This is a genomic window from Azospirillum sp. UENF 211521, assembly GCF_058780535.1.
Genome location: NZ_JBSNCF010000003.1, coordinates 399312 through 511771, shown reverse-complemented (window position 1 = coordinate 511771; position 112460 = coordinate 399312). Strand labels below are relative to the sequence as shown.

The following is a 112460-nucleotide window of genomic DNA, read 5'->3' as shown; positions in this document are numbered from 1 at the left end:
CGTCATCATCTCGGAAGGGCAGGACAGCGGCGTCTTTCGGGGAAGATCGGCCTGGACGACGCTTCCCGTCTCCTGTCCCTGGGCGCGGATGGCGTTCCAGTCGGCCTCCGCATCGTTCCAGAACCAGACCCGCTCCCCCGGATCGGCCAGACGGTAGCGGTTGCCGTAGAGCCGGTTGCCGGCGGCGACCACCGCGGTGTCGGCGTCCACGTCGGTGACGGCGCCGACGCGCGCGTTGGCGTTGCGGATGACGAGGCTGTTGTCGAAGATCTCGTTGCCGACGGCGGGGGTGTAGGGCGCGCGGTCCTGGGACACCACCGTCACCGCGTTGCCGTAGCCGGCCGGCACGTCGATGTCGTTGCCGTAGACCTTCACGCCCCGCGCGCTGGAGATCAGGATCTGGGCGCCCCAGAACCAGCCCTGGCCGCGCTGCCCGTTGTCGGCGAGCCGGTTGTTGCGGATCACCCCGTCGTAGCTGATCTCGTAGGTGATGCCGTTGTCGGCGTTGCCGAAGACCAGATTGTCCTCGATCACCAGACGGTGCACGTCGATGTCGGCCCAGATGCCGGCGCCCACATTGTCGTGGACGCAATTGCCGCGGATGACTCCGCCGCCGGCGGACTCGGTGATCTTGCCGCCGCCGCCCTCCCAATGGAAATCGACGCCGGCGTAGCCGTTGCGGGCGATCTCGTTGCCGGCAATCAGGAAGTCCGTCCCCGACCCGGAAAAGCCGGCGTGGCCGTTGTCGTGGATGCGGTTGCCGAGGATGCGGCTGCCGTTGCCGGCGTTGATGCCGACGCCGTGGTTCAGGCGCAGGACGCTGTCGCGGACGGTCCAGCCGGGGCCGAACTCGGCGTCCACGGCGGCCGCCTGGATGGGGGCTGCGTATTTCTCGATGGTCAGCGCCTCGATGACGACACCCGACGCCGTGCCGCCGAAGGCGCGGGGGGTGACGCTGGTCTCGACGGTGCGCCCGGTGGGGTCGTCGCCGATCACGATCTCGTCGGCGGCGTAATCGAAGAACCAGCGCCCGGGTCCGACGTCGGACCGGCTGCCGGCATGCAGCAGCGGCGCGTCGTCAATGAACAGGTCCTCCGGTCGGGCGCAGCGGGGGAAGCCGGAGCGGCAGAACTCCGCCGCGTTGACCCGACCCTCCTGCGTCTGCCCGCGGGCGATCCACACGGAGCCGCGGCGGACGAAGGCGGTGAGCCGTCGCGCTCCGCTCAGCACCGCGCCGGGGGCGCCCATGAACCGGTTGCCGTCCTTTGGAACGATGGATTGCAGGCGATGAACGCCGGCCTCCAAGCGGAAGCGCGTGCCGGGGGGGTGGCGGTTCACCGCCGCCTGGAGGTCAGCGCCCGGTCGCAGGGAGACGGTGGGCGGCTCCGCTCCTGCCGCCGCCGCTGGAAGGCCGGCAAGCAGGAAGAGCGTCGCGAGGCGGGCAGGGCGGCGGGCGTGCCGCCGGGCTGTGGCGCGTCCGGTGTCCATGGTGGCCTCGCGGCGTCGTCCGCCACTCGGCGGATCTGTGTGGGCGGATCTGCGTGGGCGGATCGGCGTGGCGGATCGGAAGGGCGGGCGAATACGCTAGCATGCGAAGGCAGCGGCCAGAATCGTCAAACCGGACGATCGACCTTGGTCGGGGCCGGGCCTCGGCCCAAGGGAACCGGAGCGACCGCGGGCCGTTGCCCAAGGGCACACCCCCAATCGTTCGAGAGCGTGCCATGGCCTCCCGCATCGAGGATTACGCCCTTCTGGGAGACTGCGAGACCGCAGCCCTGTTGTCCGCCGAAGGTTCCATCGACTGGCTGTGCTGGCCGCGCTTCGATTCCGACGCCTGCTTCGCAGCGCTCCTGGGCACGCCGGAGAACGGGCGCTGGCTGCTCCGCCCCAGCGACCCCGACGCCCGGACGAGCCGCCGTTACCGCGGCGACAGCCTGATCCTGGAGACCGAGTTCGAGACGGACGAGGGCGCCGTCACCGTGATCGATTTCATGCCCCCGCGCGGCGAGGCGTCGGACGTCGTGCGCATCGTGCGCGGTCGGCGCGGGCGGGTCGCCATGCGGATGGACCTGACGCTGCGCTTCGGCTATGGGCACGTCGTGCCCTGGGTGACGCGGATCGGCCCGCACACCCTGCGCGCCATCGCCGGGCCGGACATGGTGGCCCTCCACACCAGCGCCCCGATCCACGGCGAGGATCTGAGCACCGTCGCCGACTTCACCGTGGCGGAGGGCGAGAGCCTCAGCTTCGTGATGATCTACTCCCCCTCGCACCTGCCGCTGCCGCCGCCGGTCGATGCCGAACAGGCGCTGGCGGAGACCGAGCGCTTCTGGGCGGAGTGGAGCGGGCGCTGCACTTACAGCGGTTTGTGGCGGGACGCGGTTGTGCGCTCGCTGGTCACGCTGAAGGCGCTGACCTACCGTCCGACCGGCGGCATCGTCGCGGCGCCGACCACCTCCCTTCCCGAACAACTCGGCGGGGTGCGCAATTGGGACTATCGTTACTGCTGGCTGCGCGACGCCACCCTGACCCTGCTGGCGCTGATGAACGCCGGCTACCTGCAGGAGGCGCGGGACTGGCGCGACTGGGGCCTGCGCACCATTGCCGGCAGTCCCCAGCAGATCCAGATCATGTACGGCATCGCCGGGGAGCGCCGTCTGCTCGAATGGGAGGTGCCCTGGCTTCCCGGCTACGAAGGCGCCAGCCCGGTCCGGGTCGGCAACGCTGCGGCCCCCCAGCTCCAGCTTGACGTCTACGGGGAGATGATGGACGCGGCGCATCAGGCGCGGATGCGCGGCATCGAGATCCGGCCGGAAGGCTGGCACGTCCAGTGCGCCTTGCTCGACCATATGGAGTCGGTGTGGGACCAGCCCGACGAAGGCATCTGGGAAGTGCGCGGCGGCGCCCGGCATTTCACCCATTCCAAGGTGATGGCCTGGGTCGCCGTGGACCGCATGGTGAAGAGCGCGGAGAAGTTCGGCCTGGACGCGCCTTTGGACCGCTGGAAGGCGCTGCGGCAGGCCATTTTCGAGGACGTCTGCGCCAAAGGCTATTCGAAGGAGCGGAACAGCTTCGTCCAGTATTACGGCGCCAGCCACGTCGACGCGGCGCTGCTGATGCTGCCGATGCTCGGATTCCTGCCGGTGGACGATCCCCGCATCCAGGGCACGGTCGCCGCCATCGAGCGGGAACTGCTGCAAGACGGCCTTGTCATGCGCTACCGGACGGAGCGGACCGACGACGGGCTTCCCGACGGGGAGGGCGTGTTCCTCGCCTGCTCCTTCTGGCTGGCCGACGTCTATGTGCTGCAAGGGCGTCAGGCGGAGGCCGAGGCGCTGTTCACCCGGCTGCTCGCCCTGCGCAACGATCTTGGGTTGTTGTCGGAGGAATACGACACGACGGCGAAGCGGCTGGTCGGCAACTTCCCGCAGGCCTTCTCGCACATCGCGCTGATCAACACCGCCTTCAACCTGACCCGCGCGGAGAAACCGGCGGAGCAGCGCCAGGACGGCGACTGACGGCGGACCGGAAAAACCCCTCCCGCCGGTGAGGGCGGGAGGGGCGCGTCGGGCAGGGTCAGCGGATGTTGCTGCCGGTCGTGCTGCTGCCCGTGGTGGTGCTGGAGGTGCCGGTGCGGCTGGTGCTGTCCGAACTGCCGGAGGTCCCGCTCGTCCCGGTGCCGGACATGCCGGTCCCGGAGGTGCCGGAGGCTCCGGACGTGCCCGTCGTGGACCCGCTCATGCCGGTGCTGCCCATCCCCGAGCCGCTCATGCCGGTTCCGGAAGACCCGGCGGTGCCGAGCCCGGCCATCGCCGATGCCCCGGCGGTGGTGCCGGTGCCGCCGAAGGTCTGCTCACGGACGCGCAGGTTGTTCTGCACGTGGCGGACGCCCGAGATGGTCTCGGCCATATCCTCGGCGCGGCGCTTGGTCCGGCGGTCGCCCACCGTGCCGCTCAGCGTGACCTCGGAATTGCTGACGGTCACGTCGATCTCCGACGCGTCGATGTAGGGATCGTCGGTCAGGCGGTCGTTCACATCCTCGCGGATGCGGTCGTCGGAGCGGGTGTAGCCGCGCGGCCCGCGGCCCCGATGGTGCTGGGCGCCGGGATCGTCGTTGCGGGCGTCCATGCGGCGGCGGCGCTCCGCGTCCTCGTCGCCGAACCAGGAGGCCATCTCGTCGCCCGCCCGTTCGAAGAAGCCGCGCTCCTCGTTGCGGCCGGAACCGCCTCCACCATAGCCCATCCGGCCATAGTCACGGTTGCCATAGTCGCGATTGCCGGAATCGCGGCTGCTGTAGTCCCGGCTCCCATAGCCGCGGGAGCCGGAGCCGTAGTCCATGCCGCCGTAGTCGCGGCTGCCGTAATCACGGCCGCCATAGGCCCCGCTGCCGTAGTCGGAGCGGCCGAAGCCGCCGCGATAACCGAAGTCCTGGCCGTAGTCGCCGCGGTCATCGTAATTCTGGCGGTCGTCGCGGGAGCGCCAGTCGCGCTGGCCCTGGCCGAAGGAACCACGGGACCCGGAGTCGCGGCCGTAATCGGAGCGGCCGTAATCACGGCCATAATCACGGTTGCCGGAGCCCTGGCCATAAGACCCCTGGCCGTAGGAACCCTGACCGTAGGAACCCTGACCGTAATCGCCCCGGCCTTCCTGCTGGCGCCAGTAGTCGCGGCCATAGTCGAAGCCTTCGCGGCCCTGGCCCTCGTAGCCGTAGCCCGGCTGGCGGCCACCGCCGCCCATCATGCCGGAACGGCCAGACTGGCCCGATCCGGATTGGCCCCAATTCGATTGACCGAACTCGTCACGGCCACGGTTCTGGTAAGAGCCTGCGCTCCACTCGCGGCCTTCGCCGCGTTGGCGGTCGCGCTCCCACCGGTCGTCGTCGCGGCGGGTGCTCTGGTCGTTCCTCCACCTGGATTCATAGTCGGACATGGGATGCTCCCCATTTGGACAGTGCCCGTTCGCCGGGCGTCCGCAAACAACAGGGAAGGCGCCGAAGGATCGCGGGCCGGCGTTGGCTTTGCCATCTCTTTGCCATGCGCCCCGCACAGGCCAGCCAACCGCAAGGCCCTTGGGGAGCGCGCAATCCCGGAATCCGCGGGGCCCGTGCCGTTTCGCGCCGCTGCGGCGGTTCGTGCGTGAAGACGGCCCTTCGAGCGCCCCCTTGAACGGCGCGGCGAAGGAAACATATGTGCAACATCGCCGGCGGATGGCCGTAACCTTCGGGTGACCGACCGGCGAACCCTTTCCGGGTCGTGATTCAACGGTTGACCGGCGTCGTCATCTGGATTACTGGCTCGAACACCGCTCTCCCTGGCCGGTTCGGCCGGCTGCCTCGACCCATCCCCACGGTCCTGGCGCCGCCGATGGCCGGGGAGACCCCCGAGATCCGCATCGACACGCGATGCACGCCCGTCCGGCAGCGTTGAATGCCGGCTGAGATGTTGTGAAGCAAGAAGGACGTATGACGTTTGATAACAAGCGCCGCCGCGCGGCGCCCAAGGGCGGCAACCGCCCGAACTCGAATTTTGGCGGCAACCGCCCGAACACGATTGTTGGCGATGTGCGCAGCGGCAAGTCCGGCGGCCCGCGTTTCCAGAAGAACCAGAACCCCAAGCCCTACGAGCGCCCCAAGGCGACCCGTCCGCCCGGCGCGCCGGTTCCCGGCCCGGTGCCGGGCCACGACGAGATCCTGTTCATCCCGCTCGGCGGCTGCTCGCGCATCGGCATGAACATGGCGCTCTACGGCCATGCCGGGAAGTGGCTGATCGTCGACGCCGGCGTCGCCTTCATGGGCGACGAGGCGCCGGGCATCGACAGCCTGATGGCCGATCCCTCCTTCATCGAGGAGCGGATGGACGAGGTGGTCGGGCTGGTCGTCACCCACGCCCACGAAGACCACATCGGCGCCATCCACCATCTGTGGCCGGGGCTGGAATGCCCGATCTACGCGACCCCCTTCGCCGCCCACGTCATCCGTGACCGGCTGAAGGAGTCCGGCGGCCTCCGCCACGCCCGCATCCGGGTGTTCGAGCCGGGCGCCTCCTTCGAGATCGGTCCCTTCGGCATCGAGACCATCACCGTCACCCACTCGATCCCCGAGCCGGTGTCGGTGGCGATCCACACCAAGGCCGGCACGGTCCTGCACACCGGCGACTGGAAGTTCGACCCGCACCCGCTGGTCGGCCCGACCATGGACCTGGACGCGCTGAAGCGTCTGGGCGACCGCGGCGTGCTGGCGATGATGTGCGACAGCACCAACGCCAACGTCGACGGCACCACGGGGTCGGAAGCCGACGCCCGCGCCGGCCTGATGGAGGCCTTCGCCGGGCGCAAGGGCGCCATCGCGGTGACCGGCTTCGCGTCCAACGTCGCCCGCATGCAGGCGGTGGCGGAAGCCGCGGCGGCCAACGACCGTAAGGTGGTTCTGGTCGGCCGCTCGATGCTGCGCATGGAGAAGGCGGCCCGCGCCAGCGGCTATCTGGAGACGGCTCCGGAGTTCATCTCCATTATGGAAGCTTCCTGGACGCCGCGCCGGAACCTCGTGTTCCTGTGCACCGGCAGCCAGGGCGAGGAGCGGGCGGCGCTCAGCCGTCTGGCCCGCGACGGCCACCGCGACCTGTGGCTGGAAAGCGGCGACACGGTGATCTTCTCCGCCCGCGCCATTCCCGGCAACGAGGTGGTGCTGGCCGACGTGCAGGATCATCTGAAGGCCAAAGGCGTGACGGTGGTGACCCCCGCCGACGCGCCGGTGCATGTGTCGGGCCACCCGAAGCGGGACGACCTGATCCGCATGTACGACCTGATCCGCCCGCGCTTCTCCGTGCCGGTGCACGGCACGATCGAGCATCTGGAGGCCCACGCCCGCCTCGCCCGCGCCTGCGGCGTGGAACGGGCGCTGGTTCCGGAGGACGGCGACATCCTGCGGATCGCCCGGGAAGGCACCGCGGTCATCGGCCACATGGAGGCCAAGCGCCTCGCCAACACCGGGCGCGAGCTGATCCCCTGGACGGGTCTGCCCGTCGTGGAGGACGCGGACGCCGCGGCCGAAGCCCTGGAGACGATGGCCGCCTGACGCTGCCATCATCCCCGACCGCCACCTTTCATCGGGCCACGAATCACCAGAAGGGGGACAACCGCCCTCCGTTCGCGCGCACCAGGGGCCGGTTCACGGCCCTGTTTTTTTCTTGGAGAGTTGCCCATGGCTGGCTATCCCGCCGACCGGCTTTCCTTCCCCGACATCCTCGATCCGGTGCTGGAAGCGCCGGACGGGGACGACACCGCCCTCGACCGCGCCATCAACGAGGTGGCCGAGGCGCTGGCCGACAGCGGGACCCTGATCGTCGACGCCCTGGGCCAGGCGGCCTACGGCGTGACCGACGAGGAGGCCGTCCTCGGCCTGATCGACACCTACATCCGCGTCCTTCTGCATCTCGGCGAGGTGGAGGAGGCGGCGGACATGGGCGAGGTGATCGAGCGCATCCAGCGCTTCCAGCGCCGCCGCAAGCGCCGCGGTTCGCGCGCCTCCTGACCCGGCCCCATAATCCGGCCTATCCTCAGACCGGCGGGACCGTTCCGCCGGTCAGCCAGCGGGTCGCCAGGGCGCGCAGCCTTGCGGTCTGCTGCCGCTGCCGGTAGACCGACACGGCGTAGCCGATCCCGATGAAGCCGACGATCACCACCCAGAAGCCGAACAGATAGCGCCAGTCCGCCCCGGCTGTCAGCAGCACCAGGAGGACCAGCGTCACCACCCCCGCCACCACCCCGCCGATGATGCGCATCCGCAGGAAGGCGGCCTCGTCGCTCTGTTCGAAATCCTCGGCCAGCGCCTGGATTTCCAGTCCGGCCTGACGGCGGGCCTCCGCCGCCGGGTTCAGCGCATCCATGCCATCTCCAATCCGTTTCCGGGCTTCGCATCCCAGGCGCGATGATCCGTCACATTCGCCTGCTATGAAAGGAAGAACAGGCAAAACGCGCTTCCGGTCCTCCGCGTCCCCGGTGCGGGCCGGCCGCTTCGGTGGAGTCCTCGAACCATGCAGACCGGCCCAGCCATGCAGACCGGCTATGTGCGCACCTACGAACGCATCGCCCCGCTCTACGACGCGTTGGACCTCGGCTACGAGGTGATGTGGAAGCGGCGGCTGCGGCAGGGGACCTTCCGCGGCCTGTCCGGGCGCATCCTCGACGCCGGGGCGGGCACCGGCCGCAACATCCCCTTCTACCCCGCCGCCGCCTGCGTGACCGCGGTGGACGCCAGCCCGGCCATGCTGGCCCGCGCCGCCAAACGGGCGGACCGGCTGGGGCGGGCGGTGACGTTCCGGGTGCTGGATCTGGCCGCCACCGGCTTTCCCGACGGCCATTTCGACCATGTGGTGGCGACCTTCGTCTTCTGCGTCCTGCCGGAGGAACTGCAGGTGCCGGTGCTGCGCGAGATGCGGCGCATCCTGAAACCGGAGGGGACGCTGCGCATCCTCGACTACACCCAGTCGGAGCGCCCGGCGGCCCGGCTGTGGATGCGCGTGGTGTCGCCCTGGCTGAGCTTCGCCTTCGGCGCCCGCTACACCGCCGGCTACGAGGCCCATCTGCCGCAGGCCGGCATGGGGGCGCTGGACAGCCGCTTCGTGATGGGCGACTGCGTGAAACTGGTGGAGGCCCGCGCGGCCTGAGCCGCCGGGCCGTCCGTCACCCGGTCACCCGGTCACCCGATCAGGCGGTCAGCCGGCGCGCCGCCGTTCGTGCGCCGGGCCGCCGAAATGGTCGAGCGCCTGGGCCAGCGCGTCGTCGAACACCTCGGCCTTCTCGGTGAAATAGTCAAAATAGCCGTAATGGCGGCGCAGCGGCAGTTCGGTCAGCGAGCGGATGCGGTAGGCCGGGTCGTTCAGCGTGCCGCGCTCCATCAGCTCGATCACCCGGCGCAGCCGCGCGACCTCCGCCTTGTAGGAGTTGGCGAACCACTGGCGGATCTTCCAATTCTCCACCTCAAGCTGATTGCGCGGCACCGGCCCGATCCAGGAGACCGGGAAGGGGGCGGCCACCGTCACCTCGTCGAAGCCGTGCAACTCCGACAGAATGATGCTGCGGTGGTAGGCGCCGTCGATCAGCCCGCCGGGCGCCTCCTCGAAACCGTAGAGATAGAGCCAGAGGGCGCTTTCCACCGCCTCGGCGGTGATGTCCTCCAGCCCGACCTCGCCGGCCATCAGGCGGCGTGCGGCGGCGTTGCCGTGCAGCAGCCCGTTGCCGGAGCGGAAATCGTAGGTGTTGAAGACGACGCCGACCTCGGCCTCGTTCAGGGTGCGGGCGATCTCGGCCACGGTGTCGCGGTCGCGCACCGGGGCGTACTGGCGGGCCGGCATCAGCCGCTCCAGCACCGCCGAGGGCGACAGCGGGACGTCCAGCCAGCGCCGGGCATGCTCGCCCAGCACCGGGCGGAACACGCCCTTGTGCCCGAACAGGGCGGTTTGCCAAGCCTGGAGCAGCCCGCCGGACGCCCCCGTGTGTTCGAGAAGCAGGCGGCGCACGTCCTCGCCGCGCAACCAGGCGGCCAGCACGACGATCTGCCCGGAGGTGACCGTGAACAGGTCGGGCATCCGCTCCAGGCGGTCGAGCGCCGTCAGCACGCCCGCGCCGTGCAGGTTGAACCCACCGAAGCCGCCCAGGGCGACCGCTCGTTTCTGCATGTCAAAAACTCCAACCGAAGAACAACCGGCCCGCGCGGCGCCGCTGTCGCGGACCGCCGCCGGGCCAGCGCTACGCCATGCGCCCGCAAACGGATGTGCCGGGCATGGCGGGGCGTCACTGCCGCTGTGTCAGGGAAAAGATGGGCCGTCCGTCGTCAACCGGCGGCCCGGCCGCCACCCAGTCGGTGGGGATCGAGGTCCGCCGTCCGTCCTTTCAGGAACGCGGCCAGCCGGCCCAGCAGGGACCGGAGATGCTCGGCGCGCAATTGTGCGGCCTTGCGGCGGATGAGCCGCAGATCGCGTTCGGAGGGAAGGGCGGAAGCGAAAGGCGAAGGCGTGTTCATAAGGGACCTCCTCAAAGGATTGAGAAGGCGTCTCCCCCTGGAGAAAGGACTTATCATTATGTTGCAGTGCACAATGTAGGGCAGCGTCACTGCCCCGTCAAGGCTGGTCCGCTTTTTGTCCGCCGCCCACCGCTCGCGCTCCCCGGCCAAAACCACCGGCTGGGGTGCGGTTCAATCCCCGGTCTGGCTCAACGGGTTGTGGTTCAGAAGATCCTGGATGGCGCCTTGAAGCTGCCGCGGCGTGATCGGCTTGCGCACCACGGCGAGCCCGAGCGCCGCCGCGTCGCGGTCGCAGTCGGTGCCGATCTCTCCGGTCAGGATGATGGCGGGAACCGGCGAGCCGACCAGCCCGCGGATCTGCACGATGGCCTCCGTGCCGATCCGGCCGTTGCGCAGCCGGTAATCGGCGATGATCAGGTCGGGCCGGCGGGCCAGCCCGCGCAGCCGCTCCAGCGCCTGCTCGGCGGAGCCGGCCACCACGACCTCGTACCCCCATTCCTGGAAGATGGTCCGCAAGCCCATCAGGACGATCACGTCGTCCTCGACCAGGACGGCCAGCCGCCCCTCTCCGGACGGCGCGACCTCGGCCTCGGGGGCGGGAAGGGAGACGGCCGGTGCGGCGGCGCGCGGCGCCTCGATGGAGAAAACCGAGCCATGCGCCGGTTCGGAGCGGACCGACACCGGATGGTTCAGCAGCCGCGACAGCCGCTGCACGATGGCCAGCCCGAGCCCGAGCCCCTGGCTGCGGTCGCGCTCCGGGTTGGCGACCTGATGGAACTCCTCGAACACCTTGGTTTGCTGCTCCGCCGAGATGCCGATGCCGCTGTCCTGCACGGTGATGCGGACGGTCCCGTTCGTCGCCTGGCAGGACACGCGGACGTAGCCCGTCTCGGTGTAGCGGATGGCGTTCTCCACCAGATTGCGGAGCATCCGGCCGAGCAGCAGCCGGTCGCTGCGCACCGCCAGATCCTGGGCGGGTTGGGCGACGGCGAACTCCAACCCCTTGCTCGCGGCGATCGGGGCGTAGGCCGCCTCGATCTCCTCCAGCAGCGGGCGCAGGGCCAGCGTGCCGATCTGCGGGGTGATGACGCCGGCGTCCAGGCGCGACACGTCCAGAAGGCTGTCAAGAAGATTCTTCAGCGTCTCCAGCGCCCGCTCCAGCGAAGCCAGCGGGCCTCGCCCCTTGTCGGGATCGACGTGGCGTTGCAGGACGCCGGCGAACAGAAGGGCGGATTGCAGCGGTTGGCGCAGGTCGTGGCTGGCCGCGGCCAGGAACTTCGATTTGGAGACGTTGGCTTCGTCGGCCTTGGCCTTGGCCTCGCGCAGGGCCTCCTCCATCGCCTTGCGCCCGGTGATGTCGAGGTTCAGCCCGCTGAGCCGGACCAGACGCCCGCTGTCGTAGACGGGGCGGCCGATCGCCATGATCCAGCGCACCCCGTCGCGCGGATGGAGGATGCGGAACTCGCCGCGGTAATCGGAGCGCCGGGCCTCCAGAACGTCCTTCGTGAAGCGGCGCACCGTGTCCCGGTCGGCCGGGTGGACCAGTTCGAAGAAGCTGTCCTCGCCGGGCGTGAAATTGTCCGGGGTGACGCCGTACAGCCGGTACATGCCGTCCGACCAGGCCAGCGTCCGGTCGCGCAGGTCGAAATCCCAGATGCCGGCTTCCGATGCGGCCAGGGCGATGGTCAGCCGCTCCTCGCTGCGCCGCAGGGCCTCTTCCAGCGCCTTGCGCTCGGTGATGTCGAGGTTCAGGCCGCTGAATTGCAGCGGCGTGCCGTCCAGGCCATAGCTGACACGCCCGATCGACGAGACCCAGCGGACGTCACCGCTGGGCTGGACGATGCGGTATTCCAGGCGGATGTAGGCGCGCCGTTCGGCGAGCATCTCCGTCTGGGCCTTCAGCGTGGCGATGTCGAAGTCGTCGGGATGGACCACCGACCGCCACATGGCGCTGGTCGCCTCGTGCACGGCCGGGTCGAGCCCGAAGATGCGGAAGGTCTCCTCCGACCAGTGGCCCTGGCCGGTTGCCAGATCCCAGTCGAAGGACCCCGCCATGGCCGATTCCAGGGCGAGGCTCAGCCGGTCCTTGCTCTTGCGCAGATCGTCCTCGGCCTGGCGGCGCCGGGTGATGTCGAGAAGATAGACGGACATGCCGTTGGCGTTGGGGAAGGCCCGCATCCAGAACCAGCGCTCGGTGCGCACGCCCTGGAACTCGGCGTCGGTGGGCGTCTGGTCGATCATCGCCTGATGGGCTTTGCGCCACAGCGGCGTATCGACCAGTTCGGGGAAGGCGTCCCACAGCGAGCGGCCGCGCAGGTCGCGGCCCTGGGCGATCAGGGAGATCGCCTTGTCGTTCAGGGAGGTGAAACGCCAGTCGCGATCCAGCTCGATCACGCCGTCCACCGTGCTGCCGAGCACCGCCGCCATGCGCAGCGCGTTGCTGCGCGCCAATTCGTGGGCGCGCAGGAAACGCCACAGGCTCCAGCCGACGATCAGCCCGGCGAACAGGAAAAGCCCGGCGAAGATCAGAAGCGTGCGCTGTGCCGCCTCGTTGACCGGCTGCATGGAGCGGTCCTTGTCGAGGCTGACATGGACGTAGAGGTTGGGAACGCCGGCGGCCAGCGGAGACACCGCGGTGACCCGCATCCGGCCGTCCGGTCCGGGCGCCTCGACCACGCGCCGCTCCCCACGGTCCAGCATCGCCTGATAGGGATTGGTCAATGGCTTGCCGACGGTGTCCGGTGTGTCCGGCTGGTGCGCCAGGACGATGCCCGAGCGGTCGGCGATCACCACCTCCGCCTCGGCCGGCAGGGTCTTTTCGCGCAGGAACAGGTTCAGCCAGGTGGTATCGAGCAGCACCGTGACCACTCCCGACGGAGCGCCGCTCTCGTCCTTGTAGGCCAGGGCGAAGGGGATGGAGGGGCGGCCCGTGGTGCGGGAGGTCAGGGTGGCCCCCTGGCTCTGCTCTCCAGTGGTCAGCGCCTCCTGCCAATAGCTGCGGTCGGCGACCGACAGGCCGCGCGCCTGCGGTTCGGTGGAACACCAGATGGTCCCGGACCGGTTGCTGACGCTCACGGCCAGATAAGGGGGATATTTGGCTTTGATCCGGAGAAGTGTGTCCTGGCATGCGGCTGGCGACAGCCGCCCGACCCCCATTTCGGTAAGAGCAACCAAAACGTGTTCAATGTCGTCGGCGATGCGCTGTTGTTCGGATTCGACCTGATCCAGAAGCTGCATCGAATCCACACGGATTTCCGCTTCCCGGGACTTGCGCAATTCCAGGATGCTGTGCACTTCGAAGGCGATCAGCGGTAACGCAACCACAAGGAAAAGAATCGACAACCGACGCGCCGACCATCCAGGCCGCTGGTCCGGCTCGCTGGTCTTCACCCGTATCTCCTTGCTCCACCCTTCTGCGGGCAAAGATTGCCAGAATACGATGGTAATTAAAACAGGCTGTCTGTTCTATCCCGATTGCTGGCCCTCCATTTCTTGGAAAAGCTGTTACGGAAAGGGCAGCGCATAACCGGAGGTGGCCTCCACCGCGGCGGCCAGCCGCAGCACCGCCGCATCGGACAGGCGCGGACCGGCGATCTGGAGCCCCACCGGAAGCCCACCGCCCTCCGTCACCCCGCAGGGGACCGAGCAGGCCGGCGCGTAGCAGTGATTGAACAGCGGCGTGAAAACCGCGTGGCCGCGGGGCGTCACCGGGCGCCCGTCGATGGTGGCGGGGCCGAGCCGGTCGAACGGCCAAGCGGTGACCGGGGTCGTCGGGCAGACCAGCAGATCGTACCGCGTGAAGAGGGCCGCCAGCGCGCGGTACGCCTCCTCCCGCAGGTGCAGGGCGCGGGCGACCTCCGCGCCGCTGGTGCGCAAACCGGCGTCGATCTGCTGGCCGATGTCGGGGTCGAACAGGTCCGGCGTCGCCCGGTAGCGCTCGCCGTAGAGCGCGGCGAGGCCGGCGAACTGGAGGGGCATCAGGCCGCTCTCCCCGGCCCCCGCGGGCCACACCGGGTCAGCCTCCTCGACGATGGCCCCGGCGTCGGCGAGGCGGTGGACGGCGCGCTCCACGCAGGCGGCGACCTCCGGATCGACGGGGGCGTCGAGACCCAGCCGCCGGCTGTAGGCGATGCGCAGGCCCGCCGGGTGGGGGTTGGCCGTGGCGTCGAGGAACCGGCCGGGCAGCGCCACCGATTGCGGGTCGCGCGGGTCCGGCCCGGCCAGCGAGTTCGAGCATCAGCGCCGCGTCGGCGACCGAGCGGGCCATCTGGCCGATCACCGAGTTGCCGAACACCGGCTCGGCGAAGCCGATGGGGTGGGGGACGACTCCGGCCGACGGCTTCATGCCGACCACCCCGACATGGGCGGCGGGCCGGCGGGTGGAGCCGCCGCCGTCGGTGCAGAGCGCCAGCGGCGCCAAGCCCGCCGCCACCGCGCTGGCCGCCCCGCCGGAGGAGCCGCCGGGGGTCAGCGCCACATCCCAGGGATTCCGCGTCGGGCCGTGCAGGAGGTTGGTCGTCACCCCCTTGCAGGCGAACTCCGAACAGTTGGTGATCCCGGCGAAGACGGCGCCGGCGGCGCGCAGCCGGGCCACCGCCACCGCGTCCTCCGGCGCCACGAAGCCCTCGAACAGCCGCGATCCCTGGCGGACCGGCTGGCCGCGCACCCAGATGTTGTCCTTCACCGTGAAGGGCACGCCGAGCAGGGGCAGCGCCTCGCCCCGCGCGGCCCGCGCGTCGGCGGCCCGCGCCTCCGCCCGTCCGGCCTCCGGGTCGAGATGGACGATGGCGTTCAGCCGCGGGTTCTCCGCCGCGATCCGTTCCAGCAACTCGTCGTAGAGGGCGACGGCGCTGACCTTGTGGGCGGCGACCTGTTCGGCGATCCGGCGGGCGCTCATCAGGCGCATGGGGTGTCCTCGGCGGCGGTGGAAAGGTCGGGGGTGGGGGCTGGCGGCAGGGGGACGACCAGCGCCGCCGCGCCGGCCAGCGCGACGGCGGCGGCGGCCAGATAGCCGGCGGAATAGCCGAAGCCTCCGGCGACCAGCAGGCTGAACAGCGCCGGCCCGATGACCAGCCCGGCGTAGGCGATGGCGAGCATGCCGCCCGTCGCCTCGCCCGCCCGGCCCGTCGGGGCGAGACGGGCGACCTCCGAGACGAAGAGGCCGTTCCAGCCGCTCGCGGACAGGCCGAAGGCGGCGCAGACCGCCAGGACGGCGGGCACCGGCCAGCCGGGGGAAGCGATGGCGACGAGGGCGGCGGCGACGCTCATGGCGACGCCCAGCCCGGCGAGGATGACGCGGGGCGGCGCCCAGCGCGTCGCCACGAGGCCCCAGCCGATGCGCCCGACCAGCCCGGCGCCCTGCGCCACCGCCAGCGCCGTGCCCGCCAGCGGCAGGCTCCAGCCCAGGCCGGTCACCGCGAAGCTGACCAGGAAGCCGTTCAGGCAGAGCTGCATGGCCGAGAAGGCGCAGACCGCCATGGCCAGCCGGCGCAGCGCCGGCTCCCCGGCGACCAGATCGAGCGCGCGCTTCAGCGTGCCGCGCCCGGCGGGGCGGGGGGCGGCGCGGTCGTCGCCGTCGTGGCGGCGCGCCAGCGGCTCCAGGACCAGCGCCAGGACGGCGGTGGCGCCCGCCACGACCAGCAGGCTGGCCTGCCAGCCGAAGGACAGGACCAGCAGCGGCACGGCGAATCCCGCGGCCATGCCGCCGAACTGGTTGCCGGTCTGGCGCAGCGAGAAGACCAGCGGCCGCTTCTCCGGCGGGGTCAGCCGGGACAGCAGTTGCGTGCTGGCCGGCGTCTCCGGCCCGAAGGCGAAGCCCAGCGCCAGCGCTCCCAAAAGGAAGGCGATGGGAAGGGCGCTGGCCGACAGCAGCGCCGCCCCGGCGGCGGCGAGCAGGCAGGCCTGGCAGGTGCGGATCGCCCCCCAGCGCGCGATCAGCCCGCCCGCCCCCAGCGACGCGGGGATGGCGGCGGTGAAGACGACCGCGGTATAAAGCCCGAGAAGTCCCGGATCGACCCCCAGGTCGGGCGCCGCCTGCGGCGCGATCACCGGAATCGCGAAGAGACACAGCCCGACGAACGCCTGAACCGCCGCCATGGCGATCAGAGGCAGCAACCAGACGTTCATGGGGACTCCACAAGGAAAGGGACGGGCCGATGGCCGGTGGGATTTCGTTGCATGCGGTGGATGTGGCGCGCGGGGTGCCCGCCGAGGGGATGCGGGTGGAACTCTATGCTTTGCGGGACGGACAGCGGGACAGGCTAGCGGAAAGCCGTTTGTGTGCCAATGGCGCGCTTGATCATCCGGTGGTTGGCGGCGCGGGCGTGACGGCGGGCGTCTACGAGGCGGTGTTCCACATCGGCCCCTGGCTGCGCGCGCAAGGTGTGGGGGCGGCGGAGCCGGCCTTCCTGGAGGAGGCGCCGTTCCGCTTCACCGTCACCGACGTGGACCAGCACCACCATCTGCCGCTGAAATTCACCCCTTGGGGCTATTCCCTGTTCCGGGGAGCATGAGTCAGCGGAGCTGGCGCGACAGGCCGGCGACGCGCTCCATCACCACCATCGCCAGGACGGTGACGGCGATCAACACGCCGGACACCGCCGCGGCGCGGACGTCCAGGCTGTTCTCCAGGATCTGCCACATGCGGATCGGCAGCACCTCGTTGCGGGCGTCGGCCATGAACAGCGACACCGGGATGTTGTCGAAGCTCGACATGAAGGCGATGAAGGCCCCGGCGCCGATGCCGTTGCGGATGGTCGGCAGCGTCACCCGGCGGAAGGTGTAGAGGCGCCCGGCCCCCAGGCTCTCCGAGCTTTCCAGGAGCGCCGGGTCAAGCTGGGCGAGGCTCGCCAGCGTGGTGCGCAGGACGTAGGGAACGCTGACCACGATGTGGCCGATGGCCAGCGTCAGGAAGGACAGCTCCACCCCCGCCGTGCTGAAGAACACCAGCGAGGCGAGGCCGAAGGCCAAAGCCGGCAGGACCAGCGGCGACATGAACAGCGCGTCCAGCCCACGCGCCCACGCCCGCCGGCTGCGCCCGATGGCGAGCGCCGCGGCGGTGCCCAGCACCACCGACACGGCGGTCACCACGGCGCCCAGTTTCAGGCTGACCAGCGCGGCGTCCTGGAGCTGCCACGCGTCGATCAGCGAGGCGTACCAGCGCAGGCTGTAGGACGGCGGCGGGAACTTCAGTGAATAGCCGTCGGTGAAGGAGGTGACGAGCACCACCAGCGTCGGCGCCGCCAGCAGCAGCAAGGCCGCACCGGCGAGCGTGCCCATGACGAGGCCGAAGGAGGCGCTTCCCAGGGTCGGGCGCTGCATGTCAGGCATGGACGTACCCCTTGCTGGCGCGGCCCAGCAGGTTGAACAGCATCACCACACCCAGCACCGACATCATGAAAACGATGGAGATGGCGGCGGCGAAGGGCCAATTGTGAAGCGTGATGGTCTGTTGATAGATGTATTGCGGCATGAACAGCATCTGCCCGCCGCCGACCAGCGACTGGGTGATGAAGGCGGTGACGGCGGCGGCGTAGGTCAGCAGGCAGCCGGCGACGATCCCCGGCAGGCTCAGCGGCAGCGTCACCTTGAGAAAGCCCCGCCACGGCCCGGCGCCCAGCGCCGCCGAGGCGTCGAGCAGGTTTGGGTCGAGCCGCGACAGGGTGGTGATGAGCGGCAGCACCATCAGCGGCATCTGCACCTGCACCAGGGCGGCGACCAGACCGCCCTCGGTGTAGAGCAGGCGCAGCGGCGTCTCCGCCAGACCCAGCGACAGCAGCAGGTTGTTGACGATGCCGTCGCGCCCCAGGATGACGATCCAGGCGAAGGTGCGGACCACCACGGAGGTCAGCAGCGGCAGGATGATGACGAGGATCAGTGCGGACTGCATCCGCGGCCCGCTGCGGGTGTAGAGCCAGGCCAGCGGATAGCCGAACAGCAGCGTCAGCGCCGTGACCTTCACCCCCAGCAGCAGCGTGCTGCCGAGCACGGCCAGATTGAAGGTGTCGCCGAAGAAGCGGATGTACTGGTCCAGTCCGAACCGCGTCATCTCCGCGTCGGCGTAGAGGCTGACGGCGACCAGCAGGAGCAGCGGCGTCACGAAGAACACCGCGAAAAAGGCGGCCAGCGGCAGCGCCAGCGTCCATTCCCGCCCGATGCGGGGCCGTGCGGCGGTCGCGGGTCCGGCCAGGCCGGGGGCGGTGATGGCGGTCATGGGGTGGGGTCCTGTGGCAATCGCATTCTTGGTCCCCTCTCCCCTCTGGGGAGAGGGTTAGGGTGAGGGGGATGCGCTTGTGCCGAATGCACCAAAATGCGCAACCCCCTCACCGGCCCTGCGGGCCACCCTCTCCCCGGAGGGGAGAGGGCTAAGAAGGCCAGCAAGGGAAGTGCCGGGAGGGTGGCCCGTCTCCCGCACTTACACCTTGATTTCCTTGTTGAACCGCTCGATCCAGCCGGCGCGGTTCTGGTTGATCACCGACCAGTCGTGGAACACGAAGGACGCCTTCAGCTCCTCCTGGTCCTTGGCGATCATGCGGGCGATGTCGCCGTCCATCTGCACCTTGGAATTTGTCGGGATGACGTAGAAGGGCGCCTGCATCAGCTTGGTCTGCACCTCCGGCGCCATGGCCAATTCGATCAGCGCCGCCGCCAGCTTGGCGTTGGGCGAGTTCTTGGTGATGTGGGCGGTGGTCAGGAAGGCGATGGTGCCGGTCTTCGGCTTGGCGAACTCCACCGGCACGCCGCGGGCGCGCAGGATCTGGATGGCGTTGAAGTTGCCCGGCGAGATGTCGATCTGGCCCTGCTGGAACAGGGTGGCGAGCGCACCGGGATTGGGCGCTACGGCGCCGAGGTTCGGCTGAAGCTCCTTGAGCGCGGCGAAGGCCGGCTCGATGTCGTTCTCGCCGCCGCCGCGGGTCTTCGCCAGTTCGACCATGAAGGCGGTGCCGAGCGTCGAGTTCATGTTGGTGATGCCGACGCGGCCCTTGTATTCCGGCTTCCACAGGTCGTCCCAGCTCGTCGGCGGGGTCTTGACCTTCTCCGGGTTGTAGGTGATGCCGACCGCCTGGAAGAAGATGCCCGGCCCTTCGGGCAGTTGGGCCACCGGCAGCAGGTCCTTGTAATTCTTGCTGTCATCGACGGGGAAGGGGGCAGCCAGATCCTGGCCGATCACCGACAGGCGCGGGCCGGGGTCCATCAGCATCACGTCGATCGGCGGGTTCGCCTTGGCGGCGGAGACCTTGGCGATCATGTCCACCGACAGCATCGGGTCCAGCGCGATGTCGGCGTTGCCCGTGGCCTTGCGGAAATGCGGGACGATGACGTCGCGGTGGGCTTCCTCCCAGCTTCCGGTGAAGGTGGCGAACACCAGCTTGCGCGCCTGCGCCCAGCTCATGCCGGGGAACAGGGACATGGCGCCGAGCGTGAGGCCGGCGGCGAGGATCTGGCGGCGGTCGAGGGTCATCGGCAGGCACTCCAGGGGGAGGAGGAGAGAAGGGGGAGGGAGTGGATCAGGCGCCCGCCGGAACGGCGAAGGCGCGGCAGGTCTGGGGGGAGACGGGCTGCAGCCGGACCGGCGTGCCGGGCGCGCGCAGCGCGGCGCCGGCCACGCGCGGCTCGGTCACCTTCACCTTTCCGCCGTCGGCGGTGCGCACCTCGTAGACGACCACCGGGCCGAGCGGCAGGGCGAGGTCCACGGTGCCGGCGATCTGCTGGGGCGCCGCCTCGGTGGCGAGCCGCAGATTCTCCGGGCGCACGCAGAGGATCGCGGGGTCGCCGGCGGCCAGCGCGGCGTCGGGGGTTACGGCGGTCAGAACGGTGCCGGCCTCCAGCGCCACCTCGGCGACGCTGCCGGAGGCGCGGACGACGCGGCCCCGCAACTGGTTGGCGCTGCCGACGAAGCCGTTGACGAACAGCGTGCCGGGACGGTCGTAGACGTCTTCCGGCGTGCCGAACTGCTCCAGCTTGCCCCGGCTCAGCACGGCGATGCGGTCGGCCATGCTCAGCGCCTCCTCCTGGTCGTGGGTGACCATGATGGTGGTGATGCCGAAACGGCGCTGGAGTTGCTTGATCTCGATCTGCATGTCCAGCCGCAAATTCTTGTCGAGCGCGGCGAAGGGCTCGTCGAGCAGCAGGATGCTCGGCTGGATCGCCAGGGCGCGGGCCAGCGCCACGCGCTGCTGCTGCCCGCCGGACAGCTGCTTGGGGAAGCGGTCGCGCATGGCGTCCAGCTTCACCAGACCCAGCATCGCCTCCACCCGCGCCCGCACCGCGTCGCGGGCGGCCCCCCGCGCCTCCAGCCCGTAGGCGACGTTCTGCGCCACCGTCATGTGCGGGAACAGGGCGTAATTCTGGAACACGATGCCGACACCGCGCCCGGCCGGCGGCAGGCTGTCGACCACCCGGTCGCCGATGACGACGCGGCCCAACGTCTGCGCCTGAAAGCCGGCGAGGATGCGCAGCAGCGTGGTCTTGCCGCAGCCGGACGGCCCCAGCAGGGCCACCAGCTCACCCGCCTTGATCTCCAGCGTCACGTTGTCCACCGCGGTGGAGGCGCCGAAGCGGTGGGTGATGCCGTCCAGCGTCACCGCGACGCCCGCGGGTTTCGCGGTGGCCTCCGTGGCGGTCCCAGCGGCGGTCTCAGCGGCTGTCTGCGGTTCCGGGCTGCGATGCGGGCGGGTGGATTGGAGTGCGGCCATGGGGCGTATCCTGGTAGGGCGCACCGGCGGAGACCCCCGGTGGCACGGCGCAGGACACAGGGAGAGCAACCCGCGTGCCACTCCGGCGGGTTCTCCGGTGAACCCGGCCGGAGCCCTCACATACTCTGGTGTTCAACCAGACTTGGCCGTTCGGGCACGGCGCGAAGCTGGGCAGACTGCCCGCTGAATGTGCCTAAAATTTCAGCGAAGCCTTGGTCTTCACCATGCTGCCCGACGTGTGGGCAAGGAGGGACGGCGCTGGGGTCAGGCGGGCTTGGCGGCCTCGCGCCAGGACTGGCCGGGCCCGGTGACCGGCGGCAGCGTCGGCAGCGGGCAGGGGCGTCCCTCCGGCAGGCCCAGCAGGTTCACGGACACCACGCCGGGAAAGGCGTTGAACGCATTGCCCGCATAGTTGGCCGGGTTGAAGATCGGCACGATGTGCCACCACAGCCGGTAGCCCAGGCCCTGGAGCAGGGTGATGAGTTCGGCGGAATGCTCCTCCCGGTCGTTCTCCAGATAGAGCGCCGGTCGGAAACGGGCAATGCTCCGGACGGCGCCCTCGATCACCAGCGCCTCCATGCCCTCCACATCGGCCTTCAGCAGAGCCAGCCGATCCAGGCCGAGGCCATCGATCGTCTCGACCGGCACCGGCTCGCCGTCGATGGCGCCCATGCTGACGGCGCCGAAGTTTCCGTGCTGGCCATAGTCGGGGATCGGGACGGTCACCTGGCCGGGTGAGCCGCCGACCGCCGCCCGGTGCAGGACGACGTTGTGAAGGCCGTTGGCGGCGAGGTTGTGGGCCAGCAATTCATGCACCACGCGCTGCGGCTCGAAGGCGTGAAGCAGCCCGGTGGGGCCGACCGTCCGGGCCAGCGGGACGGTGTGCGCGCCGATGTTCGACCCGGCTTCGACCACCACGTCGCCGGCGTCCACCAGCATCGCGGCGAGGCGATGCTCATCGTCGGAGTATTCGCCGTAGAGCGCGAGCGAGCGCCCGACATAGGCGTCCTTCGGGAAGAAGCGCATGATGCCGTGGCGTCCCGGCCGTTCGGCGAGCACGGGACGCCCGGGCTGGGCCGGCAGGATGATGACCGAGGGCGGAAAGTCGGGCAGGTCGGCGGCAGCGGAGACGCGGCCGCTGAGCGGCAATTGCAGAATCTTCGCCCCGACATGCGACGACACGGGATCGTCCGGGGCCGGCGGGAAGGGCTGGCCGGCCTCGGGATGGACGCTGTCATGGACCAGCGCGCGCCCCTGGATGCGCGGCCACACCCAATCCGCCAGAAAGCGCTGGTCCTGCCAGCGGTCGGCCCTGCGGTCGGCGGCAGCGTCGATGGCCGGCCCCAACGGCGGCAGCCGGCCGGCCATGCCGCCCCACATCCCGGCCAGGATCAGGTCGGTGTGCAGCACATGGTCGCGCATGACGTGGAAGGGCAGGCCGGACGCGATCCAGGCGTCCACAGCGGCCTTCTCCCGCGCGGTCGGGCGGGAATCGCAGTCGCGGCAGAGAAACCGCGCCACCGTCGGGTCGTCGGCGACGAGGAAGCGCCAGAACAGCCCGTGCGAGGGGCCGCTGCCGGCCGGCATGCCGACCGTCTCGGCGCCGAGCCGCGCCAGCTCGTCCAGCACCGGGCGGGGAACCGAATCGTCGTGGTAGAAGCGGCAGGTCCAGCCGGGAAGAACCGCGGGCACCGCCCTGGCGTTGGCGAGCGCGCCCCGCGTGTAGATCTCCCGCGTCCCCCACAGGCTGAAGGCGACGATGTTGCGGGTCCGGGCGGCGTCGGAACCGGGCGGCGGGGCATCGGAGAGGGCTTCGGCGGTGGGGACCATGGCGGCGGCCCGCGCCAGCTTGAGGGCCAGTGCCTCGCTCGACCACAGGGCGGCCTCTGTCGGATCGCGCCGCTCCAGCACCTGGACGAGGGCGTCGCGCACCGTCACATGGCCGGGGTCCAGGCGGGCGGCGCGACGGAGAACGGTCAGCGCCTCGTCCGCGCGGCCGCCGCGGCTCAGGGTGATCCCCAGATTGTGCAGGGCGAATCCCTCCGCCGGGGCGAGGCTCATCGCCCGGCGGTACATCGCGGCCGCCGCGTCGAAGCGGTTGGAATCGAGAAGCGCGGTGGCGAGCAGGAAGGCCGGTTCGGACTCCGCCGGGCTCAAGGCGACCGCGCTCTGGAAGTCGGCCAGGGCGAGGCTTTGCCGGAACCGCCGCAGATGCTCCTGCCCGCGCTGCTGGTGGAGCAGGGCGAGCCGGCCGGTCATGTCCTCCCGGTCCGGGGCCAGGGCGCAGGCGTGCCGCAGGGCCGCGATGGCGGCGTCGGTGTCGCCGGCGTGATGCTCGGCCAGGGACTGGAAATACCAGGGATCGGGGGCCTCGGGCGTCAGGGCCAGGGCGGAGCGCAGGGCCGAGCTCGCCGCGCTCCATTCCTGCGCGGCGATGAGCGCCTTGGCATGGTCGATGCGGTAGGCCGCGGTGCCGGGAGCCTCCGCGACCGCGCGGCGCAACCGGTCGAGCGCGGTGTCGAGACGGTCCGTCTGGCCGGCGAGCACCCCGGCCAGATGCAGGGCCGGCGCGTGGTGCGGGTCGGCCTCCAGGATGCGGGTGTAGATGATCTCGGCTTCGGCGAGGCGACCGGACGTGTGGTGATCGACCGCGATGCCGAGCGCTTCTTCGATGGTCGCCATTCTGGGTCCTTCGCTTGACCGGCCGCGGACCGGTGCGGTGGGACGGAACCGGTTGCGCGCGGTGATAGCACAACACGCGGTGTTGCGCATGGGGCGTTCGCCGGTATGGCGCCCGGGTTCCACCAACGGCGGCCAGACCTCTGTGCCGATTGCCAAAAGCGGACCGCCCGTGCCACGGTGCCGCGCACGCGAAACAAGGGCGGGGTCGGGCGGTGGCGTCGGGCGGGATGCGCGATCTTCGGTTGGATTTTTTCCGCGGGCTGGCCCTGTGGTTCATCTTCGTGGACCACATTCCGGGCAACCAGATCGCCTGGGTAACGATGCGCAACTTCGGTCTCAGCGACGCGACCGAGGTGTTCGTGTTCATCTCCGGCTACACCTCGTCGCTGGTCTATTCGCGGATACTGGAGCGGCATGGCTGGCGGTTTGCCGCGGCCAAGGTGCTCGACCGCTGCTGGACGCTCTACATCGCCTATCTCTTCCTGTTCCTCGCCTTCACGGCCCAGGTCGCCTACACCGCGCGGGTCTTCGACAACCCGCTGTTCACCGAGGAAATGGGCATCGCCGGCTTCTTTGCCGATCCTGCGGTGTCGCTGGTCCAGGCGCTGGCGCTGAAGTTCCGCCCGGCCAACCTGGACATCTTGCCGCTCTACATCGTGCTGCTGCTGTCCCTCCCGCTGGTGCTGCCGGTGCTGCGGCGCTGGCCGCTGGCGCTGCTCGCCGGGTCGGTCGCGCTCTACGCGGCGGCCCGTCTCCTGGACTGGAACCTGCCGACCTACCCGGACGGCGGCGTCTGGTTCTTCAACCCCTTCGCCTGGCAGCTCCTGTTCGTGCTGGGGGCGACCATGCAGCGGCTGCCCAGGGTGGCGGCGACGCTGACCGAGCGGCGGACGGCGCTGCTGTGGCTGGCGGGAGCCTATCTGTTCGCCTCGCTGCTGCTGGTGATCTCCTGGCAGATCGCGCCGATGGCGGCGCTGATGCCGATGTGGCTGGCGGAGATCCTCTACCCGATCAGCAAGACCGACCTCGACCTGCTGCGGCTCGCGCATTTCTGTGCGCTGGCCTACGTCGTCCTGCAGATCGCGCGGTTCGACAGCGCGTGGCTGCGCTGGCCGGCGCTGGCGCCGGTGATTCTGTGCGGGCGGCAGTCGCTTCAGGTCTTCTGCCTGGGCATCTTTCTGTCCTTCGCCGGCCAGACCGTTCTGAACCACTGGTCCGCCTCGCTTTTGGCCCAATTTTCGGTCACACTCGCCGGAATCGCCGTGATGGTGGCGGCCGCGCGGGTGCTGACCTGGTATCAGTCCGTGGGACGGCCGCCCCGCCAACCGGCATCCGCCCCGCCCGCGGCCCCCGCCGCTCCACTGGCCTCCGCCGCCCCGATGGTCCCTGCCGCCACAGCCTCCGCCAAGGACCCGAGCGCATGAAACGCGCGATCGTCTGGACCCTGGCCGTCCTCGCGGGACTGACCGCATCCACCGGCATGGGCGTCGCGCGGGCGGCGTCCGCGACGCCCGGCGATCCCTGCGCCGTTCCGGAGTCCGTCTACTCCGTCGACGGCGCCCTGCCGCGCGCCTGGGAGCGGCTGAAGCGCGGCGGCGCGCTGCCGATCCTGGTGCTCAACTCGGCGAGCGCGCGACCCGACACCGCCTATCCGATGCTGCTGGAGAAGGAGCTGGCGGCCCGGCTGCCCGACCGCAAGGTCAGCGTGACCGTGCGCAACGCGCCGGGGGCGACCGCGCAGGAGATGCTGCCGATCCTGAACCGGGAACTGGCCGCCTCCTCCGCTTCCCTGTTGGTCTGGCAGGTGGGGACGGCGGACGCCATGCGGAACATCGGGCCCGACAGTTTCGGGGAGGCGCTGGGCCGTGGCATTGCAGCGGCCCAGGGGCGCGGCGCCGACGTGATCCTGATGGACATGCAGTACAGCCCGCAGACCAGCCAGCTCATCACCTTCCAGCCCTACCTTGATTATGTGGAGTGGATGTCGCAGAACAGCGACGTGGTCCATTTCCCCCGTTTCGAGATGATGCGGCATTGGTTCGAGGAGGGCCGCGTCGGCTTCGCCCCCGACTCCAAGGAGGAAAAGCTGCAGGCCTACCAGTTCGTCCACCGCTGCCTCGGCCGCATCCTGGCCGACACCGTGTCCACCATGATCGACCGCGCCGGGAGACCCGCTCCGTGACAGGCACGCCCGCCCCCCGGACCCGTGGCCGGAGGGCCCCTGTCCTTTCCGCCCTCCTCTCCGCCGCCCTGCTGTCCCTCGTCCCCTTCCTCGCCGGCCTGACCGCCACGCCCGGCCCGGTGAAGGCAGCGGCCTGCGCCGTGTCGGTGCAGACCGCCGACCTCGCCGTGCCGCTGCCGCGCAGCGCGCGGGCGCTGGCCGCCGGCGGGCCGCTGCGCATCGTCGCCATCGGCTCCTCCTCCACCGCCGGAGCGGGGGCGAGCAAAGCGGAGCACAGCTATCCCGCGCGGCTGGCCGAGCATCTGGGCGCGCGCTACCCCGGCCTCGCCTTGACCGTCCTCAACAAGGGCGCCAACGGTGAGACCGGGCCGGACATGCTGAAGCGGTTCCGGCGCGACGTGTTGGACGAGGCGCCCGATCTGGTGATCTGGCAGGTGGCGGCCAACACCGTCCTGCGCGGCGACGATCCCGACGCGGCGGAGCAGGTGATCCGCGACGGGGTGCGGACGCTGAAGGCGGCCGGGCTGGACGTCGTGCTGATGGACCTGCAATACGCCCCGGCCATGCTGGCGAAGCCCCGGCATGAGGAGATGGAGGAGCGCATCGCCCGCGTCGCGGCGGAGGAGGGGGTCGGCCTGTTCCACCGCTACGCGGTGATGCGCCAGTGGGTGGAGACGCGGCAGGCCGCCCTGGGCGATCTGGTCGGGCCGGACGGCATCCACCAGAACGACTTCGGCTACGACTGCGTCGCCCGCACGCTGGCGGCCTCGCTGCACGATGCGTTCAGTTTGCGGACCGCGGGGACGGTGACCGCGCGTCCGTGAGGGCCGGGGTGGGGGCCGCGGCCTTTACAGCCCCTCCGGCCAGCGATGGCGGAACCCCAGCTCCCGCTCCAGGAACCGCGCGCAGCGCAGCAGCCGGTCCTCCTCGTAGGGGCGGGCGATCAGTTGCAGGCCGATGGGCAGGCCGTCGGCCGTCCAGCCGCAGGGGATCGACAGGCAGGGGAAGCCGATCAGCGACACCGTGTAGGTGATTGCCAGATAGTCGATGATGGTCGACAGGCGGAAGCCGTTGATCTCCGTCACGTCGCCCTGGGTGTTAGGGAAGGGCGGCACGCTGGCGCTCAGCGTCATCAGGATGTCGTGGTCGCGGAAGAAGGCGGCGAAGCGGCGGTAGAGCGCGCTGCGCTGGGCCTCCGCCCGCAGATAGTCGGCGGCGCTCAGCCCCTTGCCCCGCGCGATGTTCCAGGCGACCGACGGGCTCAGCCGGTCGCCGTCCTGCTCCAGCGTCCGGCCGTAGGTGTGGAAGATGTGCGCGGCGCGCAGCGTGCCGAAGGCGGCGCCGGCCTCCCGGCAGTCAGGTGCGGCCTCCACGAAGTCGCCGAAGCGCCCTTGCAGCCCACGCATCACCGCCTCGAACCGCTCGGCCAGCCCGAGGTCGATCAGCGCGGAGCCGAGGTCCGTGCTCCAGGCCACCCGCAGCGACAGCGGGTCGAGCGCGTCGAGGTCCGGCACCGCCCATCCCGGCACGGGAAGGGAGGTCGGGTCGCGCGGGTCCGGCCCGCTGACCGCGGCCAGCGCCAGCGCCGCGTCGGCCACGTCGCGGGCGAGGAATCCCTGCGTCGCCAGCCCGTCCCAGGCCAGCGCGCGGCCCGGGCTGGGGATGCGTCCGGGCGTCGGGCGTAGCCCCACCACCCCGCAGAAGCTGGCCGGCGTGCGCACCGAGCCGCCGAAGTCGGTGCCCTGGGCCAGCGGCACCAGCCCGGCGGCCACCGCGGCGGCGCTGCCGCCGCTCGACCCGCCGCTGGTCTTGTCCAGGTCGTAGGGGTTGGCGGTCGGCCCGCACAGCTCGTTGCCGGTGATCGCGCCGAAGCCGAACTCCGGCGTGTTGGTCTTGCCCAGGATGATGGCCCCCGCCGCCTTCAAACGGGCGACGCTGAGGTCGTCGGTGTCGGGGATCAGGTCGGCGTAGAGGGTGGAGCCGTAGGTGGTGCGCAGCCCCGCCGTCAGCGTCAGGTCTTTGACGCCCACCGGCACACCGTGCAGCGGGCCGAGCGGTGCCCCCGCCTCGACCCGCCGGTCGGCCGCCTCGGCAGCGGCCAACGCGGCGTCGGGGGCCACGGTGATGAAGGACTTCAGCCCGCCGTCCAGCGCCGCGATGCGCTCCAGGCTCACCGTCACGAGGTCGCGCGCCCGGAAGCGGCGGGTGCGCACGCCCTCCGCCATCTCGGCGGCGCTGAGGCGGAACAGGTCGGGTGTGCTCACGGGCAGGGTCTCCGGTTGCGGGGGGCCGAGTTTAGAACGGCAGGACCGGTGCGGGCGAGCCCTTGGGCCGTGCCGGGGCGGGCAGGCCGCAGGGCAGGAATTCGCCGCGCCCCGGCGCGGCCAGCTGTTCGCCGTCGCGGCAGATCACCTCACCACGGGACAGCGTGACGACCGGCCAGCCGGTGACCTCGATCCCTTCATAGGGCGTGTAGTCCACATTGTGATGCAGGATGCCGTTGGTGATGGTGACCGTGCGGGATGGGTCCCACAGGGCGATGTCGGCGTCCGCCCCCACCGCGATGGTGCCCTTGCGCGGGTGCAGGCCGTACATGCGGGCGGGGTTGGCGGCGGTCAGCTCGACGAACTTGGTCAGCTCCATCCGGCCCTTCATCACGCCCTCGGAGAACAGCAGCGGCAGGCGCGTTTCCACGCCGGGGATGCCGTTGGGGACGCAGCGGAAGGGCGCCTGTTCGCCATGGACCTTCTTGCCGCCCGGCCCGTCGAAGCGGAAGGGCGCGTGATCGGAGGAGAAGACCTGGAAGGCGCCGCCGGTCAGCCCGTCCCAGATCACCTTCTGGTTCGCGGCATCGCGCGGCGGCGGCGAGCAGACGCACTTGGCGCCCTCGAACCCCTCTCCACCCAGGTCGTCGGCGGTCAGGAACAGGTATTGCGGGCATGTCTCGGCGTAGATGCGCAGGCCGCGGCCCTGCGCCCAGCGGATCTGCTCCACCGCGTCGGCGCCGGAGACGTGGACGATCAGGATCGGCACGTCGACCAGCTCCGCCAGCGAGATGGCCCGGTGGGTGGCCTCGCGCTCGGCCACGCGGGGGCGAGAGACGCCGTGGAAGAAGGGGGCGGTCTGGCCCGCGCGCTCCAGCTTCTCGGTCAGCCACGCGATGCAGTCGGCGTTCTCCGCGTGCATCATGACCATGGCGCCTTCGGAGCGGGCGATGTCCAGCACCTCCAAGATCTGGCGGTCGTTCAGCTTCAGCGCATCGTAGGTCATGTAGATCTTGAAGGACGTGTAGCCCTCGCGGATCAGCGCCGGAAGCTCCTGGCCCAGCACCTGCTCGGTGGGGTCGGTGACGATGAGGTGGAAGGCGTAGTCGATCAGCGGCTTCCCGGCGGCGCGGCGGTGATAGTCGTCCACCGCGGCGCGCAGCGTCTTGCCCTTCTCCTGGCAGGCGAAGGGCAGCACCGTCGTGGTGCCGCCGAAGGCCGCGGAGCGGGTGCCGGTCAGGAAATCGTCGGCCATGACGGAGTCATCGCCGGTCGGCTGGTCGAAATGGACGTGGCCGTCCACCCCGCCCGGCAGGACGAGCAGCCCGGCGGCGTCGATCTCCTCCCGCCCGGCGGCCAGCCCTTCGCCCAGCGCGGCGATCCGCCCGCCGCGCACGCCGACATCGGCCTTGAACACGTCCGACGCGGTGGCGACGGTGCCGTTGCGGATGACCAGATCGAAGTTCATGCCCGTTTCTCCCATCGTGACGTTCTTGCCCCGCGTGACGTACCGGCCCCCTCCCTAGCCCTCCCCCGCCGATGGCGGTGGAGGGAACTGCCGCCGCTTCGCAGAAGGCACCCTCTCCCGCGAAGCGGGGGAGGGCCGGGGTGGGGGCAATACTCCCCTCAGCCATGCAGCTCGCGGAACAGCCTGCCCCAGCCCTCGACGCGGCGGGTGTCCACGCCGGTCATGCGCAGCGCCTTCCACACCACCGTGGACACCGTGTCGTAGACGGGGATGCCCAGCGCCTTCTCCATCCGCTCCGCCACCGGGGCGCCGCGCATGTTGGTGCAGATGATGGCGATGGCCTCCGGCTTCGCCTCCGCGACCTCCAGGCACATGCGCTCGATGGTCTCCTCGGTGACCTCGGAGAAGGAGAAGTTGCCGCGGTCGTTCAGATGCCGCTCGGCCACCACCTCGAAGCCTGCGGCGTTGTAGTTGGCAACCATCTTGTCCTGGATCTCGTCCAGATAGGGGCTGACGATGGCGAAGCGCTTGCGCCCGGTCGTCTCCAGGATCTCGTTGAGCGCGAGCATGGAGGTGCAGGCGGGAATTCCCGTCTCGGCCTCGATGGAAGCGCAGAGCTTCTCGTCCGCCGCGAAGCCCAGCCAGCCGGCCGAGGTGCCGTTCCAGCCGATCACGTTCAGCCGGGCGTCGGCCAGCAGCCGGGCGGCGTCCAGGAAGGGCGCGTCGGTGAACTGGTCGAGCGCGGCGGCGCGCAGCGAGATTTCCTTCACCGTGAAGCGCCCGAAATGGGCGGTCACCTCCGGCAGGCCGCTCAGCATCGCGGAGGTGACGGGCTCCAGCACCGTGTTGGAGGAGGGGGTCAGCATGCCCAGAAGGACGCGGTTGCTCATATCCATGATTCTTTCGTTCAGGCGCGCGCCCACAGCGCGCGGGCGGCCTTGTCGGCCTCGGTGCAAATCTCGTTCAGGTCGGCGCGGACGGGGCGCCCGTCCTCGACCAGGGTTTCGCCGTCTACCAGCACCATCTCCACGTCGCGCCCCTGCGCGGTGTGGACGAGCGTGCCGAGCGGGTTCATCAGCGGGCGCAGATGCGGGCGTCGGGCGTCGAAGACCACGAGGTCGGCCAGCTTCCCCACGGCCAGCGTGCCGATCTCCTCGGCCATGCCCACCGCCTGCGCGCCGCCCAGCGTCGCCATGCGGAAGACGTCGGCGGGCTGCCAGGCGGCGGTGACGCCGCCCTGCTGGATGCGCGCGGTGGCGAGCGCCCAGCGCATCGCCTCGACCATGTCGCCGTGCTGCGTGTCGGTGCACAGCGCCAGATTGACGCCGGCCTCCCTCAGTTTCGGCGTCGGGGCCAGCCGGCCCGAGGCGGCGTTGCATTTCGGCACATGGACCGCGTGCGCCCCGGCGCGGGCGAGGCGGGCGATGTCGGCGTCCTCCACATAGAGGCAGTGGGTGGCGAGCAGCCGGTTGTTCAGCAGCCCGCTCTCGTCCAGCAGCTCCGCCGGGGTCAGGCCGGTGGAGGCCTTCACCCGTTCCACCTCCACCCGGCTCTGCGCCAGATGGGTGTTGACGCGCATGGAACGCGCCGCAGCCTCGTCCGCCAAGGTGCGCAGGAAGGCGGGGGAGCAGGTGTCCGGCGCATGGGCGGCCATCTGCACACGGATGCGTCCATTGTTGGCGCCGTTCCAGCGGGCGTGCAGGTCCAGTGTCCGCAGCAGCAGGTCGCTGCCGATGGCGGCGTCGAAGCGCCATTCCCCCTGGGCCACGCGGGCGAAATCCACGTCGTGGACGCGCCAGCTCGCATGGACGCGCAGGCCAAGCTCGGCGATGGCGTCCAGCGTCGCGTCGGCGTGGACGAAATGGTCGCAGATCAGCGTCGAGCCGGCGAGCAGGGCCTCCACCGCGCCCAGCCGGGCCAGCGCGCGGGCCTCCTCCGGCGTGGCGTCGGTGCCCTTGGGCACGCCCGGCGTGTAGGAGGGGGCGAAACCCAGGTCGGCGGCGACGCCGCGCACCATCACCAGGACGGCGTGCAGGTGCGCGTTGACGAAGCCCGGCGTGACCACCCGCCCCGGCAGGCGCCGGGTCTCGGCGGCGGCGGGCAAGCCTTCCGATTCCGGGGCGAGATGGACGATGCGGCCGTCGCGGATGCCGATGGCGGCGTCCTCGACGACGCTGCCGACGGCCTCCCCGGTCAGGGCGGTGACGCCGGTCAGCAGCAGGTCGAGCCGGCCGGTCACGCGACGGCGGCCTGCCGTTGCTGCAGGCCCTCCTCGCGGATCAGGTTGAGGATGTGGCGCTTGTGGTCGTTGAAGCGCGGGCCGGTGGTGTCGCGCGGGCGCGGCAGGTCGAGCGCGATCAGCTCGCGGATGCGGCCCGGACGGCTGGTCATCACGGCGACGCGGGTGCCCAGCACCAGCGCCTCGTCCACGCTGTGGGTGACGAAGACGACGGTGCAGCGCTGCTTCTGCCAGATGGCGACCAGCTCCTCCTGCATGTCCATCTTGGTCTGGGCGTCGAGCGCCGCGAAGGGCTCGTCCATCAGGATGACCTGCGGGTTCAGCAGCAGGGCGCGGGCGATGCCGACGCGCTGGCTCATGCCGCCCGACAGCTCCGCCGGGAAATGGTTCTCAAAGCCGCGCAGGCCGACCATGTCGATGTACTCCTGGGCGGCGTCGCGCCGGTCGGCCTTGCGCCAGCCCTTCAGGCGCAGGTGGAAGGCGACGTTCTCCCACACCGGCAGCCAGGGCATCAGGTTGGCCTGCTGGAAGACCATGCCGCGGTCGGCGCCGGGGCCGTCCACCGCCTTGCCGCCCACCGTCACGCTGCCCTCGGTCGGCTTCTCGAAGCCGGCGATCATGTTCAGCAGGGTGGACTTGCCGCAGCCCGACGAGCCGAGCAGGCAGAGGAACTCGTTCTTCTCCACCGACAGGCTGACGTCGTCGATGGCCAGCAGGTCGCGCTTGCGCTTGGCGTCGCGGAAGATCTTGGTGATGTTCTGAAGCTCGATGGAAGCCATCGCTCAGCCCTCCCGGCTCTGGAGCGTGGAGCCGTGCTGCCAGTGCAGCGCGGCGGACATCAGGACCTTGATGAGCGCGTCGGTCGCGTAGCCGAGCAGGCCGATGCTGGCCATGGCGGCGAGCACGAGGTCGTAGCGCAGGAAGTAGTAGCTGTCCCACAGCACGTAGCCGAGGCCGCTCTTCACCGCGACCATCTCCGCCGTCACGGTCAGCATCCAGGCGGCGCCGATGCCGATGCGCAGGCCGGCGAAGATGCTGGGCAGGGCCGCCGGGAACACGACGTGGCGCAGAAGCTGCTGCTCCGTGGCGCCCATCATCGAGGCGGCGCGGATCAGGTTGCGGTCGGCGGTCTTCACCCCGTGGATGGTGTTCATCAGGATCGGGAAGAAGGCGCCGAGGAAGACCAGGAAGATGGCCGGCTTGTTGGCGATGCCGAACCAGATGATCGCCAGCGGGATCCACGACACCGGCGGCACCGGGCGGAGCATCTGGAGCGTCGGCTCCACCGTCCGCTCGACCCAGCGCCACCAGCCGATGGCGATGCCGAGCAGCACGCCGCTGACCACCGCGATGCCGTAGCCGGCGGCGACGCGGGTGGCGCTGGACAGGGCGTCGGCCAGCCAGCGGCCGGTGTTGCCTTGCGAGGTCTCGTCGAAGCCGAAGATCCAGTCGCCCCAGGTGTGCAGCACCACCGACGGGGCCGGCAGCAGGGCCGCCGGCAGGAAGCCGGACCGGGAGAACACCTCCCAGGCGGCCAGGATGAAGAGGGGAACGACGGCGCGCTCCCAGGATTTCGACAATGCCGTCATGGCCCGGTTTTCCCTATCCCGTCATATTTATAACCCTCTCCCCAGAGGGGGAGGGGATTGGGCTTCGTGGAGCAAAGTACTTTTAAAAGCCCAGCTCGCTCTTCGGCTTCTTGGTGACGGCTTCGAGGAACGTGTAATCCAGGTTCTTCTCCGCGGCGGCGGTGACGTCGTTGGAGATGTACTTCAGCTCGCGCATCATCGTGGCGATGGCCAGCGTGCTGTCCTTGTGGATGGCGTAATCCGGGGAGGCGTTCTTCAGCGCCTCGATGGCAACGGCCTTGTCCATGCCGGTGTATTTGTTGATGACGTCCACCCACACAGTCTGGTCGGACTTCAGTTTGTCGACCAGGGCGACGACCGAGCCGACGGTGGCCTCGACCGCCTTCGGGTGGTCCTTGATGACGTCGGAGCGGGTGACGATCAGGTTGGTCAGGTTGCCGGCGGCTTGGTCATAGGGCAGGGCGAAATGCGTGCCGACGCCGGTCTGGCGGATCTGCGAGGCGAAGGGCTCCACCGTGCAGATCACGTCCACCTCGCCGCGCTGCAGGGCGGCGGCATGGTCGGACGGGTTCGGGATGTTGATGAACTGCACGTCCTTGTTGACGTTGATGCCGTGCTTCTGGAGGGCGCCGCGCATGTGGATGTCCTGCGCGTTGCCGCGCGACGCCGCGACGCGCAGCGGCTCGCCCTTCTCCTTGCGCTCGGCGACCAGCGTCTTCAGCCCGTCCCAATCATCGGCCTTCAGGGTGATGCCCTTGCCGACGACGATCTCCGACCCACCGTTCACCTGACCGGACACGGCCACCACGTCGAAGCCCTTATCGAGCGCCGTGATGTAGTGCAGGTAGGTGACCTGGGCCATGTCGATGCTCTTCGACACCAGCGCGGTCAGCACGTCGTTGCCGGAATTGAAGTTGATCGCCTCGATCTCCACGCCCTTGGCGAGTTCCGGGGTCAGCGCCATCGGCAGGCAATGGGCGCATTTGGCGAAGCCGAGCTTCAGCTTCTCCGCGTCGGCGGCCTGGGCCGTCGCGGCGGCCGAGAGAGCGAGAAAAGCGGCGGTGACGGTCGTCAGGGTGAGGGACCGGAACGTCATGAAAGGAGTGCTCCCGATGCGGTTGCGTCCCTCCTCCTTTCGCAAGGCCCGTGCCAAATTGTATACAATATTATAATTCCCAATTTGTTGGCTGTTTTCAGCCGTTTAGGGCATATTGAAGGAGGCCGGCCGCGCGGGAGCGGGCTTGCCTGATTTTTGGGCATGGCGCATCTTTTCGGTATGCATGCCCAAGTATGCAGCACTTTCGGGGGTGGTGGGTCAGGATGGACAGGATCAAGACCATGAAGGCGCCGGCCCGGCCGATCCGCCGCGCGACGCTGCATCATTCCGCGGTGGAGGAACTGCGGGCGATGATCCTGGACGGGGAGTTGCCGCCCGGCGTGCGCGTCCCCGAGGTCCAGCTTTGCGAGCAACTCGGGATTTCCCGCACGCCGTTGCGCGAGGCGCTGCGGGTTCTGTCATCGGAGGGGCTGGTGGAGCTTCGCCCGCACCGCGGCGCCATCGTCGCCCCGGTGGACCCCGGCGAGATCAGCGCGATCTTCGAGGTGATGGACGCGCTGGAACGGCTGGCCGGGACGCTCGCCTGCCGCAACGGCTCCGACGCGGAGTTCACGAAGCTCGACCGCATGCACGACCAGCTGGTCACCCAGCACGAGGCGGGGGAGCGCGCCGCCTACTTCCTGACCAACCGGCAGATCCACGCCCAGATCGTCGCCATGGCCCGCAACCCGGCGCTGGAAGCGACCTACGCCGGCTTTGCCGCCAAGATCCTGCGCGCCCGCTCGCTCGCCAACTACGACACCGGCCGCTGGCAGGAGTCGGTGGACGAGCATGAAGGCTTCATGGCGGCATTCCGCCGCCGCGACGCCGAGGAGGCCGGCGCCCTGCTGGCCGACCACAGCCGCCGCACCGCGGTGGCGGTCATCCAGGCGCTGCGCCAGCCGGCGGTTCAGGAGGGCGGGGCCGTCGCCAGCGCCGCGCCGATGGACGTGGATTGATTCGTTCGATTAAGGCTTGAATTATGCTGCGCTGCGGAATATATTAGTTTCACTGACGCCTTTTCGGGCGTTTCCTCCCTAAACTCAGGCCGCCGGAGCAATCCTGGCGGCCTTTTTCTTTGCCCGGAACACGCCATGGGTGCTGTGTGCGGCGCGGCAACGGATCGCAATGTCTGGTGGTGAGGCAGGGTCCTGAAAGTGAAACACGCTGCCGCCGTCAAAGCCCTGCGGGGGTGCTGGGGCTTGAGGCATGCAGCGTGTCGCATTGTGTGCGCGCCTTTGTTTTTATGCGGCGCGCCCTTGCTTTCACGGACTACCGAGTCCTCCCTAAACTCCGGCCTGACGCTGTTCGCAGCGCTACGAAAGATAGACCATACGTACCCGCATGATGTCAATGGGCACGGTGGCCGGAGGAGTATGTTTTTCCGCCTATGACCTTGCGCGGGCACCGGCAAACCCCGCGCGAATCGGGACATGATCGACTGCCAATGTAGGAGCGGGCCGATTGTGGCGCGTACCATCGCCGTCTCGGTTCACGTCATGCCCGCCGGGCATCGGAACCGGCAATGCGGAGGAAGCACCATGGCCGACGAGCGGAACCCGAATCAAATGGGCAGCCAGGACGAGCGGAAGCAGGGGCAGCAGACCCAGGACAACCCGAAGAACCGGCAGCAGGGGCAGGACCAGGCAAACCGGCAACAGCAGGACATGGACCGCGATCGGGACGAGAAGGGCGGGCAGCAGCGCTGACCGCAAGCCGCAGGGGCACGGGACATGATGTCCCGCGTCCCGCGATGGGTTTGCGGCGTGCTGGTTTTTTCGGCATACACTGGGGCGGCCAGCCGGCCGCCCCTTTTGCGTGGGCGGTCCGGCTTCCGCTGGGAGGAGAGAGGACGGACCATGACCTACTGCGTCGCCCTGTATCTGAAGGACGGCTTGGTGATGCTGTCGGACACGCGCACCAACGCGGGGGTGGATCACATCTCCATCTTCAGCAAGATGCACGTCTTCGAAGAGCAGGGCGACCGCATGATCGCCCTGATGACCGCCGGCAACCTGTCGCTGACCCAGTCGGTGATCGCGCTGATCCAGGAGGGGGTGGAACTGGACGGCGAGATCCGGACCATCTCCAGCGTAAGCGGCATGTTCCAGGCCGCCCAGCTCGTCGGCGCCGCCGTCCGTCAGGTGTGGAAGCGGGACGGTCACGCGCTGAAGGAGCAGCGGGTGGATTTCGACCTGTCCATCATCCTGGGCGGCCAGATCCGCGGCGACCGCGTGCGGCTGTTCCACGTCTACGCCGCCGGCAATTTCATCGAGGCGACCGCCGACAACGCCTTCTTCCAGATCGGCGAGCACAAATACGGCAAGCCGATCCTCGACCGCGCGTTGAACCACAACACGCCGCTGGAGGAGGGGATGAAGCTGGTGCTGATCTCCATGGACAGCACGCTGCGCTCCAACCTGACGGTCGGTCTGCCGCTCGACCTGATCGCCTACCGCCGCGACTCTCTGAAGCTGGAGACGCGGCGGCGGATCGGCGAGGACGACCCCTGCTTCAAGGAGATCAGCGACGGCTGGTCCCAGGCGCTCCGCGAGGCATTCCGCTCCCTGCCGCCGCCCAAATGGGCTGATTAATCGGAAGACGCCGCCTTCCGCACGCGCACATGGCTGTCGTGGAAGGCGGCGCCGCCGAACGGGGCCACCGGGTCGGCGCCGGTCAGGCTGTTGATCCCGTGCCCGCCCTCGTGCGCCGCGTTGGGCCAGATGGATTCGGCGATGACCACGCCGCGTCGCACCCCGTCGAACAGCCGCGCGTGCAGCAGGACCGCGCCGCGCCCGTTGGCGGCCTCCACCCGGTCACCGTCCGCGATGCCCAGCGCCGCCGCGTCTTCGGGGTGCAGGATCAGGCTCGGCCGGCGCTCCCGTCCGGCGGAGGTCGGGGTCTCGGTGAAGCTGCTGTTCAGGAAGTTGCGTGCCGGCGCGGTGACCAGCCGGAAGGGGTGCTCGTCGTCGGCCTCCTCCGTCACCGCCCAATGGTCGGGGAAGGTCGGCATGGCATCGACCGGGCCGAAGGTGGACGGCGCGGTGTAGGGCACCTTGGGCCAATCCGGCTTCAGGCGGAACTTGCCGTCGGGCCAGCGGAAGCCCTTCACGAAATGCGCGTCCTCGAAAGCCGGCTGCACGTCGAGGAAGCGCTGGGATTCCAGCGCCTCCAGCGTGCCGTGGCCGGACGCGCGCAGCGTGGAGTCGATCAATTCCCGCTCGGTCATGGCGAAGCCGGGGTGGGAGTCGCTGCCCAGCCGCCGCGCCAGCTTCGTGATGACGGCGTGGTTGGGCCGGCAGTCGCCGGGCGGATCGACCAGCTTGGGTCCGAGCAGGATGTGCTGGTTGCCGCCCGCCTGATAGAGGTCGTCGTGCTCCAGGAACATGGTGGCGGGCAGCACGATGTCGGCCATGCGCGCCGTCTCGGTCATGAATTGCTCGTGCACGCAGACGAACAGGTCGTCGCGGGCGAAGCCGCGGCGCACGCGGGCCTGATCGGGGGCGATGGTCACCGGGTTGGTGTTCTGGATCAGCAAAGCCGTCACCGGCGGGCCGCCGGCCAGCGCCTCCGGATCGCCCTCCAGGATCGGGCCGATGCGCGACTGGTCGAGCATGCGCACGGCCGGGTCGCGCAGGTCCAGCCCCTCGATCAGCGTCTTGTTCCAGCCGTAGATGCCGCTGTTGGAGTGGAAAGCCCCGCCGCCCTCGACCTGCCAGGCGCCGCTGACCACCGGGATGCAGGAGGCGGCGTGCATGTTCACCGCCCCGTTGCGCGAGCGGGTGAAGCCGTAGCCCAGCCGGAAATAGCTGCGCGGCGTGTGCCCGACCAGCCGGGCGAAGGCTTCGATTTCCGCCGCCGGCAGGCCGGTGATGGCCTCGGCCCACTCCGGAGTCCGGCTGGCGAGATGCGCCTCCAGCCCGGCCGGGTCGTCGGCGTGGCTGGCGAGGTAGGCGCGGTCGGCCAGACCGTCGCGGAACAGCACATGCATCACCGCGCAGGCGAGCGCCCCGTCGCTGCCCGGACGGATCAGCAGCGGGATGTCGGCCTGCTCCATGGTCGGGGTGCGGTAGACGTCGACCACGGCGATCTTGGCCCCGCGCTCCTTGCGGGCGCGGACGGCGTGGGTCATCACATTGACCTGGGTGGAGACGGCGTTGGTGCCCCAGATCACCACGAGGTCGGACTTGGCCATCTCGCGCGGGTCGGCCCCGGCCAGCCTGCCGGCGCCGGCCAGCCAGCCGGCCCAGGCCGGGTTGGTGCAGATGGTGGCGAAGAAGCCCGACCAGCGCCGGGCGTGGCGCAGCCGGTTGATGCCGTCGCGCTGCACCAGCCCCATGGTGCCCGCGTAGTAGTAGGGCCACACCGTCTCCGGCCCGTGCCGGCGCTCCGCCTCCAGGAACTGCTCGGCGACGATGTCCAGCGCCTCGTCCCAGGAGATCGGTGCGAACTGGCCGGAGCCCTTGGGGCCGGTGCGGCGCAGCGGCTGGGTCAGCCGGTCGGGATGGTGCACCCGCTCGGCGTAGCGGGCGACCTTCGCGCAGATCACCCCCGCGGTGTAGCTGTTGTCGGCGGCGCCGCGGATGCGCCCGATGCGGCGCTCGTCGAGCACCTCGACCTCCAGCGCGCAGGTGGACGGGCAATCGTGCGGGCAGGCCGATGCTTGCAGACGGGGGGCGTGCAGGCGGGGGGCGGTGCGGTTGGGCATGGGTCTACAGATGGGTGCGGGAAGGGGTCAGGGAAGGGCGGCGGTGCTGTGCAGCGTCACGCGCAGGCCGCCGTGCGACACCGAGGGGCCGGACGGCTGAAAAGGCAGGCCGGTCGCCTGGGCCAGCGACGCCTCGTTGGTGACCAAACCGACCCGCCAGCCGGAGAAGCGCGACAGCAACGTCTGCCCCAGCGCGCCGTAGAGGGCGAACAGCGGCTTCTTCTCGCCGATCCGCGCGCCGTAGGGCGGGTTGACGATGACAAGGCCCGGCGGCCCCTCCGGCGGCATCAGGTCGCTGACCGCGTGCTTCTGGAAGTCCGTCAGGGCGGCGACGCCCGCGCGCTCGGCGTTGGCGCGGCTCATGGCGATGGCCCCGCCGTCGCGGTCGCTGCCGTAGAAGCGAAACGCCGGCGTTGGAGCGTTGCCGCCCGCGGAGCGCATCGCCTGCCACGCCGCGTCGTCGAAGGAGGCAAGCTGCTCGAAGGCGAAGCGGCGCGTGCGTCCAGGGTGCAGGCCGGCGGCGATCTCCGCGGCCTCGATGACGAAGGTGCCGGAGCCGCACATGGGGTCGACCACCGGCTCGGTGCCGTCGTAGCCGCAATGGTGCAGGAACAACGCGGCCAGCGTCTCGCGCAGCGGGGCCTTGTGAATCTCCTCCTTGTGGCCGCGCTTGTGCAGGGACTCGCCCGACGCGTCGACGCTGATGGTGCACAGATCGTCGTCGATGCGGGCCTTGATGGAGACCTCGGCCTCGGCGGAGATGGGGGCGCCAAGCTCCTCGGTGATGGCGCGCTCGATGCGCTGGGCGGTCGCCCCGGCGTGGTAGATGCGCGAGCCCTTGCAGGACGCCTCCACGCGGACCGGCACGTCGGGGCGCAGGACCTCGGCCCAGGGCACCCGGCGCGCCCGCTTGTCGAGCTGGGCGAGGTGGAAGGCGCGGAAGGAGGCGACGCGGGCCAGCACGCGGGTCGCCCCGCGCAGTTCCAGGTTCGCCCGCCAGACCTCCGGCCAGCCGCCGCGGACGGTGACGCCGCCCTTGATGGCGGTGGCGTCGCGGAAGCCCTTGGCCTTCACCTCCGCGCAGAGCACGGATTCCAGCCCCGGCGCGGTGACGATGAAGATCTCGAAATCGGTGCCGGTACGGTCGGCGGCGGCGGTGTCGCTGGTCATGGCCTCTAGATATCCCGAAGCCCCGTCGCCTTCGACATCTTTCTAGCAGCCGGTCTTGCCGATGACGGCGGTCAGGCGCTCGTAGCCGGCGCGGGTCAAATGCACCGGGTCCTTGTAGAGCGGGCAGGCGCCCTCCGCCGGGCAGGCGTCGCGCAGCGGGGTGCTCGCGTCCACCACGCGCAGGCCGGGGCCGGCGAGAGCGGCCAGCCGCCGGTTCACGTCCATGATGCGTTCGGCGAAGGCGGAGTTGCCGTCGCGCCGCGGCAGCAGGGTGAGCAGCGTGACGCAGGCGCCGGGAGCCGACCGCCTCACCTCCGCCGCGATGGTCCCGATGGTGCCGGCGATCTCCGCGGCGGAGCGGTTCGGCAGGTCGTTCGTTCCGACCAGGACGATGGCGGACTCCAAACTCATGCCCGGCCCGAAAGCCTGCCGCACCCGCCACAGCAGGTTGCCCGTGGTGTCGCCCCCGGCCCCAAAATTCATCGGCTCCGCGTCGAACAGCGGGCGGGCGAGGTCGGGCGGCCAGCCGGCGATCAGGGAATCCCCCAGCAGCATCGCCTTCGGGTCCCGATGCCGCAGCGTCTCCATGCGCGTGGTCAGCCAGTCCGGATAGGGCGGCTGCGTGCGCGGTCCGATGGCCGTGTCACTCTGCGCCGGGACGGCCAGGAACGCCAACAATACGGCGACCCCGGCCCATCCCGCTTTGATGATCCGACTCACGCCGCTTTCGCCGGCAGGGCGATGGCCGGAACCGGCTCCGGGTGCAGGGCGGGCGGCGACAAGTCCAGCACGGCGCGCTCTCCCTCGGCCAGCGGGCGCACGGCGTTCACGGTCAACGCGACGGTCAGCGGTCCTTTCGTGGCGGGGGCGTCCAGCACGAGGTCGGTCGCCCGGCCGGGATGCACCTCGAACCGCTCCTCGGCCAGCGTCGCGCCGTCCTCCGCGGCGATGGCGACCGCGACGCGGAGCGGGACGGAATCCCGCAGGGGGCAGCGCAGGGTGGCGCCGAGATGGAAGGCGCCGGGTGCATGGACCCCTGTCCAGCGCAGCGTGGTGCCGGGCTTCTCCGGATCGGGACCGTGCAGGCGGAACATCCCCTCATAGGGGCGGCACCAGCTGTTGCCGTTCAGCAGGCGGACGGTTCCGGCGCGCAGGTCGCCCGCGATGGGCTTGCCCAAGTCCTGATCGGGGGCGAAGGGGAAGCGGAGTTGCACCAGCGCGTCGGGGGCGCCGATGCGCAGGGCGGCGTGGCGCCGGGCCCAGTCGTGGCAGGGGAACAGGCTCAGCGCGCCCTGGACGATGGAGAACCACGCCGCGGCGTCGATGTCGTCCGCCCGATGATAGGGGGCGAAGCGGGTGACGCAGCCGCGCATCAGGCCGGGCCGCTGCCACTCCACGCGGCCGATGCGGGCGGGATCGTCGGTCTCCCGGACCTCCAGCAGGGCGAAGTCGTCGTGGCCGGCCAGGGCGGTCAGCGCCTCGTAGAGGCCGTCAATGGTCGCGGGGGCGATGCCGGGGTTTGACTTCACGACGAAGATCACCCCGCCCATCGCCGCGCGCGCGGTGAATTTGGCCTGGAGATACTGGATCTTGCGCGTTTCCCGGCGGTGCAGGGCGCGCCGCGTCGCCTCGTCGTCGCGGAAGACCAGCCGGCCGCCGGTCACGTCGGACTTCATGTCGCTGTGCCAGCCGATGCCGTAGGCGGAATCCAGCACCATGCCGGTGCGCAGCGGCGACAGGTTCTCGAACCGGTACATGCCGTCGAAGTTGGCGCGCAGCTTGGCCAGAAGCTGGTCGGGCTTCATGGAGGCCCAGCGGAACAGGCTTCCCGCCTCGCAAGACAAGCGGCGCAGGACGAAGCCGAATTCGCAGTTGTCGCCCAGAACTCTCGAACCGCAGAAGGTCGTCCGCGCCGATGCCGATGGTCATGCTGTTGCCCCGTTTCGCTGCCAAACCGTGGTTTCGGCAAGCCTAGCGCGAGCCGGACGGGACGCGTCAACGGGCGGTGGCGATGGCGCCGAAAAGATCACCGCGAATTCGAGGCAATCCGTTCGGACTCTTCGACGGTTCAGACCCTCCGGGTCGCTTCCGCCATGCGCCGAGAACCGCGCTTTTCCGGTCCGGTTGCCTTTAAGCGGCCCCGGCCTCGGATCGCCGCCGGCTCGGCGCAGCTTCGATGACCGCCATGCCTCTTGCCATCCAGGCCGGCGCTCAGGGTCCGACGGGCCGGTCGCCCAGCACGGTGGCGCGGTGCATCAGGCGGCTGTGCGGCAGATAATCGTTCACCGCGTAATGCTGGGTGGAGCGGTTGTCCCACAGCACGAGGTCGTCGGCCTTCCACCGCCAGCGCACGGTGAATTCCGGGCGGCTGATGTGGTCGAACAGCAGGTCGAGGATGGCCGCGCTCTCGCGGTCGCTCAGCCCGACGATGCGCGCGGTGAAGTTCTCGTTCACGAACAGCGCCTTGGCGCCGCTCACCGGATGGACGCGGACCACCGGGTGGGTCACCGGCGGGTGGCGGTCGCGGGCCGCGCGCCAGCGGGCGTGCGTTTCCGGATCGCCGTTGTGCCGCCATTCGGGGAAGGATTTGGTGAAGTCGTGCAGCGCGGTCAGCGGGTCGAGCAGGCGGCGCAGCGGTTCCGACAGGCCGTTGTAGGCGGCGATGTTGCTGGCCCACACGGTGTCGCCGCCGTTGGGCGGGATCCGCTTGCCCGACAGCGCCACGATGGCCGGCGGCGTCTCGATGCAGGTCACGTCGGTGTGCCAGACGTCGTTGTCCGTCACGTTGTGCGGCCCGGTGTCGAGCACCATGATCTCCGGCTGCTCGGGCACGTTGGGATAGACGGGGTGGACGTGCAGGCTGCCGAAGCGCGCGGCGAAGGCGCGCTGGGCCGCGGGCGTCAGGGGCTGGTTCTCGAAGAACAGCACCTGATGGGTGACCAGAGCGCGCTCCAGCGCGGCGGCCTCCGCGTCGCTCAGCGGGTGGGTGAGGTCCAGCCCCTCAACCCGCGCGCCGATGGCCGGGTTGACGGGGGTGATGGACAGGCTGGGCAGAGAGATGTCGGGCATGGCGGTTCCCCGGATGGCAGAAGTGGGAGAGGAGGAATCAAGCGTCGGGCGGCACCGGCTCGACCGCCGGCAGGCGGGCCAGCGCCTTCAGCGTGTCCTCGGCGACCCCGAAATTGCGGACGTAGGAGGTGGCGGCGCTGCGGTGGGGCTGGAAATCCCAGGGGGTGTGACGACCGGTCAGCAGCACCTTGTGGACGAACAGCCGCCGGTTCTGGCTCTCGATCACCGCCCGGCGCAGGGCCGGCGCGTTCCAGCGCCGGGCGACGGACGCGGCCAGATCGGCCTCGATGGCGGCGAGATCGCGCGCGCCGGCGCGGTTGACCAGCTCCTTCGGGTCGGCCTCCAGATCGTAGAGCTGCGGCGGGTCGCCGTCGCAGGCGATGTATTTGTAGCGGCCGCGCCGCACCATGAAGGCGGGGTTCAGCGTCCCTTCCCCCAGATACTCCGCGAAGATGGTGCGGCCGGCGCCGCGCGCCGAACCGGCCAGCAGGGGCAGCAGGCTTTCGCCGTCGAACGGGTCGACCGGCAGCGGCGCCCGGCCATCGAGCAGGTCGAGGATGGTGGGGAACAGATCGACGTGCGACACCGGGGCCGACACCCGGCGCGCCGCCCAGCGTCGCGGAGCGTGGACCAGCAGCGGCACGCGGGACGACCATTCGAAGAAGGTCATCTTGTACCACATGCCCCGCTCGCCCAGCATCTCGCCATGGTCGCCGGTGAAGACGATGATGGTGTCTTCGGCCAGCCCGGCCCGCTCCAGCGCGGTCAGCAGGCGCCCGACCAGCTCGTCCACATAGCTGATGGAGCCGTAATAGGCGTGGCGGGCGGTGCGCACCCGCTCCTCCGTCAGGTCGTAGCGGTGCAGCCCATCCATGTAATGGAGCCGCCGGCTGTGCGGATCGAGCCGCTCCGGCGGGATGGGCGGCACCAAGGGCAGGTCGATCGCCGCGTGGTCGTAGAGGTCCCAGTGCTCCGGCAGGCAATTGAAGGGGTCGTGCGGGTGGGTGAAGGACACCGCCAGCAGGAAGGGCGCCTCGTCTCCGGTGCGGCCGTAATCGTAGATCTTCTGCACCGCCTGATGGGCGGTCTCTTCGTCGAAGTCGATCTGCAGGCTGCGGTGGCAGGGGCCGGCCTCGACCACGCTCGCCATGTGATGCGACCAGTCGTAGGCCAGCGCCCCGTTCCCCCAATCCGGCGTCCAGCCGAAATCGGCGGGATAGACGTCGGTGGTCAGCCGCTCCTCGAAGCCGTGGAGCTGGTCGGCGCCGACGAAATGCATCTTGCCCGACAGGCAGGTGCGGTAACCGGCGGCGCGGGCGTAATGCACGAAGGTCGGCACGGAGGAGGCGAACTCCGCCGCGTTGTCGAAGGCGCCGATGGCCGAGGGCAGCCGCCCCGACAGCAGCGCGAAGCGCGACGGCGCGCAGAGCGGGTAGTTGCAATAGGCGTTGTCGAACACCACGCCTTCCGCGGCCAGCCGCGACAGGTTCGGCGTCTTGACGACCGGATGACCGTGGAAGGGCAGGGCGGGGGCCGCCATCTGGTCGGCCATGATGAACAGGATGTTGGGGGGCCGCGACACGGCGAAAGCACTCCGGTTCGGGAAAGCGTCAGGTCTTGCTCTTCCAGGGCACCAGCCAGGATTCCAGCAGGCGCATCCCGTAGGAGAAGGCGAAGGCCCAGGCGGCGATGATGCCGATGCCGACGAACACCACGTCGGTGGCCAGGAAATGCGAGGCGGACATGATCATGAAGCCGATGCCGCGTGTCGCCGCGATCAGCTCCGCGGCGACCAGCGTGCTCCAGCCGACGCCGATGGCGATGCGCAGGCCGGTCAGGATCTCCGGCAGGGCGCTGGGCAGCACGATGGCGCGGAAGAGCTGCCAGCGCGTGGCCCCCAGCGACAGCGCGGCGTTGACCCGCTCGATGGGCAGCGACCGCACGCCGGCCTGCGCCGACAGGCAGATCGGGGCGAACATCGCCAGGGTGAGCAGGGCGATCTTCGACACCTCCCCGATGCCCAGCCAGATGATCATCAGCGGCAGATAGGCCAGCGGCGGCAGCGGCCAGTAGAACTCGATGGGCGTGTCGAGGATGCCCTTGGCCCAGCGGTTCAGCCCCATCGCCAGCCCCAGCGGGATGCCGAGCGACGCCGCGATCAGCGCCGCGGCGAGGATGCGCAGCAGGCTGGCCGACACATGCTCCCCCAGCGTGGCGCCGGCGTAACCGTCCTCCAGGATGGCGAGGAACTGGGCGGCCACCTCCCCCGGCGCAGGCAGGAACAGCGGCGTCACCAGCCGGTAGTGCGACACCAGGAACCACATGGCGATGAGCAGAAACCCGGTGACCGCGCTGATCGGACCGGTCCGTGCCCCGTCCAGTCCGAAGGGCCGCAGGGCGACGGTCCGGGGGCGGACGGCGGGTTCGGCCAGGGGGCCGGCGGTGGAGCGGGCGGCGTCGGTCATTGCAGTGTCTCCCCGCGGTGGACCGCCGCGTGATGCGGACGGTGGACGAGATCGCGGATGCGGTTGTGCAGGTCCCCGAACTCCGGGTCGGACAGGATGGCGCGCACGTCCCGCTCGGCGGCGAAGCGCCGGACGAAGTCGAGGTCAAAGCGGGCGACGATCCGGCCGGGGCGCGGCGACATCACCACCACCGTCGTGCCGAGGAACAGCGCCTCCTCGATGGAGTGGGTGATGAAGAAGATGCGCTTGCCGGTGCGCGCCCAGACGTCGACCAGCAGCTCCTGCATCTGCTCCCGCGTCAGGCTGTCGAGCGCGCCGAACGGTTCGTCCATCAGCAGGATCTTCGGGTCGGTGGCCAGCGCGCGGGCGATGCCGACGCGCTGGCGCATCCCGCCGGACAGCTCGTGCGGGGCGGCCTTGGCGAAGCCCTCCAGCCCGACGAGGCGCAACAGCTCGGCGGCGCGGCCCCGCCGTTCCCGCAAGGGAAGGCCGGCGAAATCCAGGCCGAGCGCCACATTGTCCAGCACGCTCTTCCAGGGCAGCAGCGTGTCCTTCTGGAACACCACGCCGCGGTCGGCGCCGGGGCGCTCCACCGGCCGGCCGTCCAGCGTGATGCTGCCGTCCGACAGGGGAAGGAAGCCGGCGATGGCGTTCAGCAGCGTGGACTTGCCGCAGCCCGATGCGCCCAGCGCGACGACGATGCTGTTGGCGTCGATGTCCAGCGACGCGCGGTCCAGCGCGTGAATCGTCCCGCCGTCACGGCCTGGAAAGAACACGCTGGCGTTCTGCACGCGGAGCATGGCGCGCCTCCCGTCCGGCCGCGCGTCAGGGCAGCGCCTTGACGTAATCCGCCGTGACGAAGCCGCCGTAGCTGGGCAGCACGGTGGAGACCTTCTTCTGCTCCTTCAGGAACTCGGCGGTTTCCTTCAGGATTCGGGCGGTGCCGCTGCTCTCGCCGCCGTCCAGCCAGTCCTTGGTGGCCTGCTGCTTGGCCGGGATCAGCGACAGGTTGTTCAGCGCCGCCGCCTGATCGGACGGCGTGCCGCCGAGAAGCCCGGCCAGCGTCTTGGCGTTCGGCGAGTCCGGCCCCCAAGCGGCCTTGTCGTTGCGGAAGGAGACGCTGTAGCGCTCCACCACCCCGGCGAAGCTCTTCAGGAAGGCCGGGTTCTCCTTGGCGAAGGCGGCGGTGGCGACCCAGGCGGTGAAGGTCGGGGCGCCGCGGTCGGCGACCTGCCGGGAGGTCAGCAGGACCTTGCCGGTCTTCTTCAGTTCGGTCAGCGCCGGGTCCCAGACGAAGGCGCCGTCCAGGTCGCCGCGGTTCCAGGCCGCGACGATGTCGGGCTGCGGGATGGCGAAGACCTGGGCGTCGCGCTCGCTCAGCTTCTCCTGCTTCAGCACGGCGAGGAGCTGGTAATGGTCGGTCGAGACCGGGGCGGCGGCCAGCTTCTTGCCCTTCAGGTCGGCGGGCGTCTCGATTCCGGAGCCGTTGCGGACCACCAGCGCCTCGTCCGTGCCGGAGGCGCTGGCGAGGTAGAAGGCCTTCACGTCCAGCCCGCGGCTGACCGCGGCGGCGAAGGGGCTTGAGCCGACATAGCCGACCTGGACGTCGCCCGACGCGATGGCGGCGAAGATGTCGGCGCCCGAATTGAACTTGCGGAAATCGATCTCGGCGCCAGTCGCCTTGGCGAAGTCCCCGTTGGCGATGGCCACCGACGACGGCAACGCGTCGGTCTGGTAGGCCACGACGACCTTGCCGGCGGCCTCGGCGGAGAAGGGCGCCAGGGTGGCCAGCGCGAGCAGGGCGATGGAAGGCAGGAACGGCTTCATGGTGGCTTATCTCCCCCGTCTTCACCCGGCGGCGCGGTCGTCCGCCGGTAAAGAAACTCTACATATTTAGAAGGGAAATAAGCAACACCACAAGCGATCATGCATGTATTATTTTTTCATATACAGCAATAATAATATGTTAAATATGGCCGGGATGGAGGGAATGCCGATTTCCCTTCCGGGACGTCAAAACCGACGCTCAGAAGGCCTTGTCCTCGCCGAAGGTGACCCGGTGGAGCAGGCGGTACCCGGTGTAGTCGGTCACCGCGTAATGGACGGTGGCGCGGTTGTCCCAGATCGCCACGTCGCCGTTCCGCCAGCGCCAGCGCGCCTGGGCTTCGGGCTTCTCGAACAGCCCGAACAGGAAGGTTAGCAGCGCGTCGCTCTGCTGGCGCGACAGGCCGCGGATGCGCAGGGTGAAGTTCGGGCTGACATAGACCAGCTTGCGGCCCGTGACCGGATGGGTCTGGACGACCTTGTGCACCACCGGCAGATGCTCGGCGCGGGCCTGACGGTACAGTTCCTCCCCGTTGGGCTGGGTGCGGAACCACTCGGGCCAGCCGCTGTGCTCGATGCTGTGCACCGCCTCCAGTGTTTCCAGATAGGCCCGCAAGGCCGGGTCGAGGCGGTCGTAGACGTAGGTTCCGCTGGCCCAGGCGGTGTCGCCGCCGACGGACGGCACGTTGCGCGCGTGCAGGACCGTGCCGGTGGGCGGGTTGGCGGAAAAGGTGATGTCGGCATGCCATTGATCGGTGCCGTAGCCCGGTTGCCCCGGCGTGAACTCGATCAGCTCGACGAGCCGGTTCGAAGTCGTGGCGCTTGAAATAGGCCTTGGCCTTGTCGGGATCGCCGAAGATCCGGGCGACATCGACCTGCCGCTCCGGGGGCAGCGTCTGGCCGCGGAAGAACAGCACGCCATACTCGGCCAGCGCCCGGCGCAGGTCGGCGCGGACCTCCTCGCCGGTGGTCTCCCCGAGGTCGATTCCGTCCACCACGGCGCCGATGAAGGGGTTGTAGGGCGTCAGCGTGAAGCGGCGGAAGCCGTCGGCATGAGGGGACTTCGTCGTCATTGGATCGTCCTTCGGCCAAGGCAGCGGAGCGGAGTGCCCACCGTGAATAATCCATAATTCAGATAGACAAATAAGCTTTCCTCGTTGATATAGATCAATCAACGAGAAAATTTGCACCTAATCGGAAAAATTACACAAAAATTGCCGCGTCATTGCCAGGGTGGCTTGACACCAATGTGTGTTAAATGAAATAGGAACAACCACAATGTGAATAGGGAAATCGGAGGGTCCTGGTAACGGCGACGCGCGACCCGGCCAGCGGACCCCGATCCCAAAACCCGAGCATGAAGCGAGGTACCGACCATGGCCGTTTCCAGATTTGTCGCCTTGGCCGTCGCGGCCGCCATCGGCCTCGGGCTGGCCGGAACCGCCACCACCTCCGCCGCCGACGATCTGCGCATCGCCGCGCAGCCCTTTCCCCTCTATGCGCCCCTGTTCGTCGCCAAACAGAAGAAGTGGCTGGACGAGGAACTGGCCAAGGTGGCGCCGAACGCCGCCGTCAAATGGTCGCTCTTCCCCGCCGGTCCGCCGATCAACGAATCCTTCGCCGCCGGGCAGCAGGATGTGGGCTTCGTCGGTGACACGCCGGCGCTGGTCGGCAAGGCGGCGGGGCTGGACACCAGGGCCATCGCCCTGACCTCGGACGGTCCGAAGAGCTTGGCGGTCGTCGTCGGCGGCGACTCCCCCATCGCCTCGCCCAAGGAGCTGAAGGGCAGGAAGGTGGCGGTGACCAAGGGGTCTTACGCCCACCATCTGCTGGCGCTGGTGCTGGAGCAGGGCGGCCTGACGCTCAACGACGTCGAGCTGATCAACCTGCCGGTGGCGGAGATCCCGCCGGCCATCGTCGCCGGCACCATCGACGCCGGCGCGGTGTGGGAGCCGATCCTGACCCGCTTTGAATCGCAGAAGGCGGTTCGCGTGCTGGCCGACGGCACCGGCATCAAGAAGGGCCTTCTGCTGATCGTCGCCGACAACGGCTTCCTCAAGAACCGGCCCGAGCAGGCGAAGGCGCTGCTGACGGCGTACAAGCGCGCCTCGGAGTTCATCACCGCCAACCCGAAGGAGGCCGCCGACCTTATCAGCGGCGACGTCAATTTGGCCCCCGACCTGCTGGTCCAGGTCCTGCAGCGGATGAACTACGACCCGGCCATCCACGACGACGACGTGGCCGAGGTCAAGAAGACCGAGCAGTTCATGCGCGCCCACGGCCTGATCAAGACCGCGGTGGACGTGGACGCCTTCTTCAACCGCAAGCCGGCGGACGAGGCGGGGCTGAAATGAGCGCCGAACTGGCTTCCGATGCGCGTTCCGCGCAGCGGGCCGGGCTGAGGGCGGGGGCGAAAACGGGAGCCCTGCGCTCCCGCCTGGGCGCCCTGGCCGGCGTCCTGCCGGGGGTCCTGGGCCGGGCGGCGCTGTATGTGGCGCTTCCCGTCGCGCTGCTGGCGGCGTGGCAGGCGGCGTTCGCGCTGGGCTACATCCGCCCCATCCTGCTGCCGCCGCCGACCAGGGTGGGCAAGGCCTTCGTCGATCTGGCGGCCAGCGGCGACCTGTTCCGCCACCTGGGCATCAGCCTGCTGCGCGTTCTGGAGGGGTTCGCCATCGCCGCGCTGGTCGGCCTGCCGCTGGGCATCGGGATCGGCCTGTCGCGGACGCTGGACCGGCTGACCGACCTGATCATCCAGCTCACCAAGCCGATCCCGCCGATCGCCTGGATTCCGCTGGCCATCCTGTGGTTCGGCATCGGCGAGGCGGGGAAGGTCTACATCATCTTCCTCGGCGCCATCTTCCCCATCCTCGTCAACACCATCGACGGCATCCGCCAGACCGACCACCGCCATGTCGAGCTGGCGCGCGTGCTGGAGGTGACGCGCCGCCGCTTCATTCTCCAGGTCGTTCTGCCGGGGGCGCTGCCGAACATCATGACCGGCCTGCGCGTCGGGCTGATGGTGGCCTGGATCTGCGTGGTCGCCGCCGAGCTGATCGCCGCCTCGTCGGGCCTCGGCTACCTCATCATGGACGCCCGGCAGATGAGCCAGACCGATCAGGTTCTGGTGGGCATGATCACCATCGGCGCCATGGGCAAGCTGCTCGACGTCGTGCTGCGCGCCGCCGAACGCCGCCTGATCACCTGGAAAACCACCTTCTCGGGGAGCTGACCGCCATGGTTGCCACCGCTGCCCGCAAGGCGGGCGCCGATCGCGCCGCCAGCCTGCGCATCGGCCCGCTGTCCAAGACCTTCACGCTGAAGACCGGCCCGCTCAGGACCGAAACGGTCCAGGCGCTCGCCGACATCCGGCTTGACGTTCCGGGCGGGAGCTTCGTCAGCATCGTCGGCAGTTCCGGCTGCGGCAAGAGCACGCTTCTCCGCATCATCGCCGGTCTGGAGACCAGCTATGACGGGTCCGTCACGCTCGACGGGCGGCCCATCGGCGGACCCGGCCTCGACCGCGGGGTGATCTTCCAGGAGCACCGCCTGCTGCCCTGGCTGACGGTCGAGCAGAACATCGCCTTCGGGCTGAAGAACCTACCCAGGGCGGAGGTCGCCCGGCGGGTGCGGGAGCATCTGGAACTGGTCGGGCTGGAGGGCTTCGCCAAGGCCCACCCGCACCAGCTCTCCGGCGGCATGGCCCAGCGCGTCGCCATCGCCCGCGCGCTCGTCAACCAGCCGCGGGTGCTGCTGTTGGACGAGCCGTTCGGCGCGTTGGACGCCCTGACCCGGATACAGATGCAGCAGGAGATCCTGCGCATCTGGGAGGTGCAGCGCACGACCATGATCCTGGTCACCCACGACATCGACGAGGCCGTCTTCCTCGGCGACGAAGTGGTGGTCATGTCGTCGCGCCCCGGCACCATCCGCAGGAGGCTGCCGGTCGGGCTGCCGCGCCCGCGCGACCGGTCGAGCCCCGACTTCATCGCTTTGCGCAAGGAAATCCACCGCGAGTTCTTCACCGCGGCGGAGCTTCCGTTCGCCTACGAAATCTAACGGCAAAATCTGAGGCGACCATCATGAGCTTCTACCGCGACTTCCACGACAAGACCGCCATCGCCGACTGGAGCCGCCGCGAGCGCCCGAGCTACGACAGCATCGCGGTGCGCCCGCTGTCGCCCATCCTGGGCGCCGAGGTCGAGGGCGTGGACTTGTCCAAACCGCTGAGCGACGCGCAGTTGGCCGACATCCGCAAGGCCATCGCCGACCATCTGGTGCTGGTGTTCCGCGACCAGGAAATCACCGCGGAGGACCACAAGCGCTTCGCCCGTCACTTCGGCACCCTGCACCGCCATGTGCTGGGGGGCGCGCGGCAATTGTCGTCGAACGACCACGATCCGGAGATCCTGGCTTGGCGCACCGGCCCCGAAGCCCGCTACACCGCCGGCGACGCGTGGCATGCCGACGTGACCTGCGATCCCGAACCCATCTGGGGCTCCTTCCTGCGCGTCACCAAACAGCCGGAGATCGGCGGCGACACCGCCTTCGCCAACATGTATCTCGCCTATGAGTCGCTGTCGGAGAAGGTCAAGGCGCTGCTCGACGGCCTGACCGCCGTCCATGACGGGGGCAAGGCCTGGACGGCGGGCTATGGCGCCACGCCGCAGCCGGGGCAGACCTTTCCGTCCACCGAGCATCCGGTGGTGGCGCGCCATCATCTGACCGGGCGCAAGTACCTGTTCGTCAACGAGGCCTTCACCAGCCACATCGTCCAGCTGACGCGCACCGAGAGCGACGCCATCCTGGGCCTGCTGTTCCGCCACATCGAAAAGAACCTAGCCTTCCAGACGCGCATCCACTGGCGCCCCAACTCCCTGGTCTTCTGGGACAACTGGGCCACCCAGCACCACGCCGTCTGGGACTACTACCCGCATGAGCGGTGGGGCGAGCGCGCCTCGGCCTTCATCGGCTCCGCGCCGCAGCCCTGACTGGATGCCCGTACCGCCCGCCGGTCATTCCGCGAACACGCGCTCGCGGTTCCGGCGGACGGTGAGGATGATGATGGCGGCCAGCAGCACGCCGGTCAGGACCAGCAGCGCGAGGCTGATCGGCTCGCGCAGGAAGACGGTCGGATCGCCACGCGACAGGATCATGGCGCGCCGCAGATTCGCCTCCATCATCGGTCCCAGCACGAATCCCAGGAGCAGCGGCGCCGGCTCGAAGCGCAGGGCCTGCCCGGCACGCGCTGGATGGGCGCCGACCGCTTCCGCTCCGGCGATCAAGACGCGTCGCGTGTCGCTCATTCCCGTCTTCCTGCTCCGTCTACCCGCGATCGCGTTGCCCCGTCCACATCGCTGAACCAGCGGAAAACCGCGCTCGGGGGGAAGTGGAAGCTTGACGTCAAACAAAAATCCTATTTTCCTATATGGAACAGGAAAAATAACACTATGGAAAATTGTTTTTTTAGTGCGGCAATTGTCCGGACGACGCTCCCCCGTTGTCCACCCTTTCAAGCAGGAGGTCCGGCATGAAGGCTTCGGATGACTTCCAATGGATGCTGATCGCGTCGCTCAGCCCGTCTTGCTCCTTGCCTTTGCCACTGCCGCCGGATCCTTCGGACGACGCGCCGGACCGGACGCACGCGGAGCAGCCGTTGCTCGGCCGTCGGCTGGCCTTGGGGGCCGGTGTCGTCCTGGCCGTCCTTCCGGTGCTGGTGGCCGCGCTGGCCTGATCCGCCCCACCCCCGGCCTCGGCCGCCCCCCAACGTTCCGGATGGACGGATGCCATGACCGATCCCACCCCTTCCAACCTGTCCCGCCTGCGCGGCTTCATTGGCGACTTCACCCGTCTGGTGGAGCGGTTCGACGACGAGGCCGCCATTCTTGCCTCGGGGCGCAGCCTGCTGGCCGGGCTGGTCGCCGTGGACGACTGGCTGCCCGACGCCTACGCGCAGCCCGATCCGGTCCATTACCGGCAGTATCTGCTGCATTGCGATCCCCATGAGCGCTTCTCGGTCGTCAGCTTCGTCTGGGGACCGGGACAGCGCACGCCGATCCACGACCACACCGTCTGGGGCCTCGTCGGCGTGCTGCGCGGGGCGGAACATTCCCAACGCTACGAATTGCAGGATGGCCCGCCCATCCCCTCCGCCGCCGACTTTCTGCCGGTCGGATCGGTGGAGGCGGTGTCGCCGCGCCTCGGCGACGTCCACGCCATTTCCAACGCGCTGACCGACCGACCGTCGATCAGCATCCACGTCTATGGCGGCAACATCGGCGCCATTCGGCGGTCGGTCTTCGATCCGCTGACCGGCGAGCGCAAGCCCTTCATCTCCGGCTACGCCAACAATGCCCTGCCCAACCTGTGGGACCGCTCGAAGCCCATTCCGCAAGCCGCATAACAGGTCCCGGAAAGCAAACCATGCCCGACACCGCCCCACCCGACACCGCACCGCTCGCCACCCGCACCGCCGCGGACATCCGCCGCGACTGGATCGACCGCAGGGAGGTCGCCCTTCTCGACGCGCGGGAGGAGGGACCCTATTCGTTGGCCCACCCACTGTTCGCCGTGTCGCTGCCGCTCAGCCGGGTGGAGCTTCTGGCTTATGACCTGCTGCCGCGGCGCGACGTGCCGATCACCGTCTACGACAACGGCGAGGGCTACGCCGAGCCAGCGGCGCGGCGGCTCCTGGCGCTGGGCTACCGCGAGGTGACGCTGCTGGAGGGCGGGCTGGCCGGCTGGACCGCCGCCGGGTTCGAGGTCTACCGGGACGTCAACGTGCCCAGCAAGGCGTTCGGCGAGTGGGTGGAGCATCACCGCCACACCCCGTCGCTGTCCGCCGACGAGGTGAAGACGCTCGTCGACACCGGGGCCGATCTGGTGATCCTCGACGCCCGCCGCTACGAGGAGTTCCAGACCATGGCGATTCCCGGCGGCATCAGCGTGCCGGGGGCCGAACTGGTCAAGCGCGTCCACGACATCGCGCCCGACCCGCGGACGCTGGTCGTCGTCAACTGCGCCGGACGCACCCGTTCGATCATCGGCACGCAGTCGCTGGTGAACGCCGGCATCCCCAACCGGGTGGCGGCGCTGCGCAACGGCACCATCGGCTGGACCCTGGCCGGGCTGGAGCTGGACCGCGGGCGCGACGGGCGCTTTCCGGCGGTGTCCCCGGAGGGCGACGCCAAGGGCCGCGCGGCCGCCCGCGCGGTGGCCGACCGGGCCGGCGTCGGGCGCATCGGCCCCGCCGCGCTGGACGCCTTCCGCGGCGACGAGCGGCGCACCCTGCATCTCTTCGACGTGCGCACGCCGGAGGAGTACGCGGCCGGCCATCTGCCGGGCTTCCGCCACGCGGCGGGCGGCCAGCTCGTCCAGGCGACGGACGAGTATGTCGCGGCGCGCGGCGCCCGCATCGTGCTGGCCGACGACCCGGCGGGCGGCGGCGGGCCGCGCGCCGACATGACCGCCTCCTGGCTGGCGCAGCTCGGCTGGGAGGTGCATGTGCTGGAGGGCGACGTGGCGTCTCTGGGCATCGAGAGCGGCCCCGACCGCCGCCGCCTGCCGCGGGTACCGGACGTCGGCGCGGAGACGGTGGCGCCGCGCGACCTGCTGGCCCTTCTGGAGAACGGCGAGGCGGCGGTGATCGACATCGCCCGCAGCCCGCGCTACCGCGCCGGCCACATTCCGGGAGCGTATTTTTCGACCCGCGCGCGTCTGGGCGGCACCATCGCCCGCCTGCCGAAGGGCGTGCGCCCGGTGCTGACCTGCTGGGACGGCACGTTGACCCGCTACGCCGCCGCCGATTTCCCGCCGGGAGCGGTCCCGCTGTTGCTGGAGGGCGGCACGCAGGGCTGGGTGGCGGCCGGGCTGCCGCTCAGCGCCGGGCTGGAGCGTCTGGGGCCGGAGCCGGACGACGTCTACAAGCGCCCCTACGAGGGCACCGACAACAGCGCCGCCGCCATGCAGGGCTACATCGACTGGGAGCTTGAGCTGGTGGACCAGCTGAAGCGCGACGGCGCCCACAATTTCCGCGTCATCTGACCGGCTTTTTCACGGGACACACCATGACCACGCCCTTTTCCATGCGCGTTTCCGTTCCGCGCCGGACGCTTCTCGGCGCCGCCCTTCTGCTCGCCGCCGGCTTCGCCGGCCTGTCGCCGGTCCCCGCGCAGGCCGAGGCGACAGAGGTCCGCTTCGCCCGCAACCTCGGCCTCGGCTACCTGCCGCTTTACGTCATGGAGGACAAGGGGCTGGTGGAGACGCACGCCCGCGCCGCCGGGCTGGGCGCGGTGACGGTCCGCTACACCCCGCTCGGCAACCCGACGACGATCACCGAGGCCACCCTGTCCGGCAACGCCGACTTCGGGGCGGCGGGCGTGCCGGCCTTCATCATCGCCTGGGACAAGACGAAGGGGAACGCCAACCTGCGCGGGCTGGCCGCGCTGAACGCCCAGCCGGCCTACCTCAACACCAACCGGCCCGAGGTGAAGGGCCTGACGGACTTCACGGACAAGGACCGCATTGTCGTGCCGTCGGTCCGCGCCTCCTATCAAGCCATCGTGCTCCAGATCGCCGCCGAGCAGGTCTTCGGTCCCGGCCAGCACGCGCGGCTGGACCCGCTGACCGTGTCGCTGGCCCATCCCGACGGCACCGCCGCCCTGCTGTCCGGCCGGACGGAGATCACCGCCCACTTCACCAGCCCGCCCTTCCAGGACCAGCAACTCCGCGACCCGAAGATCCACAAGGTGCTGAGCAGCTACGACGTGCTGGGCGGGCCGGCGTCCTTCAGCGCGCTGTGGACCTCCGCCGCCTTCCACGAGGCCAACCCGCGGCTGACCAAGGCGGTGCTGGCGGCGCTGGAGGACGCGGTGGCCCTCATCAAGGCCGACCCCAGGGAGGCCGCCCGCGCCTACATCCGCATCGAAAAGTCCAAGCTGGGCGAGGAGGAGGTGGCGGCGATGATCGCCCATCCGGAGGTGTCCTACGACCTCGCCCCGCGCGGCATCGGCATCTTCACCGACTTCATGGCGCGCATCGGCTCGATCCGCAACCGGCCCGCCGACTGGCGCGACCTGTTCTTCGCCGACATCCACGACCGCACCGGAAGCTGAGGGCGTTTTCATGACCCACCCCACCTTCACCACCCATCCGGTCTCCCCCACGCTGGGGGCCGAAATCCGCGGCATCGACCTGTCGCGGCCGCTGGATGGCGCCAGCGCCGCTGCGCTGGCCGCGGCGCTGGACCGCCATCTGGTGCTGGTGTTCCGCGACCAGACGCTGTCCGACGCTGACCTCGTCCGGGTGTCCGGCCATTTCGGCCCGCTCGACAAGGCGCCGATCACCGAGCATGGCCGGCTGCACGCACCGGGCTTCGAGGAGGTCTACGTCATCTCCAACGTCACCGAGCAGGGCCGCCCCATCGGCGCGCTGGGGGCGGGGGAGTCGGTCTGGCACGCCGACATGACCTATCTGAAGACCCCGCCCTACGCCAGCAGCCTCTACGCGCTGGAGGTGCCGGAGGAGGGTGGGGACACCGGATTCATCAGCATGTTCGCCGCCTACGACGCCCTGCCCGAGGAACTGAAGCGGCGGATCGACGGGCTGTCGATCAAGCACGACAGCACCACCAACAGCGGCGGCTATCTGCGGCAGGGCTTTGCGCCTCCGACCGACCTCGCCACATCGCCGGGAACCGTGCATCCGCTGGTCATCGTCCACCCGGTGAGCGGGCGCAAGGCGCTGCTTCTGGGGCGCCGCCCGCATGCCTGCATCCCCGGCCTGCCGCCGGCGGAGAGCGAAGCCCTGCTCGATGCGGTGTGGGAGGCGGCGGTGCGTCCGGAGCTGTCCTGGCACCACCAATGGCGGGTCGGCGACCTCGTGATGTGGGACAACCGCTGGACCATGCACCGCCGCGATCCCTTTCCCGAGGACCAGCGCCGCCGCATGCACCGCACCCAGATCGCCGTTCCTGCCGGATTGCGGCGCCCTGAGGCGGTATGAGCGTCCTCATGTTTCCGCCTCCGCCGATGCGGGAGAGCCAGCGGTTCACCGAAATGATGACCCGCCGCTCCGTCGACCGCGGCTGAGCTGTCACTTTGACACGGCGAAAGCGCGGCGGGTGTGGCGTTTCATGACGGCGCCGGGTTGACGGTGCCGCCTCAGCTGCTTCCGCGATGGGTCAGTGTCAGATCGATGGCACGGATCGGCTCCGCTGGCATGTCTCCGCGCATCCGCTGCAGGATCATCGATCCGGCTTGGCGGCCAAGGTCGCGGCTGTCGATCCCGATGGTGGTCAGTCCGGGCGGCAGCTCTTCGGCAACGTCACTGTGACCGAAGCCGAGGATGGCGATGTCTTCGGGGAGGCGCAGACCCAACCGGCGCGCCTCCAGCAGCGCGCCGGTCGCCAGCAGGTCGTTGGCGCAGAACACCGCCTCGATCGCGGCGTTGCCGGACAGCAGCTCGGCGAGCGCGCGACGGCCGTCGACCATGCTGGTGACCCTGTCGACCGAAAGCTCGGCGACGATGTCGAGCCCGGCGGCGCGGGCCCCCTCGCGGAAACCGTTGAGGCGAAGGGCGCCGCGGCCGCTGCGGCGGCCGATGAAGGCGACGCGGCGATAGCCCCGCCCGGCGAAATGCTCCGCCGCGAAGCGGCCGCTGTCGATGTTCGAGAAGCCGACCAGCATGTCGATCGGGTCGCGGGGATAGGCCCAGGTCTCCATGATCGGAATCCCGAGCGCCCGCAGGGCCCGCCGGTTCTCCTCGATCTCGATGACGCCGGTGAACATGACCGCCGCCGGGCGCATCTCGCGCAGCGACTGGATCATCGTCGTTTCCTTGGCGTAGGAGTAGGAGGTCTGCCCGATCATCAGCTGGTAGCCCTGCGGCTCCAGCACCTCGCCGCAGCCCTGCACGGCAAGGCAGAACTGCTGGCTTTGCAGGTTGGAAACGAAGGCGGCGACGATGTTCGAGTGGCCCGACCTCAGCGCGCGGGCGTGCGGGTTGGTGGCGTAGCCGGTGCGCTCGACGATCTCCAGGATCTTGCGGCGCTTGGCCTCGGCCACCTTCTCCGGCTGGCGCAGGGCGCGCGAGACGGTGATCGGCGAGACCCCGGCAAGCCGGGCGATCTCGACGATGCGCGGCGGAGCGGCCCCGTCGCGGACCGCCCCATCCTCCGCTCTTCCATTGCTGGAAGGCAGCGGCTCCGCTGCCCGGAGACGGAGGACGTCGTCGATGGTCGGCGGACGCTTCGCCGCACCGGTGTCACTCATGCCGCCCGTCTCCCCGTCTGATGATCCGCGGTCAGGCCGCACGCCCCAGGATGCCCGCCTCCTCGACCGGACGAGCCACCTGGATCAGGCAATCGCCGGCCTCGCTGTCGCTGTGCAGGCGGCGCGAGATGACGATCCCGGCCTCCTGGAAGCGCAGTTCCTCCTCCGGCTGGTCGAGCCGCGTCAGGTCGTGGAACCAGCCGGCGAGGTCGCCGGCGGAAACCCGCGCCCCGACATCGACCGCCGGTTCGAACCAGCCGCGCCGCAGCGCGTAGATCGCCTGCCGGTGGCTGTCAAGCTGAAGAAGCTGCATCGGCGTCGCAATGGGCGCCACAGCGGGCGCCGCAGCGGGCGTCGGACCCGAGAGCACCGGCGCATCGGTCAGCCCGACGGCGATCAGCAGATTGTCGATCGCGCGGGCGGTGTAGGCGATGGTTTCCGGAGTCACCGTGCCGCCGCCGCCGAACTCGCCGCTGATGCCGATGACGCCGGCCCGCGCGGCGGCGGCCATCGAGGTCGGAGCGGCGGCGCCGTTCTCCGCCACGAAGCCGTAGGGCATGTCCAAAGCCCGCATCAACTCCAGGGCGCGGGCGAGACGGTCGGGCGTGCCCTGCCGTTCGATCAGCGCACAGGGCAGGTGAGCCATCGAGGTGCCGCCGGAATGGATGTCGAACACCACGTCATGGCGCGGGAACAGCTCGTGTTCGAGGAAATGCGCCAGCCGGAAGGTCGGGGTGCCGGCGGGGTCGCCGGGGAAGGCACGGTTGAGGTTGCCATCGTCCAGCGGCGACCGGCGCCGCGCCGCCATCACCGCCGGCGCGTTGGTGGCCGGCAGGATCGTCACCTCGCCGCGGATGCGCGCGGGATCGAGGCGGCGGAACAGCCGGCCCAGCAGCAGTTCGCCTTCGTACTCGTCGCCGTGGTTGCCCGCCATCAGCAGCACGCGCGGACCCGTCCCGTTGCGCACGCGGCAGACCGGGACCTTCACCTGATAATAGGGGGACCGGTCCACCGAGAACGGGATGCTGAGGAAATCCAGTGACTTGCCATCGGCGGCGAAGTCGAGCGCGTGGTAGAGGCCAGTGTGCATTCCAAAAACCTTCTGGCGGAGGGGCGCCTTGGCAGCCTGTGCCGTGGCAGGGTTTGGCAGGGCAGCGGTCGCCCGACGCCTCCTCCGGTTCGCCGAAGAAGCCCGCTTACAGGGCGGCGAGCGCCGTCATTTCGACACGCAGGTCGGGGTCGGCCAGCCGCGCCTCGGTGCAGGCGCGGGCCGGCGGGTTGGCCGGATCGATCCAGGCGTCGTAGACCTCGTTCATGGCGTCGAAGTCGGTGATGTGCGGCAGGAAGACGTTGACCGCGACCAGCTTGGACTTGTCGGTGCCGGCCTCCTCCAGCAGGGCGTCGATCTTGGCCAGTACATCCAGGGTCTGCTCCTTGATCGAGCCGGTGCGGTTGTTGGCGACCTGACCCGCGATGTGGACCATGCCCTGGCAGACGACGGCCTGGCTCATGCGCGAACCGACCTGGAACCTCGTGATCATCGAATAAAACCTCTCTTGGATGCCGAACGGCGGATTACATCTGCGGAAGGGTCTGCTTTTCCTTGAACCACTTCATCTGCAAGGCGCCCAGCTTGCCGTTCAGGCGGTTGTAGAACAGGAAGGTGTTGATCCAGTTGACCATGTCCTGCTCGCCGTGGCGGACGGCCACATGGGCCGGCGACTGGCGGATCAGGAACTTCTGCTCGACCTCCTTGCCGGGATTGTCCTCCGACACCTTCAGCGCGATGGCGCTGTTCTCGGCGAAGGTCTCGACCTGCCCGGCCAGATAGGCGGCGATGGCGCCGGGGGTGTCCTCGAAGCGCACCAGCTTGGCGCCGGGGGCGTTGTCGGTCAGCCAGATGTCGAGCGTCGAGCCCTTGGCGACGCCGATGCTGCGGCCCTTCAGACCCTCCGGATCGGTGGCGGCGGCCATCGACTTCGGCCCATAGACGCCGAGATTGACCGCGGCGTAGGGCTGGGTGAAGGTCACCTGCTGGGCGCGCTCCGGCGTGGCGCCGGCGGCGGCGATCAGCACGTCGACCTTGTTGGCGAGCAGGCTTGGAATGCGGTTGGCGCCGGTCACCTGGACCAGATCCAGCTTCACGCCCATGTCGGCGGCCATCAGCTTCGCCAACTCGATGTCGAGGCCGGCGGCCTCGCCCTTGGCGTCCTTGAAGCCCCAGGGGGCCGCGTCCGTCAACACGCCGACGCGCAGCTTGCCGGCCGACAGGACGTTCTGCAGGACATCAGCCTTCGCGGCGGAGGGCGAGGCGGCGGTCAGGGCGACGGTGGCGCAGACCGCCACGGCGGCGGCGAGGGTCCGGAAGAGTCTCATGACATTGCTCCTCTGTTCAGGTCGTTGTCCGGTTCTCGGGAGGAACCGGTGGTTGGTTCGGCGCGCCTCAGCGGACGGAGGCGATGAAGCTCTGCAGTTCGGGGGTGCGGGGGTTGGCGAAGAGGTCCGCCGGCGGCCCCTCTTCCCAGACGCGGCCCTGGTGCATGAAGACGATCTTGGAGGCGACGTTGCGGGCGAAACCCATCTCGTGGGTGACCAGGACCATGGTCATGCCCTGGCGCGCCATGTCCTCCATCACCTTCAGCACCTCGCCGACCAGCTCGGGGTCGAGGGCCGAGGTCACCTCATCGAACAGCATCAGGTGCGGGCGCATGGCGAGGCAGCGGGCGATGGCGACGCGCTGCTGCTGGCCGCCGGAAAGCTGGGCCGGATAGGCGTCGATCTTGTCGGCCAGCCCGACGCGCTCCAGCACGTCCAGCGCCAGCGCCCGGCCTTCCGCCTTGGCGATCCGCTTGTTGAGGACCGGCGCCAGCGTGATGTTGCGCTCCACCGTCATGTGCGGGAACAGGTTGAAGGCCTGGAAGACGATGCCGACGCGCTGGCGGAAGTCGCGCAGATTCGGCATGTCGGTGCGCACCGTCTGGCCCTCCACCGTGATCTCGCCGCCGTCGATGCGCTCCAGCGCGTTGATGCAGCGCAGCAGCGTCGATTTGCCGGAGCCCGACTTGCCGATGATGGTGACGATCTCGCCTTCCTTGATGTCGAGCGACACCCCCTTGAGCACCTGGGTGGAACCGTAACTCTTGGTAACGTTTCGGATGTCAACGAGCGCCATTGAGACGGACCTCCAGGGAACGGGCCCACAGGGTGAGCGGCAGGCAGGCGGCGAAGTAGATCGCCGCGACGATCGAGTAGACCAGCAGGGGCTGGAAGGTGGCGGCGCTGACCAGCTGGCCGGCGCGGGCGAGTTCGACGAAGCCGACGATGGAGGCCAGCGAGGTCCCCTTGATCAGCTGGACCAGGAAGCCGACGGTCGGCGGCAGCGCCATGCGAAAGGCCTGCGGCGCGATGACGTAGCGGAACTGATGCCAGGTCGACAGGCCGAGGCAGGCGGCGGCCTCCCACTGCTCGTGCTTCACCGCCTCGATGCCGCCGCGCCAGATCTCGCCGAGGAAGGAGGCGGTGTAGACGGTCATGGCGATGCCGACGGCGACCAGCGGCGGCATCTCGATGCCGAGGAAGACCGGCATGCCGAAATAGAAGAACATCAGCAGGCCGAGCAAGGGCACGCCCTGGACGAGCTGGAGGAAGGCGGTGGCGGTCCAGCGCAGCGCCCGGCTGGCGCTGGTCCGCATCAGGGCGAGCGCCAAGGCCAGCGGAGCGCCGAAGCCGAGCGCGATGACGACGAGGACGGCCGTCCATTGCAGCGCGCTGAGCAGCGACAGGAAGTCGGGGAGGGAGAAGGAACGCATGGCCGGTGTCTCCGTCAGCGCCGCACCGGCCAGCGGAAGGCGAGGCGCCCCACCGCGGCGAACAGCAGTTTGAAGGTCATCACCAGGGCGAAGTAGATGCCGCAGATCACGGCATAGACCTCGAAGCTGCGGTAGGTGCGCGTCTCGATGAAGCCGCCGGTGTGGAACAGCTCCTCCGCCGAGATCTGCGAGGCCAGCGAGGTGCCGAGCAGAAGCAGGACGAACTGGCTGGTGAAGGCGGGATAGACGCTGCGCAGGGCCGGCGGCAGCACGACGTGGCGGAACACCTGCCAGCGGGTGAGTCCCAGGCACTGGCCGGCCTCGACCTGGCTGCCGGGAATGGCGTCGAGCCCGGCGCGGACGATCTCGGTGCAGTAGGCGCCGAAATAGAGGCCGAGCGCGATCGCCGCCGCCTCGAAGGCCCCCATCCGCAGGCCGAAGCCCGGCAGCACGAAGAAGACCACGAAGAGCTGGATCAGCGACGGCGTGTTGCGGATCAGCTCGACATAGCCGCGGATCGCCCAACGCACCGGGCGCGGCCCGCTGCGCACCGCCGCTGCGGCGGCGACGCCGATGGCGGTGCCGATCACCGCCGCGACCAGGGTCAGCAGCAGCGTGTGCAGCGTACCGTCGATCAGCTGGTCCTGGTAACGCCAGAGCTGCTGGAAATTCAATGTCTGCATGGGGAAACTGGCCGCCTCTGGTCAGCCGAAGAAGGTGCGGTAGGCGCTGCGGACCCGCCCGTCGGCGCCAAGGCCGAACAGCACCCGCCAACGGTCGATGCAGGTGCAGGGATGCGAGATGCCGAACTCGACGATGTCGCCAACCGCGAGATCATGGCCGACCGGCACGGCGACGAAGGCGTGCTGGTCGTTCAGCCGGGTCACCCGCAGCCCGTCGGCGGACCGCGCCACGCCGTCGCGATGGATCCGCAGGGGGCGGGGGAGGTCCTGGTCGAAGGAGGAATCGCGCATCCCGAAGCCGCAGATGGCCAAGCCCGGCTCCGGCCGGGTCAGCACTTCCGCCCACAGGCGAAGAGCCGGGCGGAAGTCGGCGGCCGTGGCGCCGCCGCAGGCGAAACCCCGCCGGGTGTCGAGCGCGCCGAGCGCGCGTTCGTAGGTGCCGTGGTCGTGGAAGAAGATGGCTCCGCTGCGCAGCACCAGCGTGGCGTTGCCGTCGGCTTTCGCGACCGTCGCCAGGCCGGCGACCACCATGTCGAAGAAGGCCGAGCCGCCGGCGGTGAGCAGCAGCGGCCGTTCCGGCGCCAGCGCGCGCACCAGGGCGAAGGCCTCCGCCGTCCGGTCCATCAGGGCGGCGATGTTGGCGGCGGTCTCGGCCGGGTCGGACGTTGCGACCGCCCCTTCATAGGTGGCGACGCCGTCGAGCACCAGCAGGCCCGGATGATTGAGAACCGTGGCGAGGATCGCGTCCACCGCCGCGCGGTCGCGGGCGCCGCCACGACCGGCCCCGACCTCGATCAGGACAGCCAGCGGACGGCCGGCAGCCTGGGCGGCGGCGGCGAGCGTCTCGACGGCGGCCGGAGAGTCGGCGAAGGCGCGCAGGTCGGCGTCGGGGTGGGCGGCAAGCAACGCACCGAGCCGCCGGCCGCTGGCGAGGCCGCCGATCTCGTTGCCGAGGATCAGCCGGGTCACGCCCGCGCGCAGCAGGACGGCGGCCTGCTGCAGGTTGGCGACGGTGGCGCCCCAGGCCCCGGCCTCCACCAATCCGGACGCGATCTGCGGGGCCATCGGCGTCTTGGCGTGCGGGGCGAGCGCCACACCGTGATGGCGTGCATAGGCAAAGATCAGGTCGCGGTTGGCGGCAAAGGCGTCCTCGTCGAGCGTCAGCACCGGCAGCGCCATGTCGCCGGCGGCCGGCCGCCAGCCCTGGGCACCGACGTCGCGCAGCCGCAACGGCGCCGTCCCCGGCGGCACCCCACGGATGCTGTCGTCTAAACTGCTGTCGAGCAGGGCATCGAGAAACAGGCTCATGGGCGGCAATCCTGATCAGCCAGATGAGGACGAGGCATCGGAACGTTCGATGACAACGTTACCATACAGCGGTTTTGTCACAATGACAACGTTATCATCACGCTTTGAGAGAGATCATTTCCCCGTGCCCCGTTGGATCAGCAACGGCGTGCCGGCAAGGCCACCGGTAACGACAAACGTGGCAGTTTTCCATAAGCCATCTTATGGCGCTTTCTGGCCAAGGGCGGCGGTTTCTATCCTGAAGTGAAACTCTTGTGTCAGTACAGAGGCTTACCGGCTTCAGGGGGTCGGGATGGGCACGCGGCATTTCCGCACCGATCCGAAGGAACGGCGTCGCGTTCCGATGACGCGCGACGCCGCGGTGCCTGCCGGCCAGTTCGCTCGCCCGCCAGACGCGCGCTGCCCGCTCACAAGAACGGGAGGGCAGCGAGGCACAGCGGCACCGCCGTCTTTCTTTCGCTGAGGCATGCCGCGGCGACGCCGATCGCCGCGGCTCCCCGCACCGGCTCAGGCCTTGGCGGCCACCGGAAGACGGAAGGGGGCACCCAGCCGGTTGAAGGCGTTCATCGCAGCGATGGCGATGGTGAGATCGACCAGATCCTTCGGCTCGAACGCCGACGATGCCGCCGCGTAGGCGGCGTCGGACGCGTGGGTTTCGCTGACGCGGGTCACCTCCTCGGCCCAGGCCAGGGCCGCGCGCTCCATGTCGGAGAACAGGTGCGGGACCTCCTCCCACACCGGCACCAGCGTGACCTTGTCGACCGACATGGTCTTCCGGAGGTCGCGGCTGTGCAGATCGATGCAGTGAGCGCAGCCGTTGATCTGCGAGACCCTGAGGAACACGAGGTGGATGAGTTCCTCGGGCAGGTTGGTGCGCTTCGTGACGTAATGATGAACGCCGAACAGAGCCTTCGCACCATCGGGTGCGACCTCATGCCAAGTCAAACGTGCCATGTTCTTTGCCTTTCCTGACAAAAACGGATTGCGGGTCCCCCTTCCCCGGTCCTGACCGCCGCCGGGTGCCGTCGACGTCCTTCAGCGCGCGGTTTGCCGGGAGAGCCAGTCCTCGAACCGGATGGCGCCGAGGCGGGGGTTCCGGCCGGGGGTCAGCGATTGATCGTTGAGAACGTCGCCGAAGTAGCGTGCGTGGATGTCCGGCACGACCTTGCGCGTGTCCTTCGTCGCCTGCAGGAGGCGCCGGACCAGCTCGTCGAGCGGGATCGCTTCCGGACCGGCGACTTCGAGCGTGCCGTTGACCGGCGGCGCGAGGGCGAGCTCGGCGAGAGCCGCCACCACGTCGTCGGAGGCGATCGGCTGGATCAGCGCCGGCGACAGGCGGGTTTCCCCGCCGACCGTGGCCGCCTGCGCGATCCCGCCGACGAATTCAAAGAACTGCGTGGCGCGCAGGATGGTGTGGGGAATGCCGGACGCCTTGATGAGATTTTCCTGGGCGACCTTCGCCCGGAAGTAACCGTTGCCGGGAAGCCGTTCGCTGCCGACGATCGAGAGGGCGACGTGGTGGCGGACGCCGGCGGCCGCTTCGGCGGCCAGCAGGTTGCGGCCCGAGGTTTCGAAGAAATCGAGGACGGCCTTGTCCTCCCAAACCGGCGCGTTCGCCACATCGACGACGACAGCGGCTCCGTCCATCGCCTGGGCTAAGCCCTCGCGGGTGATGGTGTTCACGCCCGTCTTTGGCGAGGCTGCGAGCGCATCGTGCCCGCGCTCGCGGAGGGTCTGCACCAGCTTCGATCCGATGAGGCCGGTGCCTCCGATGACGACGATCTTCATGGGGGTTCTCCGCTTCTCGACGGAAACCAGCGCCGTCGATGGACGGGAGAGTGCCCGCACGCGCTGGGGAAGTCCTTGCGGCGGGCTTGAATTGACCTCCAAGGGCGCTTGGATTTCCGTCCAAGAACGCCATACGGTGCAGCCGCCTGCGCGCCGCCGTGCTATCAAGGGCGGCATCGTCCGCCTGTCGCCCCGGACAGGGATGCGACGGGCGTTCGGTTCAGGGAGGTGAGGGGCTTGCCGTTCCGTTTCGGAGAGTGTGTGCTCGATCAGGAGCGCCGGGAACTGACCCTGCGCGGACAGGTCGTGGGCGTCGGCCCGCAGGTCTTCGACCTGTTGCTGCATCTCGTCCGCAACCGCGACCGCGTCGTCAGCAAGGACGACCTTCTGGAGGCGGTGTGGAACGGACGGATCGTCTCGGAATCGACCATCACCAGCCACATCAACGCGGTCCGCAAGGCCATCGGCGACAGCGGCGGGGAGCAGCGCCTGGTCCGCACGGTCCCCCGCAAGGGGTTCCGCTTCGTCGGCGCCATCGAAGGCGGCGCGATCGAAGGTGGGACAATTGAAGTTAGTGCAATCGACGTCGGGGCGGCCGAGGTCGGCACGATCGGGGAGACGCCGTCCGGGCCGGTCCTGCCAGGCAAGCCCTCGATCACCGTGCTGCCGTTCCAGAACCTGAGCGGCGACCCGGAGCAGGACTATTTCGCCGACGGCGTGGTGGAGGACATCATCGCCGCCCTGTCGCGCCTCCGCTGGCTGTTCGTCATCGCGCGCAACTCGAGCTTCGCCTACAAGGGCCGGGCGGTGGATGTGACGGACATCGGCCGTGAGCTGGGCGTCCGTTACGTGCTCGAAGGCAGCGTCCGCAAGGCTGGGAACCGCGTGCGCATCACCGGGCAGCTCATCGACGCGACGAGCGGGACGCATCTCTGGGCCGAGCGCTTCGAAGGCATGCTCGACGATCTTTTCGAGTTGCAGGACCGGATCGCCGAAAGCGTCGTCGGCGCGATCGCGCCGCAGCTCGAGCGGGCGGAGATCGAGCGCGCCAAGCGCAAGCCGACGGAAAGTCTGGACGCCTACGATTACTATCTCCGCGGCATGGCGAAGCTGCACAGCGGAACCCGCGAGGCGATCGACGCGGCGCTGCCCCTGTTCCAAAGGGCGACGGACCTCGACCCGGAGTTCGCGTCGGCCTATGGCGGGGCGGCCTGGTGCCATCTCTGGCGCAAGGTGAACGGCTGGATGACCGACCGCCCCCGGGAGATCGCCGAGGGGGTGCGGCTGGCGCGGCTGGCGGTGGAGTTCGGCCGCGACGACGCCGTGGCGCTGACCAGAGCCGGCCACGCGCTCGGTCACTTCGTCGGCGATCTTGATGGCGGCATCGCGCTCATCGACCGGGCCGTGCTGCTCAACCCCAATTTCGCCCCCGCCTGGTTCCTCGGCGGCTACCTGCGCGCCTTCCGCGGTGAAACGGAAAGCGCGAGCGCTCATTTCGCCCATGCCGCCCGCCTGAGCCCGCTGGACCCGGAGATGTACCGGATGCAGGCGGGGACGGCGCTCGCGCATTTCTTCGCCGGACGCCACGACTGCGCCGCAACCTGGGCGGACAAGGCGTTGGGGAACCTGCCCGGGCTCCTGGTCGCCATCGCCCTGACGGCGGCGAGCCACGCGCTCGCCAGGCGGACGGAGGAGGCGCGGCAGGCGATGCAGCGGTTGCGCGCGCTCGACCCGTCCTTGCGCGTCTCCACTCTCCGGGAGTGGCTGCCGATCCACCGTCCCGAAGATCTTACGCGGTTTGCGGAGGGTCTGAGACTGGCTGGGTTGCCCGAGTGAAGTCTGGCCGTGTCGGACGCCTCGACGGATGCCGGTTCGCGATCAGGCGGCGGTCGTCGTGCGGAAGCGCTTCCGGTAGTCACCCGGATTGATGCCGAGATTGCGGACAAACGCGCGCCTCATGGAGCTGGCGTCACCAAATCCACAGAGATGCGCCACCCGCTGGAGCGGCGTGGATGAGTCGACCAGCATCCGGCGCGCCGCGTCAAGCCGCGCCGCTTCCACGAAATCGGCCGGAGGACGGCCGACGTCGCGCTTGAACACCCGCGCGAAATTCCGCGAACTCATGCCGGCCTGGGAGGCCAAGGACTCCACGGAGAGATCGGCGGAAAGGTTGTCCAGCACATACTCCTGAATCCTCTGGATTCCGGTCCGGCTCGACGCCTGGGCCGCGAGATGGGCGCTGAATTGCGACTGCCCGCCCGGCCGCTTCAGAAACATCACCATGTAGCGCGCGACCAGCAGCGCCAGCTCCCGCCCGTGATCCTCCTCCAGCAGGGAGAGCGCCAGGTCGATGCCGGAGGTGACGCCGGCGGCGGTGGAGATGTTGCCGTCGCGAATGAAGATCTGGTCCGCATCGACCGTCAGCGTCGGGAACTCGGCGCGAAGCTTGTCGGCGCATTCCCAATGGGTGGTGACGCGGCGGCCATCGAGCAGCCCGGTGGCCGCCAGCAGGAACACGCCCGTGCAGATCGACCCGTAGCGGCGGGCTTCGGGCGCGCGGCGCCTGAGCCAGTCGATCACCGCCGGATCGATGGCGCTGAACGACGGGTCCCCGGCGATCAACAGCGTGTCGATCGGTTGATCGGGGTCGTGGATGGTCCGGTCGGCAAGGAACCGCAGGCTGCCGGTCCCGCAAACCGGCCCCTCCGCGGTGCCCATCACCTGCACCTCGTAGGCCTTTGGATCGCCGAGACGGCGCGCCGCTTCCCAGAACACCTCCGCCGGACCCACCACATCCAACGCCTGAACCCCGGGAGGGGCGAGAAGCACAATCCGCATGAAAGACGCTCTTCCTGCAATCGGGCGGCCATAGGGCATCGCCGCCCGATTGTATTTGGCATGCCAGCCGTCAGGCAAGAGCCCGGCTGCGGAGCGTGGTGACGCGAAGCAGCGGGTTGCCGGCGTCCAGCCGGCCCAGCGCCCGCAGAAGCCCGCAGCTGATCGCCGGTTCGCACAGCACGACCGGCAGATAGGCGGCGGCGAAGACCGCCCAGTCCGCGAACGGCGTCGCCCGCTCGCCCAGCATCAGCCAGAAGCCGACCATGGCAACCACGCCGCTGTAATAGACGGCGTCGAAGCGCAGCACCGACGACCAGCGGATCGCGGCCAGTCCACCGGATTCCAGCAGGCGCTTTCCACCCATGGCGTGTACGGCAACCAGCGGCACCATCAGCGACAGCGAATTCACGGCGAGATGCGCGAGATCCTGCGGCTCGAACAGAAGGGCCTGAAGCGTCAGGCCAATGCCGAACCCGAACAGGGTCGCGGGAAATCCGAAGATGAAATAGATGGCCGAGGCGCCGATGAAATGCAGTTCCGACGGGCCGACCGGCTGGTGCCAGAATTCCATGAAGACCGAGAAGAAGACAGCCGCCAGGAGCGCCTTGCCCCATTCGAGGGGCCGGCGCAGGAAGGCCGGAGTGTGCGAGGCGAGAAGGCTGAGCGCGGCCGCGTTGGCGCCGACGATTTTCGCGGCGGACAGCATGCCGGGTTCGATGTGCATGGACGTCTCCCGATGTTCGGATGGTGGTATCAGGCCGACCGCGTGTCGGCAGTGGCGGTGGCGGTGGCGGTGGCGGTGGCGGTGGCGAGGCGGGCCGACAACTCGTCGGGCGTTGCGAGCCCGGATTGCAGGATTGTCGCCTCCAGGGCGCTCAACCACTGTTCATAGTAGTTCCAGGAGGGACCGTCGGGGGCCTGGGTCCGCTCCCAGTCGCCGATGGCGGCGATCAGGTTGCGGCGGAAATCCTCCCATTCAAAATGGCCCTCCCGGGCCAGGGCGAGCGCCACCCCGAAGGCCGACCGCTCCCACTCCTCCGCGAAGCAGAGGGTGCCGTTGGCGCGGGGCGGGGAATCCTCGGCCCCGGCCATGCTGGTCAGGGCGAAATGTTCGAAGCGGGTCAGCATGCCCGTTCCTCCTGACGGTTCTGGGGGGCTGGTTCGGGGATCAGGCGGACGCCGCCACCGCCACGCCCATCATGGCTTCCGGCGTGACCAGGGCGGCGAGCTGGTCCTCGCTCATGCCCTCGGTCCCGGCGGGGCGCTCGGGAATGACGAACCAGCGGATCTGCGCGCTGCTGTCCCAGACCTTGACCTCCGTGCTCTCGGGCACGGTCAGCCCGAACTCCTTCAGCACGGCGCGCGGCTCGCGGGCGGCGCGGCTGCGGAACGTCGGGTCCTTGTACCAATAGGGGGGCAGCCCCAGCACCGGCCAGGGATAGCAGGAGCAAAGCGTGCAGATGACCAGATTGTGAACGCCCTCGCCGTTCGCCACGGCGCGCATGTGCTCGCCCTCGGCACCGGCCATGCCCTCCGGCAGATCCGTCATCTCGGCGATGGCGGCCGGCGCATCCGCGACCAGCCGTTGCTTGAAGGCCGGATCGACCCAGGCGCGGGCGACGATCCTGGCGCCGTTGAACGGACCCATCTTCGTTTCGAACACGTTCAGCACCGTGTCCACGGTCTTGCTGGTGATGACGCCCTTTTCGATGAGCAGCGCTTCGAGGGCACGGACGCGCGCGGCGCTCCGGGCCTCGCGGTCGTCGGGATGGTGGAAACGATCGGTCATTCGCGATGGCTCCGGTTCAGGCGGTGGGCTTGGTGACGTAGGCGGCGTAGAGGTCGGCGTAGAGCGTGACGTTCGGCTCCGTGTTGCCGGGCCACAGGTCCTTGGCCTCGAAGCGCACGCAATAGACGGGCATCGGCGCGCCGACGCCGTCCGTCCCGGTGTCGGTCAGATAGCCGTAGGCGCCCGGATAGACCGTCTCGACCACGCCGCTGTGGTTGCGCAGGAACCCGGGCAGGCGGGTGTGCTCGAGCGTCGGCACGTTCCTGACCGTCACCGTGTCGCCTTCCCGGAAGTCGGGCAGGGCCGCGACGTCGCGCTTCGGGGAGTCCCCTTCCGCCAGATAGCGCTCGACACGCTGGTCGATCTCCGGCGCGCCGCCTTGCGGCAGAGGCTTGTCCGGATCGGCCAGATACTCCGCCGTGCGGGCCTCCAGCTCCTCCTCCGTGATGTAGCCGTTCTCGATGAAGTAGCCGCTGATGCCGCCCAGCCACTTCTCGTAGTAGCGGTATTTGAAATAGTCGAAGGGGTTGAGCCCTTCGGCTCCGGTGCGCAGATGGGCCCAGGTCCAGACGGTGTGGAAGGCGCTCGGCGTGGGGGGAAGCGGCAGTTGCGGGCTGAGCGCCATCATCGCCGTGTGAATGCCGAAGATGCGCTTCTCCCACTCCTCCACGAAGACACGCGTTTCGACGGTGATGGGGCCGAGACCCTCCAGGCCCCCGAGGTAATGTTGCAGCTTCATTGGGTGCTTCCTGAAATCGGGAACGGAAACAGAAGCGTCAGAGGGCGGCGGCGTCCGCCGCGACGGCGCAGCCGCGAAGCCCCTCCAGCAGCCTTTCGGCATCCAGGTTGCGGCCGATGAAGACGAGCTGATTCAACCGTTCCTCGCCGGGTTTCCAAGGCCGGCCCGGCCGCCCGTCCAGTGTCATGTGGACGCCGTGAAAGACGAAGCGGCGTCCCTGGCCGTCGAGGTCCAGCACGCCCTTGGCGCGCAGCAGGTCGCGCCCCTTGTCCTGGACAAGCTGGTTGAGCCAGCGGTCGACGGCAGCCGGGTCGAGCCGTCCGGGCTCGCGAAAGGCCACGCAGCCGATGCCGGCGTCGTGTTCGTGCTCATGCTCATCGAGGATGTCGGGGTCGAGGCGCAGGATGTTCTGCAGGTCGAAGGCGCCGATGCCGAGGATCTCCGAGAGCGGCAGGGCGCATTCCTCGGTGCGGTGGATGCGGGCCAGCGGGTTGAGCCGGCGGATCTCGCGTTCCACGGTGTCGAGCACCGCGGCGGGCTCCAGGTCGATCTTGTTCAGCAGGATCACGTCGGCGAAGGCAACCTGTTCGCGCGCTTCGTCATGGCCAAGTTGCAAGGGCAGGTGGCGGGCGTCGGCCACGGTGATGATGGCGTCCAGCGCGAAGCGGCCACGCAGCCCTTCGTCCAGCACGAAGGATTGAATGACGGGGGCTGGGTCGGCGAGGCCGCTCGTCTCGATCACCACCCGGTCGAATCCGCGCTCGCCCTCGGCCAGCCTTACCAACGCCTCGATCAGATCACCGCGGACGATGCAGCAGACACAGCCGTTGTTGAGTTCGACGATCGTCTCGTCCGTCGCCGTCACGAGCAGCCCGTCGATGCCAAGCTCTCCATATTCGTTCACGATGACGGCGGTCCGCTCGCCGCCACGCTCCGCCAGGATGCGGTTGAGCAGGGTCGTCTTGCCGGCCCCGAGAAATCCGGTCAGCACGGTCACCGGAATCGGTCGCATGGCGATGCTCCGTTGCTTCAGGTTGCAAACGGCAGCCTTCGCCTGCGCAGATGGCCGAGGAGATCCGGACGTTCCGCTTCGGCGCTGCCGTGGTATACATTGCACCGCATACCGTTCGTTGACTCAACAAGCGGTGCAGGGCAATTCCGGACAAAGCGCCTATCAGAATCGGCCAAGCGCTCCATGGCGGGCGGTGTGAAGATGCAGGCTGTGACGCGGAGTTCGGCGATTTTGCCGGAGCAGCGCCCACACCCGGGAACTGACCGCGCGGATGCGGGTGGCCGCAATTTCCCTCGGCCATGCGGGGTGCGGGCCGCCCCATCGATCCCGAAGCCGGCCGTCGATGCCCGCGGGGGGCTGTACTTATCGGCCCGCCAGTTCCTCCACAAGCAAAGCCTCCAGCGTCGCGGGATCGATCGGCTTGTGCAGCATGCGGATGCCGGTCCGCCCGGCGTCGGCCAGCCGTTCGGCCGAGGTGTCGCCGGTCACCAGGACCGTGACCGGCGTGCCGTGCCGGCGGGCTTCGGTGATGATGGTGGCGCCGGTTTCCCCCCGCCCAGGGAGTGGTCGGCGATGACGATGTCCGGCGGGGTCTCAAGCCGGTCCAATATGGCTTTGGCCTGCGCCGGCGTGCGGGCGACGTGCACGGACACCCCCCAGCTCCGCAAGGTGACCTCCAGCGCCTTGAGCACCATCGGTTCGTCGTCCACCACCAGGGCCGTCCGGTCCCGCAGCGCCCTGCCGGGCGAGTCCCCTCCGTCGGTCGGTGTCTGAACCGCCTCCACCGCCAGAGGAAGCGTCAGGCTGAAGGTCGACCCCTTTCCGGGTTCGGAGTGGACGGTCACCCGCGTCTCCAGCAGATCGGCCACCCGCCGCACGGTGGCAAGGCCGATGCCGAAGCCGCGCGCATGCTCGCGGGCGGCGTTGCCGATCTGATAATAGGGCTCGAAGATGCGCTCCACCTCCTCCGGGACGATGCCACGACCGGTGTCGGTCACGTCGATCGCCAATCGATCGCCTTCGACCCGTGTCTCCACCGTGACGCCGCCCTGTTCGGTGTATTTGACGGCGTTGGAGATGAGATTGCGCAGCACCAATTCCACCAGCAACGGGTCGGACCGGACCGATCGCCCGGCCGGCGGCATGTGCAGCCGCAGCTTCGCCTCGCGCGCCGGTCCCTGGAACTCGCCGTAGAGACGTTTCAGCAACTCGTCGAGGTCGAAGGCCCGCGCGCCTGCACCGTGAGCAGGCCGGCATCGAGCCGCGCCACTTCCAGAAGCCCGTTCAGCATGCCCGTCAGGCTGGTCATGCTGTCCGACAACGGCTTCAGCAGCTCGCGCGCCTTCTGGTCCAGCGGCTGCCGCCGCAGAAGCTCAAGGAACAGGTTGGCGGCCTGCACCGGCTGGCGCAGATCATGGCTGACCGAGGCGAGGAAGTTCGATTTCTCCCGGCTTGCCGCCTCGGCCGTGTCGCGTGCCGACTGCAGCAGGGCTTCGGCGTGCTTGTGGTCGTGGATGTCGGTCGAGGTGCCGAACCATCGGACGATGACGCCGCTGTGCGGATTGCGGTAAGGCAAACCCCGGACCAGGAACCAACGGTAGTCTCCGGTTCTTGAACGGAGACGATGCTCGACGAGAAAGAGGCTGCCCGTCCGCTGCGCCTCCTGGAAGCGCTCGGCCGTCATCGCTGCATCGTCCGGATGGATGAACTCGGCGATGACGTCCGACACCGTGGCCGGCCCCGTCCGGGAGTCGTACGCCACGCCGGTGTAGTCGGCCCATTGGCGGTTGAAGAATTCGACCCGCCCTTCGGCGTCGGTGATCCAGACGATCTGCGGCACGGCGTCCGCCATCAGCCGAAACCGCGCCTCGCTCTCGCGCAGGGCCGCTTCGGCTTCATGCCGGGCGGTCAGATCGGCCGTGACCGCCAGAAAGTGGCGCTTGTCTGCGTCGTCGCCGGGCACGATCGTGATGCCGCTGTTCGCCCAGACGTCCGTCCCGTCGGGCCGCCGGTAGCGCTTGTCGAGCGCCACGGTCTCGCCGGTCCGCAAAGCCTGTTCGATGGCGGTGCGGCTCGCCGCCATATCGTCGGGGTGGGTGACGTCGGCAACGGACAAGCCCACCACCTCCTCCCGCGGACGCCCGACAATGCGGCAGAGTTCGTCATTCACGCGGAGAAAGCGGCCATCCAACGTGAGCACCGACAGGCCGACCGCCGCGCGGGCGAAGAGGACGGACAGCTGCGTCTCGCTGCGCCGCAACGCTTCGTCGGTGCTCCTGCGGGCGGTGATGTTGCCGGCGGTCCCGAACCACTCGCAGATCTCGCCATCCGCAGCCAGGAGCGGCACCGCCCGCGAATGCGTCCATCCCAGTGTTCCGTCGGCCTGCCGGACCCGGTGTTCCAGATCGAACACGCTCTTGGTGCGGATGGCGTCCCGGATGGCGCCGAGAACCTGCGGCTGGTCATCCGGATGGATGTAGTCTTCAAGCCATGCCCTGTTGCCGCCCGTCGTGTCGGTGAGGAAGCCGTGCCCGTCGAGCCGTCGCATCTCCGTCCAGTCGGCGTTCATATGGTAGACGGCGAGAGAGGACGCGGTCACCAGAGCACGGAAGCGGTTTTCGCTGTCGCGCATCGCAAGCTCGGCCCGCTTGCGGTTGGTCACCTCATGCACCGTCACCAGGACGCCGGCGACGCACCCGGCATCGTTGCGGACCGGGCTGTAGGTGAGATCGAACCAGGTTTCCTCCGGAACGCCGTTGCGTTCGAGGATCAGCTTCTGGTCGTCGAACCGGCGGGATTCGCCGCGCAGCACGGACTGATAGATCGGCCCGTTGAAATCCCAGACCTCCGGCCAGCAGTCGCGTGTGGGCTGGCCGAGGGCGCGGGGATGCTTCCCGGCGGTGACCTCGGCGTAGCGGTCGTTGTAGATCTGGATGAGATCGGGACCCCAGAGGACGATCATGCCGAGCGGGGAACCGAGGACCAGGTCGACGGCCACCCGCAAGGACAGTGGCCAGTTCGCCTTCGGTCCGAGTGGGGTGGCGGTCCAATCGTGGGTCCGGATCAATGCCCCCATGGCTCCGCCGCCCATGGGCCAGCCGGGGGGTGCGCCAACGACGTCAGGAATCATGGCCGCCGTTCGGTGCAGGAGGCTGGGCAAGCGGGGCCGGCGGCAGCGCAACACGCTCCTGAAGCAGGCGCAACCCCTCGCGCACCACTTCGCTGGCCGTCTGGTAGCGTCCGGACGCCACCAGGGACCGGACGAAACGGCCGAGTTCCGGGGTGAGGGAGATGCTTTGGTTGATGCGCCTGGACATGGGACGATCGCGGCGAAATGATGACGGTGCGACAGAGTAAGACGCCGAAACCGGGCGCGGAAGTCGTCTGAACGGCATGACGTTCCCGCTTGTCCACGTCGAACGGCAAGGGTGGCCCCGTGACGGTGCGGCGTCTCATCGCCCATTGCGAGAAACGCCGCGACCGCGCATCCATTGTGCGTGGTGTTGCCGTCCGTGGTGTTGCGCTCAGTGGTTCGCGTAGACCCACATCTGGCCGTCCTGGGTGCCGAAGAGGACGACCTGGTAGGGCTCGCCCGTCTTCATGTCCATGCCCGGCGCGTCCTGCGGCATGCCGGGAGCCGACAGTCCCTTGGCCTGCGGACGCTCGGCAAGCAGCCGCCTCACGTCCTCCGCCGGGACATGCCCCTCGATCGCGTAGCCGTCGACCAGGGACGTATGGCAGGACTCCAGGGCTTCGGGGATGCCGTTCGCGGTCTTGACCGGCTCGATATCCTCGACCTCGTGGACCTTCACGTCGAACCCAGCGGCGATCATGTGCGTGACCCAGCCGACGCAGCATTCGCAGGACCGGGACTTCCACACCTCGACGATCGGCGACGCCACCGCGGGACTGCCGGCGAACAGGATGTTGCCACCGATGGCGGCTCCCCCGGCCAGGACGGCGCCGAGGGCAAGGGCGGCCGCGGTTTTCTTGGGCTTCATGGACATGGTTCGTGTTCCTCGTGGGTGGCATCCGCATTCGCGCGGGGCGGATGCCGGCCTGGACGTCGCCAGGCGTGATTCGTGGTGCCGTGGCGCGCCGGAAGACGCGCGCGCTCCTGCCCGCGCGCATGGCGACGGGACATGGCCAGGCCAAGCCGAGCGGTCGGCAAGCCGGGCGGTCAGATGGAGACGCGCGGCGGCTTCAGCGCCGGATCGACGGCGATGCCATCGGGCAGGCCAGGGGCGGGCATCGCGATCGAGGCCGGTGTCGGATCGACGGGGAGCGGCGGAGCGCCCACGGGCAGGCTGACGGGCATGGCGTGGCAGCCCGGGGCCATGCAGCCGCCACCGGGGGCCGACGCTCCGTCCGGGCCGGGGCAGCAGGTCCGCTCCATCGCTCCATCCGCTGTCGCCGGCTCGGCACCGGCCGTTCCCGCACCGCAACCGCATGGGTCGGAAAGGACGCCGGCCGGAACCGAGGCGGCGAACGGCACGATCAGCATGACCAGAACGAGCAGGCCAACCGCCACACACCGCAGACTTGCCCGGAACGCTCCCCCCATGCCCCTCCGCCTTTCGCCCCCGAGCCCCTCGCCCCCGAGCCCCTCGCCCCCGACGGGGACCGCAACGCCATCGTCAGCCTACACCACCTCGTACCGCCCGCGTTGATGTCGGTCAAGCGGCGCCTCCCTCACCGTCACCGATGCTCCTGGTCGGCGTGAACACACCCGCGCTGCTCCAACTGAACCGTGGCGTGGCCGATCCCGAAGCGCTCCGCCAGGACCCGGTTGACGTCGCGCAGCACGCGGTCCCGGTCGGCCCCGTCCCCGACGACCGCGTGCATGGTCAGCAAGGGGCGTTCGGTGCTGAGCGACCAGACATGGACATGGTGGACGTCCAGCACCCCGGAAACCTCGCGCAGGGCGGCGCCGACCGCGGCGGCGTCGATGCCCGGCGGGGTGCCTTCGAGGAGGATGTGCCCGGCCTCCTTGGTGATCCTCCAGGCGCTGCGCAGGATGAGCAGGGCGACCACCACGGACAGGATCGGGTCGATGGGCATCCAGCCGGTCCACAGGATGACCAGCGCGGCGGCGATGGCGCCGACCGAGCCGAGAAGATCGCCGAGGACGTGGACGGCGGCCGCGCGGACGTTGAGGTTCCCCTGTTCGCCGCGGCTCAATATCCAGAAGGCGAGGATGTTGACCAGCAGCCCCAGCGTGGCGATGACCAGCATTTGGGGACCCATCACCTCGACCGGATCGAAGACGCGCCCGACCGCCTCGACGACGATCCACAGCGCGATGGCGAACAGGCTGATCCCGTTGGTGTAGGCGGCCACCACCTGGAAGCGGTGGTAGCCGTAGGAGCGTTGCGGATCGGCCGGGCGGCGGCCCAGGCGGAAGGCGAACCAGGCAAGCGCCAGCGCCGCGAAGTCGGTCAGCATGTGCCCGGCGTCCGCAAGCAGGGCCAGTGAGCCCGAGACGATGCCGCCCGCCACCTCGGCCATCATGAAGCCGCCGGTCAGCAGCATCACCCAGAAGACCTTGCGCTCGCTGCCCGCGGTCACCGCCGGGATGCCGTGGCTGTGGCCCGCGTCGCCGTGGTCGTGCCCGTGCCCGTGCCGGTGGTCGTGTCCGGAGCCGCCGTGCGCCCCATGCCCCGTCGTCCGGGGGGTGTGATCGTGTGCCATGTGTCCAGCCGGAATGCCGTGTGTCTGACCGGGTTGCGGTCGGGTGGAATGGGGCCCCGTCATCAGGACGGCGGCAGCAGCGGCTGCACGGCCTTGAGGAACGCCTCGTAGCTCGGCAGGCCCTTGTGCGTCTTGCCGCCGATCACGAAGGACGGGGTCGAGTTCGACCTGATGCTTCTCCGACCCCTCCAGGCGCGACTGGAGGATGGAATCGCCGAGCGCCTTGTCGTTCAGGCACGCCTGGTAGGTTTCCTTGGCCAGACCGGCCAGCATGCCATAGCGGGTCAGCTGCTCGGTCGGGACCTGGGCGTGCGACCAGTCGTCCTGCTTGGCGAACAGCACCGACAGCACGGGGAAATACCGGCCGGGCTCGACGCAGCGCGCCAGCACCGCCGCCTCGAAGGCGGCGCGGTCGAGCGGGAAGTCGCGGAAGACGATGCGGATCTTGCCCGTATCAATCAGTTCCTTCTTCACCTGCGGCAGCACCTCGTTGTGGAAGGCGGCGCAGTGATGGCAGGTGAGGGAGGCGTATTCGATCACCTCGACCGGGGCGTCCGGGCTGCCGAGCACGCGGGGGCTCGTCGCCGAGGACGGCACCGCAGGGGTCTGCGCCGCGGCGGTGGCGGCGATCATCAGGATGCCGAAGGCGCCAAAAGCGGTTGTCAGGGCGCCGCGCAGGCGGATGACGGTGCGCATGGTCTTCTCGCGGGTTCGGTTGCAGGGGGAATGAGGGGGGCGGCATCGGGATTTCGCCGCCGGTGATTCCGACATCAGCTGGATTGAACGTCGGCCAGCGCCGCCGAAGGCGTGCAGGTCCGGAAGGTCGGTGACCGCGCCTTGCCAGCCACCCGGTCGCTCAGGTTCGGCCGGATCGTGTCCAAGACCAGGGGCGGGGACGGGTTCCTGCATGACGGACTCCAACGGACAAGGGGCGTCCGCGGGTTTTCAGGTCTGCGGATGCGCTTTCCGTTCCCTAAGATGGACCCTGTAGCCACTAGAGGGTCAAGGGGTGTTCCGATGAAATTGGAATTGGGCGTCGGAGCGCTGGGCAAGGCGCCCGGTGCCAAGCCGGGGACCAGTTCACCTCGGTCGACGGCGTGGCGCACAGCGGCGGAGGTCTCGGATCAGTGCCCGAACAGCGCCATCAGCCCGTCGCCCAGCGCGCCGCGCCAAGCGAACCGGTCGTGCCCGGCGGCATAGTCGCGGTAGGTGACCTCGTAGCCCTTGGCCTCCAGAACGTCCCGCAGATGGCGGGAGCTTTCGAGGATGCCGATGTCACCATCGCTCCCTCCCTCGAACAGGCCGGCGCTGAGGAAAAAGCGCACCGGACGCCGTTCGCGCGACGCCACGAGGCCGGCCATATGCTCCGGACGATCCGGCGGCGCGTCGGCCGGATGCCACCAGAAGGAGCCGGACAGGGAAAGCGCGTTTCCGAACCGGTCCGGGTGGGCCAGCGCCGCGGACACCGCGGCCAGCCCGCCATAGCTGGACCCGGCCAGAACGGTGCGGTCGGGCCGGAACCGGATGCCCATCCGCTCCCCCAACCAAGGAAGAAGCTCGTCGGCGAGCATCGCGGCGAAGGCGGGATTGGCCGGCAATTCGCGTTCCCGCGCCTCGGACGTTGGGTTGGCGATGAAGACGGCGACGGTCGGCGGCAGGCGGCCATCGCCGGTCAGCCGGTCGAGCATGGTCGGAACCGGCGCCTGCCGGTCGAGATAGTCCGGCCCGTCGAACAGCAGCAGCAGGACCGTGTCCTTCCCCTTCGGATCAACGCCGGGCGGCGTGTAGAGCGCGATATCACGCGTGTTGCCCAGGATGCGGCTGGCGAACCGCTCGCCGACCAGCCGTCCCGCCGGTTCGGCCCAGCCGCCTTCCAGGCCGGGCTGGAGTGGGGCGCCGGGCAGCTCGACCAGGGAGACCTGGTTGTAGCGGTCGGGAGCGTCGACCGGCCAGGGCCGGTGGTTCAGCGGATCGGCCTGAAGCTGCGACAGGATCGCCATCCGGCATTCACGACAGGTGCCGGGAACGTCCGGCACGTCCGGCGCGATCTGGTAGGACAGCCGGGTGGTGGCGGGGACGACGTAGCTCTTGAACCAGACGTCGCTGCCGCCGAGGCGTTCAAGATTCTCATGGCGGGAGTTCGGGCCGCCGAGCAGGCGCACATTGCGGCGCGCCCCCCGCGCCAGAAAGGTCATCGTGACCCGATCCGATTCCGCAGCGTCGGTCACCGGCTCGATCAACGGCGTGCCGCGCCGGGCCATGTCCTGCCAGAAGGCCTCGGTGCCGCCGCCGCGCGTCACCGTTTCCGCCAGGGCGGCGATGGTCGGGCTCAGATGCCCCGGGGGGACAGGGCGCTGGTCGGCCACGGCGATGCGCCGGGTCAGCGCCAGCCGATAGCCGCCGGCCCCGCGCAGCGTGACCCGCAGCGCCGCCATGCCGGGCCCGGCGACGAAACGGAAGACCTCCCGCCCCGCCGTGCCGTTCAGCAGCAATCGGATGGGGCGTCCCTCCGTGTCGATCAGCCGCAGATACGCGGCGTCCGTTCCCGAATCAAGCGTGCCTTCCACATAGTCGCCGTCATCAAGGACCAGCGAATGCACGGCGTCGCGCTCCGTCCCGGAGACGGGAACGTCCAGAACGAGCGGGGAGCGGTCCGGCATCCCCGCGCAGCCGTTCGGAACCATCATGACCATCCCCAGCAGCATCAGGCGCTTCATGTGTTCCATGAGCATCAGGCGCTTCGCACGCCCACCGCAGCACGGACCGGTTCCGCATCGGCGGTGGTGGCCGCCGCAATCACCCGGTCGAGCAGAGGCCCGACGATCCGAAGCGAGGCCGGGGCGATGATGTCCTCGTGCGAGCAATGGGACAGGCGATGGACGGACAGGCGCCCGACGCGGCCCGCCCAGCTTCCCTCCGGGTCGATCTCCGGTGGGATGGACTTTTCCGCCACGAACAGCGTCAGTTCGCCGTCGTAGGTCGGGGTGACGGCCTTGGACAGGACCCGCACAGCGTCCTTGTAGTTGCCGAAGATGTGGCTGAACATTTCCACCTTTTCCCGCCGCAGAGCCTCGTCCATCACGTCGGCCAGGGCGTCGTTGAGGAACTGTTCCTGCTCGCGTTCCGCCGCTTGGTCGGCGTCGGTGAGACCAAGCCCGCTCCAGTCGTGGGCTTCCGCCGGGTAGGTGTCGAGCAGGCCGAGGAAGTCCACCCGCTCGCCCAGCCGTCGCAGACGCACCGCCAGTCCATAGGCCACCGTTCCGCCCAGCGAGTAGCCCAGCAGATGGTACGGCCCCCGTGGCTGCACCTCGCGCAGGATGGCGAGCTGGCGGTCGCACAGCTCGTCGAGGTCGGCGCTGAGCGCCAGCGGGCCGTTGGGGCGCGGCGATTGCAGGCCGACGATGGGCCGGTCGCCGCCCAGATAGCGCGACAGCACGCTGTACTGCCAGGACAGGCCCGAGCCCGGATAGAGGCAGACCAGCGGCGGCCCCGAACCGTCGCGCAGGCGGATGACCGGCGCGAAGCCGAGATTCTCCGGCTCGTCCCGCCCGCCCGCTTCGGACAACAGGGCGGCCAGCCGGGCGACGGTGGGTGCGACCATGATCTGGCTGACCGCCACCGGCTGGCCCAGGTCGCTGCGGATGCGCGCCGCCAGCCGCATCGCCAACAGCGAATGGCCGCCGATGGCGAAGAAATCGTCGTCCACGCCGATCCGCTCCAACTCCAGCAGTTCGGCGAAGATGGCGGCCAGACGGCTTTCCAGTCCTGGCGCCGGTGGACGGCCCGCGGCGGCGGCCTGGGCACCCACCGCGGGCAGGGGCAGCGCCTTGCGGTCAAGCTTGCCGTTCGGCGACAGCGGCAGGGCGGCCAGCGTCACGTAGGCGGCGGGCAGCATGTGCGAGGGCAGCGTGTCCCGCAGGGCGGCGCGGAGGGCCGCCTCGTCCAGCGCATGGTCCGCCGCCGGGACGAGATAGGCGACGAGCTGGCGCCGGTCCATGCCGGGGTCTGACGCGCCTCCGCCCAGCTCCGCGGCGGTCACCACCGCCTGGGCCACGCCGGGCAGGGCGCCCAGCGCGCTTTCGATCTCGCCCAGCTCGATGCGCTGGCCGCGGATCTTCACCTGATGGTCGGTGCGGCCCAGATACTCGACCGCGCCGTCCGGCAGCCAGCGGGCGAGGTCGCCCGTGCGGTACATGCGCCGCCCGTGATCGAAGGGATCGGCGACGAAGCGCGACGCGGTCAGGCCGGGCCGCCCCAGATAGCCGATGGCGAGTTGGTCGCCGCACAGATACAGCTCCCCCACCGCGCCCGGCGGCACCGGGCGCAGGGCGTGGTCGAGGATGCGGAGCTGCGTGTTCCACACCGGCCGGCCGATGGGGACGCCGCCGTCCCCCTCGATCCAGGCGCCGGAGGCTGGGCAATGGGTGACGTCCACCGCCGCCTCGGTCGGGCCGTAGAGGTTGTGCAATTCCGCGCTGAAGCGGCTGGTGAAGGCGCGCGACAGACCCCGCCCCAGCGCCTCCCCGCTGCAGAAGACGCGGGTCAGGCTGGTGCAGACGGGCGTTTCGGGGCCGTGGCTTTCGATCACGCTGGCGGTGAAGAGGGCGAGCATCGACGGCACGAAATGGATCGTGGTGACGCGGTGATCCTCGATCAGCCGGACCAGCGCCGCCGGGTCGCGGTGGGCCTCGGGTGGCGCCATGACCAGCCTTGCCCCGACCAGGAAGGACCAGAAGAACTCCCACACCGACACGTCGAAGCCGCAGGGCGTCTTCTGCAGGATCGCGTCGTCCGGCCCGAGAGGATACTCGTCCTGCATCCACAGGATGCGGTTGACGATGGCGCCGTGCGACACCGCCACGCCCTTGGGCCGTCCGGTGGTGCCGCTGGTGTAGATGACATAGGCCGGGTGTTCAGGGGCCGGGTGCTCCGGCGTCAGCCCGTCCGCGGGAACAGGCGTCTCGTCCACCGCCCCGCCGTCCTCATCGACGGACAGCACTGGCACCGCGTCGCCGAACAGCGGGCGCGAGGCCGCGTCGGTCATCAGCACCCGCGGGCGGGCGTCGGACAGCATGAAGGCAAGCCGCTCCGCCGGATAGCCGAGGTCGAGCGGCAGATAGGCCGCTCCCGCCTCGATGACCGCGAGGATCGACAGGCTGAGGGACGCGGAGCGCGGCACGCCCACCGCCACCACGTCGCCGGGACGCACCCCCAGGGCGCGCAGCCGTCCGGCCAGAGCGGTCACCCGCCGCCGAACGGCGCGGAAGGTCAGGCTCTCCCGTTCGTCGACCAGGGCGAGGGCGTCCGGCGTGCGCGCCGCCTGCGCAATGAGGAGGTCGCGCAGCGTGGTCCGGGGCACCGGCCGCGTGGTGGCGTTCACCGCGGTGAGGTGCCGCCGCTCCCCCTCCGTCAGGGTCGGCAAGGCGGCGACTGGCGTCTCGGGATGGCGGGCCAGCGTGGCCAGCAAGCCGCGGACCCGCTCCGCCAGTGCCGTCGCGTCGGGCACTGCGCTGCGGTTCTCCACCAGCAGGGTCAGTTCCCGGCCCGGCAGGACCAGCAGGGCGATCGGGTAGTGGCTGTAACCGCGGTTGTGGACGGCGGAGACGCGGACGCCGCCGAGGTCGAGGGATTCGCATCCGCTGTCCGGGTAGTTCTCCACGACCAGCAGCGTGTCGAACAGCGCGGCGCCGCCCGCCATCGCCTGAAGTTCCGACAGGCCCAACCCGTCATGCTCCATCAGGGCGATGTGGCGCTCCTGGATGGCCGGAAGCTGTTCCCACAGCGGCCGCGCCGGGTCCAGCGCCACCCGCACCGGCACCGTGTTCAGGAACAGGCCGACCTGCTCCTCCAGGCCGGGAACGGCGGCGGAGCGTCCGGAGACCGGCGTGCCGAACAGCGCATCGTCACGGCCCGCCAGATTGCCGAGAACCAATCCCCACACCGCCTGCATCAGCGCGTTCAGGGTCAGCCCCTCCGCCCGCAGCCGGGAGAAGAGGGCGTCGGTCAGCTCCGCCGGCAGGGCCAGTTCCGATTCCTCCATCGGCGCGTCGCCACCGGACCGGGGCGGGTCGAACAAAACGGTCGGGGTGGCCCCGGCCAATGCCACGCCCCAGGCGTCCTGGCTCGCGGACAGGTTACGGCTCAGAAGGCCGTGAACGACCGCCGGATAGCCGACGGCCAGGGGCATCAGCGTGTCGGGACCCTGTGCGTAAGCGGTCAGCAGGTCGCGCAGCAGCAGCGGCGTGGACCAACCGTCGACCACCAGATGATGCACGGCGATCAGCAGCCGATGACGGTCGGGCGCGGTGCGGACGAGGATGGCCTTCACCAGACCCAGGAAGCGGTCGGTCGGGTTCGCGCGCTCCGCCGCCGCGGCCTCGATGCGGGCCAGTTCCGCGGCGCGGACCTCCGGCCCTTCGTCCGACAGGTCGTGCTGCTCGAAGGGCCACAGCCCGGCACCGCCGTCCGGCAGGGCGGGGACGACCAGCAGCGGTTCGCCGCTGGCGTCATGGTCGAACAGCCCGGCAATCTGTGGGTGACGGCGCAGCACCGCGTCGAAGGCCCGTTCCAGCCGCTCCGCGTCCAGCGGCCCGTCGAGGTTGAGCGCGGTGAAGGCGTTGTAGGCGCTGGCCTTTCCGCCAAGCTGGCTCTGGAACAGCATGCCCTTCTGCAGGGGCAGCAGCGGCACCGCCGCCGCGACCGGGCCGTGACGGGCCTCCAGCGCCGTCGGATCGACGGCGGGCGGCGCCGTGGCGGTCCGGCGTTCCGGAACCAGCGCCTTCAGAGCGAGCGCCATGCGCCGCGGGTCGCGCCCGGCGAAGACGTCGCGGGGACGCAGCTCGAACCCATGGGCGCGCAGCGCGCTGCCCAGCGCGATGGCGCTGATGCTGTCGCCGCCCAGCGCGAAGAAATCGGCATCCGCGCCCACCGACGGTAACTGCAGAACCGTCGCCATGGCGCGGCAGAGCAGCGCCTCGGCCGGGGTGGCGGGAACCGCGCCACCGGTCTCCGCCGCCGGGGCTGGCAGACGGGCGCGGTCCACCTTGCCGTTGACGGTCAGCGGGAAGGCGTCCAGCACCACCAGCGCCGAGGGCACCATGTAGTCGGGCAGCCGCTCGCGCAATCCATGCAGCAGGTCACGGGACGTCCGATCCGCCCCCTCGGCGAGGGTGCAGTAGGCGATCAGCCGGTGGCTTCCGTTCACCGCCTCCGCTGCCACCAGCGCTCCCGACACCCCGGGCAGGCGGTGCAGGGCGGCCTCCACCTCCGGGATCTCGATCCGGTAGCCGCGGACCTTGATCTGGTGGTCGGCGCGCCCGATGAAGTCGATCTGCCCGTCGTCGGTCCAGCGCACCAGATCGCCGGTCCGGTAAAGACGTCCGCCCGATCCGAAGGGATCGGCGACGAAGCGCTGGGCGGTCAGCCCCGGACGGCCCACATAGCCCGCGGCCAGACCGGCGCCGCCGATGTAGAGCTCCCCCACCGTGCCCACCGGCACCGGGCGCAGCCGGGTGTCCAGCACATGGACCCGCACATTGCCGACCGGGCGCCCGACCACCGGTCGCTCCGCCACCGTGACGGACGCGCGCAGCGTGTCCACCGTGTTCTCGGTCGGGCCGTAGAGGTTTACCGCCATCAGATCGGCATGGCCGCGAAGGTCCGTCCACAGGGCGGGGGAGGCCGCCTCGCCGCCGATCAGGATCAGCGTCGGCTGGTGGTGCCCCGGCTCCATCAGGCCGCAGGCGAGCATCTGCGCGCAGAACGAGGGCGGCAGGTCCATGGCGTCGATGCGCCGGCCCCGCACCTCCTGCACCAACGCGTGGGCGTCGCGCCGCATCTCCTCGTCGAAGACGTGAAGCTCCTGCCCCAGCAGCATCCAGAAGATTTGCAGCCAGGACGAATCGAAGGCGAAGGAATGGGTGTGCGCGGCCCTCAAGGCCCGCGCGCCGTGGCGGCGCCGGACGGCGTCCAGCGCCGGACCGTAGACCATCGCCGTGTGCGACACCAGCAGGTTGAGAAGCGCGCCGTGGGTGTTCATCACCCCCTTCGGGCGCCCGGTGGAGCCGGAGGTGAAAATGATGGTCGCGACGTGGCCGGGCGTCAGGGGCGCCTTGCGCTCCGCCGCCGCGACGGGGCCGCCGGGCAGGGCGGCGCAGGCGGCCAGAAGGTCGGCGTCGCCCAGGCAGAGCGCCTCAAGCCCGGCGGGCAGCCGCCCGGCAACCGAGGCCCAGGTCAGCGCGCAGCGTGGCCCGGCGTCCTCGCACATCATCGCCAGCCGTTCGCTGGGATAGTCGAGGTCCAGCGGCAGATGGGTGGCGCCGCTCGCCAGAACCGCCAGCATGGCAACCACCGCGTCGGCGGAGCGCGGCACCGCCACCGCCACCACGTCGCCGGGGCCGACGCCGCGCGCGATCAGCAACCGGGCCAGCCGCGACACCGCCCCCGACAGCTCCGCGAAGGTGATGCGGGTGTCGCCGAACACCAGCGCCGTGGCCTCCGGCGTCTCGGCGGACTGGCGGTCCAGGACCTCCACCAGGGTCGCCGGGCGCTCCGGCGCGGCGAAGACGGGACCACTGGACCAAGCGGCGATGGCCGCTTCCTCGTCGGCGTCCATCACCGACAGGCCGTCCAGCGGAGCGCCGGCCGCCGCGGCGTCGAGCAACCGGACCAGGCGCCGGGCGTGGCGGGCCAGTTCGCCCACCGTGTAGCGCGTGCGGTCGGCGCGCAGTTCCAGCGCGATGCCGCCGCCGCGGGTCATCAGGCCGAACTCGAAATCGTCCACCGGGCCGGTCGCCAGATGGTGGGTGACTGCCTCCACACCGGCGAAGTCGAGGTCGTAATCAAACAGGCGGTAATTGACCACCGGGCCGTAGAGCGCCTTTCCCGACCCGACCTGACCCAGATCGCGGGGGATGCGCTCCGCGTCGTAGCGCTGGTGCCGGCGCGCCTCCCGCAGCGCGGCCCGCACCCGTCCGGCGGCTTCGCCCAGCATGCCGGCTCCGGTCAGGTCGATGCGCACCGGCAGCACGTTGACCACCGGAGCCACGGAATGGACGGCGGCGGAGCCCATGCGCCGCATGAAGGGCACGCCCACCACTGGGCGGGGATCGCCGGACAGCCGGTGCAGATAGACGGCGATGCCGGCCATCGCCAGATCGGCGACCGACACGCCGCACGTCTCCGCCAGCGTGCCAAGCGCGCGGGCCAGCGGGTCGGGCAGGGCGGCGGTGTGGGCCACCACCTCCGACGTGGCCTGCTGTTCGGCCGGCTTGGTGCCCCGGACCGAGAGGGTCAGCGGCGCCGGAAAATCCTGGCACAGCCCGCTCCAATAGGCGCGGTCGCGAGGCAGCGCGTCGGATTCGAGATACGCCGCTTCCTCCTCCGCCACCGCGGCGACGGAGACGAAGGGGCAAGGGGCCGGCGCCCGCCCCTGCCTGGATGCGCCGTACAAATCCGCGATGCGGCGAGTCAGCGCGTTGAAGCTGTAACCGTCCAGCATGATGTGGTGATAGCGCTGGTACCAGATCCAGCGGGGCGCCCCGTCCGCCCCGGTGACGTCGAACAGGATCTGGCGGCACAGCGGGCGCTCGCCGTCGGCGGGCAGGTCGCCGGCCAGATCGTCGGCCATGACGGCGCGCGCCGCAGCCTCTGGGTCGGCTGCGGTGGTCAGGTCCAGACGCTCCGGCTCGGCCACCGCATCGCCGCCCAGAATCTGGACGACGCGGCCGTCCCGCTCGGCGAAGCGCGCGGTCACCGTGTCGGCCTCTGCCAGCCCATCGCGGATGGCATCCGACAGGCGCGCGGCGTCGATGGCGCCGTTCAGCTCGATGGCATGGGCGATGACATAGGCGTTCTTCCGGGCCGCGACCTGATCCGCCAGCCAGATGCCCAGTTGCGTGCCCAGCAGGGGAATGATGCGCATGGCCCTGTCCTTGATATGAAACGTTGAATTCCCTCTCCCCCTGGGGAGAGGGTTAGGGTGAGGGGGTTGCGCGCGTCGAGACGTTCGGCACAAGCGCAACCCCCTCACCGGCCCTCCGGGCTACCCTCTCCCCAGAGGGGAGAGGGCTATGAAGCTCAGGCGGCGGTGGGGGTGAGGCTGGTGGGTGTAAGGCTGGCCCAGGCGGCCTCGATATGGTCGAGGCAGGCGGCGCGCCCGGCGGGGCCGAAGACGGCGGTCCAGCCCTCCGGCACCGCGGCGAAGCACGGCCACAGGCTGAACTGGCCGGCGTCGTTCGCCAGCGCCAGAAAATCGTGACGTTCGTTGTCGAAGGGATTCACGTACTGGTCGTTGGTCATGATGAATCCTGGAAATGAAAGGATCAGCGCCCGAGCGTCGCCCCGCCGTCCACCAGCAGGTCGGCCAGGGTGATGTGGCCAGCGGCGGGGGAGGCGAGGAAAACCACCGTCTCCGCCACGTCCCGCGGCGTGGCGAGCTTGCCGAGCGGAATGCCGAGCTTGTGCTGGCCGGGATTGCCCTGGATGGTCTTCGCCGCGCCGTCCGGCCCGCTCCACAGCGCGCGCTGCATGGGCGTGTCGGTGGAGCCGGGGGAAACGACGTTGCAGCGCACGCCGTAGGGCGCCAGCTCCAGCCCCGCCGTCATGGTCAGGCTGGTCAGCGCGGCCTTCGACGCGCCATAGGCGGCCATGCCGATCCGCGGCACATGGGCGGCGTTGGACGACACGCTGACGATGGCGCCGCCGCTCCCGCCGCTTTTGAAGGCCGGGATCACCGCCCGCATCATGTGGAAGGGGCCGGCCACGTTGACGGCGAAGCTGTCGTGCCAGTCGGCGTCGGTCATCGCCTCCACCGGTCCCATGCGCAGGATACCGGCGACGTTGGCCAGCGCGTCGATCCGCGTGCCCTCGGCGAACAAGGACCGGCAGGTTCCGGCGACCGCGTCGGCGTCGGCGATGTCCAGAGACACAGCGCGGTAGGGCCGCTCCCCGCCGTCGTGCCAATGTCGGTCGAAGGCGACGACGATGGCGCCGCGGGCGTGGAACAGGTCGGCCACGGCCCTCCCGATCCCTTGCCCGGCGCCGGTCACCCAGACGGTCCGGCCCGCAAAGTCCCTCATGCCGCCACGCGCCCGGACGCGGCCAGCCGGGGCTCGATCAGCGCCCACCAGCCGTTGATGCTCGGCTGTGCTGCCAGTTCGGCGAAGCCGACCTCGACGCCCGCAGCCTTCCAGCGGTCCACCACCTGCATCACCGCGATGGAGTCCAGACCGAAATCCATCAGGTTGTCGTCGTCCCCAGGGACCTCGTCGAGCGAGGCCAGCAGGATGCGCCGCAGCCCCTCCTTGCTCAGCACCGCCGCGGGGGCGGCCAGCAGGCTGTCGGAATGGATCGTCCGCCCGGCGTTGCGCGCGACGTAGCGCAGCGCCATCATGTGGTCCTCGCGCGAAAAGTCGGCGATGGCGTCGGCGACCAGGAAGGGCTTGATGCCGCGCATGAAGGCGTCCAGCGCCGTCTGCATCACGCCGATGTGCGCGTAGATCCCGCCGATCAGGAGCTGGTCGCGCCCGGCCTCCGCCATCATCTCGGCCAGCGGGGCGCGGAAGAAGGCGCTGTAGCGCCATTTGGTCAGCACCCGGTCGTCGGCGTCCGGAGCCAGCGGGGCGACGATGCCGGCGAGGTCCGGCTTGGCCGTCAGGCCCGGCCCCCACAGGTCGTTCAGCAGGCCGCGGTCGGCGTCGGTCTGCACCGGCGGCTGGGCCGTGTAGACGACCGGCACGCCCAGCGCCTTCAGATGGCGCTTCAGCCGGACGATCCGGTCGATGCAACCGACGATGGCCGGGTTTGCCGCACCGTAGAAGCCGACGAAATAGTCCTGCATGTCGTGGATCAGCAGGACCGCGCGGGCGGGGTCGACGCTCCAGGACAGCTTGTCCTGCGGCAGCTCCGCCGCGGTGGGCAGGGCGTAGGGGGCGATGGATCGGATGGTCATGATGCGGTCGTTTCCATGAGAGCGTTGTCTTGGCGCGCCCGCTCGCGCAGGGTCTGCTTGTCGACCTTGCCGACGGCGGTCTTGGGCAGGTCCGGGACGAAGACGAAGCGGTCGGGCAGCTTGAAGTCGGCCAGCCCCTGGCCACGCAGGAAGCGGCGCAGCTCCGACGGCTTGGTGCCGGGCGGGGCGATCACGAAGGCGCAGGACCGCTCGCCCATCAGCGCGTCGGGCATGGCGACGACGGCGGCGTGGCTCACCGCGGGGTGGGCGGCCAGCAGGTCTTCGACCTCCTGAGCGTCGATCTTCTCGCCGCCGCGGTTGATCTGGTCCTTGTTGCGCCCGCAGACGACGAGGTTGCCGCCCGGGGCCAGGCTGACCAGATCGCCGCTGCAGTAAAAGCCCTCGGCGTCGAAGACGCGGGCGTTGTGCGCGTCGGCCTTGTAATAGCCGCGAAAGGTGTAGGGGCCGCGGGTCCACAGCTCCCCCACCGCGCCGGGCGGGACCGGGTGGCCGGCGGCGTCGAGGATGCGGATCTCGTCGTCGGGGCTCATCGGGCGGCCCTGGGTGTTGACCACCGTCCAGGGATCGTCGTCGAGCCGCGTGTAGTTCACCAGCCCTTCCGCCATGCCGAAGACCTGCTGGAGACGGCAGCCCAGCCGCTCCGGCACCCGCTCGGCGACGGCGGGGCTGAGCTTGGCGCCGCCCACCTGGACGACCTCCAGGCTGGACAGGTCCTCGCCGCTGGCGGCGGCCTCCAGCCAGACCGACAGCATCGGCGGGACCAGCGCCGCCCAGGTGACACGGTGGCGGGCGATCAGCGGGAAGCAGGTGGCGGGGCTGGGATCGCCGGCCATCACCACCGTGCCGCCGGCGTGGAGCACGCCGAGCGCGCCGGGCGAGCTGAGCGTGAAGTTGTGCGGCGCCGGCAGGGCGCAGAGGAAGCGGCAGGACCCGTCCAGCCCGCAGATTTCGACGCTGCGGCGGACGCTGTAGAGATAGTCGTCGTGGGTGCGCGGGATCAGCTTCGGCGTGCCGGTGCTTCCGCCGGACAGCTGGAAGAAGGCCACGCCGGACGGGTCGGCGGCCAAGTCGGCGGACGGGTCCGGCCCGGCCTCCTCCTCCGCCAGCGCATCGCCGTCGGCCCAGGCGAAGCCGCCGATCCCGTCGTCCGCCGGAGCGCCGAGCAGGAGCAGCCGCTCCGCCCCGACGGTCTGCGTCATCAGGGTGACCAAAGCCTGGTCCGCCGCTGGCAGGACGGCCAGCGCCGGTTCGATCTGGCGCGCGTAGGCGGTCAGCTCATAGACGCCGTGGCTGTTCAGCGCATTGACCGGGATCACCCCGCAGCGCAGCAGGGCGAAGAAGACCAGATAGAACTCCGCGCGGTTGGGCAGCCGCACCAACGCCGTGTCGCCGGGCCGCAGGCCGCGGGCGCGGAAGGCCGTCGCCAGACGGAGCGACAGGCGTTGCAGGTCGGCGTAGCGGAACCGGCGTTCGCCGCAGAGGATCGCGGTGGCCTCCGCCGCCGCACCCCGGTGGCGGTCGATCACGTCGGTCAGCGGGTCGCCGGTCCAGTAGCCCTTGGCGCGGTAGCGCTCCGCGAACGCGGCGGGCCAGGGCGTGAAGGGAATGGTCACGAGGCCAGCTCCACCGGGAGGTCGGTGTTGGAGGGTTGGGCGGACGCGACGCCGAACAGGTTCAGCATGGTGGTCAGCTTGGCTGCCGTCTCCTCCCATTCCGCCGTCGGGTCGGACTCCGCGACGACGCCGGCCCCGGCATAGAGGCGCAGATGCCGGCCCTGGACCAGCCCGCAGCGGATGGACAGCGCCCATTCGCCGTTGCCCCGGCTGTCCATCCAGCCGACCATGCCGCCGTACCAGTTGCGGGCGTAGCCCTCCAGCCGGTCGATGGCGTCGCGGGCGAGGCCGGTCGGCGTGCCGCAGATCGCCGGCGTGGGGTGCAGCGCGTGGGCGAGCCGCAATGACGACACCGCGGGATCGACCAGTTCACCGGTCAGTTCGGTGGACAGATGCAGCATGGTTGGGGTGCGGATCACGCTGGGCGCGTCCGGCACGGACAAGAGGCTGCAATGGCCGGCGAGCGCCGCGCGCACCGCCTCGACGACGTAGCGGTGTTCCGTCCGGTCCTTCGTGGACGCGAGCAGGGCGGCGGTGCGCTGGCGCTCCACCGCGGCGGACGGGCTGCGCTGGGCGGACCCGGCCAGGGGATTGCTGACCACGGTCCGTCCGGTCCTGCGGATCAGCAGCTCCGGGCTTGCCCCCACCAGTGTCTGTCCGTAGGCGACCGGGGCCGCGAAGACGTAGGCTCCGGGATTCTGCCGCAGCAGGGCGCGCAGCAGGCGGCCCGGCGCGAAGGGCTCGCGCGCTTCCACGTCGAGCGGGCGCGACAGGACGACCTTCTTCAACGCGGTGTCGCGGAACAGGTCGATGGCCTGGGCCACCGCCGCCTCGAAGGCGTTGCGCCCCACCGTTTCCTCGATGGCGGTCAGCGCGACGGGGTCGGGGTCGGCGGCCATGCGGCCGGCGTCCTCGTAATCGCAATGTTCGGGGATGAACAGGCGGGCGTGCTGGCGTCCGTCGAAGGGGACGGCGCCGACCAGGATGGGATTCTCGACACCCTGGGCCTTGCGGCGGCGGAAGGCGCGGTCCAGCGCCTCCTCCCACCGGCCATCGGCGAAGCTGCGGTCGTCGAGGGCCACGTCCAGCCGCTCATCCACGCCGTAGGCTTTCAGGACGCGGCCGCGCGAGGCGAAGGCGAAATCCGGATCGGAACGGCCGCCGAGCGGCCGCTCCCCGGCGGGCAGGGGTAGAACGTCCATGGAAACACGAGCCTCCACTGTCCATCCGCCAGCGCGGACGACGTTGACATGGTCGGATGAAAGCGCGCCGTTGACGGTCCGTGTAGGCGCGGGAATCACCACCGGCGTTCTGCCGGGGCCGTGAGCGGCGTCCGCATACATAGAAATGCGAATGATTCTCATTCGCAATATAGGGGTATGTCCGATCCCACGCAAGCGCTTTCTGCAACCGACGCGGGATTTTTCGCTCTTGGAATTAATCGCCCGCTTCCGCCACCCTCCGGTCGTGCGTTCTGGCGCCCAAGCGGTCGGACAGGCGGAAGACCAGGGACAGCACGACGGGCAGGACCGTCACCGTCACCAGACTGGAGATTAGCAGGCCGCACAGCACGACCAGCCCCAGCCCGCGGTACAGCTCCGTCCCGGCGCTGGACACCGCCACCATCGGGATCAGGCCGGCGATGGTCGTCACCGTGGTGATCAGGATGGGGCGCAACCGGCTCTGCAAGGCGTCGGCGATGGCCTCCGCCCCGGACATGCCGTGCGTCCTTCGGTTCACGGCGGCCTGTTCGACGATCAGGATGGGGTTGTTCACCACCGTCCCGACCAGCACGAGGAAGCCCATCATGGTCAGAACGTCGAAGGGCTGCGGTGGGCCGAAGCCTCCGGACTGGCCGGCGACGAGGTTGTAGAGCCACAACCCGACCAGCCCGCCGCCGATCCCCGTGGGCACCACCGCCATGATGATCAGCGGATAGCCCCAGTGCGAGAAGACGGCGACCAGAACCAGATAGGTGATGGCGAGCGCCAGCAGGAACCCGCCGGTCAGGGCGGAGCGCAACTCGTCCAGCGATCCGCCGGCCCCGGTGATGCGGGTGCTCATCCCGTCGGGAATCACGCCCTCGGCGCGCAGCCGGTCCACCAGATCGGTCCGCACCGCGGCGATGCCGGATTCCAGCGCCACCGACCGCGGCGGGATGATGGTCAGGGTGACCGTCCGGAACCCGTCGATCCGCGCGATGCTGGAGGCGCCCACGGTTTCCCTAAGCTCGGCGAGGCTGGACAGCGGCACCGGGGCGCCGCGGCCGGTGTGGAGCACCAGATCGGCGAAGCTCTGGCGGTCGCGGCCCAGGCCCCCGGCCACCCTCAGATACATGTCCAGCGTCTCGTCGTTCAGCAGATACTCGTCGGCGAAGGCGCCGTCCGAATAGGCGCGCAGCGTGTAGCCCAGCTCGGCCAGCCCGATGCCCATCTCGGCGGCGCGCTCCCAGTTCGGGTGCAGTTCCAGGAAGGGCTGAGACATGGCGAGCGTGGGTGGGGAGGGATCGCTGTTGACCTGCCCGTCGGGGAACAGGTCGCCCGCGCGGTCGAGCACCGTCAGCGCCGTGGCGTAGAGCGTGGTCAGGTCGCCGCCGCTCAGCTCCAGCCGGATGGCGCGGGCGCCGCCGCTGTTGCCGGAGAAGATCGACCCGCGCGCGGCGAAGCCGCGCATGCCGGGAATCGCCCGCATCCGCTTGGTGACGTTGGCGATCAGCGTGTCGGTGTCGGCGGGGTTCATCGGCTCCGTCACGAAGCGGATGAAGCCGGGCCGGATGAAGCTCAGATTGACGCGCAGCGGCGGGATGCCGGTCTCGGCGTCGGTGTCCGAAGCGCCCACCTGACGGCTCAGCAGCGGGTCGATCTGCCGCCAGACCTCCTGCATCGAGTCCATGCTGTAGCCGGGCGGGGCGGACATGAAGCTGAAGACGGTGGCCTCCTCGCCCTCCGGCAGATATTCGGCGGGCGGCACCATGGTGAGCATGACGGCGATCATGGCCGCGGCGGAGGCGGCGAGGATCGCCAGCTCCCGCCGGGCGCTGCGCAGCATCCAGCGCACCGCCACACCCAACGCGCTTTCCTTTGGCGCCTTTGCCGCCGGGGACGCCACCGACCAGCGCCCGGCGACGACGGGGACCAGGACCAGGGCGGCGAACATCGACATGACGACGGCGCCGGTGATGGCGATGGCGATGTCGGAATAGAGCTGCCCGGCCTCCGCCGTGATGAACAGCACCGGCAGGAAGACCAGGACGGTGGTCAGGGTGGAGGACAGGATCGCCGGCCACACCTCGGCGATGCCGTCCTCGGTCGCGGCGGCCTTCGACTTGCCCATGCGCAGATGGCGGGCGATGGCGTCCAGCGCGACCACGCTGTTGTCCAGCGTCATGCCGATGGCGAAGGCGACGCCGGACAGCGAGATCACGTTGATGCTGCGCCCCGCGGCGGCCAGGACCAGCAGGGTCGCCAGCGTGCAGACCGGCATGCTCGCCGCCGCCGCCGCGGTCGCCGGGATGGAGCGCAGGAACAGCAGAAGCACCACCGCGGCCAGGACACTGCCGGCGATCAGGTTGCTCAGCACGTTGTCGATGGACCGTTCCATGTAGCGCACGTCCTCCGACAACAGCCGCATGGACAGACCGCGCTCCTTCAGGGCGTGGCGGTTCAACTCCTCCACCGCTTCGGTCACCGCTTCCTTGACGGCGATGACGTTGGCGCCGGCCCGCTTGCCGATGGTGACGAGCAGGGTGGGGCGCCCGTCGGCGAAGGCGACGCTGCGCGCCTCCTGGGTCGCCATGGTCACCGAGCCGACGTCGCGCAGGTGGATGGCCGTGCCGTTCTCGCGCGCGACGATCAGGTCGGCCAGATCCTCCAGATCGGAAAAGCGCCCGATGGTGCGCAGGAAGTAGCGGCGCTTGCCGAAGTCGCGGTCGCCGCCGGAGACGTCGCGGTTGCGCGCCCGTACGGCGTCGCGCACCGTCCCCACATTCAGGTTGCGGGCGGACAGCTTCAGCGGGTCGAGCAGGATGTGGATCTCCTGCGCGGCCCCGCCGATCACCTCGGCCTTGGCCACGCCGGCCACACGCTCCAGCCGCGGGCGCAAGACGTTCTCGATCCAATTGGTCTCGCGCTGGATGGATTCCGCGTCGGTGGCGCCGTCCAGCCGTTCGACGCCGAAGAACAGGAAGGGTTCCGCCGTTGCGGATTCGGCGACGATGCGCGGGCGGTCCACCGTCTCCGGATAGTCGGTGACCTGCGACAGCGCGTTGTCGATGTGGATCAGCGCCTCGTCGACGGAGGTGCCGGAGGGGAACTCCAGCTCCACCTGGCCGCCGCCGAACTCGGCGCTGGAGGACAGGCGGACGAGGCCGGGGATGGCGCGCAGGTACTTTTCCTGCTCGATCAGGATTTCCTGCTCGACGTCCTGCGGGGTGGCGCCGGGCCAGTTGGTCTCCACCATGATCCGGCGCGGGCTGATGTCGGGGATCATCTGCACCGGAATGCGGAAGACCGACACCGCGCCCAGCAGGCACAGGATCAGGACCGACACCAGGGCGGCCAGCGGGTTGCGCAGGATCAGGCGGGTCATCGCGACTCCGGATAGGAAACTTGCGTTTTTTTCCCTCTCCCCTCTGGGGAGAGGGTTAGGGTGAGGGGGATGCGCTTGTGCCGGACGTTCCGCCGAGCGCAACCCCCTCACCGCCCGCTTCGCGGGCACCCTCTCCCCGGAGGGGAGAGGGCTGAACTCCTCACCCCACCATGTCCGGGACCACCGGCTGCTCGGGGCGCAGGCCCTCGTTGCCCTGGACGACCACCAGATCGTCGGGGCGAAGCTCGGGGCTGAGAACCTCCACATGGTCGCCGGAATGGCGGCCCGTGCGCACCGCCACCGGGCGGGCCACCGCCCCGTCGCCACCACGCTGCACCACCCAGACGCGGGCGCTGCCGTCGGGATGACGCTGCACCGCGTCCGCCGGAACCTGGAGCGCGATCTCCGCCGTTCCCGGCGCCGGGCCGAGCGCAACGCCGACGCGCGCCGACATGCCGGGCATCAGCCGCCCCTCGGGGTTGGGAAGCGCGATATGAACGCGGAAGCTGCGGCTGACCGGATCGGCGGCGGGCACCACCCGCTCGACCGTCGCGGCGATGCCGGCTCCGTCCGGCGCGTCGGCGACCAGAACGGTGACCGGCGTGCCGGCGGCGATGCGCCCGTGCTGGCGCTCCGGCACATCGACGACGACGCGCAACGGGTCGGTGGCGGCGAGCTGAAGCACCGAGCCGCCGGACCCCACCCATTGCCCGCGTTCGGTGCGCCGTTCGGTGACCACCCCGGCGAAGGGCGCGGTCAGCCCGTGACGCGCCACCTGCTCCCGCTGGATGGCGACGGCGGCGCGGAGCTGGCGGACCTTGGCCTCTTCGATGGCGGCCTGGGCGAGCTGCGTGCGGTAGCGGGACTGCGAGACGCTCTGCACGCCGGCCAGCGCCTCGGCCTCGCGGGCCAGCCGCAGGGCGTCGCGCTGCAGGTGCTCGGCCTCGGCCAGGGAATGCTCCAGCCGCTCCAGCTCCAGCCGGGCGACGGTGTCGTCCAGCTGCAGCAGGGGTTGCCCGGCCTCCACCCGGTCGCCGGCCTCGACCAGCAGGGCCTCCACCCGGCCCTCCACCTGGGCGGACAGGGCGCTGCTCCGCGGCGACACCAGCGTGCCGGGCAGGTGCAGCGTCTGACGGACGGGGGCGGCGACCACCGCCGTCACCTTCACCCGCGTCTGGGCGGCGGCGGGAAGCGCCGCGGCGAGCAGGGCGGCGGTCAGCAGGATCGGCATGGCGCGCGTCATCATCCGGTTCCTTCCAGGGCGGGATCGCTCATCGGCGCTCCGCGCATCGTTGTGGCGGTTGCGGTCACGGCGGCGGCGAGCACCAAGGCGCCCAGGCCGAGCGCCAGGATTCCGACGGCTGGGCTCAGCAGCGTCGCCAGCAGGCCCATGCCGATGGTGCCGGCGCTGTCGCCGAACATGTCCTGCGCGGTCCACAGGCTGTTGACGCGGCCCAGCAGGTGGTCGGGCGTGTGGCCCTGGACCATGCTGTATTCCAGGAGCGAGGCGATGGAGGTCGCGTAGCCGAACAGCACCAGCACGGGCAGCGACACATAAAGGCTTCCCATCGCCCCGATCACGGCGACGCAGGCGAAGGCGCCCATGCAGGCGCCGCCCATCACCAGACCCGGCCGCTCCAGCCGCGCGGCCCAGCCGCTGAGCGCGGCGCCCAGCGTCGCCCCGATGGGAACGGCGCTGTACATCAACCCAGTCTCGAAGGCGCCTCCGCCGAACACCTCCTCGACCAGAGCGGGGAAGAGGATGCGGATGGAGGTGGCGACCGTGGTCAGGCAACCGAGAGCGACCACGCTCAAAATCACCTTGTGGCCGGCGAGGAAGGCGAAGGCCTGTGCCATGGCGCGCAGCGGATTCTCCCCGACCTCGCCCTGCGGCATCATCCGGGGCAGGCCGAGCAGCGTCAGAACGGTCAGCCCGGTGCCCAGCGCGGTGAGGAAATAGACCCAGCCGACGCCCAGCCCGGCGATCAGCAGGCCGCCCAGCGCCGGCGACAGGATGGTGGCGACGCGCATCGACAGCATGCCCAGCGCGCGGGCCTGCACCAGATTGGCGCGCCCGACGAGATGGGGCATCGCCGCCAGCAGGGCGTTGACACCGATCGCTCCGAAGAAGCCGTCCCAGAAGGACAGGGCGTAGATCGCCGGAAGGGACGGGGAGGGCAGCGCCGCGTTGGCCGCCAGCCCGAGGAAGCCCAGGCCGCAGACGCTGCGGGCGACCAGGATCAGCCGGCGGCGGTCCATCCGGTCGGCCAGCACGCCGCCCAGCAGCAGCCCCAGGAACATGCCCGTGCCGTCGCAGGCGGCGGCGATCCCGACCTGAAGGCTCGACCCGGTGAGGGCGTAGACCTGGAGAGGCACCGCCACCGCCAGCAGGCCGAGCGCCATCAGCGAAATCGTCCGGGCGATCAGCACGCGGCGGAAATCGGGGTTGGTCTTCAGAAGGCTGACATCGACGAAAAGGTTCGACAGGATCATCGGCGGGCCTTTCCGGCCCCGGCCCCCGCGGCAACGGGACCGAAGGCGGCTTTCAGAAGGCGGGCGCGCCCGCCCCCGGCGCTTAGCCGGGGACGGGCGGCGGCGGATCAGAAGCGGTAGTTGGCGGAGACGTAGTAGTTGCGCCCCACCTCCACCGACGTGAAGTTGACGTTCTTCTCGCTGAGGATGACGTCGGTGATGTTCTTGACGCCGGCCCCGACGGTCAGCGCCTCGGTGACGTCGGCGCTGACGCCCCAGTTCAGCAGGGTATAGCCGGGCATCTTGCTGGTGCCCTGCAACTGCGGGCCGGTGTAGCTGGTCGACACCGACGTGCTGAAATTGTCCAGCGCCTGCCACGTCAGGGAGGCGTTGATCTTGTGGCGCGGACGGTAGTCCAACTCCGCACCGTTGCTCTGCTCGGTGTAGAGGTAGGTGTAGTTGCCCGACAGCAGCAGCTTCGGAGTCAGGCTGACGGAGCCGGTCACCTCGACGCCCGAGATGTCGACGTTGTTGATGTTGCTCCAATTGCGGGAGGGCGGCGGCCCGGCGTTGTAGACCGCCTGGATCATGTCCTTGACCTTGTTGTGGAACAGCACGACGCTGCCGTCCCAGCGGTCATAGCGGGTTTCCAGGCCGATCTCGTAGTTGGTGCTGGTCTCCGGCTCGAGGTCCGGGTTGCCCGACAGGAAGCAGCGGCCGCCGCAGCTCACGATCCGGTATTCGCGGCTGAGCTGGTAGGCGTCCGGCGCCTTGTAGCCCTGGCTGACGCCGGCCTTCAGCGACAGCGCGTCGGTCAGCGCGTAGACGACGTTGGCGCGGCTGGTGAACTCGCCGCCGAAGATCTCGTGGTGGTCGTAGCGGGTGCCGACCGTCAGGGTCAGCCCGTCGATCAGCCCGATCTGGTCCTGGAGGTAGACCGCCTTCTGCCCGATCTCCGACTTGCCGGACTGCAGGAAGGTGTTGGGGTCCTCCACCGTCTGCTTGCGGTATTCCGCGCCCGCGGTCAGCCGGTTGAAGCCGAGCCGGAAGTTGGAGCGGCCGTGCAGGAACAGGTTCTTCTCCTTCAGGTGCCGCTGCTGCGGCGCGTTGAAGGACGAGTTGAAGTCGTCGATGCGGCCGTCTTCGTAGTTGGCCTCCACCAGCGTGTCGCCCCAGCCCCAGTTGCCGCGGTGGGCGGCGCCGAAGGTGTTGCGGACGATCTCCTGCTTCTGGGAGGAGAGCCAGCGGTCGTAATAGCCGCGGGGCCGGTTGTCGCGGTTCAGGCCGTAGTTGGCCTCCAGCGTCTGGTTCTCGGTGACGTCGAAGGCCAGCGTGGTCAGCAGGTTCGCCAGGTTCTTCTTTTCCAGGACCGGAACGACGCCGTTATAGCGGGAATCGTCGTACCAGGCCTGCCGGTTGAAGTATTCGGCGGAGACCGAGGCCGAGACCTTGTCCACGATCGGGCCGGCGGCGTAGAGGCCGGTGCGGTACTGGGTGCCGCCGCGGCCCGGCTCGACGACGCGGTAGTCGCCGTTGATCTCGCCCGACCACTTGTCGGTCGGCTTCTTGGTGATGATGTTGACCACGCCGCCGATGGCGTCCGATCCGTAGAGCGACGACAACGGGCCGCGCACGACCTCCACCCGCTCGATGGCCGACATCGGGATCGAGTGGTAATCGAAGTCGCCGCCGCGCCACAGCGCGTCGGAGGTGGACACCCGGCGCCCGTTCACCAGCACCAGCGAATAGTTGGCGCCCATGCCGCGGATCACCACCTCGTCACGGCCGGTGGCGTCGGTGCGGTCGTTCACGCCCACCGAGCGGCTCAGGATCTCCGGCAGGCCGGAGGAGGCGACGCCCTCCTTCTTCAAATCCTCCGAGGTGATGACGGTGGTGAAGGCGGGGGCGGTCAGCGTGCTTTGCGGCGTGCCGGTCGCGGTGACCGTCACCGGCCCCAAAGTCTGGACCCCGGCGGTCGTCCCCTCCGTGGCGGCCTGCTGGGCCAGCGCCGGCGTTCCCCCCGCCAGCGCGGCCGCCAGAGCCGCACCCACCATGGTTGCGGATTTCATCGACGTCACGGAACGGCCCGCCGCCGCTCCTTCCTCTGCACACGCCCCCGATGTGCGAATGGTCATGCTCATATCCCCTGATTAGGCAAATCAGTAATTGATAATGATAGTCATTCTCAATTACGCCTTTCGATTGTTAGTGCATATCCCTTCTCGCTGCAAGGACTATGACTCGACGGGGTTGTTTTTCGGGCGGGGCGCCTCCCACCCCAGCGGGCAGACCGTCGGCGGGGGATCACTCCGCCGGGTGGGCCAACGGCTGGATGCCCATCGCAGAGCCTTGGTGCTCAACCGGGGCGGCCCAGACGCTGTCCCGTGGGCCGGTCAGGGCACGCCGCTTCGCGCTGCGGGCCATCGCGGCGAAGACCAGCGCACCCGCCAGCGCCACCAGATCGACACCGATCAGCCCATCCGACAGCCAAAGCCCTGGCAGGACGAGCCCGAGCAGCGAGGTCGCCGGGATGGCCGCGGTGGCCGCGGCGCTGGCCCACAGAAGTTCCGCCCCCGCGCGGGACGCCCCGCGCAGGAAGGCCCAGGCGCAGGCGCCCAGGAAGGCTGTGTGGTAGATGCCCCAATGCCAGGCGTGCAGGTCGTCCACCAGCCCGCTCAGCCATTTTCCGGCGGCGATGGTCAGCGACAGGCCGGCCACGCAGCCCAGGCAGACTCCGACCGTCCCGGCGGCCAGCAGACGGGTGGCGCGGCTTTGCTCGACCGGGTCGCCGGCCGGCCGGCCTTTCGCCTGACGCTCCGTCCGCCGCCGCGATTCGATCCACAGCAGGTTGCCGGTGTAGAACAGCGCCGCCCCGGCCAGCCCGAGCAGGAAGTAGGCCCAGCGCACGATGCCGCCGCCGAAGCTGCCGAAATGCAGCGCGAAGAAGGCGGAGACGGTGGCCGACCAGCCGTTCTGGTGCCCCGGCATGTATTCGGTGTCGATGATCCGGCCGTCCACCGCCCCCATCAGCACGAAGCCCTCCCGTCGCACGAGGTAGCGCGGATCATGGCCCCAGACGCGCACGGTGGCGGCCCCCGTGCCGGCGTCGTGATACTCCAGGCTGACCGGCCGGAAACCGGGGGCGAGACTGTGGACGCGCGTCAGGAACTCCTTCGGCGGCAGCATGCCCGCCGGGCCCATGTCCTTCGACACGGTGCGGAAGGGGCTGCTGGCCGCCGCCACGGCGCGCATCTGCCCGCCATAGACCACGCGGTCCAGCGTGTCGTAGATGTGGTCGTGCAGCCCGAACACCACCGCCGACAGGGCGATGACGAGGTGGAAGGGCAGGCTGATCAACCCCAGCAGGTTGTGGGCGTCCAGCCACATCCGCTTCACGTTCCGGGTGACGCGCAGGATCAGGAAATCCTTGACCAGCGACGGCAGCAGGATGATGACGCCCGACACCAGGGCCACGACGTAGAGCGCGCTGGCGATGCCGGTCACCGTCGTGCCGATGTCGAGATCGCCGGGAACGCCCGCGGTGCGGTGCAGGAAATCCACCAGAAGCCCGATGCCGGACGGGTTGAGCTGCTCCACCGTCACGCTGCCGTCCGGCGCCAGGGTGGCGGCCCAGGGGGCGGGATCGAAGCGTTCCTCCGTCCAGGTCAGGCGCAGCGGCGTCTCCCCGGCCAGCGCCGGTTCCACCGCCAGGGTGAAGTCCCGCACCTCCGGCCGCAGGGCGCGCGTGGCGGCGACCAGATCCTCCGCCCGGTCGAGCGTTGCCGGCGTCACCGCCGCCGGCGGTGTGATCCAGCGTTCCAGCGGTTCCTTGAACATGGTGAGGGCGCCGGCATAGAAGCAGACGAACAGGATCAGCCCGGTCAGGATGCCGGTCCAGGTGTGGACCTGTCGGTAGAGGCGCACGACGTCGGTGCGGATGGCCATGGCTCGGCTCGCGGCTGTGAGGGCGGGAGAGGGGGCGGAGAGTCAGTTCAGCAGCGGACTGCGCGCGGCGAGCAGCGCCGTGTGGGCCAGGACGGTGGCGCCGCCCAGCCACAGCCAGGCCTGACGCCCGCTGCGGAACAGGAAGCAGAGGCTGACCACCCCCAGCCAGATCGGAACGACGAGCCACATGACGAATTGCAGCTTGTTCACCGCCGCCGGCCCGCCGGGGCCGATCCAGGCGAACAACCCCGACAAGGCTATGGCGAGCGCGAATCCCAGGACCACGCCGGCCACACTCTTGCTCCACCAGTCAGCGCGGATCGGGGCCTGCGGGTTGCGGGTGGAGGAGGTGTCGGTCATCGCTCAGCCCTCCCGGCGCGCGAGCACGGCTCCGCGGGCGGCCGCGGCGAAGGGCAGGATGGTGAGGAGCAGCATCGCGACGGTGAGGCTGGTGAACAGCGCGGTCACCGGATGCATCACCACCGACCACAGCAGCCACCCTTCCAGCAGAGCGAGCGCTCCAATCATGCGGCTGCGCCGGCCGGCCAGCGGATGGCTCAGCCATTGCTGGCGCGGCGCCGAAAGGTAGAACCCGACGATTCCGACCACGGTCGCAGCCAAAGCCAGCGCGTGCAGGACGGTTTCCGCTATCGATGCGTTTCCAATCATGGGGCGCCAATCCGATTTGGTTGATGAAATCAGTTTTTGCCAATCTGAAATTGAAGTTGCAAGTGATTCCTAATTGCATCATTTGGTCGCGCCACGAGAATGCCGTCTCGTTTGGGAGACGGCTCACAATCCGGCAGCGGTGTGGGGTGATGGAGCGATGGCGCGCAGCAGGCGGCGCCGAAAAGACCACCGCGGATTCGCGGCCGTTCCTAAACTGTCCGGGTGACCTTGCGCAGATGGCGGGGGCGGTCGGGGTCGAAGCCGCGCGCCAGCGCCAGCCGGGCCATGAAGGGGTAGAAGGCCTGGATCGCCGCGATGGGGTCCAGCACGGGGTGCAGCGGCGGCGGCAGGGCCAAGGGCGTGTCGGCCAGGGCGAGCGCCCGCTCATCGGCGGAGGCGACCAGCAGATGGGCGCCGGCCCGCTTCAGCGCGCGGGCGGTGTCCAGCACGCCGTCCAGCGTCTCGTCCCGCACCGCGACCACCAGCACGGGGAAACCCGGCTCGACCAGCGCCATCGGGCCGTGCATCACCTCCGCCGCGCTGAAGGGCTCGGCGTGGGCGGCGGCGGTCTCCTTGAATTTCAGCGCCATTTCCTGCGCGATGGGATAGCTGCGCCCCCGCGCGACGATCAGCAGGCTCGATGCCACCTCCAGCACCGGCAGCGCCGGCGACCAGTCCGCGTCACCAGCCCGCTCCAGCCAAGAGGGCAGTTGGGGAAGTGCGTCGAGAAGCGTCCGATCCTCCGTCCAGACGGCGGTCAGCCGGGCGATGGCGGCGAGGCTGGCGACGAAGCTCTTGGTCGCGGCGACGCTCAATTCCGGCCCGGCGTGAAGGGGCAGGGGATGAGCGACGCGCTCCGCGAGCGGCGAGTCCCCGGCGTTGACCAGCGCCGCCGTCAGGGCGCCGCCCGCACGCGCCGCGTCCGCGACGCGCAGCAGGTCGGGGCTCTGGCCCGATTGGGAGATGGCCAGGACGAAGGCGTCCTTCACCCGCAGCACTGCCCCATAGGCCGTGACCACCGAGGGCGCCGCCGAGGCGGTGACCAGCCCCAGCGCCGTCTCGAACAGGTAGCGGGCGTAACCGGCGGCGTGGTCGCTGCTGCCCCGCGCGATGGTCATCGCGAATGGCGGCGGCACGGCCCGCAGCCGGTCGGCCAGAGCCGCCACCGCCGCGGCATCGGAGTCGAGCAGACGCCGCACCGCCGTGGGGGCGGTTGCGGCCTCCTGCATCATCAGGGGAGCGCTGGTCATGGGTCGGCCTCCGTTCCAGGCCGATCATAACATGCCCCAGCGGCCAACCTCACGGTGGGTTGACGTCAGGCGGGGCCGGTCGGAGCCTTCGCCAGCACGGCGGCGTCGGCGGGATCCATCTCCTCCGCCGGGGTGGGCTCGGCCTGGGTTGGCTTCCAGTTGCGCAGCCGGCTGACCATCGCGCCGGCCTGGGTCTTCCAGCGGTCGGCGTGGGCGCGCATCGACTCGCCGCCCTGGACCAGCAAGCGGCTGGGCAGAGGGCCAGGCGTCTCGAAGGTTCCGATGTGAAGCGTCTCGACCGGATGCTTGCCGGCGAGGCCGCGCTTGAACTGGTAGACGCCGGGGTTGGTCTGGGCGTTCACCCCGTGCAGGTCGTAGCGCAGCCCGCCGTTCGCCTTGATCCACAGCAGCGCCCGCCATTGCAGCAGATAGGCGGCGTTGACCCGCAACCCGGCCTCCAGCGTGGCGGAGTTCTGCATCTGGCCGGTGGTGCCGAACAGCGACACGACGACCCCGGCCACCGGCCGCCCCTCATGCATGGCGAGGAAGGCGCGCATCTTGCGCCGCGGCGGCAGCGCCTCGTTGATGCGGGTGAAGGTGCGGCTGTCATAGGCCTTGAAGCCCTTGCGGCGCTGCGTCTCGACGAAGATGTCGTCGATGGTCTCGAGCAGTTCGGCGTGGGAACCCTCGACGACCTCGATGCCCATCCGCTCGGCCTTGTTCAGGCCGCGCCGCCAGTGGTGGGACAGGTTGGAGCGCAGGCCCGCCTCGTCGGCGTTCAGGTCGGTGATGAAGGTGCGGTAGGGGGCCTTCTCCTCCCGGAACCGCATCCCCAGCGCGGCCAGGGCCTCCGTCACCGCCGCGCCGTCCGCCTGCGAGACATGGGGCAGAAGGCGCAGCAGCAGGCCCCGCCGGTCCGTGTATTCCGCCTTCAGCGCGTGCAGGGCGGTCATCAGGGCGGCGTGGTCCGGCTCCTGGCCGCGCGGGTGCCACATCGGCCCCCACATGACCAGCGCCAGGCCGCCGATGCCCGGCACGCGGCGCAGCAGGACCTGCACCGCGGCCACCGGGCGTCCGTCGCGCCGCACGACGAGGTGGCTCAGCTCCCGCCCGGCGTGGGCGATGCGGCCATAATCCCAGGTTTGGAAGATGTTGGCGTCGTCGAAGGAATCGAGGATGGCGTACCAGCCGCTTCGATCGACCCGGTCGATCTCGATGGAGGACGCGGGGCACAGGACATCGCCACCAAGCGCGTCGGTGTACATTCAGGATTCTCCCCTGGAATTCACGGCGATCGTTTTTGTGGAAGCGTTTGGTAACGGTTAGGCGTCTGTTTTCAGACGGTTCCGCCGGAGCGGTAGAAGGTGCTGAAGGCGGGGCGGGCCGAGAAGGCGGCCTGCGGGATGTCGAGCAGGCGGCGCAGCCGGTCGCGCACCGCCGGTTCGAGGATTGCGGCGACCAGCAGGGCGACGGCGATGGACAGGGCACCGCCGGTCACCGCCCCGGCCATGGAGGAGGCCCCGGCCTGCATCGCCAGCGTCTTGGCCGAGCCGCCGATCACCTCGTGCAGCAGGTAGAGCGGGTAGGTGGCCAGCCCGACCACGCGCAGCAGGGACAGCAGGGATTGCGGCAGCGCGGCGATCTCCGCCCGCCAGCGCGCCGAGGCGGCGATGGCGAGAAGCGACACGCCCCAGATCAGCAGCGGGTTCATCCACAGATCGGCGAGGTTCAGCGGGACGGGCGAGCGTTCCACGAACTCCACCGACCGGGCGGTGATCTCCAGCGGGGCGGCGACCAGCGCCAGCAGGGCGGCGGCCATGCCCGACCGGGTCAGCTTGCCGCGCGACCACAGCCACAGGAAGATGCCCAGCGCGAAGAACACGCCGTGGCGCAGCAGCGTCATGTTCAGCATGCCGTACTCGAACTCCAGGAACGGCAGGTGGACGACGCCGAAGACGTGCAGGCTGTAGACGCCGAGATAAGCCGAGCTGGCGGCGGTGAGCGCCAGGGCGAACTGCGGCAGCCGGTGGAAATTGCCGCTGAGCAGCAGCAGGAAGACCGCGCCGTAGAAGGCGATCTCGACCGGCAGCGTCCAATAGGCCGACGCGATGTAGGGGCCGGCGGGCGCCAGCGTGAAGGAGGCGATGAAGCGCCGCGCCAGATCCGGGTCGGGACCGGGCATGAGCACAAGGGCGACGAGGCACAGGATGGTGCAGACCCAGGCCGCCGGGTAGAGGCGCAGCAGGCGCGACCGGATGAAGGCGACCGGGGTGGCGTTGTTGGCCGAATTGGCGATGACGAAGCCCGACACCACGAAGAAGACCTGCACCCCGGCCCAGCCGGACCACATGGCGTCGGCGACCGCGGGGTCGCGCCAGGTCAGGTGGAAGCCGGTGACCAGCAGGGCCGCGGCGAACCGGACCATGTCGATCCCATAGACGTAATCGGCCCCGGACATCCGACGGGCGTGCCCGTCTCCTGGCAGAGTGTGCGTTATCGGCGTTTCAGGCACGATTCCTCCCTTCCTGCATGGGATGCGCCCACGTGCAGGTTCTCGACGTCTGTTGATTCCGGAAGACGAGCGCGATGCGGCCTCAGGACGCAACTTGCGTGCTGCTGCGGAGCATACTCGCTGGTGGGCGCGGATACAGGGGCCCGAACGGATTCAACAGGACATCTGCGGGAGTATACTGTTCAGATGACCGGCCGTTACCGAAGCCATGGCACAAAGGGGAGGTGTGCGGCGCGAACGGTCCACCCGATCCCGGGTGTTTTACTTTGAAGGGATGCTCCGAAGAGCGAATGGCACACGGCCCGCTCCCGGCGTAGCAACCGGGAACGGGCCGTGTGGTTCAACGAGCCGTTTGCTGCCAGTGGCTTACTGGTAGTTCAGGCCGCCGTTGATGTTCAGGGTCGAGCCGGTGACGTAGCCGGCGATTTCCGAGGCGAGGTAGGACACCGCGCCGCCGATCTCGTCCGGACGGCCCAGGCGCTTCATCGGGACGCTGTCGGTGATGGCCTGGCGGATGTCCTCGCGGATCGCCATGACCATATCGGTGCCGATGTAGCCCGGCGCGATGGCGTTGACGGTGACGCCCTTGGTCGCCAGCTCGGCGGCCAGCGCCTTGGTGAAGCCGATCACGCCGGCCTTGGCGGCCGAGTAGTTGGTCTGGCCGGCCTGGCCCTTCACGCCGTTCACCGAGGAAATGTTGATGATGCGGCCCCAGCCGCGCTCGGCCATCTTCGGCGACACCTGCTGGGTGACGTTGAACAGGCTGCTCAGGTTGGTGGCGATCACCGCATCCCACTGCGCCTTTTCCATCTTCGCGAAGAACTTGTCGCGGGTGATGCCGGCGTTGTTCACCAGGATGTCCACCGGGCCCAGGTCGGCTTCGATCTTGGCGACCATCGCCTTGCAGCTTTCGAAGTCGGAAACGTCGCCTTCGGCCACGTAGAACTTGAAGCCGAGGGCTTCCTGCTGGCCCAGCCAGGCGGCGGCCGGCTCGAAGTTCGGCAGGCAGTTCGCCGCCACGATGTAACCGTCCTTGGCCAGGGCCTGGCAGATGGCGGTGCCGAGACCGCCCATGGCACCGGTGACGAGCGCGATCTTCTGAGACATTACAATCGCTCCAGTAATAGAAACGGCCAGCTCCTGGTGAGGCAAGCCCGCTGGTGAACCGCAGAAGCAAAGGGGTTGCTTCTTGTTACGGATGCTGTCGTGCCGATGGTCCCTGCGGGGTGCCCATCAACCGCGGCGGCAGGCATAACATAGAACAAGTCCGCCTCCGGGCCAATGCGCTGCAACATCGCAGATGCGAGCGGGTGCGATTTTTCACAGGAATGTCAATAAGAAATGAGTTTTCAGAGCCTTACTGCAACGCACCAAGCGGGGTAGCCAGTCGGAATCGGCTCAAATCCGCAGAATTCGTCCGCCGGCCTTGAGCGCGAGCGGGAACAGCCTGGGCGCCACCGCCCCCAGAAGCCAGGGCCGCAGCTTCGCCAGAGCCGCCGGCGCCGCCAGCAGGACGAGCGTCGCGCCGCTGTGCGCCCATTGGCCGGCGGTCATCTGCTCGAACCCGTTGCACAGAAGGACCGCGCCGCTGCACAGCCCGGCCACGGCGGTCACGGCCTCCCCCAGCGCCTGGAGCGCGTCGATCTCCCACAGCGGGTTCGCCGTGGTGACCCGGCCGACCAGCCGGCGCAACTGTGCGGTCAGGTGTGCCGCGGATACGGCGTCGAACCGCCCGCTGTCGACCGCGTCGCGGGGCAGGGCGACCAGGACGTCGCCGTCGGGCTGGATCGACACGCGGACCGGAACGGTGCGCAGGCCGCTCCCGCTGCCGTCGCGCCCGCCCCCGTTGCCGGGCGAGGGCGGGGCCAGCGGCACGCGCAGGCCGATCGTCCGTCCGCCCTGGGCGAAGAACTGAAGAGCCAGGGCGATTCCATGCCCGCGCCGCGGGATCAGCCCGGCCTTGCCCCGGCGCAACCGTCCCGCCAGCTCGGCCAGGGCGTCGCGCCGCCAGGTGAGTCCGTGCGGAAGGTCGCCCAAGAGGCGTCGGCGCAGCGGGCTACCCCGTGTCTCCCACCAGCGTGTTCACGGCTTTTCCGGCGAAACGCCCCAGCGCGTCGATCAGGAAGCTCCAATAGCGGAAGGAGACGTCCACCGCGTCCTTGTGGACGCCGATCATGATGCTGTTGCCGGCGTTGTCCCGCCCCTTCAGCAGGCGGGTGACCACGTCGCCGTCGATCTGGATCGTCGACTGCATGACCACCAGCTCGGTCCCCACGTCCCACGCCTTGCGGATGGTCACCACGTCCGCGGTCTTCAGCGCCGGCATGCGGCGGATCTCCTCGTCCATCCCGCGCAGATAGCTGACGGTGTCCAGGCCGCGCCGCCGCAGCACGTCGTTGATCTGGTCGGAGTTGCGCTGGATGCGCATCAGGATCGGCGGCGCGTCCTGGTCGATGGTCGCCGCGGCGGACACCACGTCGGCGCCGGCGCCGGGTTGCCGGGCGGCGTCCAGGGTGCGGTCGGTCATCTCGCGCAGCCAGCTCGCCACCTCGCGCAGGTCGTCGAAGACCTTCAGCGTCGTGCCGCGCGCCGGGTCGTTGCCCGGCAGGTCGCGGCTGAAGAAGAAGGGGTCGTAGCGGTCGGGCTGGGCGGCATCGGATGGCGGGACGAACGGCGCCAGCCCCCAATGGAAGGTTTCCGAGATCCGGCCGGCCCAAGGGGCGAGGATCGCCGTCTCGCGGCTGCCGAAGGTGTCCAGCTGCTCGCACAGGAAGACATAATATTCCTGCGCCAGATCGATCAGGGCGTCTCCCGCCAGCGGCATCTTCTCCGCCGAGATGCCGGTCTTCAGCACGGTGTTGATTTCGAGCGCGAGAAGGTTGCGCGCCAGATCGACGAACTGGGACATCGGCCACCTTGCTGGTTCGGGAAGGGCGTGGGGGCGGGCTGCGGCGGGGGAAGGAACGCCCCCCGCCGGACCGCCGGCGGGTCAGCTCGGGCGGCCTGAGATCTGGACGGCCAGATCGCGGATCGCCTTCAGGTTGGTGCTGACGATGTCGCTGCTCTTGGTCACCTGGGCGAGGTGGAACTCGGTCAGGCTGTGGTAGGCGGTGTTGGTCGCGAAATCGCGGCTGATCAGGTTCTCGATGTCGCCGGTGACCAGATTGACCTGGGTCTGGAACGCCTCGATGGTCGTGCCGGACTTCGGACGGCAGGTGAAGCCCACCTGATTGGGGTCATCCTGCACCACGTCGATGTCGGCGATCGCGGTCACCACCGTCAGCGTGACCAGCCGGTCCAGCTTGTCCGCGATGGTGTTCAGCAGGGAATTGGCCTTGCCCTGCTCGTTCTGGATGACGGCAGCACCGCTCGGCGGCGGCGCGGATGGAGCCGCGGGCGCCTGGACGGCCGGCAATTGGGCGGTGGAGGCGGTCGGATTGGCGACAGCGGTATCGGACATGGTTGCACCCTTCTGGAGACGGATGGCGGAACACCGCCAAGCATCGCGCAAGAGTCGAATTCTGTCCAATGACCGCTATCGGAGCGGGGGTGTGATAAAAAATCTCCCGTTCAGGTGATTTTTCTTTTGCCCCTCACTCGCGCAGCAGCGCGTCGATGGCGTCGCGCAGATCGCGCAGCTCCCGCCGCTGATCCTCGGCCAGCGCATGGCCCGACGCGCGCAGGCTGTGGATTTTGTCAACGTTGCTGCGGAGCGCCCGCAAGGCGGGGGCCGCGGACGGGGTGGCCGGAAGGGCCGCCTTGCGCTCCTGCTTGGCGTTGCGCACGTCCTTGACGGTCAGGCCGTCGCCGGCCCGTTTCCAGAGCGCGAGCTGGATCGCCTCGTCGGGCAGCTCAGCCAGCTCCATGAGGAGGGAGACGGAGACGGCGGGTCGGTCCGGAGCCTCCTCCAGGATGCGGGTGGGCAGGCGCAGGATGCCCAGCAGGCGGGCCACATACTCCTGCGACTTGCCGATCAGGACGGCGGCCTGCTCCTGGGTCAGCCCCTTGTCGCCGATCAGCCTGGCGAGCGTCAAAGCGAGGTCGATGGGGTGCAGGTCGACGCGCTGGGTGTTCTCGATCAGGGCCAGCGCCTGGACGTCGTCGGTGTCGATGACCAGAGCCGGGATGGTCTCCCGATCCAGCGCGCGGAAGGCCCAGTAGCGCCGCTCCCCGGCCACGATCTGGAAGCGGTCGGGGGCGACCTCCCGCACGTTGATCGGCTGCAGCAGCCCACGCTCGCCGATCGAGGCGGCCAGTGCGGCGATGTCGGCCCCGCGGGCGTTGCGCCGCGGCTGGTCGGGGTTGGGCTCCACCTGCTCCAGCGGAATCTCGCGGTGGCGCATCTTGCCGGACAGGCCGAACAGGGCGGCGTTGCTGCCCCCGCCGCTGCCGGTGCGGCTGAGCGCCCGCTTGAACAGGCCGGCGTTGGAGGTGTCGAGCTTACGCGCCATGGCGCATCTCCTCCCCGGCGAGGGCCAGCAGGGCGTCGGCGATCTCGCGGTAGCTCTCCGCGCCCGCGGAGTTCGGGTTGTAGGCGAGGCCGGGACGCCCGGCCATCACGCTCTTGGAGTAGTCGGCGGCCCGCTTCACCGGGGAGAAGAGGTGGAGTTGCTCCGCCGCGGCAAGCTCGCGCAGCTCCCTCATCACCGTCTCGTCCTGAAGGCGGCGCGGGCTGTACATGGTCGGCAGGACGCCGAGGATCTGCAGCCGCGGATTCACCAGCTCGCGCACGCCGGCGATGGTCTCGAACAGCTGCGGGATGCCCATCATCGACAGCATCTCCGTCTGGGTCGGAATCAGCAGCTGGTCGGCGGCGTTCAGCACCGAGACGGTCAGCTCGCCCAGATGCGGCGGGCAGTCCAGCACCACGAAGTCGTACTGGCCGGCGAGCTGGGCGATCTTGGCGCGCAGGATCAGCGTGCCGTTGGGCTGGCGCAGCAGCTCCCGGTCGGTCGCCGCCAGCGAGATGGAGGAGGGCAGCAGATCAAACGCGCCGTCGCAGACCGGGGTCATGAACTCCCGCATCGGCCGGCTGGCCTTCAGCGCGTG

General features: G+C 69.7%; 99 protein-coding genes and 2 pseudogenes (2 of these 101 cut by a window edge). 22 read left to right on the top strand and 79 right to left on the bottom strand.

The window, feature by feature from the left end; all coding sequences use genetic code 11:
* Nucleotides 1-1488 carry the 5' portion of a right-handed parallel beta-helix repeat-containing protein gene (locus ACWPN5_RS27100; RefSeq protein ID WP_247888209.1) on the bottom strand. Its footprint begins 15 nt before the window's first position, so the window shows 1488 of its 1503 coding nt (coding positions 1-1488); the start codon lies at nt 1486-1488; its stop codon lies off the left edge, out of view.
* A 233-nt stretch (nt 1489-1721) separates the two neighbouring features.
* On the opposite strand from ACWPN5_RS27100, the gene ACWPN5_RS27095 reads away from it, so the two are divergent.
* The gene (locus ACWPN5_RS27095; protein ID WP_145681918.1) at nt 1722-3518 is read left to right on the top strand and encodes a glycoside hydrolase family 15 protein; all 1797 of its coding nucleotides are present in this window, start codon (nt 1722-1724) and stop codon (nt 3516-3518) included.
* A gap of 58 nt (nt 3519-3576) precedes the next feature.
* On the opposite strand, the gene ACWPN5_RS27090 is transcribed toward ACWPN5_RS27095, so the two are convergent.
* Nucleotides 3577-4929, bottom strand: coding sequence for a BON domain-containing protein (locus ACWPN5_RS27090; RefSeq protein ID WP_492298472.1), 1353 nt, complete (start codon nt 4927-4929; stop codon nt 3577-3579).
* 532 nt (nt 4930-5461) lie between these two features.
* Here ACWPN5_RS27090 and ACWPN5_RS27085 point away from each other — a divergent pair.
* Both ACWPN5_RS27085 and ACWPN5_RS27080 read left to right on the top strand, forming a co-directional pair.
* Complete coding sequence (locus tag ACWPN5_RS27085) at nt 5462-7072, top strand: ribonuclease J (protein ID WP_492298470.1); 1611 nt, start codon at nt 5462-5464, stop codon at nt 7070-7072.
* Nucleotides 7073-7198: 126 nt separating this feature from the next.
* Complete coding sequence (locus tag ACWPN5_RS27080) at nt 7199-7528, top strand: hypothetical protein (RefSeq protein WP_109071295.1); 330 nt, start codon at nt 7199-7201, stop codon at nt 7526-7528.
* A gap of 25 nt (nt 7529-7553) precedes the next feature.
* Here the strand turns inward: ACWPN5_RS27080 and ACWPN5_RS27075 are convergent, their stop codons facing one another.
* Nucleotides 7554-7883, bottom strand: a complete 330-nt coding sequence (locus tag ACWPN5_RS27075; RefSeq protein ID WP_035679689.1) for a hypothetical protein — start codon at nt 7881-7883, stop codon at nt 7554-7556.
* 147 nt (nt 7884-8030) lie between these two features.
* Here ACWPN5_RS27075 and ACWPN5_RS27070 point away from each other — a divergent pair, with 147 nt between their 5' ends.
* Entirely contained in the window at nt 8031-8663 is a 633-nt protein-coding gene (locus ACWPN5_RS27070) for a class I SAM-dependent methyltransferase (protein ID WP_145681916.1), read from the top strand.
* A 48-nt stretch (nt 8664-8711) separates the two neighbouring features.
* Here ACWPN5_RS27070 and ACWPN5_RS27065 read toward each other — a convergent pair whose 3' ends face one another.
* From ACWPN5_RS27065 to ACWPN5_RS27055, 3 genes are all read right to left on the bottom strand, one after another.
* Nucleotides 8712-9674 (bottom strand): hypothetical protein, encoded by a 963-nt coding sequence (locus tag ACWPN5_RS27065; RefSeq protein ID WP_145681915.1) that lies wholly within the window; start codon nt 9672-9674, stop codon nt 8712-8714.
* 155 nt (nt 9675-9829) lie between these two features.
* The gene (locus ACWPN5_RS27060) at nt 9830-10018 is read right to left on the bottom strand and encodes a hypothetical protein (protein WP_114861064.1); all 189 of its coding nucleotides are present in this window, start codon (nt 10016-10018) and stop codon (nt 9830-9832) included.
* Between the two features lie 171 nt (nt 10019-10189).
* On the bottom strand, nt 10190-13255 hold the full coding sequence (locus ACWPN5_RS27055; RefSeq protein ID WP_492298720.1) for a PAS domain-containing protein: 3066 nt from the start codon (nt 13253-13255) through the stop codon (nt 10190-10192).
* On the opposite strand from ACWPN5_RS27055, the gene ACWPN5_RS27050 reads away from it, so the two are divergent.
* Nucleotides 13196-13333, top strand: coding sequence for a hypothetical protein (locus ACWPN5_RS27050; RefSeq protein ID WP_200476810.1), 138 nt, complete (start codon nt 13196-13198; stop codon nt 13331-13333). The genes ACWPN5_RS27055 and ACWPN5_RS27050 overlap by 60 nt on opposite strands.
* Nucleotides 13334-13522: 189 nt before the next feature.
* On the opposite strand, the gene ACWPN5_RS27045 is transcribed toward ACWPN5_RS27050, so the two are convergent.
* The 3 genes and pseudogenes from ACWPN5_RS27045 to ACWPN5_RS27035 form a co-directional block, all read right to left on the bottom strand.
* On the bottom strand, nt 13523-14209 hold the full coding sequence (locus tag ACWPN5_RS27045; protein ID WP_492298467.1) for an amidase family protein: 687 nt from the start codon (nt 14207-14209) through the stop codon (nt 13523-13525).
* A 100-nt stretch (nt 14210-14309) separates the two neighbouring features.
* A pseudogene (locus ACWPN5_RS27040) lies at nt 14310-14915 on the bottom strand (amidase family protein); the annotation flags it as partial.
* Nucleotides 14915-16144: an MFS transporter gene (locus ACWPN5_RS27035; RefSeq protein WP_145681912.1), complete on the bottom strand. Its 1230-nt coding sequence runs from the start codon at nt 16142-16144 to the stop codon at nt 14915-14917. The gene ACWPN5_RS27035 and the pseudogene ACWPN5_RS27040, both read right to left, overlap by 1 nt.
* A 29-nt stretch (nt 16145-16173) precedes the next feature.
* Between ACWPN5_RS27035 and ACWPN5_RS27030 the strand changes: the two genes are divergently transcribed.
* Nucleotides 16174-16530, top strand: a complete 357-nt coding sequence (locus tag ACWPN5_RS27030; protein ID WP_492298464.1) for a hydroxyisourate hydrolase — start codon at nt 16174-16176, stop codon at nt 16528-16530.
* A gap of 1 nt (nt 16531) precedes the next feature.
* On the opposite strand, the gene ACWPN5_RS27025 is transcribed toward ACWPN5_RS27030, so the two are convergent.
* From ACWPN5_RS27025 to ACWPN5_RS27005, 5 genes are all read right to left on the bottom strand, one after another.
* Nucleotides 16532-17347, bottom strand: coding sequence for an ABC transporter permease (locus tag ACWPN5_RS27025; RefSeq protein ID WP_040136197.1), 816 nt, complete (start codon nt 17345-17347; stop codon nt 16532-16534).
* Nucleotides 17340-18230, bottom strand: coding sequence for an ABC transporter permease (locus ACWPN5_RS27020; RefSeq protein WP_492298462.1), 891 nt, complete (start codon nt 18228-18230; stop codon nt 17340-17342). The genes ACWPN5_RS27025 and ACWPN5_RS27020 overlap by 8 nt, the downstream gene beginning before the upstream one ends.
* 201 nt (nt 18231-18431) lie before the next feature.
* Nucleotides 18432-19478 (bottom strand): ABC transporter substrate-binding protein, encoded by a 1047-nt coding sequence (locus tag ACWPN5_RS27015; RefSeq protein ID WP_492298460.1) that lies wholly within the window; start codon nt 19476-19478, stop codon nt 18432-18434.
* A 46-nt stretch (nt 19479-19524) separates the two neighbouring features.
* Nucleotides 19525-20712, bottom strand: a complete 1188-nt coding sequence (locus tag ACWPN5_RS27010; RefSeq protein WP_492298458.1) for an ABC transporter ATP-binding protein — start codon at nt 20710-20712, stop codon at nt 19525-19527.
* Nucleotides 20713-20976: 264 nt separating this feature from the next.
* The gene (locus tag ACWPN5_RS27005) at nt 20977-23394 is read right to left on the bottom strand and encodes an FkbM family methyltransferase (protein WP_492298456.1); all 2418 of its coding nucleotides are present in this window, start codon (nt 23392-23394) and stop codon (nt 20977-20979) included.
* Between the two features lie 242 nt (nt 23395-23636).
* Here ACWPN5_RS27005 and ACWPN5_RS27000 point away from each other — a divergent pair, with 242 nt between their 5' ends.
* From ACWPN5_RS27000 to ACWPN5_RS26990, 3 genes are read left to right on the top strand one after another with little or no spacing between them, the layout of a single operon-like run.
* Complete coding sequence (locus tag ACWPN5_RS27000; protein ID WP_492298454.1) at nt 23637-24818, top strand: OpgC family protein; 1182 nt, start codon at nt 23637-23639, stop codon at nt 24816-24818.
* A complete protein-coding gene (locus tag ACWPN5_RS26995) occupies nt 24815-25576 on the top strand; it encodes an SGNH/GDSL hydrolase family protein (protein ID WP_200478421.1) in 762 nt (253 codons plus the stop codon). The genes ACWPN5_RS27000 and ACWPN5_RS26995 overlap by 4 nt, the downstream gene beginning before the upstream one ends.
* Complete coding sequence (locus tag ACWPN5_RS26990; RefSeq protein WP_492298452.1) at nt 25573-26400, top strand: SGNH/GDSL hydrolase family protein; 828 nt, start codon at nt 25573-25575, stop codon at nt 26398-26400. The genes ACWPN5_RS26995 and ACWPN5_RS26990 overlap by 4 nt, the downstream gene beginning before the upstream one ends.
* 24 nt (nt 26401-26424) lie before the next feature.
* Here ACWPN5_RS26990 and ACWPN5_RS26985 read toward each other — a convergent pair whose 3' ends face one another.
* The 7 genes from ACWPN5_RS26985 to ACWPN5_RS26955 all read right to left on the bottom strand — a co-directional run bounded on the left by ACWPN5_RS26985 (nt 26425) and on the right by ACWPN5_RS26955 (nt 34232).
* Nucleotides 26425-27840 carry an amidase gene (locus ACWPN5_RS26985; RefSeq protein ID WP_492298451.1) on the bottom strand — a complete coding sequence of 472 codons (1416 nt, stop codon included), beginning with the start codon at nt 27838-27840 and terminating at the stop codon, nt 26425-26427.
* A gap of 31 nt (nt 27841-27871) precedes the next feature.
* Nucleotides 27872-29308: a dihydropyrimidinase gene (gene hydA, locus ACWPN5_RS26980; RefSeq protein WP_492298449.1), complete on the bottom strand. Its 1437-nt coding sequence runs from the start codon at nt 29306-29308 to the stop codon at nt 27872-27874.
* Between the two features lie 158 nt (nt 29309-29466).
* Nucleotides 29467-30198: a maleate cis-trans isomerase family protein gene (locus ACWPN5_RS26975; protein ID WP_492298447.1), complete on the bottom strand. Its 732-nt coding sequence runs from the start codon at nt 30196-30198 to the stop codon at nt 29467-29469.
* 17 nt (nt 30199-30215) lie between these two features.
* On the bottom strand, nt 30216-31547 hold the full coding sequence (locus ACWPN5_RS26970) for an amidohydrolase family protein (RefSeq protein WP_492298445.1): 1332 nt from the start codon (nt 31545-31547) through the stop codon (nt 30216-30218).
* Complete coding sequence (locus ACWPN5_RS26965) at nt 31544-32326, bottom strand: ABC transporter ATP-binding protein (RefSeq protein WP_492298443.1); 783 nt, start codon at nt 32324-32326, stop codon at nt 31544-31546. Before ACWPN5_RS26965 ends, ACWPN5_RS26970 begins: the two co-directional genes overlap by 4 nt.
* A gap of 3 nt (nt 32327-32329) precedes the next feature.
* Nucleotides 32330-33136 (bottom strand): ABC transporter permease, encoded by an 807-nt coding sequence (locus tag ACWPN5_RS26960; RefSeq protein ID WP_119507235.1) that lies wholly within the window; start codon nt 33134-33136, stop codon nt 32330-32332.
* Nucleotides 33137-33218: 82 nt separating this feature from the next.
* Entirely contained in the window at nt 33219-34232 is a 1014-nt protein-coding gene (locus ACWPN5_RS26955) for an ABC transporter substrate-binding protein (protein WP_492298441.1), read from the bottom strand.
* A gap of 224 nt (nt 34233-34456) precedes the next feature.
* Here ACWPN5_RS26955 and ACWPN5_RS26950 point away from each other — a divergent pair, with 224 nt between their 5' ends.
* From ACWPN5_RS26950 to ACWPN5_RS26940, 3 genes are all read left to right on the top strand, one after another.
* Complete coding sequence (locus ACWPN5_RS26950; RefSeq protein WP_492298439.1) at nt 34457-35191, top strand: GntR family transcriptional regulator; 735 nt, start codon at nt 34457-34459, stop codon at nt 35189-35191.
* A gap of 582 nt (nt 35192-35773) precedes the next feature.
* Nucleotides 35774-35941 carry a hypothetical protein gene (locus ACWPN5_RS26945; RefSeq protein WP_170295972.1) on the top strand — a complete coding sequence of 56 codons (168 nt, stop codon included), beginning with the start codon at nt 35774-35776 and terminating at the stop codon, nt 35939-35941.
* Between the two features lie 150 nt (nt 35942-36091).
* Nucleotides 36092-36826, top strand: coding sequence for a proteasome-type protease (locus tag ACWPN5_RS26940; protein WP_492298437.1), 735 nt, complete (start codon nt 36092-36094; stop codon nt 36824-36826).
* Here ACWPN5_RS26940 and ACWPN5_RS26935 read toward each other — a convergent pair.
* The 11 genes and pseudogenes from ACWPN5_RS26935 to ACWPN5_RS26885 all read right to left on the bottom strand — a co-directional run.
* Nucleotides 36823-38940 carry a molybdopterin-containing oxidoreductase family protein gene (locus ACWPN5_RS26935; RefSeq protein ID WP_492298435.1) on the bottom strand — a complete coding sequence of 706 codons (2118 nt, stop codon included), beginning with the start codon at nt 38938-38940 and terminating at the stop codon, nt 36823-36825. The two genes, ACWPN5_RS26940 and ACWPN5_RS26935, sit on opposite strands and share 4 nt — an antisense overlap.
* Nucleotides 38941-38967: 27 nt before the next feature.
* Nucleotides 38968-40110 carry a THUMP domain-containing class I SAM-dependent RNA methyltransferase gene (locus ACWPN5_RS26930; RefSeq protein ID WP_492298433.1) on the bottom strand — a complete coding sequence of 381 codons (1143 nt, stop codon included), beginning with the start codon at nt 40108-40110 and terminating at the stop codon, nt 38968-38970.
* 42 nt (nt 40111-40152) lie between these two features.
* A complete protein-coding gene (locus ACWPN5_RS26925; RefSeq protein ID WP_492298431.1) occupies nt 40153-40830 on the bottom strand; it encodes a GDSL-type esterase/lipase family protein in 678 nt (225 codons plus the stop codon).
* The gene (locus tag ACWPN5_RS26920) at nt 40827-41915 is read right to left on the bottom strand and encodes a hypothetical protein (protein WP_492298429.1); all 1089 of its coding nucleotides are present in this window, start codon (nt 41913-41915) and stop codon (nt 40827-40829) included. The genes ACWPN5_RS26925 and ACWPN5_RS26920 overlap by 4 nt, the downstream gene beginning before the upstream one ends.
* 406 nt (nt 41916-42321) lie before the next feature.
* The gene (gene tauD / locus ACWPN5_RS26915) at nt 42322-43179 is read right to left on the bottom strand and encodes a taurine dioxygenase (protein WP_492298427.1); all 858 of its coding nucleotides are present in this window, start codon (nt 43177-43179) and stop codon (nt 42322-42324) included.
* 37 nt (nt 43180-43216) lie between these two features.
* Nucleotides 43217-44761 (bottom strand): choline-sulfatase, encoded by a 1545-nt coding sequence (betC, locus tag ACWPN5_RS26910; RefSeq protein WP_492298426.1) that lies wholly within the window; start codon nt 44759-44761, stop codon nt 43217-43219.
* A gap of 28 nt (nt 44762-44789) precedes the next feature.
* Nucleotides 44790-45644, bottom strand: a complete 855-nt coding sequence (locus tag ACWPN5_RS26905) for an ABC transporter permease subunit (protein WP_492298424.1) — start codon at nt 45642-45644, stop codon at nt 44790-44792.
* Nucleotides 45641-46444 (bottom strand): taurine ABC transporter ATP-binding protein, encoded by an 804-nt coding sequence (locus ACWPN5_RS26900; RefSeq protein ID WP_492298423.1) that lies wholly within the window; start codon nt 46442-46444, stop codon nt 45641-45643. Before ACWPN5_RS26900 ends, ACWPN5_RS26905 begins: the two co-directional genes overlap by 4 nt.
* A gap of 25 nt (nt 46445-46469) precedes the next feature.
* The gene (gene tauA / locus ACWPN5_RS26895; protein ID WP_200479666.1) at nt 46470-47471 is read right to left on the bottom strand and encodes a taurine ABC transporter substrate-binding protein; all 1002 of its coding nucleotides are present in this window, start codon (nt 47469-47471) and stop codon (nt 46470-46472) included.
* Nucleotides 47472-47670: 199 nt separating this feature from the next.
* Nucleotides 47671-48339: a TauD/TfdA dioxygenase family protein gene (locus tag ACWPN5_RS26890; RefSeq protein WP_492298421.1), complete on the bottom strand. Its 669-nt coding sequence runs from the start codon at nt 48337-48339 to the stop codon at nt 47671-47673.
* Nucleotides 48329-48541: pseudogene (locus tag ACWPN5_RS26885) on the bottom strand (TauD/TfdA dioxygenase family protein); the annotation flags it as partial. The pseudogene ACWPN5_RS26885 and the gene ACWPN5_RS26890, both read right to left, overlap by 11 nt.
* 303 nt (nt 48542-48844) lie before the next feature.
* Between ACWPN5_RS26885 and ACWPN5_RS26880 the strand changes: the two are divergent.
* The 4 genes from ACWPN5_RS26880 to ACWPN5_RS26865 are packed head-to-tail and all read left to right on the top strand — an operon-like array spanning nt 48845 to nt 52456.
* The gene (locus ACWPN5_RS26880) at nt 48845-49822 is read left to right on the top strand and encodes an aliphatic sulfonate ABC transporter substrate-binding protein (protein WP_492298419.1); all 978 of its coding nucleotides are present in this window, start codon (nt 48845-48847) and stop codon (nt 49820-49822) included.
* Nucleotides 49819-50697 (top strand): ABC transporter permease, encoded by an 879-nt coding sequence (locus ACWPN5_RS26875; RefSeq protein WP_492298417.1) that lies wholly within the window; start codon nt 49819-49821, stop codon nt 50695-50697. Before ACWPN5_RS26880 ends, ACWPN5_RS26875 begins: the two co-directional genes overlap by 4 nt.
* 5 nt (nt 50698-50702) lie before the next feature.
* Complete coding sequence (locus ACWPN5_RS26870) at nt 50703-51524, top strand: ABC transporter ATP-binding protein (protein WP_492298416.1); 822 nt, start codon at nt 50703-50705, stop codon at nt 51522-51524.
* A 23-nt stretch (nt 51525-51547) separates the two neighbouring features.
* Nucleotides 51548-52456 carry a TauD/TfdA dioxygenase family protein gene (locus tag ACWPN5_RS26865; RefSeq protein WP_492298414.1) on the top strand — a complete coding sequence of 303 codons (909 nt, stop codon included), beginning with the start codon at nt 51548-51550 and terminating at the stop codon, nt 52454-52456.
* A gap of 24 nt (nt 52457-52480) precedes the next feature.
* Here ACWPN5_RS26865 and ACWPN5_RS26860 read toward each other — a convergent pair whose 3' ends face one another.
* Nucleotides 52481-52771 carry a hypothetical protein gene (locus ACWPN5_RS26860; protein ID WP_492298412.1) on the bottom strand — a complete coding sequence of 97 codons (291 nt, stop codon included), beginning with the start codon at nt 52769-52771 and terminating at the stop codon, nt 52481-52483.
* 224 nt (nt 52772-52995) lie between these two features.
* On the opposite strand from ACWPN5_RS26860, the gene ACWPN5_RS26855 reads away from it, so the two are divergent.
* From ACWPN5_RS26855 to ACWPN5_RS26835, 5 genes are read left to right on the top strand one after another with little or no spacing between them, the layout of a single operon-like run.
* Nucleotides 52996-53199, top strand: a complete 204-nt coding sequence (locus tag ACWPN5_RS26855) for a hypothetical protein (protein ID WP_145681882.1) — start codon at nt 52996-52998, stop codon at nt 53197-53199.
* 54 nt (nt 53200-53253) lie between these two features.
* The gene (locus ACWPN5_RS26850) at nt 53254-53868 is read left to right on the top strand and encodes a cysteine dioxygenase family protein (RefSeq protein ID WP_492298410.1); all 615 of its coding nucleotides are present in this window, start codon (nt 53254-53256) and stop codon (nt 53866-53868) included.
* Between the two features lie 20 nt (nt 53869-53888).
* Nucleotides 53889-55508, top strand: coding sequence for a rhodanese-like domain-containing protein (locus tag ACWPN5_RS26845; RefSeq protein WP_492298408.1), 1620 nt, complete (start codon nt 53889-53891; stop codon nt 55506-55508).
* 23 nt (nt 55509-55531) lie between these two features.
* Nucleotides 55532-56578, top strand: coding sequence for an ABC transporter substrate-binding protein (locus ACWPN5_RS26840; RefSeq protein ID WP_492298407.1), 1047 nt, complete (start codon nt 55532-55534; stop codon nt 56576-56578).
* A gap of 10 nt (nt 56579-56588) precedes the next feature.
* The gene (locus tag ACWPN5_RS26835; protein ID WP_492298406.1) at nt 56589-57467 is read left to right on the top strand and encodes a TauD/TfdA dioxygenase family protein; all 879 of its coding nucleotides are present in this window, start codon (nt 56589-56591) and stop codon (nt 57465-57467) included.
* A gap of 158 nt (nt 57468-57625) precedes the next feature.
* Here the strand turns inward: ACWPN5_RS26835 and ACWPN5_RS26830 are convergent, their stop codons facing one another.
* The 10 genes from ACWPN5_RS26830 to ACWPN5_RS26785 form a co-directional block, all read right to left on the bottom strand.
* A complete protein-coding gene (locus tag ACWPN5_RS26830; protein ID WP_200478216.1) occupies nt 57626-58735 on the bottom strand; it encodes a LacI family DNA-binding transcriptional regulator in 1110 nt (369 codons plus the stop codon).
* Between the two features lie 31 nt (nt 58736-58766).
* The gene (locus tag ACWPN5_RS26825; protein WP_200478215.1) at nt 58767-59825 is read right to left on the bottom strand and encodes a M14 family metallopeptidase; all 1059 of its coding nucleotides are present in this window, start codon (nt 59823-59825) and stop codon (nt 58767-58769) included.
* A 106-nt stretch (nt 59826-59931) separates the two neighbouring features.
* Nucleotides 59932-60276, bottom strand: coding sequence for a RidA family protein (locus ACWPN5_RS26820; protein ID WP_200478214.1), 345 nt, complete (start codon nt 60274-60276; stop codon nt 59932-59934).
* A gap of 34 nt (nt 60277-60310) precedes the next feature.
* Nucleotides 60311-61111: a transporter substrate-binding domain-containing protein gene (locus ACWPN5_RS26815; RefSeq protein WP_145681874.1), complete on the bottom strand. Its 801-nt coding sequence runs from the start codon at nt 61109-61111 to the stop codon at nt 60311-60313.
* A gap of 67 nt (nt 61112-61178) precedes the next feature.
* Nucleotides 61179-61907, bottom strand: a complete 729-nt coding sequence (locus ACWPN5_RS26810; RefSeq protein WP_200478213.1) for an amino acid ABC transporter ATP-binding protein — start codon at nt 61905-61907, stop codon at nt 61179-61181.
* A complete protein-coding gene (locus ACWPN5_RS26805) occupies nt 61894-62544 on the bottom strand; it encodes an amino acid ABC transporter permease (RefSeq protein ID WP_492298402.1) in 651 nt (216 codons plus the stop codon). Before ACWPN5_RS26805 ends, ACWPN5_RS26810 begins: the two co-directional genes overlap by 14 nt.
* A 14-nt stretch (nt 62545-62558) precedes the next feature.
* The gene (locus ACWPN5_RS26800; RefSeq protein WP_145681871.1) at nt 62559-63227 is read right to left on the bottom strand and encodes an amino acid ABC transporter permease; all 669 of its coding nucleotides are present in this window, start codon (nt 63225-63227) and stop codon (nt 62559-62561) included.
* A gap of 21 nt (nt 63228-63248) precedes the next feature.
* Entirely contained in the window at nt 63249-64535 is a 1287-nt protein-coding gene (locus tag ACWPN5_RS26795; RefSeq protein ID WP_492298400.1) for an alanine racemase, read from the bottom strand.
* A 507-nt stretch (nt 64536-65042) separates the two neighbouring features.
* Nucleotides 65043-65489, bottom strand: a complete 447-nt coding sequence (locus tag ACWPN5_RS26790; protein ID WP_145681869.1) for a carboxymuconolactone decarboxylase family protein — start codon at nt 65487-65489, stop codon at nt 65043-65045.
* A gap of 81 nt (nt 65490-65570) precedes the next feature.
* A complete protein-coding gene (locus tag ACWPN5_RS26785) occupies nt 65571-66323 on the bottom strand; it encodes an SDR family oxidoreductase (protein WP_492298398.1) in 753 nt (250 codons plus the stop codon).
* A gap of 237 nt (nt 66324-66560) precedes the next feature.
* Here ACWPN5_RS26785 and ACWPN5_RS26780 point away from each other — a divergent pair, with 237 nt between their 5' ends.
* Nucleotides 66561-68159 carry a winged helix-turn-helix domain-containing tetratricopeptide repeat protein gene (locus ACWPN5_RS26780; RefSeq protein WP_492298396.1) on the top strand — a complete coding sequence of 533 codons (1599 nt, stop codon included), beginning with the start codon at nt 66561-66563 and terminating at the stop codon, nt 68157-68159.
* A gap of 42 nt (nt 68160-68201) precedes the next feature.
* Here the strand turns inward: ACWPN5_RS26780 and ACWPN5_RS26775 are convergent, their stop codons facing one another.
* The 36 genes from ACWPN5_RS26775 to ACWPN5_RS26600 form a co-directional block, all read right to left on the bottom strand.
* Nucleotides 68202-69161, bottom strand: a complete 960-nt coding sequence (locus tag ACWPN5_RS26775) for a GlxA family transcriptional regulator (protein ID WP_145682142.1) — start codon at nt 69159-69161, stop codon at nt 68202-68204.
* A 70-nt stretch (nt 69162-69231) separates the two neighbouring features.
* A complete protein-coding gene (locus ACWPN5_RS26770) occupies nt 69232-69885 on the bottom strand; it encodes an energy-coupling factor ABC transporter permease (protein WP_492298394.1) in 654 nt (217 codons plus the stop codon).
* Between the two features lie 29 nt (nt 69886-69914).
* Complete coding sequence (locus tag ACWPN5_RS26765) at nt 69915-70289, bottom strand: nitrile hydratase accessory protein (protein ID WP_492298392.1); 375 nt, start codon at nt 70287-70289, stop codon at nt 69915-69917.
* 40 nt (nt 70290-70329) lie between these two features.
* Complete coding sequence (gene nthA / locus ACWPN5_RS26760; protein WP_145681864.1) at nt 70330-70950, bottom strand: nitrile hydratase subunit alpha; 621 nt, start codon at nt 70948-70950, stop codon at nt 70330-70332.
* 16 nt (nt 70951-70966) lie between these two features.
* Nucleotides 70967-71689 carry a nitrile hydratase subunit beta gene (gene nthB, locus ACWPN5_RS26755; RefSeq protein WP_200478206.1) on the bottom strand — a complete coding sequence of 241 codons (723 nt, stop codon included), beginning with the start codon at nt 71687-71689 and terminating at the stop codon, nt 70967-70969.
* Between the two features lie 37 nt (nt 71690-71726).
* Nucleotides 71727-72701: a CobW family GTP-binding protein gene (locus ACWPN5_RS26750; protein WP_492298389.1), complete on the bottom strand. Its 975-nt coding sequence runs from the start codon at nt 72699-72701 to the stop codon at nt 71727-71729.
* A 363-nt stretch (nt 72702-73064) separates the two neighbouring features.
* On the bottom strand, nt 73065-73190 hold the full coding sequence (locus ACWPN5_RS26745; protein WP_492298388.1) for a hypothetical protein: 126 nt from the start codon (nt 73188-73190) through the stop codon (nt 73065-73067).
* Nucleotides 73187-73909, bottom strand: coding sequence for an ATP-binding response regulator (locus ACWPN5_RS26740; RefSeq protein WP_492298386.1), 723 nt, complete (start codon nt 73907-73909; stop codon nt 73187-73189). The genes ACWPN5_RS26745 and ACWPN5_RS26740 overlap by 4 nt, the downstream gene beginning before the upstream one ends.
* On the bottom strand, nt 73903-75831 hold the full coding sequence (locus ACWPN5_RS26735) for a PAS domain-containing sensor histidine kinase (RefSeq protein WP_492298385.1): 1929 nt from the start codon (nt 75829-75831) through the stop codon (nt 73903-73905). The genes ACWPN5_RS26740 and ACWPN5_RS26735 overlap by 7 nt, the downstream gene beginning before the upstream one ends.
* The gene (locus tag ACWPN5_RS26730) at nt 75821-76018 is read right to left on the bottom strand and encodes a type II toxin-antitoxin system ParD family antitoxin (protein ID WP_145681861.1); all 198 of its coding nucleotides are present in this window, start codon (nt 76016-76018) and stop codon (nt 75821-75823) included. The genes ACWPN5_RS26735 and ACWPN5_RS26730 overlap by 11 nt, the downstream gene beginning before the upstream one ends.
* A 207-nt stretch (nt 76019-76225) precedes the next feature.
* Nucleotides 76226-76708: a DUF411 domain-containing protein gene (locus tag ACWPN5_RS26725; RefSeq protein WP_492298383.1), complete on the bottom strand. Its 483-nt coding sequence runs from the start codon at nt 76706-76708 to the stop codon at nt 76226-76228.
* A 173-nt stretch (nt 76709-76881) separates the two neighbouring features.
* Entirely contained in the window at nt 76882-77232 is a 351-nt protein-coding gene (locus ACWPN5_RS26720) for a hypothetical protein (RefSeq protein ID WP_492298382.1), read from the bottom strand.
* 167 nt (nt 77233-77399) lie between these two features.
* Nucleotides 77400-79088, bottom strand: coding sequence for a cation diffusion facilitator family transporter (locus ACWPN5_RS26715; RefSeq protein WP_492298380.1), 1689 nt, complete (start codon nt 79086-79088; stop codon nt 77400-77402).
* Nucleotides 79089-79516: 428 nt separating this feature from the next.
* Nucleotides 79517-81124 carry an alpha/beta hydrolase-fold protein gene (locus ACWPN5_RS26710; RefSeq protein ID WP_492298379.1) on the bottom strand — a complete coding sequence of 536 codons (1608 nt, stop codon included), beginning with the start codon at nt 81122-81124 and terminating at the stop codon, nt 79517-79519.
* Entirely contained in the window at nt 81124-88314 is a 7191-nt protein-coding gene (locus ACWPN5_RS26705; RefSeq protein WP_492298377.1) for an amino acid adenylation domain-containing protein, read from the bottom strand. The genes ACWPN5_RS26710 and ACWPN5_RS26705 overlap by 1 nt, the downstream gene beginning before the upstream one ends.
* Before the next feature lie 155 nt (nt 88315-88469).
* Entirely contained in the window at nt 88470-88691 is a 222-nt protein-coding gene (locus tag ACWPN5_RS26700; protein ID WP_492298376.1) for an MbtH family protein, read from the bottom strand.
* A 23-nt stretch (nt 88692-88714) separates the two neighbouring features.
* Nucleotides 88715-89470 carry a 2,3-dihydro-2,3-dihydroxybenzoate dehydrogenase gene (gene dhbA, locus ACWPN5_RS26695; protein ID WP_492298374.1) on the bottom strand — a complete coding sequence of 252 codons (756 nt, stop codon included), beginning with the start codon at nt 89468-89470 and terminating at the stop codon, nt 88715-88717.
* Nucleotides 89467-90342, bottom strand: coding sequence for an isochorismatase family protein (locus tag ACWPN5_RS26690; RefSeq protein WP_492298372.1), 876 nt, complete (start codon nt 90340-90342; stop codon nt 89467-89469). Before ACWPN5_RS26690 ends, dhbA begins: the two co-directional genes overlap by 4 nt.
* Nucleotides 90339-91976 carry a (2,3-dihydroxybenzoyl)adenylate synthase gene (locus ACWPN5_RS26685; protein ID WP_492298371.1) on the bottom strand — a complete coding sequence of 546 codons (1638 nt, stop codon included), beginning with the start codon at nt 91974-91976 and terminating at the stop codon, nt 90339-90341. Before ACWPN5_RS26685 ends, ACWPN5_RS26690 begins: the two co-directional genes overlap by 4 nt.
* Nucleotides 91973-93178: an isochorismate synthase gene (locus ACWPN5_RS26680; RefSeq protein WP_492298370.1), complete on the bottom strand. Its 1206-nt coding sequence runs from the start codon at nt 93176-93178 to the stop codon at nt 91973-91975. Before ACWPN5_RS26680 ends, ACWPN5_RS26685 begins: the two co-directional genes overlap by 4 nt.
* Before the next feature lie 235 nt (nt 93179-93413).
* Entirely contained in the window at nt 93414-96563 is a 3150-nt protein-coding gene (locus ACWPN5_RS26675) for an efflux RND transporter permease subunit (RefSeq protein ID WP_492298368.1), read from the bottom strand.
* Nucleotides 96564-96723: 160 nt separating this feature from the next.
* Nucleotides 96724-97809 (bottom strand): efflux RND transporter periplasmic adaptor subunit, encoded by a 1086-nt coding sequence (locus ACWPN5_RS26670; RefSeq protein ID WP_492298367.1) that lies wholly within the window; start codon nt 97807-97809, stop codon nt 96724-96726.
* Complete coding sequence (gene entS, locus ACWPN5_RS26665; protein ID WP_492298365.1) at nt 97806-99056, bottom strand: enterobactin transporter EntS; 1251 nt, start codon at nt 99054-99056, stop codon at nt 97806-97808. Before entS ends, ACWPN5_RS26670 begins: the two co-directional genes overlap by 4 nt.
* A gap of 107 nt (nt 99057-99163) precedes the next feature.
* Complete coding sequence (locus ACWPN5_RS26660; protein ID WP_247888198.1) at nt 99164-101104, bottom strand: TonB-dependent receptor domain-containing protein; 1941 nt, start codon at nt 101102-101104, stop codon at nt 99164-99166.
* A 235-nt stretch (nt 101105-101339) separates the two neighbouring features.
* Nucleotides 101340-102980 (bottom strand): PepSY-associated TM helix domain-containing protein, encoded by a 1641-nt coding sequence (locus ACWPN5_RS26655; protein WP_492298363.1) that lies wholly within the window; start codon nt 102978-102980, stop codon nt 101340-101342.
* A gap of 42 nt (nt 102981-103022) precedes the next feature.
* Nucleotides 103023-103340 (bottom strand): hypothetical protein, encoded by a 318-nt coding sequence (locus ACWPN5_RS26650; RefSeq protein WP_145681848.1) that lies wholly within the window; start codon nt 103338-103340, stop codon nt 103023-103025.
* Nucleotides 103341-103343: 3 nt separating this feature from the next.
* On the bottom strand, nt 103344-103649 hold the full coding sequence (locus ACWPN5_RS26645) for a hypothetical protein (RefSeq protein ID WP_492298362.1): 306 nt from the start codon (nt 103647-103649) through the stop codon (nt 103344-103346).
* A gap of 209 nt (nt 103650-103858) precedes the next feature.
* Nucleotides 103859-104899 (bottom strand): SIS domain-containing protein, encoded by a 1041-nt coding sequence (locus ACWPN5_RS26640; protein WP_492298360.1) that lies wholly within the window; start codon nt 104897-104899, stop codon nt 103859-103861.
* Nucleotides 104900-104964: 65 nt separating this feature from the next.
* Nucleotides 104965-106164 (bottom strand): lipid II:glycine glycyltransferase FemX, encoded by a 1200-nt coding sequence (locus ACWPN5_RS26635; protein ID WP_492298359.1) that lies wholly within the window; start codon nt 106162-106164, stop codon nt 104965-104967.
* A 71-nt stretch (nt 106165-106235) separates the two neighbouring features.
* Nucleotides 106236-107357 (bottom strand): acyltransferase family protein, encoded by a 1122-nt coding sequence (locus tag ACWPN5_RS26630; protein ID WP_492298358.1) that lies wholly within the window; start codon nt 107355-107357, stop codon nt 106236-106238.
* Between the two features lie 420 nt (nt 107358-107777).
* The gene (locus ACWPN5_RS26625; protein WP_109071327.1) at nt 107778-108518 is read right to left on the bottom strand and encodes a beta-ketoacyl-ACP reductase; all 741 of its coding nucleotides are present in this window, start codon (nt 108516-108518) and stop codon (nt 107778-107780) included.
* 291 nt (nt 108519-108809) lie between these two features.
* Complete coding sequence (locus ACWPN5_RS26620) at nt 108810-109448, bottom strand: hypothetical protein (protein WP_492298356.1); 639 nt, start codon at nt 109446-109448, stop codon at nt 108810-108812.
* Between the two features lie 19 nt (nt 109449-109467).
* Nucleotides 109468-110319, bottom strand: a complete 852-nt coding sequence (locus tag ACWPN5_RS26615; protein WP_492298355.1) for a DUF8581 family protein — start codon at nt 110317-110319, stop codon at nt 109468-109470.
* 81 nt (nt 110320-110400) lie between these two features.
* Nucleotides 110401-110871 (bottom strand): hypothetical protein, encoded by a 471-nt coding sequence (locus ACWPN5_RS26610; protein WP_145681841.1) that lies wholly within the window; start codon nt 110869-110871, stop codon nt 110401-110403.
* Nucleotides 110872-111004: 133 nt separating this feature from the next.
* Complete coding sequence (locus ACWPN5_RS26605; protein WP_492298353.1) at nt 111005-111862, bottom strand: ParB/RepB/Spo0J family partition protein; 858 nt, start codon at nt 111860-111862, stop codon at nt 111005-111007.
* On the bottom strand, nt 111852-112460 hold the 3' portion of the coding sequence (locus tag ACWPN5_RS26600) for an AAA family ATPase (protein ID WP_137105960.1). 420 nt of this gene lie beyond the right edge of the window; 609 of the gene's 1029 nt are visible here — the last part of the coding sequence; its start codon lies off the right edge, out of view — the gene reads right to left on this strand; its stop codon occupies nt 111852-111854. The genes ACWPN5_RS26605 and ACWPN5_RS26600 overlap by 11 nt, the downstream gene beginning before the upstream one ends.

Coding starts and splice junctions, on each gene's coding strand:
- ACWPN5_RS27095 (WP_145681918.1), top strand. CDS start 1,722: ATGGCCTCCCGCATCGAGGATTACGCCCTTCTGGGAGACTGCGAGACC.
- ACWPN5_RS27090 (WP_492298472.1), bottom strand. CDS start 4,929: ATGTCCGACTATGAATCCAGGTGGAGGAACGACCAGAGCACCCGCCGC.
- ACWPN5_RS27085 (WP_492298470.1), top strand. CDS start 5,462: ATGACGTTTGATAACAAGCGCCGCCGCGCGGCGCCCAAGGGCGGCAAC.
- ACWPN5_RS27080 (WP_109071295.1), top strand. CDS start 7,199: ATGGCTGGCTATCCCGCCGACCGGCTTTCCTTCCCCGACATCCTCGAT.
- ACWPN5_RS27075 (WP_035679689.1), bottom strand. CDS start 7,883: ATGGATGCGCTGAACCCGGCGGCGGAGGCCCGCCGTCAGGCCGGACTG.
- ACWPN5_RS27070 (WP_145681916.1), top strand. CDS start 8,031: ATGCAGACCGGCCCAGCCATGCAGACCGGCTATGTGCGCACCTACGAA.
- ACWPN5_RS27065 (WP_145681915.1), bottom strand. CDS start 9,674: ATGCAGAAACGAGCGGTCGCCCTGGGCGGCTTCGGTGGGTTCAACCTG.
- ACWPN5_RS27060 (WP_114861064.1), bottom strand. CDS start 10,018: ATGAACACGCCTTCGCCTTTCGCTTCCGCCCTTCCCTCCGAACGCGAT.
- ACWPN5_RS27055 (WP_492298720.1), bottom strand. CDS start 13,255: ATGCAGCTTCTGGATCAGGTCGAATCCGAACAACAGCGCATCGCCGAC.
- ACWPN5_RS27035 (WP_145681912.1), bottom strand. CDS start 16,144: ATGAACGTCTGGTTGCTGCCTCTGATCGCCATGGCGGCGGTTCAGGCG.
- ACWPN5_RS27030 (WP_492298464.1), top strand. CDS start 16,174: ATGGCCGGTGGGATTTCGTTGCATGCGGTGGATGTGGCGCGCGGGGTG.
- ACWPN5_RS27025 (WP_040136197.1), bottom strand. CDS start 17,347: ATGCCTGACATGCAGCGCCCGACCCTGGGAAGCGCCTCCTTCGGCCTC.
- ACWPN5_RS27020 (WP_492298462.1), bottom strand. CDS start 18,230: ATGACCGCCATCACCGCCCCCGGCCTGGCCGGACCCGCGACCGCCGCA.
- ACWPN5_RS27015 (WP_492298460.1), bottom strand. CDS start 19,478: ATGACCCTCGACCGCCGCCAGATCCTCGCCGCCGGCCTCACGCTCGGC.
- ACWPN5_RS27010 (WP_492298458.1), bottom strand. CDS start 20,712: ATGGCCGCACTCCAATCCACCCGCCCGCATCGCAGCCCGGAACCGCAG.
- ACWPN5_RS27005 (WP_492298456.1), bottom strand. CDS start 23,394: ATGGCGACCATCGAAGAAGCGCTCGGCATCGCGGTCGATCACCACACG.
- ACWPN5_RS26995 (WP_200478421.1), top strand. CDS start 24,815: ATGAAACGCGCGATCGTCTGGACCCTGGCCGTCCTCGCGGGACTGACC.
- hydA (WP_492298449.1), bottom strand. CDS start 29,308: ATGAACTTCGATCTGGTCATCCGCAACGGCACCGTCGCCACCGCGTCG.
- ACWPN5_RS26975 (WP_492298447.1), bottom strand. CDS start 30,198: ATGAGCAACCGCGTCCTTCTGGGCATGCTGACCCCCTCCTCCAACACG.
- ACWPN5_RS26965 (WP_492298443.1), bottom strand. CDS start 32,326: ATGGCTTCCATCGAGCTTCAGAACATCACCAAGATCTTCCGCGACGCC.
- ACWPN5_RS26960 (WP_119507235.1), bottom strand. CDS start 33,136: ATGACGGCATTGTCGAAATCCTGGGAGCGCGCCGTCGTTCCCCTCTTC.
- ACWPN5_RS26955 (WP_492298441.1), bottom strand. CDS start 34,232: ATGACGTTCCGGTCCCTCACCCTGACGACCGTCACCGCCGCTTTTCTC.
- ACWPN5_RS26950 (WP_492298439.1), top strand. CDS start 34,457: ATGGACAGGATCAAGACCATGAAGGCGCCGGCCCGGCCGATCCGCCGC.
- ACWPN5_RS26945 (WP_170295972.1), top strand. CDS start 35,774: ATGGCCGACGAGCGGAACCCGAATCAAATGGGCAGCCAGGACGAGCGG.
- ACWPN5_RS26940 (WP_492298437.1), top strand. CDS start 36,092: ATGACCTACTGCGTCGCCCTGTATCTGAAGGACGGCTTGGTGATGCTG.
- ACWPN5_RS26935 (WP_492298435.1), bottom strand. CDS start 38,940: ATGCCCAACCGCACCGCCCCCCGCCTGCACGCCCCCCGTCTGCAAGCA.
- ACWPN5_RS26930 (WP_492298433.1), bottom strand. CDS start 40,110: ATGACCAGCGACACCGCCGCCGCCGACCGTACCGGCACCGATTTCGAG.
- ACWPN5_RS26920 (WP_492298429.1), bottom strand. CDS start 41,915: ATGAAGCCCGACCAGCTTCTGGCCAAGCTGCGCGCCAACTTCGACGGC.
- tauD (WP_492298427.1), bottom strand. CDS start 43,179: ATGCCCGACATCTCTCTGCCCAGCCTGTCCATCACCCCCGTCAACCCG.
- ACWPN5_RS26905 (WP_492298424.1), bottom strand. CDS start 45,644: ATGACCGACGCCGCCCGCTCCACCGCCGGCCCCCTGGCCGAACCCGCC.
- ACWPN5_RS26900 (WP_492298423.1), bottom strand. CDS start 46,444: ATGCTCCGCGTGCAGAACGCCAGCGTGTTCTTTCCAGGCCGTGACGGC.
- tauA (WP_200479666.1), bottom strand. CDS start 47,471: ATGAAGCCGTTCCTGCCTTCCATCGCCCTGCTCGCGCTGGCCACCCTG.
- ACWPN5_RS26890 (WP_492298421.1), bottom strand. CDS start 48,339: ATGTCGCCCGGATCTTCGGCGATCCCGACAAGGCCAAGGCCTATTTCA.
- ACWPN5_RS26880 (WP_492298419.1), top strand. CDS start 48,845: ATGGCCGTTTCCAGATTTGTCGCCTTGGCCGTCGCGGCCGCCATCGGC.
- ACWPN5_RS26875 (WP_492298417.1), top strand. CDS start 49,819: ATGAGCGCCGAACTGGCTTCCGATGCGCGTTCCGCGCAGCGGGCCGGG.
- ACWPN5_RS26870 (WP_492298416.1), top strand. CDS start 50,703: ATGGTTGCCACCGCTGCCCGCAAGGCGGGCGCCGATCGCGCCGCCAGC.
- ACWPN5_RS26865 (WP_492298414.1), top strand. CDS start 51,548: ATGAGCTTCTACCGCGACTTCCACGACAAGACCGCCATCGCCGACTGG.
- ACWPN5_RS26860 (WP_492298412.1), bottom strand. CDS start 52,771: ATGAGCGACACGCGACGCGTCTTGATCGCCGGAGCGGAAGCGGTCGGC.
- ACWPN5_RS26855 (WP_145681882.1), top strand. CDS start 52,996: ATGAAGGCTTCGGATGACTTCCAATGGATGCTGATCGCGTCGCTCAGC.
- ACWPN5_RS26850 (WP_492298410.1), top strand. CDS start 53,254: ATGACCGATCCCACCCCTTCCAACCTGTCCCGCCTGCGCGGCTTCATT.
- ACWPN5_RS26845 (WP_492298408.1), top strand. CDS start 53,889: ATGCCCGACACCGCCCCACCCGACACCGCACCGCTCGCCACCCGCACC.
- ACWPN5_RS26840 (WP_492298407.1), top strand. CDS start 55,532: ATGACCACGCCCTTTTCCATGCGCGTTTCCGTTCCGCGCCGGACGCTT.
- ACWPN5_RS26835 (WP_492298406.1), top strand. CDS start 56,589: ATGACCCACCCCACCTTCACCACCCATCCGGTCTCCCCCACGCTGGGG.
- ACWPN5_RS26830 (WP_200478216.1), bottom strand. CDS start 58,735: ATGAGTGACACCGGTGCGGCGAAGCGTCCGCCGACCATCGACGACGTC.
- ACWPN5_RS26825 (WP_200478215.1), bottom strand. CDS start 59,825: ATGCACACTGGCCTCTACCACGCGCTCGACTTCGCCGCCGATGGCAAG.
- ACWPN5_RS26820 (WP_200478214.1), bottom strand. CDS start 60,276: ATGATCACGAGGTTCCAGGTCGGTTCGCGCATGAGCCAGGCCGTCGTC.
- ACWPN5_RS26815 (WP_145681874.1), bottom strand. CDS start 61,111: ATGAGACTCTTCCGGACCCTCGCCGCCGCCGTGGCGGTCTGCGCCACC.
- ACWPN5_RS26810 (WP_200478213.1), bottom strand. CDS start 61,907: ATGGCGCTCGTTGACATCCGAAACGTTACCAAGAGTTACGGTTCCACC.
- ACWPN5_RS26805 (WP_492298402.1), bottom strand. CDS start 62,544: ATGCGTTCCTTCTCCCTCCCCGACTTCCTGTCGCTGCTCAGCGCGCTG.
- ACWPN5_RS26800 (WP_145681871.1), bottom strand. CDS start 63,227: ATGCAGACATTGAATTTCCAGCAGCTCTGGCGTTACCAGGACCAGCTG.
- ACWPN5_RS26795 (WP_492298400.1), bottom strand. CDS start 64,535: ATGAGCCTGTTTCTCGATGCCCTGCTCGACAGCAGTTTAGACGACAGC.
- ACWPN5_RS26790 (WP_145681869.1), bottom strand. CDS start 65,489: ATGGCACGTTTGACTTGGCATGAGGTCGCACCCGATGGTGCGAAGGCT.
- ACWPN5_RS26785 (WP_492298398.1), bottom strand. CDS start 66,323: ATGAAGATCGTCGTCATCGGAGGCACCGGCCTCATCGGATCGAAGCTG.
- ACWPN5_RS26775 (WP_145682142.1), bottom strand. CDS start 69,161: ATGCGGATTGTGCTTCTCGCCCCTCCCGGGGTTCAGGCGTTGGATGTG.
- ACWPN5_RS26770 (WP_492298394.1), bottom strand. CDS start 69,885: ATGCACATCGAACCCGGCATGCTGTCCGCCGCGAAAATCGTCGGCGCC.
- ACWPN5_RS26765 (WP_492298392.1), bottom strand. CDS start 70,289: ATGCTGACCCGCTTCGAACATTTCGCCCTGACCAGCATGGCCGGGGCC.
- nthA (WP_145681864.1), bottom strand. CDS start 70,950: ATGACCGATCGTTTCCACCATCCCGACGACCGCGAGGCCCGGAGCGCC.
- nthB (WP_200478206.1), bottom strand. CDS start 71,689: ATGAAGCTGCAACATTACCTCGGGGGCCTGGAGGGTCTCGGCCCCATC.
- ACWPN5_RS26750 (WP_492298389.1), bottom strand. CDS start 72,701: ATGCGACCGATTCCGGTGACCGTGCTGACCGGATTTCTCGGGGCCGGC.
- ACWPN5_RS26735 (WP_492298385.1), bottom strand. CDS start 75,831: ATGATTCCTGACGTCGTTGGCGCACCCCCCGGCTGGCCCATGGGCGGC.
- ACWPN5_RS26730 (WP_145681861.1), bottom strand. CDS start 76,018: ATGTCCAGGCGCATCAACCAAAGCATCTCCCTCACCCCGGAACTCGGC.
- ACWPN5_RS26725 (WP_492298383.1), bottom strand. CDS start 76,708: ATGTCCATGAAGCCCAAGAAAACCGCGGCCGCCCTTGCCCTCGGCGCC.
- ACWPN5_RS26715 (WP_492298380.1), bottom strand. CDS start 79,088: ATGCGCACCGTCATCCGCCTGCGCGGCGCCCTGACAACCGCTTTTGGC.
- ACWPN5_RS26710 (WP_492298379.1), bottom strand. CDS start 81,124: ATGCTCATGGAACACATGAAGCGCCTGATGCTGCTGGGGATGGTCATG.
- ACWPN5_RS26705 (WP_492298377.1), bottom strand. CDS start 88,314: ATGCGCATCATTCCCCTGCTGGGCACGCAACTGGGCATCTGGCTGGCG.
- ACWPN5_RS26700 (WP_492298376.1), bottom strand. CDS start 88,691: ATGACCAACGACCAGTACGTGAATCCCTTCGACAACGAACGTCACGAT.
- dhbA (WP_492298374.1), bottom strand. CDS start 89,470: ATGAGGGACTTTGCGGGCCGGACCGTCTGGGTGACCGGCGCCGGGCAA.
- ACWPN5_RS26690 (WP_492298372.1), bottom strand. CDS start 90,342: ATGACCATCCGATCCATCGCCCCCTACGCCCTGCCCACCGCGGCGGAG.
- ACWPN5_RS26680 (WP_492298370.1), bottom strand. CDS start 93,178: ATGGACGTTCTACCCCTGCCCGCCGGGGAGCGGCCGCTCGGCGGCCGT.
- ACWPN5_RS26675 (WP_492298368.1), bottom strand. CDS start 96,563: ATGACCCGCCTGATCCTGCGCAACCCGCTGGCCGCCCTGGTGTCGGTC.
- ACWPN5_RS26670 (WP_492298367.1), bottom strand. CDS start 97,809: ATGATGACGCGCGCCATGCCGATCCTGCTGACCGCCGCCCTGCTCGCC.
- entS (WP_492298365.1), bottom strand. CDS start 99,056: ATGATCCTGTCGAACCTTTTCGTCGATGTCAGCCTTCTGAAGACCAAC.
- ACWPN5_RS26660 (WP_247888198.1), bottom strand. CDS start 101,104: ATGAAATCCGCAACCATGGTGGGTGCGGCTCTGGCGGCCGCGCTGGCG.
- ACWPN5_RS26655 (WP_492298363.1), bottom strand. CDS start 102,980: ATGGCCATCCGCACCGACGTCGTGCGCCTCTACCGACAGGTCCACACC.
- ACWPN5_RS26650 (WP_145681848.1), bottom strand. CDS start 103,340: ATGACCGACACCTCCTCCACCCGCAACCCGCAGGCCCCGATCCGCGCT.
- ACWPN5_RS26645 (WP_492298362.1), bottom strand. CDS start 103,649: ATGATTGGAAACGCATCGATAGCGGAAACCGTCCTGCACGCGCTGGCT.
- ACWPN5_RS26640 (WP_492298360.1), bottom strand. CDS start 104,899: ATGACCAGCGCTCCCCTGATGATGCAGGAGGCCGCAACCGCCCCCACG.
- ACWPN5_RS26635 (WP_492298359.1), bottom strand. CDS start 106,164: ATGTACACCGACGCGCTTGGTGGCGATGTCCTGTGCCCCGCGTCCTCC.
- ACWPN5_RS26630 (WP_492298358.1), bottom strand. CDS start 107,357: ATGTCCGGGGCCGATTACGTCTATGGGATCGACATGGTCCGGTTCGCC.
- ACWPN5_RS26625 (WP_109071327.1), bottom strand. CDS start 108,518: ATGTCTCAGAAGATCGCGCTCGTCACCGGTGCCATGGGCGGTCTCGGC.
- ACWPN5_RS26615 (WP_492298355.1), bottom strand. CDS start 110,319: ATGTCCCAGTTCGTCGATCTGGCGCGCAACCTTCTCGCGCTCGAAATC.
- ACWPN5_RS26610 (WP_145681841.1), bottom strand. CDS start 110,871: ATGTCCGATACCGCTGTCGCCAATCCGACCGCCTCCACCGCCCAATTG.
- ACWPN5_RS26605 (WP_492298353.1), bottom strand. CDS start 111,862: ATGGCGCGTAAGCTCGACACCTCCAACGCCGGCCTGTTCAAGCGGGCG.